This window comes from Micromonospora sp. NPDC049836 (genome assembly GCF_044465125.1).
Taxonomy (GTDB): domain Bacteria; phylum Actinomycetota; class Actinomycetes; order Mycobacteriales; family Micromonosporaceae; genus Micromonospora.
Window position 1 is genome coordinate 113805 of record NZ_JBITLH010000006.1, and the last position, 114436, is coordinate 228240.

The following is a 114436-nucleotide window of genomic DNA, read 5'->3' on the forward strand; positions in this document are numbered from 1 at the left end:
CGGGCTGATCGACGTGACCGACGACCCGGACACCATCGCCGACGGGTACCGGCGGCTGCGTGACCGGTTCCCCGCCCAGGTGGACCTGGCGCACGCCCGCTCGGTGTTGGTCGACCGGTACGGATACGACGCCGTCGGGCGGGCCCATGCGCGGGTGTGGTTCCCCGACGCCGACGACACCGCGCCCGCCGCCCCGACCTCGTTCGCCGCCGCCACCCCGACGGAGTGACCATGCAGGTGTTGTTCCTCGCCCTCGGGGCGAACCGGTCCCGGGCGGCCCAGGAGGAGTCGGCCCAGGTGGTCGCCGACGGCGGCCGGGCCGTGGTGGTGATCGACCAGCGCCAGCCGTGGCGGCGGGTCAAGTTCCACCGGTCCGTCAAGGTGGTCGAGCTGTCCCGCCTGGAGGCGGCCCGGCTGCCGGTGCGGATCGAGCAGCTGCTGCTGTTCAAGGGGCCCCGGAAGGTGTTCCGGGCGGTGGGCCGGGGGCCGCTGCGGGAGCGGGTCGGCCGGGTCTCCACCGGCTACGAGTCCCGCTTCGCCGACCGGGTGCACCGGCGGCTGGTGCAGCCGTTGTACCGCAAGGGCTGGGGCGAGGGGTCGTACCCGGTGATCCGGCGCGGCCTGCCGGCGGACGCCGCCTTCGATCTGATCGTGGTGACCGATCCGGCGTCGATGCCGTACGCGGCGGGCCTGATCGCCGACTACGAGGCGCGCGGCGTCCCGGTGCCCCGGCTCGCCTTCGGCCTGGACTACGCCGGTCCGCTGGACGGCGACGACGACCGGCGTGGAGTGCCGGCCGATGGGAGCTGAGCGAGGCGCCCGCCGGCCGCGCGTGCTCTACCTGGCCTTCTACTTCCCGCCGTCGCGGGCCAGCGGCGTCTACCGGGCCCGGGCCACGGCCAACCACCTGGTGAGCCGGGGCTGGGACGTCACGGTCTGCGCCGCCCCGGTGGACTTCCTGCGCGACGTGCTCGGCTCGGTCGACACCGACCTGGCGGCCACCGTGGCGCCGGAGATCCGGGTGGAGCGGCCGGCGCTGCAACGGTTCGCCTGGGAGAAGGACGTGCGCCGGTACGGCCGGTTCCGGCGGAACCTGCCCCGCACCGCGCAGAAGCTCTACCAGCTCGGCCAGCGGCTCGGCTTCCCCGAGCACTACGCCTCCTGGGGCCTGGCCTCGGTGGCCCGCGCGCTGCGGCTGCACCGCCGCCGGCGGTTCGACGTGGTGCTGGCCACCGGGAACCCGTTCGCCTCGTTCGCCGCGGCCTGGCTGTTCCACCGGCTCACCGGCGTCCCGTACGTGCTGGACTACCGGGACTCGTGGACGCTGGACCTGTTCACCAACGGCCCGGCGTTCCCGGCCGGCCACCCGGCGTGGGCGTGGGAGCGGCGGGTGCTGGGCCGGGCCGCGGGGGTGGCCTTCGTCAACGACGCGCTGCGGGACTGGCACGCCCGGCGCTACCCGGCGGTGGCGGACCGGATGATGGTGGTCCCGAACGGCTGGGACCCGGACGTGGCGACCGCGGCGGAGGCGGCGCCGCAGCGGACCGACGGGCCGCTGCGCTTCGCCTACCTGGGCACGGTCACCCGGGTGCAGCCGATCGAGGAGCTGGTCGGCGGCTTCGCGTTGGCCCGGGGGCACGCCGAGCTCGCCGACGCCCAGCTGCACATCCACGGGCACCTGGGGTTCAACCCCAACGGCGCGCGGGACCTGCTGGACCGGCTCGGCGCCGACCGCCCCGACACCGGGGTCCGGTACCGCGGCCCGGTCTCCAAGACCGAGGTGGCGTCGGTGTACGAGGACAGCGACGTGCTGGTGTTCCTGGCCGGCGGGTCGAAGTACGTCACCTCCGGCAAGATCTTCGAGTACATGACGACCGGCCGGCCGATCGTCTCGGTGCACGCCCCGGGTATCGCCGCCGAGGAGGTGCTCGCCGACTACCCGCTGTGGTTCCGGGCGCGCAGCCTGGAACCGGCCGACGTCGCGGACGCCATGCTGCGGGCCGGGCGGGCCGCCCGCGAGCTGGATCCGGCGCAGCGGGCGGCGGCCCGGCGGCACGCCGACCGGTACGCCCGGGACCTGACGCTGGCGCCGCTGGAGGCCCGGCTGCGGTCGCTGCTGCCGGCGAGCGCGGCGGGCGCCGGCGCCGGGGTCGACCGGGCCGGGGTGGAGGATCGTGACCATGCGCGGCGCTGAGCGGGACGCCCGGGTGCTGGTGCTGGCCCTCAACCGGGGGTTGTCGGACCGGATCCTCGGGTACGTGGGCCGGCTGGCCGAACGCGGGGCCGAGGTGGTGCTCGTGGTGGCCGGCCCGGCGCCCGGGCTCGACCCGGCCGGCGCCCGGCCGGTCCGGGTGGTCAGCCTGCTCGAGGGCGGGCCGTGGACGCCGCTGCGCGGCCTGGAGAACGCCCTGACCCGGCCTCGGCGTACCGGCCGGCTGGCGGTCCTGCTGCGCCGCCTGCCGGTGACCGGCTACGCCCAGGTGCGTGCCGCGCTGCTGGCCGGGCGGGGGGTGCGCGCGCTGCGCCGGGCCAAGATCGGTGACGTTGATGCCGTGGTGGCCGCCGACATAGACTCGGTCACTCTCGGCTACCGGCTGGCCCGGCGCCATCCGGACGCGGTCGTCACCACCGCGCTGAACCTGGAACTCGTGCCCGACCAGGTCTCCTGACCGGAGCCGGCCCCGGCATGTCCGATGATGATCCGGCCGCTCCGGCCGGCGGAAAGAGGTAGGAGCGTCATGCACTCTGCGAGCGGCGTCGCCCCAGGTGAGGCCCGGGGGCGCGTGGTCATGCTGGTCCACAACGCGGTCAAGGGCGACTCCCGGGTGCAGAAGACGGCCCGCTCGGCCGCGGCCGCCGGCTGGGACGTGATCCTGCTCGGCCGCTCGCCGGACCGGAAGCCGCACACCTGGGACGAGGGCGGGGCCGAGGTCCGGCTGATCCCGATGACCTCGCCGTTGACGAAGCGCCGGCACGAGTTCCGCCGCCGGTGGCTGCGCGGCCCGCTCGGCTACCCGCCCACCGGGGTGGCCGGGCACCGGCACCAGTGGATGAAGGCGTGGCAGGCGGACCTGCGGGTCCGGCACGGGCTGCTGCTGCTGGCCGAGCGGTCGGGCAAGCCGCCGGCGGCCCTCAAGCTGCGCAAGGCGGCGGTCCGCGGCCAGCAGGCCGCGGCGAAGGTGCTCAGCGGCTGGGTGTCGCTGCGCTACCGGCAGCTCAACCGGGCCCAGGAGGCCCGCCGTCGGCTGACCGGCCCGTGGGACCGGTTCCAGACGGCCCTCTGGCTGAAGCTGATGGGCGACCGGGCGTGGCGCCGGCTGGAGCCCCGCCTCTGGGACTACGAGCTGGCCTTCGGCCCGGTCATCGACCGGCTCAAGCCGGACCTGATCCACGCCCACGACTTCCGGATGATCGGGGTGGGTGCCCGGGCGGCGATCCGCGGCCGGGTCGCGAAGCGGGACGTGAAGCTGGTCTGGGACGTGCACGAGTTCCTGCCGGGCGTCAGCCCGGGCCAGAACACCCTGCGCTGGCTGCCCGCGCACGCTGCCTCCGAGCGGGAGTACGCGCCGTACGCGGACGCGGTGATCACCGTCTCGGAGAGCCTCGGCGACCTGCTGATCAAGGAGCACGGCCTGACCGAGCGGCCGTACGTGGTGCTCAACGCGCCCAACGTCGACGAGCTGCCGGAGGACGAGGAGGTCGACGAGACCAACCCGAGCATCCGCGCCGCCTGCGGCCTCGGCCCGGACGTGCCGCTGCTGGTCTACAGCGGGGGCGCGGTGGTGCACCGCGGGCTCGGCACCATGGTCGAGGCGCTGCCGCAGCTCGACGGCGTGCACGTGGCGTTCGTGGTGCCCAAGCCGGGCGACGCGTACGTCCAGGGGTTGCAGGCCCGCGCCGCCGAGCTGGGTGCGGCCGACCGGGTGCACGTGCTGCCGTACGTGAAGTACTGGCAGGTGGTCTCCTTCCTCTCCTCGGCCGACATCGGGGTCATCCCGATCCACCACTGGACGAACCACGAGATCGCGCTGATCACCAAGTTCTTCGAGTACTCGCACGCCCGGCTGCCGATCGTGGTCAGCGACGTGAAGACGATGGCGGAGACCGTGCGCCGCACCGGCCAGGGCGAGGTGTTCCGGGCCGAGGACGTGGCCGACTACGTGCGGGCCGTCCGCGCCGTGCTGGCCGACCCCAAGCGGTACCGGGCCGCCTACGACGAGCCCGGCCTGCTGGAGCGGTGGACCTGGGAGGCGCAGGCCGAGGTGCTGGACGAGGTCTACAGCCGGCTGCTGCCCGGCCGGCCGCGGCGCGGCGGCGACGCGCCGGTCCCGGCCGCCGACCCGGCGGCGCAGGGCCAGCCCGTCCACGGTTGATCATCGACGGTCCCCGCCCTGGTGGGCGGGGACCCGCCGGCGGGCGGGTGACGACCGCCACAAATGGGGGCGATCTGCCGCCCGGTGTGCGTCCTGAATGGCGGACCGGCTGGCGTAGACTCGCCGCTCGGCAGGGGTGCAGGCGCAACGGAGACGGGCGGTAATGGGATCTGACGGTACGGCTGCGGCAGCCGGACACCGCGGACGCGTCGTCATGCTGGTCGACAACGGCGTCAACGGTGACTCGCGGGTGCAGAAGGCCGCCCGCTCGGCCGCCGACGCGGGCTGGGAGGTCATCCTGCTCGGCCGCTCACCCGGCGGCCTACCGCAGACCTGGCAGCTCGGCCGGGCCGAGGTGCGGCTGCTGGCCATGCCCGACCCGCTCGCCCGCCGCCGGCACGAGTTCCGGCGGGCCTGGCTGCGCTGGCCGCTGGCGTACCCGCCGAGCGGCCTGGCCGCCCACCGCCAGCAGGCTGTCCGGGCCTGGCAGGCCGACCTGGCCGTGCGGGCCGCCCAGCTCGCGGTCGCCGACCCCGGCCAGCCCCGCCTCGCGCTGCGCCGCCGCGCGCTGCGCGCCGAGGAGGCCGCCGCGAAGGTCGCCGGCAAGTGGGTGTCGCTGCGGTACTGGATGCTCACCCAGGCCCGCCGCCGGCGCCGGTTCCGCAACCCGTGGGACCGGGCCTACACGCTGTTCTGGCAGGCCGTGCGCGGCGACCGCGCGTGGCGCCGGCTGGAGCCCGGCCTCTGGGACTACGAGCTGGCCTACGGGCCGGTGGTCGACGAGCTGCGACCGGACCTGATCCACGCCAACGACTTCCGGATGCTCGGGGTCGGCGCCCGCGCCAAGATCCGGGCCGCCGCCCGGGGCCGCGAGATCAAGCTGGTCTGGGACGCGCACGAGTTCCTGCCCGGCCTCAAGCCGTGGCAGGACAACGCCCGCTGGCTGCCCGCGCACGTCGCGCACGAGCGGGAGTACGCCCCGTACGCCGACGCGGTGATGACCGTCTCGGCCAGCCTGGCCGACCTGCTCCAGCGCCAGCACGGCCTGGCCACCCTGCCGGACGTGGTGCTGAACGCGCCCGCCGCCGAGCACGGCGAGCGGGTCACCGACGCTCCCGTGCCGGACCTGCGGGCGAGCTGCGGCGTGCGGCCCGACACGCCGCTGCTGGTCTACAGCGGCGCGGCCATGAAGCAGCGCGGGCTGGACATCATGGTCGAGGCGCTGCCGCAGCTGCCCGGGGTGCACGTGGCGCTGGTGGTCAACAAGCCCACCGGCCCGTACGTCGCCGGGGTGCTGGCCCGGGCGGCCCGGCTGGGCGTCGCCGACCGGGTGCACGCGCTGCCGTACGTGCCGCACTGGCAGGTGGTGCCGTTCCTGTCGGCGGCGGACGCCGGGGTCATCCCGATCCACCACTGGCCGAACCACGAGATCGCGCTGATCACCAAGTTCTTCGAGTACTCGCACGCCCGGCTGCCGCTGGTGGTCAGCGACGTGAAGACGATGGCCGGCACGGTGCGCGACACCGGCCAGGGCGAGGTGTTCCGGGCCGAGGACGTCGCGGACTACGTGCGGGCGGTCCGGGCGGTGCTCGCCGAACCGGACCGCTACCGGGCCGCGTACGACCGTCCGGGGCTGCTGGAGAGCTGGACCTGGGAGGCCCAGGCCGAGGTGATGGACGCGGTGTACCGCCGGCTGCTGCCGGAGCGGGCACCGGCCGGCCCGGCCCCCGGGGCGGCCGGCCGGGCGGACGAGGCGCAGCCGGCGGTCGGAGCCGGCACGTGACCCAGCCGGACGTCACCGTCATCACCGCCGTCTACAACACCATGCCGTACCTGACCCGCTGCCTGACCTCGCTGGTCGAGCAGAGCATCGGGCGGGACCGGCTGGAGGTCGTGGCGGTGGACGACGGCTCCACCGACGGCAGCGGCCGGGAACTGGACCGCTTCGCGCGCCTGCACCCCGGCACCGTCAAGGTCATCCACCAGGCCAACTCGGGCGGGCCGGCGCAGCCCAGCAACGTCGGGTTGGAGCACGCCACCGGCCGGTACGTCTTCTTCATCGGCTCCGACGACTACCTCGGGCCGGAGGCGCTGGAGCGGCTGGTCGACGCCGCCGACCGGTACGGCTCGGACGTCGTGCTCGGCCGTACCGTCGGGGTCAACAGCCGCTACATCCACCAGGCGATCTTCGCGGCCACCGAGCCGGACGTGGACCTCTTCGACTCCGCCCTGCCGTGGTCGCTGTCGAACACCAAGCTGTTCCGGCGCGAGCTGATCGAACGGCACGGGCTGCGCTACCCGGAGGACATGCCGGTCGGCAGCGACCAGCCGTTCACCATCGAGGCGTGCTTCCGGGCCCGGCGGATCTCGGTGCTCGCCGACTACGACTACTACTATGCGGTGCGCCGGCTGAACGCCCGCAACATCACCTACAAGAGCCGGCACCTGGAGCGGCTGCGCTGCGCCGAGGAACTCGTCCGGTTCGTGGCCGGACTGATCGAGCCCGGCAAGCGGCGCGACGCGGTGCTGCTGCGGCACTTCACCTGGGAGGTCGCCAAGCTCCTGGAGAACGACTTCCTGCTGCTGACGCGGGACGTCCAGGAGCAGGTGCGCGCCGGGGTCCGGGAGCTGGCCCGGCAGTACCTCACCGACGACATCCGGGACCGGCTCCCGGTCGAGGCCCGGGTCCGGCTCGGCGCGGCCCGCCACGGCGACCTCGACGACCTGCTGGCGGTGATCCGGCAGGACGCCGAGCTGGGCATCCCGCCGGCCGTGCTGGACGGCGACCGCTGGTACGCCGGCTATCCGGGGTTCCGGGATCCCCGGCTGGCCGTCCCGGACCCGTGGTTCGAGATCACCGACACGGTCGCCGACTGGCTGGCCCGGTTCGACACCGTCTCGGCCACCCTCGAGGGGGGCCGGGCCGGCGCCCGCGCGCTGCTGGTGACCGCCCGCAGCCCTCGCCCCGACCTCGCGGAACGCGCCTCCGACATCCGGCTCTGCGCCGGGGACGTCGCCGGTGTCACGCTCGCGGTCGACGCCGACGCCACCGGCACCACCGTCCGGGCCCGGATACCGTTGGGCCGGGTGCTGGCCACCGTCGCCCCCGGTGGCGAGCTGCGCATCGTCTCCGCCCAGGTGACCGCCCTCGGCGCCACCGGGTCGGCGGCGCTGCGCGGGCCACGCCGGCCGGTGCCGGTACGGTCCGTGGTGCGCCACGGCGCCCGGCTGCACGTCCTCACCACCACCACGAACCACAAGGGTCAGCTCGTGATCGCCGTAGCACCTGTGACGCCGCGCAGGCTGATGGCCCGCCTGCAGCGCAGGCTCCCACTAGGAGGAAAGTAGAAGTCATGAACATCTGCGTCGTCGCCCTCGGCAAGATCGGACTGCCGCTCGCCGTGCAGTTCGCGTCGAAGGGGCACCGGGTCATCGGAGCGGACGTCTCCGAGCGGGTCGTCACGCTGGTCAACGACGGCGCGGTGCCGTTCCCCGGCGAGACCGACCTGGACACCAAGCTCAAGGAGGCCGTCTCCGCCGGGCTGCTCTCCGCCACCACCGACACCGCCGCGGCGGTCGCCGAGGCCGAGGCGGTGGTCGTGGTCGTGCCGCTGTTCGTGGACGCCGACGGCGTGCCGGACTTCGGCTGGATGGACGACGCCACCCGGGCCATCGCCCGTGGGCTGCGGCCGGGCACCCTGGTCAGCTACGAGACCACCCTGCCGGTCGGCACCACCCGCAACCGCTGGGCGCCGATGCTGGAGGAGGGCTCCGGCCTGACCGCCGGCACCGACTTCCACCTGGTCTTCAGCCCGGAGCGGGTGCTCACCGGCCGGGTCTTCGCCGACCTGCGCCGCTACCCGAAGCTGGTCGGCGGCATCGACGAGGCGTCCGCCGAGCACGGTGTCCGCTTCTACGAGGCGGTGCTGGACTTCGACGAGCGGGCCGACCTCAACCGGGCCAACGGCGTCTGGGACCTCGGCTCGGCCGAGGCGTCCGAGCTGGCCAAGCTCGCCGAGACCACCTACCGGGACGTCAACATCGGCCTGGCGAACCAGTTCGCCCGGTTCGCCGACACCGTCGGCGTCGACGTCACCAAGGTGATCGAGGCCTGCAACACCCAGCCGTACAGCCACATCCACCAGCCGGGCATCGCGGTCGGCGGGCACTGCATCCCGATCTACCCGCGGATGTACCTCTGGAACGACCCGGCCGCCACCGTGGTGCGCTCGGCCCGCGAGGCCAACGCCGCCATGCCGGACTACGCCGTCGACCTGCTCGCCGCCGCGTACGGCGACCTGACCGGCGTGGGCGTGCTGGTGCTCGGGGCGGCCTACCGGGGCGGGGTGAAGGAGACCGCCTTCTCCGGGGTCTTCCCGACCGTCGAGGCGCTGCGCCAGCGGGGCGCCACCCCGTACGTCTCCGACCCGATGTACACCAACGACGAACTGGCCGCGCACGGCCTGCCCGGCTACGACGGCGAGCCGGTCGGCGCGGCGGTCATCCAGGCCGACCACGCCGAGTACCGCACCCTCGCCCCGGCCGACCTGCCGGGCGTGACGGTGCTGGTCGACGGCCGCCGGGTCACCGACCCGGCCCGCTGGACCGGCGTGCGCCGGGTGGTCATCGGCGGCTGATCCCGCCGCACGGACGCGGGCCCTGACCGGATCGGTCAGGGCCCGCGGTGTGTCGGCGGCCGGCCGGGGGAGCGAACTACCCGGCCGTGGCCGGGTACGGCAGCCCGGTCAGCCCTGGGTCAGCCCGGCCGGCGGGTTGTCGACGTCGCGGGAGACGACCTCGCCCTTCTCGTCGACCCAGCCCTTCGGCCGGGCCGGGTTGCCGGCCACCAGCTGGTACGGCTTGACGTCCTTGGTCACCACCGAGCCGGCGGCGATCATCGCGTACTCGCCGACCTCGATCCCGCAGACCAGGGTGGCGTTGGCGCCGATCGAGGCGCCCCGGCGGACCAGGGTCGGGGTGATCGTCCAGTCCGGGTTCTGGGCGCGCGGCCGGAAGTCGTTGGTGAACACCGCGCACGGGCCCACGAAGACCTCGTCCTCGATGGTCACCCCCTGGTAGACCGAGACGTTGTTCTGGATCTTCACCCGGTCGCCGACCGAGACGTTCGCGTCGACGTACACGTTGCGGCCGATGACACAGCCGGCGCCGATGTGCGCGCTCGACCGGATGTGGGCCAGGTGCCAGACCTTGGTGCCGTCGCCGACCTGGGCGCCGGCCTCCACGTCGGCCGTCGGGTGGACGAACACGGAGGCGGACCGGTCGTTGGTGTCAGTCATTGTCTACTCGCATCGTCGCGGGGCGCGCCGTCGCGCCGTCGGTTGCCGGGTGGACCGTGCCGGTCGTCCGGCGCGCCCCGCCCGGGCCAGGACCGCCCGGCCGCCCGGGAGGCGTCCCCCGTGCCGGCGCGGGCTGACGCAGCATAGCGAGCCGTCAGGGCAGCAGTTCGGCCACCGCGTCGGCGGCCGGCCGGTCCACCGGCAGCGGGTGCGCCGTCACCACCGCCTCGACCGGCAGCGGCGCGTACAGGTGCGGGAAGAGCGCCCCGCCGCGGGACGCCTCCCAGCGCAGCGCGTCGCCGAGCCGGTCCGGGTCCACCGCGAGCACGGTGAGGCCGGTGGCCCCGGCGAAGAACCGCCGGGCCGTCTCCACCACCTGGTCGGCCGCGGAGAGGTGGATGAAGCCGTCCTGCCGGTCCAGCTCCGTGCCGGTGAACCGGCCGGCCGCCCGGGCCTGCTCCCACTCGCCGGAGGAGAGGATCTTGTAGATCATCACCGCAGCCTAGCCCGGCGGTCCGGCGGAATCGCCCCGCTCACCGGGGTACGTCGAGGGCAGGCGACACCTCGGCGATGAACCGGTCCCAAGATCTTTTCGGGCCGATGTAGAAATCGGGTCCGCCCGTTCGATGACCTCCTGACGCGGCCGGTGCTTCGACCGGCCGGTGGTTCCGGGAGGTTGCCATGAAGACTGCGGTTCTCGACTCCCCGCGGCTGCGGGACGGCGCGGTACGCGGCGGGTGCACGCCGGCCGGGCGGGTCACCCGTTCGCTGCTCGGCTACGGCGTGCTGGCCGGTCCGCTCTATGTCGCGGTGTCGCTCGCGCAGGCCCTGACCCGTGACGGGTTCGACCTGACCAGGCACGACTGGAGCCTGCTGGCGAACGGGCCGGGCGGGTGGATCCAGTCGACGAACCTGATGCTGACGGGCGTGCTGGTGCTGGTCGCGGCCGCGGGACTGTGGCGGGCCGTCGGCCGTCCGGGGCGGGCAGCGGCGCTCCTGGTCGGGGCGTACGGGGTGGGCATGGTCGGGGCCGGCGTCTTCCGGGCCGACCCGATGTTCGGCTTCCCGCTGGGGACGCCGGACGGGGCACCGGCCCACCCGACGCCGCACGGCACGTTGCACCTGGTCTTCGGCGGGTTGGCGTTCGTCTGCCTGGCCGTGGCCTGTCTGCTGTCCGGCCGCCGGGCCGCCCGGGAGGATCGGCGCGGCCGCGCGCGGTGGTCCCGGATCTGCGGGGCCGGGGTGCTGGTCGGGTTCGCCGCCGCGGCGTCGGGCCAGCCGTGGGGCACCCTGGTGTTCACCGCCGGGGTGATCCTGGGCTGGGTGTGGTTGGCGGAATGGTCGGCGCGGGAGTTCGCCCGCGACGCTGCCGCGGACGCCGCCGCCGCCGCGCCGCGCTGACCCTGCCGCCGCCCCGCGCCGCCGCCGCGCCGCACCGCTGCGGATCGGGGGTCGGCCGGACCACCGGGGAACCGGCATCATCACCGACCAGGACTGAGATCTCACCAGGGAGCAGGTTGTGCGTTATCTCGTGTTGTTGAAGTCGAACGCGTCGACACCGCCACCGCCGGACCTGATGGAGGCGATCATGGCGCTCGGGGCGGAAGCCACCGCCGCCGGTGCGCTGCTGGACACCGCCGGATTGCAGCCCAGCGCGGCCGGTGCGCGGGTCGCGCTGGCCGGAGGCCAGCTCAGCGTCACCGACGGGCCGTTCGCCGAGTCGAAGGAGTTGATCAGCTACGCGCTGTACGACGTGCGGTCCCGCGCCGAGGCGACCGAGTGGACCAGCCGGTTCATGGCCCTGCACCGGGACCGGTGGCCGGGCTGGGAGGGCGAGGCCGACGTGCTGAAGGTCTTCGGCCCGGAGGACTTCGGCCCACCGGCGGCGGCTGACGGCGGCCGGCAGTCGGCGTGACGGACACCGGAGCGGCGATCGAGGCGGTCTGGCGGATCGAGTCCGGCCGCCTGATCGCCGCACTGGCCCGCCGGCTGGGCGACCTGGGCCTGGCCGAGGACCTGGCCCAGGACACCTTCGAGGTGGCGCTGCGGCGGTGGGCCGAGTCCGGGGTGCCGGAGAAGCCGGGCGCCTGGTTGATGGCGACGGCCAAGCACCTGGCCGTGGACCAGGTCCGGCGGAGCGTCACCTACGCCCGCAAACTCGCCGACGTCGGCCGGGAGATCGACCAGCGCCGGCTGGAGGACCCGATGAACCAGATGGACGAGGCCCTCGACGATCACATCCGGGACGACCTGCTGCGGCTGATCTTCACCGCGTGCCACCCGGTGAACTCCGCCGAATCGCAGATGGCGCTCACCCTGCGCGTGGTCGCCGGGCTGCGGACCGACGAGATCGCCCGCGCCTTCCTGGTGCCGGAGGCGACCATGGGTCAGCGGATCTCCCGGGCCAAGCGGGCGCTGACCGACAACCGGGTCGGCTTCGCACTGCCGAGCCGCGCGGAGCTTCCCGACCGGCTCCACGCGGTCCTCGGGATCATCTACCTGATCTTCAACGAGGGCTACACGGCCACCGCGGGCACCGACTGGACCCGCCCCGAACTGTGCGCCGACGCGATCCGGCTGGGCCGAATCCTGGCCGGCCTGCTGCCCGACGAACCCGAGGTCCACGGCCTGCTCGCCCTCATGCAGCTGCACGCCTCCCGGCTCCCGGCCCGTACGGACGCCGCCGGCGAGCCGGTGCTGCTCGGCGACCAGGACCGGCGCCGTTGGGACCGGCTGTCGATCCGGCAGGGCCTGGAATCGCTGGCCCGCGCCGAGCGGCTCGGTGGTGGCCCGTACACCGTGCAGGCCGCGATCGCCGCCTGCCACGCCCGGGCCCGATCCACCGCCGACACCGACTGGAAGCGGATCACCGCCTTCTACACGGTGCTCGCCCACGTGTCCCCGTCCCCGGTGGTGCTGCTCAACCGCGCGGTCGCCGTCGGCATGGCCGAAGGCCCCCAGCGCGGGCTGGACCTCGTCGCCGAACTCGCCGACGACAAGGCCCTGCGCGGCTACCCGCAACTGCCCGCCGTCCGCGCCGAACTGCTGGCCCGGCAGGGCCACCTGACCGCCGCCCGCCGGGAGTTCGAACAGGCCGCGCGGTTGAGCCGGAACGACAGCGAACGCCGCCTGTTCCTGCGCCGCGCCGCGGCGTGTGCCGACCAGACACCAACCCCCGAACCCGAAGAGGAGCACCCGCTCATGCGTTTCCGCGCCACCCTCCAGCTCGACGGCAGGACCGCCACCGGCATCGAGGTGCCCGCCCGGATCGTCGAGGCGCTGGGCGCCGGCAAACGGCCCCCGGTCGTCGTCCAGATCAACGGTCACACGTACCGGAGCACGCTCGGATCCATGGGCGGAGTGCACAAGCTGCCGGTCAGCGCCGAGCACCGCGCCGCCGCCGGAATCAGCGCCGGCGACGAGGTCGACGTCGAACTGCGGCTCGACGACCAGCCCCGCGAGGTCTCCGTACCCGACGACCTCGCCGCCGCACTGCGGGCCGACAGCGCGGCCGGTCGGGCGTTCGACGCCCTGTCGCCCAGCCGCCGCAGGGCGCTGATCCAGCAGCTCGAGGGCGCCAGGACCGCCGAGACCCGGCAGCGCCGGCTCGCCAAGGCGATCGAGGGACTCGGCCCGGCGTGAGGCGCCGACTCCGCGCCGCCGACGGGGCCGCCGCCCGCTGACCGGCAACCGCCCCCCTCCCGTCCCGCCGCCGCGTCTGCCACCATTCCAGGGCGACACGTCGAGCGGATGGGGGCACGGGTGCGGATCCTCCTGGTCGAGGACGATCGGCGGGTGGCGGCCGCCCTCTCGTCGGCGCTGACCCGGCGCGGCTACCAGGTCGAGCACGCGGCCACCGTCGAGGCGGCCCTCTCCGCCGCCCCCTGCGACCTGGTGCTGCTCGACCTGACCCTGCCCGACGGGGACGGCACCGACGTGTGCCGGGAGCTGCGCCGGCGCAGCAGCCAGCTCGGCATCATCGCGGTGACCGCCCGCGGCGAGGAACGCGACCGGGTGCTCGGCCTGCGGCTGGGCGCGGACGACTACGTGGTGAAGCCGTTCTCGATGGTGGAGTTGCAGGCCCGGATCGAGGCGGTGCTGCGCCGGGCCGCGCACACCGCGCCGGAGCGCAACCTGATCGAGGCCGGCCCGGTCCGCATCGACGTGGGCGGGCGGACGGTCACCGTCGCCGGCCGGGGCGTCACGCTGACCCGCAAGGAGTTCGACATCCTGCTCTCGCTGGCCCGGCAGCCCGGCGTCGCGGTGCCCCGGGAACGCATCCTGCTGGACGTCTGGGGCACCACCTGGGCCGACCGGCACACGGTGGAGGTGCACGTCGGCTCGCTGCGCGGCAAGCTCGGCGACCCGACGCTGGTGGAGACCGTACGCGGGGTCGGCTACCGGCTCCGCGGCGAGTGAGGAGCCCTCGGTGCGGCGCCGGCTGGTGATCAGCTACCTGCTGCTGATGGTGCTCGTGCTGCTCGCCCTGGAGACGCCGCTGGCCGCCACCCTCGCCACCCGGGAGACCGACCGGGTCCGCGCCGACCGGCTCGCCGACGCCACCCGGTTCGCCTCGCTGGCCGGCCCGGCGCTGCGCGGGGGCGGGCCCGGCCCGCTGGACGGGGAACTGGCCGCCTACGACGGGCTGTACGGCATCGGCGCGGCGGTGGTCGACCGGGACCGGCGTACCGTGGCCGCCTCGGCGAGCTGGGAGTTCGGCCCGCGCGCCGACGAGGCGCTGGACACCGCGCTGGCCGGGCAGCAGTCCAGCGGGCCGGAGTCGGTGTGGCCGTGGGGGGACGGGCCGCTGGTGGTGGCGGTGCCGATCAACGACGGCGGCGAGGTGCTGGGCGCCGTGGTCACCGCCACCCCGGCCGGCTCGGTACGCCGCACCATCGCCGCCTGGTGGCTGCTGCTCGCCGGCATCGGCCTGCTCGCCGTGCTGGCCTGCATCTCCACCGCGTTCGGGCTGGCCGGCTGGGTGCTGCGCCCGGTCACCGAGCTGGACGCGGTCACCCACGAGATCGCCGAGGGGCGCCGGACCGCGCGGGTGCGTCCCCGGCTCGGCCCGCCCGAGCTGCGCCGGCTCGCGACCAGCTTCAACCACATGGCCGACGCGGTCTCCGACGTGATGGACCGGCAGCGGGCCTTCGTCGCGCACGCCAGCCACCAGCTGCGCAATCCGCTGACCGCGCTGCGGCTGCGGGTCGAGGAGCTGGGGCCGAGCCTGACCGACGCCGACGGCCGTGCCGAGCACCGGCTGGCCCTGGAGGAGACCGACCGGCTGGCCACCGTGCTCGACGCGCTGCTCACCCTGGCCCGGGCGGAACGCGAGGAGAACCAGCGGGTCACCGTCGACGCCGCCGAGGTGGCCGCCTCCCGGGTGGCGGCCTGGCTGCCGCTGGCCCGGCACCGCGCGGTCGCGCTGCGGTTCGACACCGCCACCGCCCCGGCGTACGCCCGGACCGTGCCGACCGCGATCGACCAGGCCCTCGACGCGTTGATCGACAACGCGGTCAAGTTCAGCGGGGCCGGTGGCGAGGTGACGGTGACCGTGCGGGCGGCCGACGGTGGGGTCGCGCTGGCGGTGCGGGACACCGGCCCCGGCATGACGACCAGTCAGCTCGACCAGGCCACCGAGCGGTTCTGGCGGGCGCCCGACGCGCAGAACGTGGACGGGGTCGGGCTGGGCCTGACCATCGTGGCGGTGCTGGTCGACGCCTCCGACGGCCGGCTGGTGATGCGCCAGGCCGAGCCGCGAGGGCTGGTCGCCGAGCTGTGGTTCCCCGCCCCGGACGATCCGGCCCTAGACGATCCGGCCCTCGACGATCCGGCCCCGGACGAACCAGGCCCGGACGAACCGGCGCCGGACGAACCAGGCCCGGACGCACCGACCCTGGACGCACCGGCCCCGGACGGGCCCACCGCCGACGGGGAGCAGACCCCGCCGGGCGGCCCGGCGCGGGCACCGGTCGGCACCGGTTGAGGACGCCGGTCGGCACCGGTTGAGGGCGCCGGTCGGCACCGGCTGAGGGCGCCGGTGGGCACCGGCTGAAAGCGCCGGTGGGCACCGGCTGAGGGTGCCGGCCTCAGGGTTTGCTGGCGCGGTACCAGGCGGCCGCGCCGGGGTGCAGCGGCAGGGGAGCGGTGACGATCGCCGCGCGCGGACTCATCCGGCCGGCGGCCGGATGCGCGGCGGCCAGTTCCTCCCGGCGCTCCATCAGCAGCCGGGTCACGTCCCGCACCAGGGACTCCGGCAGGTTCGCCCGGACGATCAGGTAGTTCGGGTTCGCCACCGTGCTGACCGGATCGGTGCGGTACACCGAGGGCGGGATGTCCCGGGTCACGTAGACCTGCCCGTAGGCGCGGCGCAGCGGCTCGGTCCACTCGCCCAGGTCGACCATCCGCACGCTGGTCCGGCCGGCCAGCTCGGCGACGCCGCGCACCGGCAGGCCACCGGAGAAGAAGAACGCGTCGATCTGGCCGGCCCGCAGCGCGGCCACCGAGTCGTCCAGGCCGAGGTGCTGCTGGCGGACCCGGTCGCCGTCGAGCTCGGCCACCGCGAGCAGGCGCTGCACGGTGACCTCGGTGCCGGAACCGTCGGCGCCCACCGAGACCCGCCGGCCGCGCAGGTCGGCGAGGGTGCGTACCGGGCCGCCGGCTGTGGTGACCAGGTGCAGCAGGTCGTCGTAGACGCGGGCCACGGCGAGCACGGCGGGGTGCTCGGGGGCGCGCGGGGGCAGCACGTCGGCCTGGGTGAACCCCAGCTCCGCCGCGCCGGCGCCGACCAGCCGGACGTTCTGCGCGGACGCGGCGGTGACCTCCACGCTGGCGCGTACCCCGGGCAGCTCCCGGTTGAGGATGGCGGCCAGCGACTGGCCGAAGGCGTGGTAGACGGCGGTCGGGCTGCCCGTGGCGATCCGGATCGGGACCGGCTCGGTCGGCTCGTCCCGGCAGCTGGCCAGCGCGGCCAGGGCCGACCCGAGCAGGACGAGCAGCGCGAGCGGCGCGGCGACCCGGCGTCGTCCGGGCACGGACCAGTGTCGGCTCACGCGCTGCACTGTGCGCCGTGCACCGCCCGCCGCGCAAGCCCGGGCCGGGGTGGCGGGGCGGCACGGCCCCGCCGCAGCCACGCCACGGCCACCTCCTCCGGCACCGTGGCCTCGGCGTCGGCCCGGTGGCCGCCGCCGAGGTCCCCGGCGGGCGCCGGCGTACCGGCAGGTGGCCGGGGGAGCGGAGCCCCGGTCCCGGTGGGGGCCCCGCCCACCCGGAGCGGAGGGGTGCGCCCCGGCGGCGCGGTCGCGGGTGGCCGCCGGGCGCGGTTCAGCAGGCGGTCACGGGCGGGGCGAGCGTCGCGCTGTCCACGATCCGGGCCCGGTGCGGGCCGTTGGCGACGCTCACCACGAAACAACCGGCGCCCGGCCGCAGCATCGCCGGGACGTCCAGCAGGGCCGCGCCGCGCACCAGCACGGCGGCCAGGTCCCGGTCGGCCAGCCGGATGCCGAGACTGTGCCGGCGTACGTGCCGCCCGCCGGCCAGCAGCGCCGCCCGCCAGGCGGCGGCGGCCAGCCGGGGCCGCCACACCCGCCGGGCCGGTGAGGCTCCGGGCACCGGGCCGCCGAGCAGCTCCCGCCGGCCCTGCCGCCAGCCGGCCGCCAACAGCGTCGCGTACGCCGGCCGGTGCTCGCGCGGCACGGACAGCCGGTGCACCTCGTAGCGGCGGCGCAGCCCGCCGGTGGCCAGTTCGTGCTCGACCGGCACGGCGAGGCGGCCGAGCAGCTGCCGCAACCGGCGTGCCGCGTCCTCCCGGTTGAACTCGGCGACCCCGCCCCGGTACGTGTCGGCGCCCGGACGGCGCGGATCGGTGGCCGGCGGCGGGGTGCAGCGCAGCAGGCAGGCGACCTCGAACGCGTCGACCACGGTCGGCCAGTCCAGCGGCGGCGGGGTCGACGGCGGGCGGGGCCGGTCGAGCAGGGTCACGGGCTCGGGGGCCATCAGGTGCTCCTTGTCGACGTCGGGGTTCCCTTACGGTGGCCCCGCCGCCGCCGGGGCGGAACCGCTGCGCCCGAGCCTTGAGCAAAATTTGCGGCTACAGCTCCGTCACCACGACGTCGACCTGGCGCGGCCGGCCGGCCACCGGCGGCTGCTCCTCGACCTGGTACTTGAGCTCGCGCAGCGCCCCGACCAGGGCGGCGGCGGTGCGCGGCCGGGCCCCGGCGGTCAGCAGGTCCCGGACCAGCCGCCCCTTGGTGGCCTTGTTGAAGTGGCTGACCACCGAGCGGGCCGGCACCCCGTCGACCGCACGCTCGTGCAGCACCCGCACGGTGACGGTGCGCTCGGCCAGCGCGCCGCGCGGCGTCCAGGTGGCCGCGTACGCGCCGGAGCGCAGGTCCAGCACCGGCCCGGCGCCGGCGGCCGCCGCCATCGCCGGGGCGAGGGCCCGCCGCCAGTACGCCGACAGCGCCCCGACCCCCGGCAGCTTCGCCCCGATCGGGCAGCGGTACGGCGGGATCCGGTCGGTGAGCCGGACCGCGCCCCACAGGCCGGAGCTGATCAGCACGCTGCGGCGGGCCAGCCGGTCGGCCGTGGGCGGCAACGAGGCCAGGTCGAGCGCCTCGTACAGCACCCCGGTGTAGATCTTCGCGGCCGGCGCCGTGGCGGCCTGCCGCAGCCGGGCGTTGCGGCGCAGGTCGCCGCGCTGGCCCTCGCTGAGGCCCAGGGCGGCGCGGGCCGCCGCCTCGTCCGGCCCGGCGCAGAGCGCGACGAGGGCGGTCAGCACCTCGTCTCGGGCCGGGGTCAGCTCCGGCAGGGCCAGCCGGGACAGGTCCAGCCGCCGGCCGGCGCCGGCCTCGGCCTTCCCCTCGGACGGGGGCAGCAGGATGAGCACCGGCACAGATTACGGCCCCGGCTCAGCGCCACGGTCGCACGGCGCTCTCCGGGTGGTACACGCGATAGCCGCCGGCCTCGGCCACCACGGCGGCGTCGGCCCGGTCGCCGAGCAGCCGGCGCAGCCCTCGCTCCGCCGACGAGCCCACCGGCACCACGTACCCCGGCCGGGGTGCCCGCCCGACCCGCTTCCAGTACGCCGGGTAGCGGTTCTGCCCCGGGGTCAGGTTGCCGTCCAGCACCGCGCAGACCACCCGCTCGCCGGTGTTGAAGATCAACCGGTTGCAGGTCCAGTAGTCCGAGTAGACCTCGTGCAGGCCGGCTCGGCGGACCGCGCCGGCCAGCTCGCGGGCCTGCCGCTCCTCGGCGCGCAGCGACGGCGCGTCGGCGACGAACGCCACGGTGCCGGCGAGCGTGGCGGCGGCCAGCGCGACCAGCACCAGGGTGGCCAGGGCGCCGCCGAGCCGGGCCAGCATCCCGGCCGTGCCCCGCCAGGCGTACCGGGCGGCCAGCCAGAGCGGCCAGAGCACCACCGGCAGCGAGAGCTGCAGCACCGACAGGTAGCGGGCGTTGCCCAGCGGGTCGGTGGCCGACAGCGGGCTGCGGACGTACCCGAGCAGGGTGAGCACCGCCCCGACGACCAGCGCGAGGATCGCCACGGCCCGGACCCGCGCGGCCGGTTCCGCGGCCCGCCGGTAGGCGACCAGCCCGAGCCCGGCGGCGGCCAGCAGCAGCGGCGGATAGAGCAGCCCGAACCAGCCCGCCCAGCGGGCACAGCCGTCCATCGGGCAGAGGCCGGTCGCCAGCGGCACCCCCTCCAGCAGCCCGCCGTGCAGCCGCTCGGTGAGCGTCGGGGCCAGCCCGTCCTTGGTGCTGATCTCCCGGAACACCGACAGCGAGTCCTGCCCGTCCGGGGCGATCAGATTGTCCTTGATCATCGGGGCCAGGCCGATCAGGAACCCGCCCAGCAGCAGCACGCCCGGCCAGCCGACCAACTCCCGGGGCACCGCCCAGACCAGCACCAGCCCGGCCACCGCCAGGTAGGGCGCGATCAGCCAGTCGGACCAGAGCGCCACCCCGGCGAGCAGCCCGAACGCCCCGGTGGCCAGCCAGCGGTGCCGTAGCCGGTCGTCGGCCAGGGCCAGCGCGATCAGCAGCATGGCCAGGACCGCCGGCTTCACCTCCGGCCGGCCGCCCACCACGGTGAGCTGGTCCCGCACCACCCGCTCCGAGCCGAGCGCGAGCAGGCCCACCACGGCGGTGGCCAGCCAGGGGGAGAGAAGCCGGCGGGTCAGCCGGTACGCCAGCCAGAGGAACACCGCGTAGAGCAGCAGCAGCGGCAGCCGCAGCACCGGCCAGCTCGGCCCGGCGACCGCGAGCAGTGGCGCCGCCAGGTAGGACTCCAGCATGCCCATGTAACGCTGGCCGTACAGGAAGACGGGCCGCTCGTGGCCGGTGGCGATGTGCAGGGCGGCCAGGCCGAAGGTCGCCTCGTCGCTGTTCGAGGTGGGCAGGGTCAGCAGCGTCAGGACCAGCCGGTAGCCGACCCCGGCCACGCCGAGCAGCAGCGCCACCAGCGCCGGCCGGTCGAGCGTCGGACGCCGTCGCCTGGGGTCCCGCACTGGTGTCGACACGACCAACGCCCCCGTCGTCGCCTGCGACCGCAGTTTTTCACGGCGTCGGGCGGCGGCGGGGAGGATCCGCGCACTCCGCCCGGCCCCACTCGCGTGGCCGGGTCCCCCGGGTTGTGGCAGGGTGGCAGCGTGCCACCGACACCACCGGACCAACTGGCCGTGCCGCAGCTGCACCGGGCGGCGCGGATCGAGGACGCCGTGCACGGCCTGGTGGAGCGCCGGCTGCGCCGCACCGGATGGCAGGCCAACATCATCGCGTACGCCGGCTACGGCGCACCGGGCTGGGCGCGGGTGCTCTGCCGGGTGCTGCTCGGCCGCCCCGACACCCGCCAGCGGGGCCGGCTGGAGAAGGTCCGGGGCTGGCGCAGCTTCGCCACCCTGCCGGCCAAGTACGCCACCGTCACCATCGAGGCCGGCGGGGTACGCCGGGAGGTGACCGCCGACCGCAGCGGCTTCGTCGACACCGTCATCGAGGCCGACTTCACCCCCGGCTGGGGCTGTGTGCGGCTGAGCGTCCCCGACGCGGAGCCGGTGGACGCCCTGGTCCGGATCCTCGACCCGGATGTCCGGTTCGGCATCCTCTCCGACATCGACGACACGGTGATGGTGACCGCGCTGCCCCGGCCGCTGCTCGCCGCGTGGAACACCTTCGTCCTCGACGAGCACGCCCGGGCCGCCGTCCCCGGCATGGCCGTGCTGTACGAGCGGCTGGTCACCGCCCACCCCGGCGCGCCGGTCTTCTACCTCTCCACCGGCGCCTGGAACGTGGCGCCGACGCTGACCCGGTTCCTCTCCCGGCACCTCTACCCGGCCGGGCCGCTGCTGCTCACCGACTGGGGGCCGACCGCCGACCGGTGGTTCCGCAGCGGCCGGGAGCACAAGCGGGCCACCCTGGCCCGGCTGGCCCGGGAGTTCCCCGACGTGCGGTGGCTGCTGATCGGCGACGACGGGCAACACGACCAGGAGATCTACCGTGAGTTCGCGGCCGCCCACCCGGACAACGTGGCCGGGGTGGCGATCCGTCGGCTCTCGCCCACCCAGTCCGTGCTGGCCGGCAGCCTGCCCACGCCGCCGGACCGGCCCTCCGCCGGCCCGGTGGGGCAGAAGTGGCTCGCCGCGCCCGACGGCGCCGGCCTCTGGAAACTGCTCCGCGAGGCGGGTCTGGTCTGAGCCGGACGACGCCGGGCGGCCGGACGACGCCGGGCGGCCGGACGACGCCGGGCGGCCGGACGACGCCGGGCGGCCGGACGACGCCGGGCGGCCGGACGGCCGCAGGAAGTCGAGTGCGACCCGGCCCACCCCACGCGCCAGCCCCGGGCAGCGGCGCCGTCGTTCCCGCCACCCGGATGACCGGCGTCCGGCCCGCTGCGGCCCGTCGGGCTCGCCCGGCCGCTGCGGCCGGGGGTCCGTGACGGACGGTAGCGCCGTTCGCCGGGCAGAAAAGGTGAGAGCGATATGCCGCTGAGGCATAAATATGACTCAGCGGCATATCGGTGAGAAGTACTGCCTCCGCCTGGCCCGCGCCGCGCCGACGCGCGGTGCGCGGCGAGGTGCGGCGGGCGGCGAGGTGCGGCGGGCGGCGAGGTGCGGCGCGCGGCGAGGCAAGGGTGCCGGGTGCGCGGCGAGATGCGGTGCGGGGTCGGGGTCCGTCGGTGTGGCGTCAGTCGCGGCGCAGCCAGAGCACGCCCAGCGGCGGGACGCGCAGCGCCGCCGAGGCGGGCATGCCGTGCCAGGGGACGTCCTCGGCGTGCACCGCGCCGAGGTTGCCCACCCCGGACCCGCCGTAGTGGTGGGCGTCGGTGTTGAGCAGCTCGGTCCAGGCGCCGCCGGCCGGCAGGCCGACCCGGTAGCCCTCCAGCGGGAGGGCGGAGAAGTTCGCCACGCAGACCAGGGTCGCGCCGTCGGGGGCGATCCGGATGAACGAGACGGCGTTGTTGGCCACGTCGTCGCCGGCGATCCAGCGGAAACCGGCCGGTTCGGTGTCCTGCGCCCAGAGCGCCGGGGTGGCCCGGTAGATCCGGTTCAGGTCGCCGACCAGGCGTTGCACGCCGGCCCGGGCCGGGTCGTGGGTGAGGTACCAGTCGAGGCCGCGCTCCTCGCTCCACTCCCGGTCGTCGGCCAGCTCACAGCCCATGAAGAGCAACTGCTTGCCGGGATGCGCCCACATGTACGCGAGCAGCGCGCGCACGTTCGCCAGCCGCTGCCAGGTGTCGCCGGGCATCTTGCCGGCCAGCGAGCCCTTGCCGTGCACCACCTCGTCGTGGCTGATCGGCAGCACGTAGTTCTCGCTCCAGGCGTACGCCAGGGAGAAGGTGAGCTGATGGTGGTGGTGCTGCCGGTAGATCGGGTCCTTCGAGGTGTAGAGCAGGGTGTCGTGCATCCAGCCCATGTTCCACTTGAAGCCGAAGCCGAGCCCGCCGGAGCTGGTCGGCTTGGTCACCCCCGGCCAGGCGGTGGACTCCTCGGCGACCATGACCGCGCCGGGGTGGTGCCGGTAGACGGTGGCGTTGACCTCCTGGAGGAGCGCGATGGCCTCCAGGTTCTCCCGGCCGCCGTGCACGTTGGGCGCCCACTGCCCCTCCTGGCGGGAGTAGTCCAGGTAGAGCATCGAGGCGACCGCGTCGACGCGCAGTCCGTCGACGTGGAACTGGTCGAGCCAGTAGAGCGCGTTCGCGACCAGGAAGTTGCGCACCTCCCGGCGGCCGAAGTCGAAGACGTAGGTGCCCCAGTCGGGGTGCTCGCCGCGGCGCGGGTCGGGGTGCTCGTAGAGGGGGGTGCCGTCGAAGCGGGCGAGGGCCCACTCGTCCTTCGGGAAGTGCGCCGGCACCCAGTCGAGGATCACCCCGATGCCGGCCTGGTGCAGCCGGTCGACGAGGTGACGGAAGTCGTCGGGGTCGCCGAAGCGCGCGGTCGGGGCGTAGTAGCCGGTGACCTGGTAGCCCCAGGAGCCGCCGAACGGGTGCTCCATCACCGGCAGGAACTCCACGTGGGTGAAGCCCAGCTCGGTGACGTACGCGGTGAGCTGCTCGGCCAGCTCCCGGTAGCCGAGGCCGGGCCGCCAGGAGCCGAGGTGCACCTCGTACACGCTCATCGGCTCCTGGTGCGCCTGGCGCCGGGCCCGCCGCGCGAGCCAGTCGCCGTCGTGCCACTCGTACGCCGAATGGTGCACCACCGACGCGGTGGCCGGCGGCAGCTCGGTCCGGGCGGCGAGCGGGTCGGCCTTGTCCCGCCAGTGCCCGTCGGCGCCGAGCACCCGGTACTTGTACCGGCTGCCCACGGACGCGCCCGGCACGAAGATCTCCCACACCCCGCTGGAGCCGAGCGAGCGCATCGGCCAGCCGTCGTCGGGCCCCCAGCCGGTGAAGTCGCCGACCACGCGCACGCCGCGGGCGTTGGGCGCCCAGACGCTGAACGCCACCCCCTCGTCGAAGACCCGGGCGCCGAGCGCCTCCCAGAGCCGCTCGTGCCGGCCCTCGCCGATCAGGTGCAGGTCCAGCTCGCCCAGGGTGGGCGGGTAGCGGTAGGGGTCGTCGTGCGGGGCGCCGTCGACCTCGATCCGGTAGTCGAGCACCTCGCCGGGGAGCACGGCCTCGAAGACGCCGATGTCGTGCACCCGCTTCATCGGGTGCCGGTCGCCGTCGACCAGCACGGCCACGTCGGCCGCGCCCCGGCGCAGGGTCCGGATGGTGGTGTGCCCGTCGGCGGGGTGCGCGCCGAGCACCGCGTGCGGGTCGTGCGCCTCGCCGGCGATCAGCTGGTCCATCGTGCGTCGTCCTTCGCGGCCGGTGCGGTCGGTGCGGTGCCGCCGGAGAGGTCGGCGGGTACGTCCTCGACGGTCAGGTCGGGCGCTGCCGGGGGCGGCGCCTCGGCGGCGGCGGGCGGGGCCGGCCGCCGCACGGTGAGCACGTGCGCAGGTTGCAGGTAGGGGTCGAGCCGGACGGCGTTGCGCTGCCCCCAGTCGTAGCTGGTCCCGGTCAGCTCGTCGTGCACGGTGAACCGCTCGTGCCAGTCGAAGCCGAGGGCCGGCATGTCCAGCGTGGTGTTGCCCCACTGCACGGCGCGCGAGTCGAACGAGCAGACCACGATGACCGTGTTGCCGGTGTCCGGGTCGTGTTTGGACCAGCAGAGCAGCGCCGGGTTGTCGATCTCGTGGAAGTGCAGGTTGCGCAGCTGGTGCAGGGCGGGGTTGGCGCGGCGGACCCGGTTCAGGGTGGCGATGAACGGGGCCAGGGAGCGGCCCTGCTCCTGCGCCCCGGCCCAGTCGCGGGGGCGCAGCTCGTACTTCTCGTTGTCCAGGTACTCCTCGGCGCCCGGCCGGGCGACGTGCTCGAACAGCTCGTAGCCGGCGTACATGCCCCAGGAGGGGGAGAGCAGCGCGGCCAGCACCGCCCGGATCTTGAACATCGGCGGGCCGCCGTGCTGCAACGACTCGTGCAGGATGTCCGGGGTGTTGGGCCAGAAGTTGGGCCGCATGTGGTCGGCCGCCGCGACCAGCTCCGCGCAGTACGCCCGCATCTCCGCCGCCGTCGTGCGCCAGGTGAAATAGGTGTACGACTGGGTGAAGCCGATCTTGCCGAGCCCGTGCATGATCGCCGGGCGGGTGAACGCCTCGGCCAGGAAGAGCACGTCCGGGTCGACCTTCTTGACCTCCCCGATCAGCCAGTGCCAGAAGTCGAACGGCTTGGTGTGCGGGTTGTCGACCCGGAAGATCTTGATGCCCTCGCCGACCCAGTGCAGCACCACCCGCAGGATCTCCGCCCGGATGCCCTCGGGGTCGTTGTCGAAGTTCAGCGGGTAGATGTCCTGGTACTTCTTCGGCGGGTTCTCCGCGTACGCGATGCTGCCGTCGGCCCGGGTGGTGAACCACTCCGGGTGCGCGGTCACCCACGGGTGGTCGGGGGCGCACTGCAACGCCAGGTCCATCGCCACCTCCAGGCCGTGCTCGGCGGCGGCGGCGACGAAGTCGCGGAAGTCCTCCGGCGTACCCAGCTCGGGGTGGATGGCGTCGTGGCCGCCCTCGGCGGCGCCGATCGCCCACGGCGAGCCGACGTCGTCCGGGCCGGCGGTGAGCGCGTTGTTGCGGCCCTTGCGGTTGACCCGCCCGATCGGGTGGATCGGCGGCAGGTAGAGCACGTCGAAGCCCATCTCCGCGACGCCGGGGAGGCGCTCCATCGCGGTGGCGAAGGTGCCGGACCGGGCGGGCGCGTCCACGGTGGCCGGGATCGCGCCCTCGGAGCGGGGGAAGAACTCGTACCAGGCGGAGAAGAGCGCCCGGGGGCGGTCCACCCAGAGCTGGTGCTCCTCGCCGGTGGTGACCAGTTCGCGCACCGGGTGGTCCCAGAGCAGCGGGGCCAGGTCGAGCGCGGGGCCGACCCGGCGGGGCAGGTCGAGGTCGGTGTCGGCCAGCGCGTCCAGCGCCGCCCGGATCCGTTTCCGGTCGGCCGGCTCGACGAGTTCGAGGGCCGCGGTCAGCACCCGGGCCCCCTCGGCCAGGTCGTTGGCCAGCTCGGCCGGGCCCTGGCCGGCGGCGACCTTCTTGGTGACCGCGTTCTGCCAGGTCAGGTACGGGTCCTGGAACGCCTCCACGGCGAACCGCCAGGTCCCCACGGCGTCCGGGCGGATGGTGGCGTGCCAGCGGTCCTGGCCGGGCTCGCCGGGGCGCATCCGGGTGAACGGGCGGGCCGCGCCGTCCGGGCCGAGCCAGACCACGTTGCAGCCGAGCGCGTCGTGCCCCTCACGGTAGGCGCGGGCCGACACGGGCACCGGTTCGCCGACCACCGCCTTGGCCGGGTAGCGACCGCAGGCGACGACAGGAGAGACGTCTTCGATCGGGAACCGTCCAGTCACCGGTTCAACCTACTGCCCGAGATCCTCTCGCGCTCGGCTGCACCCAGATCCCCGGCACCGCCCTCGGCGCGCCCGAGCGCGCGTCCCGGCGGTCGCCGTCGCGCGCGAACGGCCGCGTCGGCGGGGAGCCATCAGTCCGCCCGGCGCGCCACGAACACGAACTCCCGCCCGGGGCGGTCGGGTGCCTCCCGCACGTCGACCGTCCGGTAGCCGCTGGCGGCCAGGCTCGCCTCGACCTCGTCCCGGTCGCGGAACCGCAGCGTCGAGTCCGACGTGACGACCGCGCCGTCGGCCAGGAACCGGTACGTGTACCGGAAGGACACCAGCGGCAGTGCGACAGCGGTCACCTCGAGCCGCCGTCGCACCGGCCCGACCCCCGGCACGTCTCGGGTGACCGGCGCGGTGTCCGCCGCCCACTCCTCCCACGCGCGCCGCTCGGGACGCCGGGTCTCGAACACGAGGTGGCCGCCCGGCCGCAGGGCGTCGTGCACGCCCCGCAGGGTGCGCGCCCAGTCGTCGTCGGTGCAGAAGACCTGGGCCACGTTCCCGGTCATCGTGGCCAGATCGGCGTGCAGCGGCGGCAGCGTCGTGGCGTCGCCGGGCAGCCAGCGGACCCGACCCGCCGGATCCTTCGCCCGCGCGACCGCCAGGGACGCCTCGGCCGGGTCGACGCCCACGACGGTGCGGCCGTGGCGGGCGAGCAGCAGAGCCAGGTTCCCGGTCCCACACCCGACGTCGAGCACCACCCGCGCGCCCACCTCGTCGGCGACCGCGAGGTACGCGGCCAGGTCGTCCCGGTCGCCGTCGAACGCGTCGTAGACCGGCGCGAGACGAGGGTGGGCGAAGATCGCATCCGGCACCCGGGGACTGTATCCGGCGGCCGGCGTGATCGGGTGTCGTGCCGTCGCCGAGGTCGTGTGTCGACCGGACCGGTGTTGAGCAGCCGGGCGAGCGGCGTCGAAGCGCGCCCACGGCCGGGGCGGACCCGCGTCGAACCGCGGTCAGCCGGCGGCGCCCACCGACCGGTACACGTCCAGCGTGCGCTGCGCGATGGCGTCCCAGGAGAAGTGCTCCACCGCCCGGCGGCGGCCGGCGAGACCGAACTCCTCGGCCCGCTTCGGCTCGGCCAGCAGGTCGTTGATCGTCGCCGCCAGGTCGGCCACGAACCGCGCCGGATCCAGCGGTCGGCCGCTGCCGTCGGCGGCCTGCTCGATCGGCACCAGCAGGCCGGTCTCGCCGTCGGCGACCACCTCGGGGATGCCGCCGGTGGCGGTGGCCACCACGGCCGTCTCGCAGGCCATCGCCTCCAGGTTGACGATGCCCATCGGCTCGTACACCGACGGGCAGACGAAGATCGTGGCGTGGGTGAGCACCTGGATCACCTCGGGCTTGGGCAGCATCTCGGCGATCCACACCACCCCGGAGCGGTTCGCCCGCAGCTCGGCGACCAGAGCTTCCACCTCGGTGGCGATCTCCGGGGTGTCGGGGGCGCCGGCCAGCAGCACGAGCTGGGTGTCGGCGGGCAGCTCGCGGGCCGCGCGCAGCAGGTACGGCAGGCCCTTCTGCCGGGTGATCCGGCCGACGTAGACCACGCTCGGACGGGCCGGGTCGATGCCGAGCCGGTCCAGCACGTCGGTGCCCGGGTCCGGGGCGTACTGGGCGGTGTCGATGCCGTTGTAGACCACCCGCACCCGGTCCGGGTCGATGCCCGGGTACGCGGACAGCACGTCGCGGGCCATCCCGGCGCTGACCGCGACGATCGCGTCGGCGGCCTCGAACGCGGTCCGCTCGCACCAGGAGGAGAGGGCGTAGCCGCCGCCGAGCTGCTCGGCCTTCCACGGGCGCAGCGGCTCCAGGCTGTGCGCGGTCACCACGTGCGGCACCCCGTGCAGCAGCTTCGCGGTGTGCCCGGCCAGGTTGGCGTACCAGGTGTGGCTGTGCACCACGTCGGTGCCGGCGGCCCCGGCGGCCATCTCCAGGTCCACGCCCATGGTGCGCAGCGCGGCGTTCGCGCCGGCCAGCGCGGCCGGCTCGGCGTACGCGGTGACGCCCGGCTCGGTGCGGGGCGCGCCGAAGCAGTGCACCCGCACGTCGGCGAGCCGGCGCAGCTCGCGGGCCAGGTACTCGACGTGCACCCCGGCGCCGCCGTAGACCTCCGGTGGATACTCCCGGGTGAGCAGGTCCACGCGCAGCCGTGCCGAAGACGTCATGACCGGCACCCTAGTGCAGTTCGCCACCCCGCACCGGCTGCGGAACTGTGCCCGTACGAGTGGTGAAGTCGGGGCGGGATGGATAGCGTCTGGGCATGGCTGCCAAGGTGCTCGCGATCGTCCTGGCCGGCGGGGAGGGCAAGCGCCTGATGCCCCTCACCACGGACCGGGCGAAGCCCGCCGTTCCCTTCGGCGGGATGTACCGCATGGTCGACTTCGTCCTCTCCAACCTGGCGAACGCCGGCTTCCTCAAGATCGTCGTGCTCACCCAGTACAAGTCCCACTCGCTGGACCGGCACATCACCAAGACCTGGCGGATGTCGACCCTGCTCGGCAACTACGTCACCCCGGTGCCGGCGCAGCAGCGCCGCGGCCCGTGGTGGTTCGCCGGCTCGGCCGACGCGATCTACCAGAGCTTCAACCTGATCAACGACGAGCAGCCCGACCACGTGATCGTCTTCGGCGCCGACCACATCTACCGGATGGACCCGCGCCAGATGGTCGAGGACCACATCGCCTCCGGCGCCGGGGTGACGGTGGCCGGCATCCGCCAGCCGCTGTCGACCGCCGACCAGTTCGGCGTGATCGAGGTGGGCGCGGACGGCCGCCGGATCAGCGCGTTCCGCGAGAAGCCCACCGACGCGGTCGGGCTGCCCGACGCGCCGGACCAGATCTACGCCTCGATGGGCAACTACGTGTTCAGCACGAAGGCCCTCTGCGAGGCGGTCGAGCGCGACGCCGCGGACAAGAGCAGCAAGCACGACATGGGCGGCAGCATCATCCCGATGCTGGTCGAGCGGGGCGAGGCCAACGTCTACGACTTCAAGGACAACGAGGTGCCCGGCAGCACCGACCGGGACCGCGGCTACTGGCGGGACGTGGGGACCCTCGACTCCTTCTACGACGCGCACATGGACCTGATCAACGTGCACCCGGTCTTCAACCTCTACAACTTCGACTGGCCGATCTACACGGAGCAGCCGCCCTTCCCACCCGCCAAGTTCGTCCACCAGTGGGGGGAGCGAGTCGGCCGGGCGGTCGCCTCGATGGTCTCGCCCGGCGCGGTGATCTCCGGCTCGCTGGTGGAGAACTCGATCGTCGCGCCGAAGGTGAAGGTGCACTCCTGGGCGCACGTGGACGGCGCGGTGCTCATGGAGGGTGTCGAGATCGGCCGGCACGCGGTGGTCCGCCGGGCCATCCTGGACAAGAACGTCTACGTCCCGGAGGGCGCCGAGATCGGCGTCGACCTGGAAAAGGACCGGCAGCGCTACACCGTCTCCGACAACGGCATCGTCGTCGTCGGCAAGGGCCAGCGCGTCGAGGCCTGATCCACCCGCACAACCCAGGAGGTTTCCACCGTGGCGCACCCCCGTGCCGGCCAGCCCGCCCAGCCCGCCGACCTGGTCGACGTGCCCCGGCTGCTCACCGCCTACTACGCCGAGCATCCGGACCCGGCCGACCCGGCCCAGCAGGTCTCCTTCGGCACGTCCGGGCACCGCGGGTCGAGCCTGCGCAACGCCTTCAACGAGGACCACATCCTCGCGGTCACCCAGGCGCTCTGCGACTACCGCCGGGAGCAGGGGCTGGACGGCCCGCTCTTCCTCGCCCGGGACACCCACGCGCTCTCCGCGCCCGCCGAGGCCAGCGCGCTGGAGGTGCTCGCCGCCAACGACGTCACCGTGTTGCGGGACAGCCGCGACGGCTACACCCCCACGCCCGCGCTGTCGCACGCCATCGGAACCCACAACCGCGGGCGGACCAGCGGCCTGGCCGACGGCATCGTGATCACCCCGTCGCACAACCCGCCGGACGACGGCGGCTTCAAGTACAACCCCACCCACGGCGGGCCCGCCGACACCGACGTGACCCGCTGGATCCAGGACCGCGCGAACGCCATCCTGGCCGCCGGGCTCAAGGAGGTGAAGCGCATCCCGTACGCCCGGGCCCGGGCCGCCGACACCACCGGCGGGTACGACTTCCTCGGCCGGTACGTCGACGACCTGCCCGCCGTGCTGGACATCGCCGCGATCCGCGACGCCGGGGTGCGGATCGGCGCCGACCCGATGGGCGGGGCGAGCGTGGCGTACTGGGGGGAGATCGCCGAGCGGCACCGGCTGGACCTCACCGTGATCAACCCGACCGTCGACCCGACCTGGCGGTTCATGACGCTGGACGGCGACGGCAAGATCCGGATGGACTGCTCGTCGCCGAACGCGATGGCGTCGCTGATCGCGGCCCGCTCCGACTACCAGGTCTCCACCGGCAACGACGCCGACGCCGACCGGCACGGCATCGTCACCCCGGACGGCGGCCTGATGAACCCGAACCACTACCTGGCGGTGGCGATCGGCCACCTGTTCCGCACCCGGCAGGAGTGGGGTCCGGCGGCCGCCGTCGGCAAGACGCTGGTCTCCTCCTCAATGATCGACCGGGTCGCCGCCGACCTGGGCCGCCCGCTGCTGGAGGTGCCGGTCGGCTTCAAGTGGTTCGTCCCCGGCCTGCTCGACGGGGCGGTCGGCTTCGGCGGCGAGGAGAGCGCGGGCGCGTCGTTCCTGCGCCGCGACGGCGGCACCTGGACCACCGACAAGGACGGCATCCTGCTCTGCCTGCTCGCCGCGGAGATCATCGGGGTGACCGGGCGGACCCCGAGCGAGCACTTCGCCGACCTGGCCGAGCGCTTCGGCGCGCCCGCGTACGCCCGGATCGACGCGCCGGCCACCCGGGAGGAGAAGGCCGTGCTCGCCAAGCTGTCACCCGATCAGGTGCCGGCCACCGAGCTCGCCGGCGAGCCGATCACCGCCACGCTCACCACCGCGCCCGGCAACGGCGCGGCGATCGGCGGGCTGAAGGTGACCACCGAGTCCGGCTGGTTCGCCGCCCGGCCGTCCGGCACCGAGGACGTCTACAAGATCTACGCCGAGTCGTTCCGCGGGCCGGAGCACCTCGCCCGGATCCAGGAGGAGGCGAAGGCGCTGGTCTCCGACGTGCTCTCCCACGCCTGACCGGCGCTGGTCTCCGGCCTGCTCCCGCGCCCGGCGCTGGTCTCCGGCGTGCTCCCGCGGGTGACCGGCGCTGGTCTCCGGAGTGCTCCCGCGTCTGACCGGCGTTGGTCTCCGGCGGCGCTCCCCGCGCTGACCCCGGGTGCCTCCGGGGTCAGCAGGGCGGCTCCAGCTCCCGCTGGTCGCGCTCCCGGCGCAGCTCCTCCGGCAGCAACTCGCGCAGCTGGTCGGGGAGGAACGGCAGGTCCAGCAGGCTCAACTTGAGCTGGTTGCGCTCCTGGTAGCGCTTCGGGTCGAAGCGGACCACCCGGCCGGCGTCGCGGCGGTAGCGGATCTGCACCGTCCCCTCGCGCGCCGCCTCCTTGATCACCAGCCCGTCCATCTCGACGGCGACCGCCGCCGAGTGGGGCTGAAGGTCCAGCCGGATGCTCTCCTCCGGAGCCAGCACCACCGACCGGGAGATGCCGGCCATCGGCGCCGACGGGGTCACCACCACCACGTCCGCCGCCGGCGAGATGAGCGGCCCGCCCGCCGCGTAGCTGTACGCCGTCGAGCCGGTCGGGGTGCTCACCACCAGCGCGTCGCAGCGGTAGTAGCCGTACCGCTGGCCGTCCACCGCGAGGGTGGCCGTGACGAACCCGGAGCCGGGCTGGCGGACCAGCGCGATGTCGTTGAAGGCGACCACGTCGTCGCCGCACACATCACAGGCCAGGCAGGCGTGCGACTCGACGGTGAAATCCTTCGCCGCCAGCCGGCTCAACGCGTTCGGCAGGTCCGGCGGCTCTACCTCCACCAGGAAACCGAGCCGGCCCAGGTGCACACCGAGCACCGGCTTCGGGTCGTGCACCGCCATCCGCAGCGCGCCCAGCATGGTGCCGTCCCCGCCGATACTGATCAACGCATCGCAGGCCGACGCCACCGCTTCGGCCGGGAGCGGTTCCACCGTCGGTGGCACCCGGTGCCGGTCCTCGATTCGTACCGCCAGGCTCATCCGGTGCCGGGCCACCCAGGCCACGATGATGTCGACCACCTCGGACACGTCCCGGGTGGGGTGCAGCACCAGCCCGAGGCGGATCCGATCCATGTTCCCAGCTCACCACATTCGCCGCCGCCCCGGCGGGCTTTGGGCCGGTGCCCCCGTCCGGATCGCGTCGTCAGCGGTTCCCCAGCGCACCGTCTGGTAGTGCGACAACGCGTCCTGGTGGTGCGGAGCCTGACGACCAGGGTACGGAGATCGGTCAGCTGGAGCTCGTGGTCGATGAGTCCGTCTTTTAAGAGTCAGCAACCGGAATGTCGTATATCAGACCATCGGAGAGCCGAGCGCGCTTTAGTGCCTATTTTTGGCTGGTGGGTAGTTATGTAGCTAATTGGCGGCCGAGGGTTGGTGCGCTACTGGCCGCGCTGCTGGTCGCGGTGGCCGCGCCGGCGGAACTGGCGTTCGCTGCCACCACGGCGGCCTCTGATAGCCAGGCCGCGAGCGTGACCGGCTACGCCCGCAGCGGCATTCGCCCACAGGCCATGCCTGACGCCGCGCTTCCGTACAACGACACTCCTCTGGCGCCCCGAGTGGATCCTGGGCTCCACGACGATCAGGGCGTGCGGATGTTCCGGTACAACGACGAGATCTATGACCATCCCGTTGCGCAGGCACAGTGGGGGCTCAGCAACGTGCGCACCTACCTGGTCAATCGAGATCGGTCCTACCTCGACAGAGCAGTCGCGCAGGCACAGCGGAACCTGGATCGAAGGGTCGAGTCGCGCGGTGCGTGGTGGTATCCCTACGAGTTCGACGTTCCCGCTTGCGGACAGCTGCCGGTGATCCAGGCCCCGTGGTACAGCGCGATGTCGCAGGGTCAACTGCTCAGCCTGTTCGTCCGGCTCTACCAGGTTACGGGGGATCAGAAGTGGCGTGAGGCCGCAGATCTGACCTTTGCCAGCCTGCTTCTTCCACCCGGACCGGGGCTTCCGTGGGCGAGTTGGGTTGACGACGCCGGGTACCTGTGGCTCGAGGAGTACCCGGTGACGCCTGGCGTGACCGGGGAACGGGTGCTGAACGGCCACATCTTCGCCCTCTACGGCGTGTACGACTACTGGCGGCTGACCGCCGACTCCCGTGCTGTCGCGATCTTTGACGGTGCCGCCACCACGCTGAGCCACTACGTGCCGACGGCACTGCGCATGCCGGAGTGGGTCAGTCGATACGCGGTCGGATGTCCCAACGCGTACATCGGCTACCACGCCTTGCACATCCAGCAACTGCTGAAGGTGTACGAGATGTCGCGGTCAGCGGTCTTCGCGAGTCTGGCCGACCTGCTTCGTGACGACTATCCGCCACCCACTGTCACCGGCACCGTCGTCTTCGCCGGTGGCACACACGTCGGGTACACCTTCAACTCAACGGGTGCGATTCTCGAGCAGAAGTCCCTGACCCTGTCCCGCCAATCGAATGCGAACGCCGACCAGCGGATCCGGGTGCGCGGCCGGGGCGTGTACTACCGGATCCAGAACGGTTCGTTGGCCGGGTACTTCGTAGCCGAGGAACCCGGAACACGAGTGCTGCTCGGTGCGGTCGCCATGCACACGTATGCCCCTCAACGGACGCTGCTGTTCAGCCCTGGCACCTACATGGGCCACCGGTACGGTCCCGCCTGGACGGTTGCCGAGAGCCGGACGTACACATTCGCCCGGGCGTCGGCAGCCCCGTTCGATGCGACGGCCTGGGTCAATGGGCGGCTCTGCTACCGGATCACCGCGGGCGCTTACGCCGGGCTCTGGCTACCCGCGGTGGAAGGCCTGGATCCGGCGTGAGCCGAGCACGGCCGGTATCGGTAGGCCGAAGCGGGTGACACCACGGGCCGATGTGTGCCGGACATAACCCGAGATCAGCTGATTCGTTAGCCGAATGGCGGCGGGCTGGGCGCTCACCCAGCCTCCGATGTGCCCGCTGGCCAACGCTGCGCTCGAGAGAAACGAGTCCGATGACATGCGACCGCGACTGCTGATCATTGCTTATGGCTTCCCGCCGTCGGAGTCGGTCGGCGCCCGCCGCCCTGCCGAACTGGCCGCGTTCGCGGCCCGACGGGACTGGGACGTCCGCGTGCTCACCTCGACCCCGGCGGATCTGCCGGCACCCGCTGACGGGTTCCCGGAGAGCCATATCTTTCGCGTCGCTCCGGTGCCCCGCTCAACTCCCCTCGTCGGTTCGATCCGCCGGGCAGAGGCAGCGGCCCGGACGGGCCGGCGACGACCGCTGACGGTACTCGGCACGCTCGGGCGCGAGGTCATGATCCCGGACGGGTGTGTTACCTGGGTGGCTCCGGCTGTCCGACAGTTCATGCGCAGGCGGCAGAACTGGCGTCCCGATGTGATCATGGTGACCGGTCCGCCAGCCTCGGCTTACCTGGTCGCCGCCCGGCTGGCGTCTCGCTTGAACGTGCCGTGGGTGGCGGACTACCGGGACCTCTGGACAGTCGGCAACGACTACTGGCCGTACGGCCAGTCTCGGATCCGCCGCGTCATCGACCATCGCATGGAGCGCTGGTTGCTGCGCTCCGCAGCGTGCTGCGTGACGATTTCCGAACCGCTGGCCGAGATCCTGCGTTCGACGTTCGACGTCGACGCGAAGGTCGTGATGAACGGCATCGACCGGCCTCGGAACGCACCGTCAGAGCGGCCCGCACCGCGGCCTGTTCCAGGACCCTCGACGTTGACGCTGGCGCACACGGGCCGGCTCGTTCCCGGCAAGCGCGATCCCTCACCGCTGTTGGACGCGGTGGCACTGCTCGGCTCGGATGCCCGGCGCGTCAACGTCGTCTTCGCTGGTGAGGACAACGGTGTGGCGCAGGCCGCCATGGATCGCGCTGGGGTTGCCGACTCGGTGACCAACCTCGGTGAGGTGTCGGCCGAGAAGTCGTGGCATGTTCAGACTGAGGCCGATGTGCTGGTGCTGGTGATGTGGAACGACCCCCGTGACGCCGGAACGGTGCCCGGGAAGTTCTTCGACTACCTGCGCGCACGTCGTCCGATCCTGATGATCGGGCACCCGGATGGGATCGTGGCGGACATCATCAGATCGCGCCACGCCGGTGTCGTCCTCAGCGACCCCCGGATGATCGCGGAGCAGCTGCGGGAGTGGCTCGTCGAGAAGGACCGCGCCGGTCGAATCCCGGAGCTGTCCCCCTCGGCTCTTGATGGTCTCTATCGGGAAGACCAGTTGGAGCGGTACCTCGACGTGCTGGCCGACGTGGCGGCCGCGCACGTGCCGGATTGCTGACCTACCGCTGTTCCGCCACCTCCGGCGCCACCGTTTCGGGTACCGACTCCGGTGGGAGCCGTGTCGCGCGCTTCAAGATGTGCAGCGAGAGCAACCAGGACGCGCCGTAGGCGGCAGCGGCGGAGATGCCGAACGCCCACACCGCGGTCAGGGCCGGCGCGCCGAGGAGGGAGGGGACGACCACCGCCGCCGTGGTCAGGAGCATCCGTCCCGCGTCCCAGCTCAGTTGGAGGCCGTGCCGGCCGAAAACCACCAAGGACTGGGAAAGTGGCGAGCCGACGAACTGAGCCGCCAAGAAGAGCGCGAGCGCTTGGGCGTACACACCGCTGGTTGCCCACTGCGGGCCGAACGCCAGAACGAAGGCGGCCGGAGCACTGAGCGCGACGACGAGTCCGCCTACGGCGGCAACCATGGCGAGTTGACGGCTCGCCCTCAGAAAGACCGCCACCGCTCGGGCGGCGTCCGCACGGGCGACCCGAGACAGCTCAGCCAGGTAAACCTGAGCGACGGCCAGGCCGAGTAACGCGGCGGGCGCGGCGAGCATCCGCTGGGTGAAGCCGAACCAGCCAGCCACGTCGGACCCGTAGTAGTACGCGAACAGCAGGACGGGAAGCTGGAGGCCCAGCACGTTCAGTAGCCCGGACGGGGCGAGCAGCAGCGGGAATCGGCGGTGGCGAACGGCTGTCCGCCAGAGTCGTCGGGGCGTTGCACGTTCCTCGCCGGCCACCCTTCGATGTAGGCCAGGCAGCAGGCTGAGCGCTGCCACGGCCTGGCCTGCGCCCAGCCCCAGCATCAGCCCTCCGGCCCGCAGGCCGGCGGCACCGGCACCGAACTGGGCGAGCAGGGTCGCGCAGGTCTGGAGCAGATTGCGCCGGCCGATCGCGGCGTACCGGCGAAACCGGATCGCCAGCTGGTTCAGGATCTGAAGGGTCGCCATCGCCGCGGCTGTCCAGGGCACCAACCACAACCACGACGCCAGCGCCGGCTGGTCGAATAGCGTTGCGATCCGGGCTCCAGCCAGCGCCACCAACACCGTGCCCGCGAGCGCAGTTCCCAGTGCCACCACGAGACCGAGGACAACCAGGTCGTGAGCCTCGCCGTCGCGCTCCGGTAGCGGTACCGCAAGTTCGAATCGGCCGGCGGCAACCGCACCGGCGGCTGCGGCGAGCGTGGCGAGCACCGCGAAGACCCCGAAGTCCGACGGGCTGTACAGCCGTGCGAGGACCGGTGCCGCGAGCAAGAGGAGCAGTTGGCCGCCGGCGCTTCCCGCCGCGATACTGAGCACGCCCCGCCGGCTGCCGGTCAGCCACTGCCGGTGCCGTCCCGGGTGGTCGCCGGCCGTGCGGGTGTCCAGCAGCCGCACCAAGGTCAGTGCCGCCCGACGAGATGTCGCGGCGATCCCGCCGGCTGACCGGGTGGGGCGCCAGCTGGCCGCATCCTGACCGCGGGGACCGAAGGCCGCAGGCTCGGTTCGGCTTGGTGGAGGGCCCGGCGACGCCCGGACTTGCCGATCCGACTGCCCCAGTACCACAGCAGGAGATAGCTGACGAGGCCGATGTTCAATGGCGTCTCGATGCCGCCGGCCACCCAGGTGCCAAGGACGACGGTGACGCCGGCGAAACCGATCAGCTGAAGCGAGTTGTAGTGACCACGGCGCAGGGCTCGCTGGGTGAGTGCCTGGAACAGCACGCCGAAGAGGGCAGCCATGAAGAGCAGACCCAGGGTGTCGAAGTTGTAGTGGATCGAGCCCCACAGCGACGGTGGCGAGGTGCCGCGGGTGGAGCCGTAGAGGGTGTAGAAGACGTCCGAACTCAGCGTGCTTCCCCGGTGGCTTGGCAGCACGCTGAGCAGGCCCTGAAGCCAGTCGCCACCGTTGCTGACCGGCAGTGAGGACGTGTAGTTGAACGCTGCGAGGCCGGAGGCCTGGTTGTCATGAAGGAATCGGTTGCTCAGGTCCTCCGCCGCCGCCCGCAAGGGGGAACTGGCGCTGTCTGGGCTACGCGCCAGCACGTACGTCGACAGCACGAGGAGCGGCAGTCCCAGCAGCAGCGGTAGGACAAAGCCCCAGGACAAGTGCCGCCGACGGTGCAGAAACGCGTAGACCAAGGCGGTGGTCAGAAACAGGACCATGGCGCCTCGCTGCGCGGTGGCCATGAGGGCAAGCGCGGACAGCGCCAGGAGGAGGACCGATCCCACTCGGGCGAAGAAGCCACCCTTCGCGAACGACCACACTGTAAGAATGACCGCCAGTGCGGGCAGTATCGCGTTCTTGAACTGGTTGACGAAGCCGGGGAAGAGGTACCGGTCGCCCGCGTACGACTCCAGACGGAGGGTGGCGATGTCGGCCGGTGACCCGCCAAGCTGACCCTGTAGGCCGACAAGAAAGGCGCTGTAGCCGACGGCGACGAAGTACCCGACCGTCACCACGATCGAGAGAGCGACGAGCGCGAGCATCGGACCACTGGGGGCCACGAGGGAGACCGAGTAATTGGAGAAGTTGGGCCTGCCCGCGCGGTCCGGTCGCCGGTGCTGCATCGCAATGCAGGTCGTCAGGCTGGCGAGGAGGTAGATGGCGGCAGCGGCAGCCACCAGCTGAGCGTAGAACGTCTCCACCGGCGAGTCGAAGTCGACCAGACGCACCGTGCCGTAGAGCATCAGCAGTTGACAGACCACGAACAAGCCGTCCGGGGTCAGTATCCCGTACTGCCGGATGGCGACCGCGTAGTGCACGACTGCCAAGGCCAGGACAGGCAGGAACAGCGTGGTCATCGAACGCTCAGCTCCGCTTGCGGTGAGGGTCGCGAATAGGGCTCATTGGGTTGACGGGCAGCCGGCTGCCCATCGGGAGCGTGCTGCGTGAAGTTGAGAAATCATTTCCGACCAGGCCGGTGGACGGTATCCGGTGGCGCGGGCCAGTGCCTCTGCGGACAGTGACCGGTCGCAGACGAAGCCGTCGAAAGGCGTGATGTCACCGGTCCAGCCGTACGTGGTGGCGACCAGCCGCAGCAGGTCGTACTTCGCGATGGGCGTGGCGGCGACGTGCAGCAAGCCGGTCAGGGTCTCGTTGGGCAGGATGACCGTGCGGAGGAGCCGGGCGAACTCCACGGTCGTCACACCGCTGTAGATCGCCTTGGTGTACCCCTTGACGGACGTCTGGCCAAGGAACCAGTCGACCAGTGACCGTGCGGTGCCGAGTTCGTGCCCGACTATCGACGTACGTAGCGTCAGGGCTCCCTGACCCGTGGTCTCGCCCAACAGCTTCGACCGGCCGTAAAGATCGGTCGGGTCCGGCAGGTCCGTCTCGGCGTAGCCACCCCGGTCCCCCGAGAAGACGCAGTCCGTGCTGACCTGGATCAGACGGGCGCCGACCTCCGCGCACGCCTCGGCGAGTTGATGCGGCAAGAGAGCGTTGATGGCGATCGTCCGCACCGGGTCCTCGACGCCGGGCCGCTGCTTGATGACCCCGATGCAGTTGACCACCGCGTCTGGCCGCTGCTCGCGAAGTAGACGGCGGATCCGTGGCACGTCCAGTGCCTCGACCCCGGTGGTGATCCGGGCGGCCAACTCATCGGGGAACCAGCCAGCACGGCCCGTGAGTGATCGGGCGGTACCGCGCACGTCCAGGTCCGGCGAGCAGTGAAGCTCGCGCAGGAGAGTGTGTCCGAGCATGCCGGTGGCACCGAGAACAAGGACACGTCGACTCATGGCCGCGCCTCGGCACGGCTCGCGCTACCGATCCACACCCTCACGCGGGCACCACCGAGGGGACCTGGGCGGCTTCGAGTTCGGCACGGATCTCGGGCAACGTCAGGAGCACGGACATGATCTCCGGTACGTCGAGCCGCCGTGCGTTGTGTGAGTGGTAGTCGACGATGTGGTCGCGGCCGGTATCCCCCTCGTCGAAGTAGAGGGCGTAGTTCAGGTCGCGGCTGTCGATCGGAACCCGCAGGAAGTCGCCGAAGTCCTCGGCGCGCGCGAGATCCTCCCGACTGGCCAGTGTCTCGTACAACTTCTCGCCGTGCCGGACGCCGAGGATGTCGAACTTGGGGGGGACGCCGAACAGGTTGCACAGGGCGGTGGCCAGGTCGCCGATCGTGCAGGCGTCGGCCTTGCGGATGAAGATGTCGCCCGGCCGGCCATGCTGGAAGGCATGCTCGACGAGCTCGACCGACTGGCCGAGCGACATGAGGAACCGGGTCATCGTCGGATCCGTCACGGTCGGCGCGACACCATTTCGGATCTGGTCGATGAAGAGGGGGATTACCGAGCCTCGGGAGTACATGACGTTGCCATAGCGGACGCAGCAGACCCGGGTGCGGGCGGAGGGATTGTTGCGGGCGTGGGCCTGGCCGACCTTCTCCATGAGGGCCTTCGTCATCCCCATCGCGTTGACCGGATATACCGCCTTGTCCGTACTGAGCAGCACCAGCGTCTCTACACCGTTGCGTTCGCAGGCGTCCACCACGTTGGCGCTTCCCAGTACGTTGGTCCGTACCGCTTCGAGCGGGAAGAACTCGCAGGATGGCACCTGCTTGAGTGCGGCCGCGTGGAATACGTACCCTACTCCGCGGCTCGCTTTGACGAGGCTGTCAAGATCCCGGACGTCGCCCACGTAATAGCGCACCCGGTCATCGCGGATCCGGTGCCGCATGACGTCCTGCTTGGACTCGTCGCGGCTGAGAACACGCACCTCACGAGCGCCGGCCTCGAGCAACCGGCAAACCATCGTCTGACCAAAGGATCCAGTTCCACCGGTGATCAGGAAACGTTGGTCCAATAGTGAGGATTTCACATTTTCCCCTGTTCTCCCCGGGATCGTCTTGCGGGGGAGTTGTCGATTCTCGTGCCCACCGGACAGTACAGCCACGTGGGCGTTGGTGGGACGCAATTGGGGATTCTGGAAGATGTTGGGTGGATGCTCACGGTGGCGTGACCGGTAACCGGTTCGGATCGTTGAGGCACAGGTCTTACGCCGACCGCTGCGGAGACCTGACGTTCGGAGGGTGGAGCGATGACACGGGTTATGACCGTGGTGGGGACGAGGCCGGAGATCATTAGACTTTCCCGGGTGATGGATAGGCTCGACCGAACGGTCGAACACGTCCTCGTGCACACCGGCCAGAACTGGGACCGATCTCTTTCCGATGTCTTCTTCGCCGAAATGCGAATGCGCGAACCCGACCGCTTCCTGAAGGTCGACACGTCCTCGCTGGGGCGGGTGCTCGGTGGGGTGCTGGTCGGTGTCGAGGAAACCATTCGCGACGTACGACCGGACGCGCTGCTGGTGCTCGGCGACACCAACAGCGCCATTGCGGCGGTGATCGCCCGGCGGATGCGGGTACCCGTCTACCACATGGAAGCCGGCAACCGTTGCTTCGATCTGAACGTACCGGAGGAGACCAACCGCCGGCTGGTGGATCATGTCGCCGATTTCAACCTGGTCTACACCGAGCATGCCCGGCGCAACCTGCTGGCCGAGGGTTTGCACCCGCGCCGGATCCTGCACACCGGTTCACCGATGCGGGAGGTGCTGGAGCACTACCGACCGCAGATCGATGCTTCGCCGGTCCTCGACCACCTCCACCTCGACCCGGGTGAGTACTTCCTGGTGAGCGCCCACCGTGAGGAAAACGTGGACGAGCCGACCCGGCTGCGCCGACTTCTCGACTGTCTGCGCGTCGTCCGGCGGGAATGGTCGCTGCCCGTGCTGGTCTCCACGCATCCACGTACCCGCAAACGCCTGGAGTCGCTCGCCGACGAGGCAATCGATCTTGATGGCATCACCTTTCACGAGCCGTTCGGTCTGTTCGACTACGTCAGGCTGCAGACCCAGGCGCGATGCGTGCTGTCCGACAGCGGCACCATCAGCGAGGAGGCGGCCATCCTGGGCTTCCCCGCGGTGACCCTGCGGGATTCCATGGAGCGACCGGAGGCGCTGGATACCGGCAGCATCATCATGACCGGTCTGGAGCCCTCCGGAGTGGTCGAGGCGATCCGGGTGGTGGTCGGCCAAGCCGCCGCGAACGGCGTCCCGTGTCCCACGGATTACCAGGTCCGGGATACCTCACGCCTGGTGGTCAACTTCATCCTGTCGACCGTACGCCGACACCACGACTGGGCGGGGATTCGTCGCTGAGTGGCCGCCGCGGGGGCCGGCTACCGGCCCCCGCGGCGCCGGTCAGGCCGCGTCGGCGACTCGACCGCCGGAGTTGCGCGAGCTCACCGGACGCGATGCTGGCGGCGCCGCACCGCCGTGGTCAGGACGTCCGTCAGCACCTGAGCGTTGACCTCCTCGCTCATGTGAGTGTGGTAGTGCTCGCGGCCGCACCGTCCCATCGCTCGCAGCTCGTCGCGAGGTGTGGCCCGGGCCCGCCGGATCGCCTCCGACAGCCGCGCCGGGTCCTCCGGCGGTGCGGCGAACCCGGCGCCGGCGTCGGTCACGATCCGCGCGGCATCACCCGGCGCGCACACCAGCAGCGGCAGACCACAGGCGAGAAGCGCCTGGACCTTGCTCGGCAGGGTGATGTGGAACAGCGGCTCATCCGCGAGTGACACGAGGTGCAGGTCCGCCGCGGCCATGATGCTGGGGAGGGACTCGGGTTCAACCGCATCTAGGAAGTGCACGCTCCGGAGTCCCAGCTGTTCCGCCTGAGCGCGCAGGTCGCGCTTCTCCAGGCCGTCACCGATAAGCACCAGGTGTACGTCCGGCAGGTCAACCAGGCGCGCCATGGCATCGATGACGGCGTCGAGGCGCTGAGCCGGCCCCTGGTTGCCGGCGTACATCAGGACAAAGTCCTCCGGCGCCAACCCGAGTCGCGCCCGGAGGCGAAGGTCCGGGTCGGTGGGCTGCATCACCTTCTCGTCGGTCCAGTTGTAGACGACGGAGACCTTGTCGGGCTGTATCCCGCGGCGGATGATCGTTTCCCGGAGACCGGGTGACGGGACCGTGATGTGGTCGGCCCAGCGGTAGGCCCTTTCCGTGAACGACGTCAGGGCCGCCTCAGCGACCCGCCGGGTGGCGCCCTTCGTCAGGAAGCCGGTCGCGAAGACGGAGTCCGGCCACAGATCCATCACCATCAGCACATACGGCGTGCGTCGGCGTAGCCGGGCAGTGATCGCGGGGACTGCCGCCGTGATCGGCGATGCGTAGACGAGGGACACGTCCGCGGCGCTAAGCACGGACGTTCCCAGGACTGTCGAACTGCCGGCCCAGCTGAGGTAGTTGGCCGCACGGCCCAGCGCACGGCGATCGTGGCTGGGATAGAGCGGAGTGCGGACTACCCGCAGCCCGTCGCTCACCTCCACGGTTCGCCGGACCGCCGAGTACTGGTCATAGACGCGGCCGGCCGGATAGTTGGGAATCCCGGTCAGGACCTCGACATCTAGGCCGCGGGCCCGCAGGGACCGCGTGATCCCGAGAGCGATGGGCGCCGGCTCCGGTGGGAACCACTGGCTGATGAACGCGACACGAGGCGTCGCTGCATCCGCTGACCGGCGTGCTTCGGCTGTGTCACCCATGAACGTTCTCCCATTGACGAATCGGTGTCATGACCGAGAACCCACAAGCGGGCTCCCTGCCCGATCGGATTCCAGCCCTTGGCAAGGGCCTCAAACCATGACGAGGCGTGGCCCATCAACCGGTGGTTCCCGCCGTCAGCGCTCGGTTCATCCGGGTGAAGTGGACGAACGCTTCGGACGAAGGGCTACTAGCGCTCGTCGACCGGACGGCGAAGGCCTGATCGGCGCCGACGCTGACCGACAGGACGGCGGCGAGCACCGGACCGTCCTCGTCGGCCGGCACCCGTAAGGCTCTGCCGATCACGCGTACGACATGGTCCCGGTTCCGACGGACGGCTCGGACGTCACCGAACCCGTACGCCGAGCGGTGGGCCGCGAACGACGGCCAGTCCAGCAGGCGTACCTCGGCCTTGCCGGCTGCTTTCGGGCATACGCGGAGCCACTCCGCGTATGTGCGTTCGACGAACCCGTGTCGCTCATACAGCCGGCGGGCAGCCGGGTTGGTGGTGGAGACGTCCAGTGCGAGCGTGTCGCATCCGAGCAGGCGACCCAGTCGCTCGCCGTCCCCGAGCAGCCGGCTACCGTGCCGTTGGCCCCTCTGCTGGGTCGCTACGGCGATCCCGTTGAGGAACAGACACGTCCCGAGTAACCGCCAGTCCGCGACCGCGCAGATATCGCCGCCGGCCCGCACATATCGGATGAACACCGTTCGACACGGAGTCGGCGGCGTCAGGGCTGCCGCCAGGTAGGGACCGAATCCCGCGGCGTAGTAGGGCACGAGACCGGCGCAGGTGGTGGGAACGGCCTCGCGGAGCAGTGTGACGACTGCCTCGGTGTCGGAATCAGTCGGATTCTGGAGGGACCGCACCGGAGCGGCGGCCACCGCCCAACGCGGGTCGGCGATCGTCACACCCGCACCCACGTTGACATCCGCTCCTCGTCGAGATCGAGCATGACGGCTGAGGGATCCGCTGCCACGTCACTGCCACCGAACACCTTGCGCACGGTGCGGAGGAGGATCCACAGGTCGAGGCGGAACGACCAACGCTCCACGTATCGCACGTCGAGGGCGAGGCGTTCGTCCCAGGCCAGGCCGTTGCGTCCGTTGATCTGGGCCAGTCCTGTTATGCCGGGCGGCACCGCGAACCGAAGGCGTTCCCGGTCGGTGTACCAGGGGTCGTACCGCGGGAGCAGCGGACGGGGGCCGACCAGACTCAGGTCACCCCGCAGGACGTTGATCAGTTGCGGTAGCTCGTCGATGCTCGCCCGGCGCACCAGGAGGCCGAGCCCCGAACAGCGTTGACCGTCGGGAAGGAGGTTGCCACGGGCATCCCGGCTGTCCGTCATCGTGCGGAGCTTGACGATGGTGAACTGTCGGCCCCCCTGGCCGGTGCGGTGCTGTCGAAACAGTGTCGGCCCGCCGATCTGAAGGCGGAGCAGCGCCGCCACGATCATCAGCAGGGGAGCAGCGAGGACGAGCAGCACGATGCTGACGACGATGTCCAGCATCCGCTTGGCGAGTCGGCCCTTGGTGTTTCTTGCGATCTCCATGCGGTTGCACTCCACGGGTCAGTGGACCTCAGCGGGTCGTAGCTCTGTAGGCGGGGAAGAAGCCGGTCGACAACAGGTCGTTGGTGGATATGCCGAGTTGGCGTGCTCGCACGTCCACCAGTGCTGCGTATCGCTCCGGATCGACCACGACGGACCCCGTCCAGAACTGGGTCCGGAATCCTCCAAAGGAGCGTTTGAACCGGAACAGTCCGTCGTCGGGCCGCAGGCCGCCGCCGAGATGAACGAGGTGGCACCCGTGCTCCGCGGCCCAGGCGAGGATCGTCGAGACGAGTAGGTTGTTGGCGCCGATCCGGCCAGCCGACAGGTCCGATCCGGCGAGGTGGTAGTGGGCGCGGTCCCGATGACGAAGGACGAGCGCGCATGCCACGACGGCGCCGCCGGTATCGCGAACCTCTGCCAGGTGCAGCGCCTTGCCCAGCCCGTCGGCCAGTGCCTGGTAGTAGACGTCGGGAAACAGATACCAGGGCTGGCTCTCCAGCCGGATCATTGTCGACTCGTACAGCCGGCGGAAGGGAGCACCCGCGGCGAGGTCAGCAGGAGCAGCCGGTCGGACGGTGGCGCTCAGTCCCGCATTGCGGGCTTTCCGGATCGCCGTGCGGGAGCGCCCTTCCATGCCGCCCCACACGGGGTCTGGACCGTCGGACACCCGGACGGTGATCGTGTCCTGCCGCCGGGTCAGCTGCACCTGTCCAAGTGCCCGAACCGCGTCCATCGACGCGGGATCGAGTGGGGAGAAGCGCAGGAAAACGGCGACGGTGCGGGTCTGCCGCCAGTGGTCGACCGTGCGGCTCCAGAACCGGGCCACGTCGGTGGCCGAGCAGCTGGCATCGACGTGGACACCGGCATATCCGTAGGGGGTGGCGGCGTCCACGTCGATCTCGCTCGCCGGGCGCGACACGTAAGGCAGGATCAACCGGTCCTGTTCATGAACGACCTGCCAGGTGCCGGAATCCACCAACGCTGTCGCCGCGCCGTATGCCGCGGTGAAGTACACATCCGGGCAGTCGGCGTCGAGCAGGCCGGAGTCACCGCTGGCGCCACCCGTCGCGAACACCCTCATCGGCTGGCCAGAAAGCTGTCGATCGCGTGCTCCACGCGTGCACGCTGGGCCTCGTTCGCCGCCGAACCGCTGGGCAGGGCCAAGCCGGTGGCGAAGAGCCGCTCGGCGGCTCCGGTTACCGCGGCCTCGACACCGGCGTGAACCGGCTGCAGGTGCATCGGCATCCAGACCGGTCGGGTCTCGATGTGCCGGTCGCGGAGATAGGAGGCCAGGTCATTGACTGACCATCCCGCCTCGTGGGGGTTGACCACGATGACGGTCAACCAGAAGTTGTCACCTGGATCGCCCTCGCCGAGAAGGTGGACTCCAGGTACGGACGCGAAGCTCTTGGCGTACAGCTCCCGCATGTCCCGCCGGCGACCGATCATCGCATCGAGACGCTGTAGCTGCGCCCTGCCGATCGCCGCCAGGATGTTGCTCAGCCGATAGTTGTAGCCGATATCGGTGTGCTCGTAGTGCGCCACCGGCAGCCGGGCCTGTGTCGCCAGGTAGCGGACCCGGGTTGCGAGAGCGGCGTCGTCGGTGAGGAGCATTCCGCCGCCCGACGTGGTGATGATCTTGTTGCCGTTGAAGGACAGCACGCTGGCCTGCCCGAAGGACCCTGCCGCCTGTCCCGCCCGGGATGCACCGAGCGCCTCCGCCGCGTCCTCCAAGACGGGCACACCGGCCGCGGCACAGACGGGAAGTAGCCGCTCGTAGTCCGCGCACCGACCGAACATGTCCACCGGGATCACCGCGGCCACCCGCCGACCCTCATGTCGCAGTCGGGCGAGCACCTCGTGGAGCAGGCCGACGTCGATGTTCCCCGTCAACGGGTCGCAGTCAACGAAGAAGGGACGGGCGCCGGTGTAGACGACCGCGTTGGCGGTCGCCGCGAAGGTGAGCGTTGGCACGATCACCACCTGGTTCGGTCCGGCGCCGAGTGCCAGAAGTCCCAGGTGCAGAGCGGCCGTCCCGGAGTTGGTCGCCACGGCGTACGCCCTGCCCAGCCGGCGAGCCACGTCCGACTCGAAGGCGTCGACCTCCGGCCCGAGCGGCGCCACCCAACCCGACCTGATCGCCGACAGCACGTACTGCTCCTCAAGGGAGCCAACGTCAGGCGGGGAGAGGTGGATGGTCTCGCTCGTCATGGGTGCCACCAACTTAGTCGGTCAACTCTGGATAAAACGCTTGTATGAGCTGTCAATGCAAGGAAACTCATCAAACCGCACAGCACTGATCCTGTTGAACAACCTCCGCAGCCGGCCAGGGGACACGGCTCGGCGGCCAACCGGTGAGGGGGACCGGTGCGGCCGGCGAATCATCGCGCCGCCAAGCCAGCCCAACGCAGTGGCTGATCTGTTGGCCGGCCACTCGGCAAATGCTCGGTGCGAAGGCGTCGAGCGGCCTCAACTGAGCGGGACGACACCAAACTGCGGGCCCGGGCGAACGTCCCAGGCCGCACGCTGGCTGGCCGTCAGCGTCGCGGCACCGGAAGGGCCGGCCGCGTCGCAGAGGAGGGCGAGTCGCGCGACGATCTTCTCCGGTTCCTCGTACGGGTCGAGGCCGTCGACCTCCATCGGGTGCAGCGGCGGCACCGACACATGGGAGATCAGCGGGTGCAGCGGCCGAAGGTCGGTCTCCCCGTTGCCGAGCAGGTCCTCGTGGAGCTTCTCACCGGGGCGCAGCCCGGTGTAGACGATCGGTACCGAGCTGGAGGCCTGCTCGGCCATCCGCCGGGCGAGGTCGGCGATCCGGACCGGCTCACCCATGTCCAGCACCAGGGCCTCCCCGTCCCGGCCGATCTCCGCGGCCTGCAACACAAGCTGGACGGCCTCCTGGATCGTCATCAGGTAGCGGGTCACATCCGGGTGGGTCACGGTCAGCGGCTTCCCGGCCTCGATCTGCCGCTGGAACGCCGTCACGACCGATCCGCGACTGCTGAGCACATTGCCGAACCGGACGCTGAGAAAGGTCCCTGGCATAGCGGACGCGGCGTGCGCGGTCAGCCGCTCGGTGATCCGCTTCGTGTAGCCGAGCACACTGATCGGATTGGCGGCCTTGTCGGTGGAGATGTTGACGAACTTGGCCACGTCCTGGCAGGCCTCCAACACCGACAGCGTGCCGAGGACGTTGGTCATGACGGCCTCGCCCGGGTGGCGCTGAAGCAGCGTCAGGTGCTTGAGCGCCGCGGCGTGGAAGATGATGTCCGGGCGGCGCTCCCGGATGACCCGTCGGATGCCTTCTTCGTCCCGCAGGTCGGCGAGGATCAGCTCCGGGCCGTCCAGCATGGCCCGTCCGGAGAGCGACATCTGGAGGCCGTGCAGGGCGGACTCGTCCCGGTCCAGCATCATCAGCTCGCCGGGGTCGGCCTGCATCAACTGGCGGCACAGCTCCGAGCCGATCGATCCGCCGGCGCCGGTGACCAGGATGCGCCGTCCGGTCAGGCTGTTGGTGCTCAGCGGCAGATCGCCGACGACCTGGCGGCGCCCGAGGAGGTCGCTGATCCGCACGTCGCGGACGTCGGTGACGGTGATCCGGTGATCGACCAGGTCCCGCACCGGGGGCAGCACCTTGAACGCCGCGCCGGTCTGCAGGGTGGCCTCCCGGATCTGGCGGATCAGGGCCGCGTGCGCGTTGGCGACCGAGAAGATCACGGTGGCGGCGCCCGTGCGTCGTACCGCGGACGCGATGTCGGCCTGCCCGCCGAGCACACGGACGCCAGCGACTCGCAGATTGCGCTTGTCGGGGTCGTCGTCGAGGGCACCCACCGGTAGGTACCGGCCGCGCGGGTCGCTCAGCATCGCTCGCACCAGCCCTTGGCCGGCGTCTCCCATCCCGAACAGCAACACCGGGGTAGACGACCGGACGTCCGGTCGCATGGCGAGGTCGCGTCGATGCCGGTACGCGATCCGCGCACCGAGCATGAACAGCAGAGCCAGCGCGCCGCCCACCAGGGGGGTGCTCGCCGGTATCGGCCGGTCCACGATGGGTAGCAGGCCGAGGAGCATGATCGCCGCCGTCGTGACAGTGGTGCCGGCGATGCCCCGGACCTCCTGAAGGCTGCCGAGCGGATGCCGTCCGGAGTGGAGGCGACGTACCGCGGTCACCGACACGTACAACACCGCGGCCAGTACGCCGGCGCTGGCCGCTCTGCTGAGCTGGCCCGCCGGCAGCTGGAACTCGAACCGCGTCCACGCCGCGGCGACGAATCCCCCGATCCAGGCCGTCGCGTCGGTGGCGAGGAACGCAGCCGCACGTCGCCGGGCCCTGGCCCGGCGGGCGCGCTGGTCGGTAGGTCCGTTGCTCGCTGTTTCCGGCGGCATGTGTGCTCCCTGTTCCGTGTTCATCCCGGTATCTGTGGCGCCGGAGACGAACCGCTTCCATATGCATGACGAGCTGTGCGGTGCGTGGCGTTAGCTGACGTCGAGGACCGAGGGGGTGAGCTGCCTGACCGACGGCTGCCAGGGCTGCGGCGATCGCACCGCGGGGGGCACTGCCGCCAGCCGGATGGGAACGGCCAGGTCGAGCGATCAATGCTGTGTGGTCCCGCACTGATCGCTGCTGCCGGAACGACCGTCAATCCCGGCGGTCGCGCGACGGATCAGGCCGCGGTACGTTCCACCCCTTCACCGGAAGAAGCCCCAAAACCTCCTAAAAGGTTTTTATCAGACATTGAGCTCAGCGGAGTTGATTCGACGTAGTAAGCACCAGACCAGTCGGAACAACCCCCGATGCCGGGCCCAGGACACGGCCGTGGCGCATCCGCCACCCGGCGGGGCAGCGGCGGAACGGGAAGTAGTGATCTCGACGACCGTTCGGGCGATGGAAAAGCCGCCCGGTAGCGGCTACAAGCAGCTCAAGCTGGCCGAGCAGGATCTGAGCGGGCCTCGTCCGGTCGCCGGCAGAGGCAATCCCCCGAAGCGACTGGGACTCGCGGTCCCGGTTTCGACGACCAGCGGCACCGGGCTGGGCTGGGGGACCGCGCCGAACAACCGGGGTCGCAGCCAGCCCGGCACGGTCAGCGGGTGGAGTCGACCGTCAACGTCGACCGCTCGGGTACGGGCTCGGTCGACATGCCAGCCTCGCGGGCGCGTGCGATTCGTCCCGTGCCCGACGGGCGGGGGACGGCCCCCATGATCGGGATCAGCGCCAGTCGTCGCCCACATCGAGACGCAGGTTGAGCAGCGTCGCCAGCGGCACCGACTCGCCGTCCCGGCCGCCCCGCCCGACCACCAGCGGCGGCGGGGCGGGCGCGACATCCGTCCCGAACAGCCGCGACCGCAGGCTGGGCGGCACGGTGAGCAGGTAGAAGCGGCCTTCGGTGTCCACCGCCCGGCTGCGCGCCCGGTCCACGTACCAACCGGTGATCCGGGTCCGGTAGCGGCCCCGCCCGTCGTAGCCGGCCGCCGTCAGGCGCTCGGTGCGCAGCCCGCGCCGCAGCGCCTCGGCCGCGAATCGGGCCACCAGCGCCGCGGCCTGCCCCTGCTCGGTGGCGCGCTGCCGGGCGTCGGCCGCCGCGTGCGCCCGCACCGCGCGGCGCTGCCGCTCCCGCCACTCCAGGCCGTCGTCCCCACCCACGCCCGCGAGGGTACGCGCCGGCCTCGCCCGTCGTGTCGACGATTCCCGGGCGTCCGGCCTCCGCCGCCCGCCGAGGCCGGCGGCGGAGGCCGGACGCCCGGGCTCAGGCCAGGCCGGCGCGGCGCAGCGCGTCCGCCATGGCGCTGTTCTCCGGCGCCGGAGCCCCGCCCCCGCGCCCCTGCCGCTGCTGCGGCCCGCCCCGCGAGCCGCCCCGGTCACCGCGCGGACCGCCGCCGCCCTGACCGCCGGCGCCCTGGCCGCCGCGCGGACCGCCGCCGCCCTGGCCGCCGCCACTCTGACCAGCGGTACCCTGGCCGCCGCGCGGGCCGCCGGCGCCCTGGCCACGGCCGCCCTGACCGGCGCCGCGCTGACCACCCCGATCGTCCCGGCCGCCGCGTGATCCGCCGCCCTGGCCGCCGCGGTCGCGGCGTCCGTCACCGCCCGGGGCCTCGTCCTCCAGCCGCAGGCTCAGCGAGATGCGCTTACGGGGCACGTCGACGTCGAGCACCCGGACCCGCACCACGTCGCCGGACTTCACCACGTCGCGCGGGTCCTTGACGAAGGTGTGCGACATGGCGGAGACGTGCACCAGGCCGTCCTGGTGCACGCCCACGTCGACGAACGCGCCGAAGGCAGCCACGTTGGTGACCACGCCCTCCAGTACCATCCCCGGGGTCAGGTCGCTGATCTTCTCGACGCCCTCGACGAAGGTGGCCGTCCGGAACTCCGGGCGCGGGTCGCGGCCCGGCTTCTCCAGCTCAGCGAGGATGTCGGTGACGGTGGGCAGGCCGAACGTGTCGTCGACGAACTCGGTGGCGCGCAGCCCGCGCAGGATGGCGCTCTGCCCGATCAGCCCGCGTACGTCGGTGCCGGTGCGGGCGAGGATCCGCCGGACCACCGGGTACGCCTCGGGGTGCACGCTGGAGGAGTCCAGCGGGTCGGCGCCGCCCGGGATGCGCAGGAAGCCGGCGCACTGCTCGAACGCCTTCGGCCCGAGCCGGGGCACCTTCTTCAGCTCGGCGCGGGTGTGGAACGGCCCGTTGGCGTCCCGGTGCAGCACGATGTTCTCGGCCAGCCCGGCGCCGATGCCGGAGACCCGGGTGAGCAACGGCGCCGAGGCGGTGTTGACGTCGACCCCGACCGCGTTCACGCAGTCCTCGACCACCGCGTCGAGCGAGCGGGACAGCTTCACCTCGGACAGATCGTGCTGGTACTGCCCGACGCCGATCGAGCGCGGGTCGATCTTCACCAGCTCGGCCAGGGGGTCCTGGAGGCGGCGCGCGATGGAGACCGCGCCGCGCAGCGACACGTCGAGCCCGGGCAGCTCCTGCGAGGCGTACGCGGAGGCGGAGTAGACCGACGCGCCGGCCTCGGAGACCACCACCTTGGTCAGGTTCAGCTCCGGGTGCTGCTTGATCAGGTCACCGGCGAGCTTGTCGGTCTCCCGGCTCGCGGTGCCGTTGCCGATGGCGACCAGTTCGACGCCGTGCGCGGCGGCCAGGCGGGCCAGGGTGGCCAGGGAGGCGTCCCACTGCCGCCGCGGCTCGTGCGGATAGATGGTGTCGGTGGCCACCACCTTGCCGGTGGCGTCGACCACGGCCACCTTCACGCCGGTGCGCAGGCCCGGATCCAGGCCCATGGTCGGGCGGGTGCCGGCGGGCGCGGCGAGCAGCAGGTCACGCAGGTTGGTGGCGAAGACCCGGACGGCCTCCTCCTCGGCCGCCTGCCAGAGCCGCATCCGCAGGTCGGCGCCGAGGTGGATGAGGATCCGGGTACGCCAGGCCCAGCGCACCGTGTCGGTCAGCCACCGGTCGGCGGGCCGCCCCTGGTCGCTGACCCCGAACCGGCCGGCGATGGCCGCCTCGTAGCGGGTGGGGCCGGTGACCACGGCGTCGGAGTCGCCGTCGGCCTCCGGGTCCATGGTCAGGTCGAGCACGCCTTCCTTCTCGCCCCGGAACATGGCGAGGATCCGGTGCGAGGGGAGCTTCGTGAACGGCTCGGCGAAGTCGAAGTAGTCGGCGAACTTGGCGCCGGCCGTCTCCTGGCCCTCGCGTACCCGGGAGACCAGTCGGCCCCGCGACCACATCTGCTCGCGCAGCGTGCCGATCAGATCGGCGTCCTCGGCGAACCGCTCGACGAGGATGGCCCGGGCCCCGTCGAGCGCGGCGGCGACGTCGGCGACCCCCCGGTCGACGTCGACGAAGCCGGCGGCCGTGGCCCGTGGGTCCTGCGCCGGGTCGGCCAGCAGCGTGTCGGCCAAGGGCTCCAGCCCGGCCTCGCGGGCGATCTGCGCCCGGGTCCGCCGCTTCGGCTTGTACGGCAGGTAGATGTCCTCCAGGCGCGACTTCGAGTCGGCCGCCATGATCTGCGCTTCCAGGGCCTCGTCGAGCTTGCCCTGGCCGCGGATGGACTCCAGCACCGCGGCGCGCCGCTCGTCCAGCTCGCGCAGGTAGCGCAGCCGCTCCTCCAAGGTGCGCAGTTGCGCGTCGTCGAGCAGGCCGGTGGCCTCCTTGCGGTAGCGGGCGATGAACGGCACGGTGGCGCCGCCGTCGAGCAGCTCCACGGCCGCCCGCACCTGCCGTTCGGCGACGCCGAGCTCCTCGGCGATCCGCTGGTGCACAGACTGGGTCACGATCTGATCCGCCTTCTCGGGTGGGTTCGGCAGTCATTGTGCCGGTCGGGTCATCGCCGGCCGCGCCGCACCCGCCATGCCCCATCCGGCACACCGGTCCCGCCGGCGGGCAGGCGCATCACGACCCGGGGCACGCTGCGCTAGCGTGGCGATCATGGAACAAGCTGCGGATCCGCGGGCCCGGCGGCTCTTCGGGGGCAGCGCCCGCGCGCTCGGCGACCTGGCCGCCAGCCCGTTCCGGGCCGACCGGGACCGGATCGTCGGCTCGCCGTTCTTCGCCCGGCTCAACGGCGTCACCCAGGTCATCAGCCCGGGTGGCTCCGGGCTGCTGGTGCACAACCGGCTCACCCACAGCCTCAAGGTGGCGCAGGTGGCCCGGGCGATCGCCGAGCGGCTGACCGCCGACCCGGTCCACCGGGACCTGCTGGAGAAGCTGGGCGGATGCGACCCGGACGTGGTGGAGGCCGCCGCGCTCGCCCACGACCTCGGTCACCCGCCGTTCGGGCACCTGGGTGAGCGGGTGCTGGACCGGCTGGCCCGGCAGCGACTCGGCCTGTCGGACGGCTTCGAGGGCAACGCCCAGTCGTACCGGATCGTCACCAGCACCGAGATCCGCGGCGCGGCGACCACCGGGCTCGACCTGACCGCCGCCGTCCGCGCGGCGATGCTGAAGTACCCGTGGACCCGGCTGGACCACCCCGACCCGCACCCGCGGCACCTCGACCCGGCGCCCCGGGGCGCGGCACCGCCGCCCGACGACCCGGAGAGCGGGTCGGTCAAGTTCGGCGCCTACCGGACCGAGCTGGACGACCTGCGGCAGGCCCGCGAGCCGTTCGCCGGCCGGATGCCGGACTGGCAGCAGACCCCGGAGGCGTCGGTGATGGACACCGCCGACGACATCGCGTACGCCATCCACGACGTGGAGGACTTCTACCGGGTGGGGGTGCTCCAGCAGGGAGCGGTGGCCGCCGAGCTGATGGCCTGGCAGCGCGAGTACGGGCACCTGCGGTCGATCACCGCCTCGGCGTTGGAGGCCGCCGGCCGGCGGCCCGGGGCGGCGATCGAGCGGCTGCGCCGCCAACTGCACCGCAAGGACGCCTGGATCGCCGACGACGACGCGTTCGCCGCCGCCGTCGAGCACGTCCGGGAGGAACTGGTGGAGGGGCTGCTGGCGCTGCCCTTCGACGGCTCGATCGAGGCGGAGCAGTACGTCGCCCGGTTCTCCGCCCGTTGGTCCACCCGCTTCGTGGCGGCCATCACGGTCACGCCGGAGCCGGACGTCCGCTCCGGCCACGTGCGGCTCGACCAGGCGCAGTGGCACGAGGTGCAGGTGCTCAAGTTCGTTCATCACCGGTTCGTGCTGGCCCGCCCGGACCTGGCCCTGCACCAGCGCGGCCAGGCGCGGCTGCTGGGCACGCTGGTCGAGGCGCTGTGGGAGTGGCTGCTGGACCCGGACGAGGAGTCCCGGTTGCCCCGCCGCCTGCACGACCTGGTCGAGCTGGCGGAGGCGGAGTTGCACCCGCGCACCCCGGACCGGATCGGCCGGGCCCGAGGGCGGGCGATCGTCGACTTCGTCGCGCAGCTCACCGACGGCCAGGCGGTGGCGATGCTGGACGCGCTCTCCGGCCGCTCCGGCGCCCTCTGGACCGACGCCTTCGTGCTCTGACCGCCCGTCGGGCCGCGCCGGCTGGCGGTCTGGCTGGTCGGGGCGGCCAGCGCGCTGGGCTGGGCGGCGCTCAGGCGACCGCTTGCCACCAGCCGTCGACCGCCGGCGGGTCGTCCACCACCACCCGCTCACCCGGGCGCGGCACCGCCAGCCGGATGTCCCGCGCCTTCGCCTCGGCCCAGAGCCGGTCCACCGGCTCGGACCAGTCGTGCAGGGCCAGGTTGAAGGTGGCCCAGTGCACCGGGATGCACAGCCCGCCGCGCAGGTCCAGGTGGGCGGCGACCGCCTCCTCGGGGAACATGTGGATGCTCGGCCAGGCCCGGTCGTACGCGCCGATCTGCATCAGGGTGACGTCGAACGGGCCGTGCTCGGCGCCGATCTGGGCGTACCCGTCGAAGTAGCCGGAGTCGCCGGTGTAGAAGACCCGGCGGTGCGCGCCGGCGATCACCCAGGAACTCCAGAGCGTGCCGTCCCGGCGCAGGCCGCGGCCGGAGAAGTGCTGCGCCGGGGTGGCGGTGAGCGTCAGCCCGGCCACCTGGTGGCGCTCCGCCCAGTCCAGCTCGATGATCCGTTCCTCGGGTACGCCCCAGCGGTCCAGGTGCGCGCCGACGCCGAGCGGCACCACGAACGGCGCGGACTGGTGGGCGAGCAGCGCGCGCACGGTGGTCATGTCGAGGTGGTCGTAGTGGTCGTGCGAGATGAGGATGGCGTCGAGGCGGGGCAGCTCGTCGAGGCGGACCGGCGGCTGGTGGATGCGGCGCGGGCCGACCAGCGCCGACGGGGAGCAGCGGTCGCTCCACACCGGGTCCAGCAGCACCCGGCGCCCCTCGATCTCCACCAGGGTGGTGGCGTGGCCGTACCAGACGACGCCGAGCTCGCGGGCGGCGTCGGCGGGCGCCGGGTCGGCCGGGCGCAGCAGCGGGACCGCCGCGGTGGGCCGGCGCTTCTGCTTGCCGAAGAGCAGTTCCTTGAGCAGGTTGCGGCCGGGATCGGCGATCGTCGTCCGGGTGCCCGCCGGATTGTGGAAGGTGCCGTCGCGGAAGCGCGGCGAGCGGGCCGCCCGCTCGGCGCGGGCGCCGCGCAGCCGGCCGCCGAGCTGGGCGGGCACGTCCCGGGCCGCCCAGGCCAGGCCGCTCACCGCGGCCAGGCCGGCCATCCGCCACAGCCGCCCACCGAGGGCCCGCTCGATCTCCCGGTCCGCTGGTTCCCGCATGTTCCGTCCCTCCGCCGTCTCCCGCAGTACACCGTAGCCACCCGGGACCCGCTCCGCTTCCGCGCTCAGCGCAGCCGGCGCAGCACCGCGCCGCCGACCGCCGCCGTCGCGCCGCCGACCGAGCGGACCACCTGGGGCAGGTCGGGCAGCCAGCCGCCGCGTACCGCCGCGCTGCCCGGGTCCGGGGCGAACAGGACGCCGTCGTGCGGCGCGACCGGCTGCCGGGACAGCCCGGCGAGCCGCATCAGCGGCCCGACCAGCACGTCGTAGACGCCGGGCAGCAGGGTGAAGCCGAACCGCATGACCACGTTGAGCCGGCCCACGGAGACCTCCCGGCGGGGCCGGTCGACGCAGTGCGCGATGGCCCGGGCCACCCGCTCCGGGCTGCTGACCGGCGGCGGGGGCCGGCCGGGCCGGCCCAGGTAGTTGCCCGCCCGCCGGTAGATCGGCGTGTCGACGCTGCCCGGGTTGACCAGGCAGATCCGTACGCCGGGGGTCTCCCGGGCCTCCTGCTGCAACGCCCGGGCCAGCCCCTGCAGACCCCACTTGGCCGCCACGTAGCCGCTCATGTAGGGCGCGGTGATGTGCCCCAGCACCGAGCCGGTGAGCACGAGCGTGCCGCCACCGGCGGCCCGGAAGCGGCGCAGCGCGACCCGGGCCACCTCGGCGGCGGCCAGCAGGTCGGTGCGGACCACCTGGTCGAAGACCTCGGCGGGGGTCTCGTCGAAGCGGCCGTAGGCCATCACGGCGGCGCTGTGCACCCAGGCGTCGATCCGGCCGAACTCCGTCTCGGCCGCGCCGGCCAGCGCGGCCACCGCGCCGGGCGAGGTGATGTCCAGGGGTACGACCAGCACGTCGGCGCCGGCGGCCCGGCACTCGTCGCGTACCTCGGCCAGGCTGGCGGGGGAGCGGGCCGCGAGGACCAGACGGTCCCCGCGGCCGGCGAACTCCCGGGCCGCCGCCCGGCCGATCCCGCTGGTCGCGCCCGTGAGCACCACCGTCCGGCTCACGGTTCGAGCACGACCTTGACGCAGCCGTCCTGCTTCTTCTGGAACATTTCGTACGCCTGCGGCGCCTGGGCCAGCGGCAGCCGGTGGGTCCGCAGGTCCTCGACGCCCAGCGGGTCGTCGCCGCCGGCGAGCAGCGGCACGATGTCGTCGACCCAGCGCTTCACGTGGCACTGGCCCATGCGCAGTTGGATGCCCCGGTCGAACATCTCCATCAGCGGCATCGGGTCCTGCTCGCCGCCGTACACCCCGGAGACGGAGACGGTGCCGCCGCGCCGGACCGCCTTGACCGCGGCGTGCAGCACGACCAGCCGGTCCACGCCGACCTTGTCGGTCATGGTCTGGGCCAGCTTGTCCGGCAGCAGCCCGGCGGCGGTCTGGGCCACCTTGCCCAGCGGCGCGCCGTGCGCCTCCATGCCGACCGCGTCGATCACGGCGTCCGGCCCGCGCCCGTCGACCAGGTCGATCAGCGCGCCGGGCACGTCGTCCAGTTCGCTGACGTCGAGCACCTCGATGCCGTGCCGGCGGGCCATCTCGAGCCGCTCCGGGACCAGGTCGAGCCCGATCACCCGGCCGGCGCCGAGGTGCCGGCCGATGCGGGCGCAGAACTGGCCGACCGGGCCGAGACCGAACACGGCGAGGGTGCCGCCGGGCGGGGTGTCCGCGTACCTCACCGCCTGCCAGGCGGTGGGCAGAATGTCGGAGAGGTAGAGCCAGCGCTCGTCCGGGCCGGTCTCCGGGATCTTGATCGGGCCGAACTGCGCCTGCGGGACGCGCAGGTACTCGGCCTGCCCGCCGGGGACCGAGCCGTAGAGCGAGGTGTAGCCGAACAGGGACGCGCCCTTGCCCTCGCTCTTCACCTGGGTCGTCTCGCACTGGGCGTAGAGCTGGCGCGCACACATCCAGCAGTGCCCGCAGGAGATGTTGAACGGGATGACCACCCGGTCGCCGGGCTTGAGCCGGGTCACCCCGGGACCGACCTCCTCGACGATGCCCATCGGCTCGTGCCCGAGCACGTCGCCGGGCTTCAGGTAGGGGCCGAGCACCTCGTACAGGTGCAGGTCGGAGCCGCAGATGGCGGTCGAGGTGATCCGGACGACCGCGTCGGTGGGCTCCTCGATCCGGGGGTCCGGGACGTCCTCGACGCGGACGTCCCGCTTGCCGTGCCAGGTCAGTGCCTTCATGCCGGTATGTCCCCTCTCCGGTGCCGTCCATCGGACTGCTACCCGCAGGGGACGGCTTGAACCGGGCGGCGGCCGGCCCCGCGGTGGGCGATCGGGGCAGAGGTTTCCGGACGCTACGGACGCGATGACCCAGCTGACTCAACGCGCGGAGGGGCTTTGCGTCGATTCGGTTGCGTCATCAAGTCGGTAGCGAGGCCGAAGGCACCTGCCGAGTGGCGCTGCCGGCGTACCGCGGGAAAGGCGACCGCCGCGCCCCCAGAGCGGGACGCGGCGGTCGGGTGGGTCGGGCGGCGGGCGGCCCGCCGCGGGGCTCAGGAGCCGGGGGTGCCGGCGCGCTTGGTGGTCGCCTTGAGGTAGTCCCGGTTGAGCCGGCCGATGGTGTTCAGCGGGATGCCCTTCGGGCAGGCCGCCGCGCACTCGCCGATGTTGGTGCAGCCGCCGAAGCCGGCCTCGTCGTGCGCGTCGACCATGCCGATCACCCGGGTGTACCGCTCGGGCTGGCCCTGCGGCAGCAGCGAGAGCTGGGTGATCTTGGCGGCGGTGAACAGCATGCCGGAGCCGTTCGGGCAGGCGGCCACGCAGGCGCCGCAGCCGATGCAGGCGGCCGACTCGAACGCGGCGTCGGCGTTGTTCTTGGCCACCGGCACCGAGTGCGCCTCGGGGGCGCTGCCGGTCGGCGCGGTGATGTACCCGCCGGCGGCGATGATCTTGTCGAAGGCGTTCCGGTTGACCACCAGGTCCTTGACGACCGGGAAAGCCCGGGCCCGCCACGGCTCGATGTCGATGGTGTCGCCGTCGGAGAACTGCCGCATGTGCAGCTGGCAGGCGGTGGTGCCGCGCTGCGGGCCGTGCGCCTCACCGTTGATCATGAGGCTGCACATGCCGCAGATGCCCTCGCGGCAGTCGTGGTCGAACGCGACCGGCTCCTCGCCTTCGAGGATCAGCCGTTCGTTGAGCACGTCGAGCATCTCCAGGAAGGACATGTCCGGGGAGACGTCCTGGACCTGGTAGGTCACCATCCGACCCTTGTCCTGAGGGCCCTGCTGGCGCCAGATGCGCAGGGTCAGATTCACTTGTAGCTCCGCTGCGTGGGGTGGACGTATTCGAAGGTCAGGTCTTCCTTGTGCAGCACGGGCTGGTCGCCGGTGTACTCCCAGGCCGCCACGTAGGCGAACCGGTCGTCGTCGCGCTGCGCCTCGCCGTCGGGGGTCTGGTGCTCGGCCCGGAAGTGGCCGCCGCAGGACTCCTCGCGGTGCAGGGCGTCGATGCACATGAGCTCGGCCAGCTCGAAGAAGTCGGCCACCCGGCCGGCCTTCTCCAGGGACTGGTTGAGCCCTTCGCCCTCGCCGGGGACCCGGACCCGCTGCCAGAACTCGTCGCGCAGCGTCCGGATCTCGTCGATCGCCTTGCGCAGCCCGGCCTCGGAGCGCTCCATGCCGCAGTGCTCCCACATGATCTGGCCCAGCTCGCGGTGGAACGAGTCCACCGTCCGGTCGCCGTTGATCGCGAGCAGCTTCTGGATCCGCTGCTCGACGGCCGTCCGCGCCGCCACCGCCTCCGGGTGGCTGGCGTCGATCTTCTCGAACGCGCCGGCGCCGGCCAGGTAGTTGGCGATGGTGTTGGGCAGCACGAAGTAGCCGTCCGCGAGGCCCTGCATCAGCGCCGAGGCGCCGAGGCGGTTCGCGCCGTGGTCGGAGAAGTTCGCCTCGCCGATCACGAACAGGCCGGGGATGGTCGACTGGAGGTCGTAGTCGACCCAGAGGCCGCCCATCGTGTAGTGCACCGCGGGGTAGATCCGCATCGGGACCTCGTACGGGTCCTCGCCGGTGATCCGCTCGTACATCTCGAAGAGGTTGCCGTACTTGGCCTCGATGGCCTTGCGGCCGAGCCGGTTGATCGCGTCGGCGAAGTCCAGGTAGACGCCGAGGCCGGTCGGGCCGACGCCGCGCCCCTCGTCGCAGACGTTCTTCGCGGCGCGGGAGGCGATGTCGCGGGGGACCAGGTTGCCGAAGGACGGGTAGATCCGCTCCAGGTAGTAGTCCCGCTCGTCCTCCGGGATGTCCCGAGGGCTGCGCTGGTCGCCCTTGGCCCTGGGCACCCACACCCGGCCGTCGTTGCGCAGCGACTCGCTCATCAGGGTCAGCTTCGACTGGTGGTCACCGGAGACCGGGATGCAGGTCGGGTGGATCTGGGTGTAGCAGGGGTTGGCGAAGTGCGCGCCCTTGCGGTGCGCCCGCCAGGAGGCGGTGACGTTGCAGCCCTTGGCGTTGGTGGAGAGGTAGAAGACGTTGCCGTAGCCGCCGGAGGCGAGCACGACCGCGTCGGCCATCTCGGTGCTGATCTCACCGGTGACCAGGTCGCGGACCACGATGCCGCGGGCCCGGCCGTCGACGACGACCAGTTCCAGCATCTCGTGGCGGGCGTTCATCTCCACGTTGCCCAGGCCGATCTGCCGCTCCAGCGCCTGGTACGCGCCGAGCAGCAGCTGCTGGCCCGTCTGGCCTCGGGCGTAGAAGGTGCGCTGCACCTGCGCGCCGCCGAAGGAGCGGGTGTCGAGCAGGCCGCCGTACTCGCGGGCGAACGGGACGCCCTGGGCGACGCACTGGTCGATGATGTTGACCGAGACCTCGGCCAGCCGGTGCACGTTCGACTCGCGGGAGCGGAAGTCGCCGCCCTTGACGGTGTCGTAGAAGAGCCGGTGCACCGAGTCGCCGTCGTTGCGGTAGTTCTTGGCGGCGTTGATGCCGCCCTGCGCCGCGATCGAGTGGGCCCGGCGCGGGCTGTCCTGGTAGCAGTAGGACCTGACCTGGTAGCCCTGCTCGGCGAGGGTCGCGGCGGCCGACCCGCCGGCCAGGCCGGTGCCCACCACGATGACCGTCAGCTTCCGGCGGTTGGCCGGGTTGACCAGCTTCATCTCGAACCGGTGGCGCTCCCACCGGGTCTCGATGGGGCCGTCCGGGGCCCGGGTGTCGGCGATCGGGTCGCCTTCGGTGTAGAGATCCATGTCAGGCCACCAATCCGGTGAGTACGGCGAACGGGACCACCAGGTAGCCGGCGCAGAGCACGACGGCGAAGACCAGGGCGCCGGCGCGGGCCCGGCGCTCGCCCGCCGGGGTCTGCTGGCCGAGGCTGCGGAACGCGCTGAAGGCACCGTGCCGCAGGTGGAAGCCGAGCGTGACGACGGCCAGGGCGTAGAAGAGGGTGACGTACCAGCGCTCCGGCGCGAAGTCGGCGACCACGTTGCCGTACGGGTTGGCCGGGTCGCCCTGCGGGTTCAGGTGGCCGGTGGTCAGGTCCAGGAGGTGGTAGATCACGAAGAGCAGGATGATCACGCCACCCCAGCGCATGGTGCGCGCCGCGTAGTTCACGTGGATCTTCTTGCGGTGCGCGTACGGCACCGGGCGGGCGGCCCGGGACCGCATGGCGAGCACGGTGGCGGAGGCGATGTGCGCCAGCACGGCCACGGTGAGGACCGCGCGCTGGATCCACAGGTACCAGGTCGACGGCAGCAGCGGCGTGCCGATCTCGCGCAGCCAGTGCGCGTAGTGGTCGAACGAGGTCTCGCCCGTGAAGATCTTGAGGTTGCCGAGCATGTGCGCGACCAGGAACAGCACCAGGATGATGCCCGTCACCGCCATGACGACCTTGAGGCCGACGTTGGAGCGGATGGGCGACCGAGTTTTCGTGATTACCACCCGACCGACGCTAGGAGCAGTTCGATCAGGCGTCCAATGCATCGACTTCGCAGTCTTGATAGCCGTAGGCTATAGAGATGCAGCTCCATCAGCTCCGGTACTTCGTCGCGGTCGCAGAAGTACGACATTTCACCCAAGCTGCTGATCTGGTGGGCATCACCCAGCCTTCCTTGAGTAAGCAAATTCACGCCCTGGAGACCGACCTCGGGGCCCCGCTCTTCGAGCGGGTAAGAGGCAACATCACCCTCACCGCGGCGGGGGAGGTGCTGCTGCCGCTGGCCAAGCGGATCCTCGCCGACGTGGAGACCGCCACCCGCGAGGTGCAGGAGCTGGTCGGCCTGCGCCGGGGCCGGGTCCGGCTCGGCGCCACGCCCAGCCTGGCCACCTCGCTGGCGCCCCCGGTGCTGCGCCGGTTCCGCGACGCCCACCCCACCGTCGACCTGCGGGTGGAGGAGGGCGGCTCCCAGGACCTGGTCCGCGACCTGCTCCGCGGCGACCTCGACCTGGCCCTGATCATCGAGCCGTCCGCGGGCACCGATCCGGGGCTGCGCGCCGACCCGATCCTGCGGGAGAGCCTGGTGGTCGCCTCGGTCGACCCGCTGCCCGGGGCCCGCGACGGCGAGCTGCGCATCACCGACCTGCGCGAGCAGCCCCTGGTCATGTTCCGGGAGGGCTACGACCTGCGCGACGCCACCCTCCAGGCCTGCCGGGAGGCCGGCTTCGAGCCGACCCTGTCGGTGGACGGCGGCGAGATGGACGCCGTGCTCAGCTTCGTCGAGGCGGGACTGGGCGTGGCGCTGGTCCCCGGCATCGTGGTGGCCCGCCGGGCCGGCATCCGGGTCACCCGGCTCGCCCCGCCCGGCGTGCGCCGGACCATCGCGGTGGCCCGCCGCCGCGACGTGGTGCCCACCCACGCCGGCCGCGAGCTGCGCCGCATCCTGCTGGAGTACGTGCACGACGCCACCGCCACCGACCAGCTCCCCGCCGGCGTCGAACCGCTCTGACCCTCAGCGCCCCTCGGCGTCGTCCATGGCGCGGTAGATGCGCTGCTCGGAAACCGGGTACGGGGTGCCGAGGGCCTGGGCGAACACGTTCACCCGCAGCTCCTCGATCATCCAGCGGATCTGCCGGGCCGCCGTGGACTGCCGCCTCGCCGGTGGCAGCGCGGCGAGCATGTCCTGGTACTCCCGCTGCACCACGGCGATCCGGTCCTGCTGCTGCTTGTCCCGCTGCGGGTTGCCGGGCAGCCGGTCCAGCCGGCGCTCGATCGCGGTCAGGTAGCGCAGCAGGTCGGGCAGGCGGGCGTAGCCGGCCTCGGTGACGAAGCCGGCGTGCACCAGGCCGCCGAGCTGGTTGCGGATGTCGGCCAGCGCGGCCACCACGGCCAGGTTCCGCGTCGCGCCGAGCCGCTGCTCCACCGCGTACGCAGCGGCGAGCACCTGCCGGACCCGGTTCATCACCTCGACCACGGTGTCGACCAGGTCGGCGCGGACCCGGTCGCGCAGCGCGGCGAAGCCCTCGGCGTCCCAGGCCGGGCCGCCCGCGTCGGCCATCAGCTTGTCGATGGCCGCGCCGGTGGCGTCCTCGATCAACGCCGGCACCCCGCCGTGCGGGTTGCGGCTCAGCGCCAGCTTCGCCTCGTTGCTCAGCCGCCCCTGCAGGAACCGCGCCGGGGAGGCCAGGGTGAGCCGGAGCAGCCGGCGGCTGCCCGCCCAGTGCGCGGCCTCCTGCTCGGCCGGGGAGTCGAAGACCTTCACCCCGACGGTGGCGCCCTCGTCGACCAGGGCCGGGTACGCGGTCACCGCGTACCCGGCGCGGACCTGCTCGATGGTGCGCGGCAGCGTGCCGATGCTCCAGTCCGTCAGGCCGGTGCGGGCCACGTCCGGCGCGGCGGCGGCGACGACCTGGCGTACCTCCTGGCGCAGCTCGCGTTGCAGCGCGGGCAGGTCCTTGCCCTCGGCGACCGGCTTGTCGTCCTCGCCGAGCACCCGGAAGGTGACCCGCAGGTGCGGCGGCAGCTTGGCCAGGTCCCAGGCGTCCGGCGGGACGGTGACCCCGGTCATCCGGCGCAGCTGCCGGGTGAGCGCGTCGAGCAGCGGCTCCGCGCCGGGGGTGATCGCGGCCAGGGCCGCCCGGGCGTAGTCGGGCACCGGCACGAAGTTGCGCCGGGTCGCCTTGGGCAGCGACCGGATCAGCGCGATCACCAGTTCCTCGCGCAGGCCCGGCACCTGCCAGTCGAAGCTCTCCGCCGGCACCTGGTTGAGCAGCGGCAGCGGGATGTCCACGGTGACGCCGTCGGTCGGGGTGCCCGGGTCGAAGGTGTACGTCAGCGGCAGGGTCACCCCGTCGGCGCGCCACTCGTCCGGGTAGTCGGTCTCGTCCACCCCGCCCCGGCCGGCGTTGACCAGCAGCTCGCGGGTGAAGGTGAGCAGCTCCGGCCGCTCCCGCCGGGTCTGCTTCCACCACGAGTCGAAGTGCCGGCCGGAGACCACGTCGGCGGGGATCCGCTCGTCGTAGAACTGGAAGATCGTCTCGTCGTCGACCAGGATGTCCCGGCGCCGGGCCCGGTTCTCCAGCTCCTCCACCTCGGTCAGCAGCCGCTGGTTGTCCCGCCAGAACTGGTGGTGGGTCTGCCAGTCGCCCTCCACCAGGGCGTGCCGGATGAACAGCTCCCGGCTCAGCGCCGGGTCGATCCGGCCGAAGTTGACCTTGCGGGAGGTGACGATCGGGATGCCGTACAGGGTGACCTTCTCGTAGGCCATCACGGCGGCCTGCTTCTTCTCCCAGTGCGGCTCGCTGTAGCTGCGCTTGACCAGGTGCTGCGCCAGCGGCTCGACCCACTCCGGCTCGACCCGGCCGGCCACCCGGCCCCAGAGCCGGGAGGTCTCCACCAGCTCGGCAGCCATCACCCAGCGGGGCGGCTTCCGGAACAGCGCCGAGCCGGGGAAGATGGCGAACTTCGCGCCGCGCGCGCCCAGGTACTCGTGCTTCTGGGCGTCCTTGAGCCCGAGATGGGAGAGCAGCCCGGGCAGCAGGGACTGGTGCACCTTCGGGGTGTCGATCTCCTCCGGCAGGTCCGCGCCGGCGCCGCGCCGGCCGCCGTCGTCGCCGGCCCGCTCGGGGCCGCGCCGGCCCCGCCGCCCGTCACCCTGTTCGGGGGTACGCAGCACCTGGCGCAGCTGGCTGACGATGTCCTGCCACTCGCGCACCCGCAGGTAGTTCAGGTATTCCGCCTTGCACATCCGGCGGAAGGCGCTGGAGGAGAGCGCCCGCTGCTGCTCGCGCAGGTACCGCCACAGGTTCAGGTACGCGACGAAGTCCGACTCCTGGTCGGCGAAGCGGGCGTGCGCCTGGTCGGCCTGGGCCTGCTTGTCGGCCGGGCGCTCGCGCGGGTCCTGAATGGAGAGCGCGGCGGCGATCACCACCACCTCGGTGGCGCAGCCGTTGCGCTCGCCCTCGATCACCATCCGGGCCAGCCGCGGGTCGACCGGGAGCTGGGCCAGCCGCCGGCCCAGCGGGGTGAGCCGTTTGGCCGGGTCGGGCTCGGCCGGGTCGAGCGCGCCCAGCTCGTGCAGCAGGTTGACGCCGTCGGTGACGTTGCGCCGGTCCGGCGGGTCGATGAACGGGAACGCGGCGATGTCGCCGAGCCCGATCGAGGTCATCTGGAGGATGACCGAGGCCAGGTTGGTGCGCAGGATCTCCGGGTCGGTGAACTCGGGCCGGTTGTCGAAGTCCGACTCGTCGTAGAGGCGGATGCAGATGCCGTCCGAGGTGCGCCCGCAGCGGCCCTTGCGCTGGTTGGCCGACGCCTGGGAGACCGGCTCGATCGGCAGCCGCTGCACCTTGAGCCGGCTGGAGTAGCGGGAGATCCGGGCGGTGCCCGGGTCCACCACGTACTTGATCCCGGGCACGGTCAGCGAGGTCTCCGCCACGTTGGTGGCGAGCACCACCCGGCGTCCGGCGTGCGGGGCGAAGACCCGGTGCTGCTCGGCGGTGGAGAGCCGGGCGTAGAGCGGGAGGATCTCGGTGCCGAGCAGCGACCGTTTCTTCTGCACCAGCTTGCCGAGCGCGTCGGCGGTGTCCCGGATCTCCCGCTCGCCGCTGAGGAAGACCAGGATGTCGCCCGGCCCCTCGGCGGCCAGCTCCTCGACCGCGTCGCCGATGGCCTGGATCTGGTCCCGGACGTTCTCCTCGTCGGCCTCGTCCTCCTCGTCGGCCCCGGTGACCTCGACCAGCGGCCGGTAGCGCACCTCCACCGGGTAGGTCCGGCCGGACACCTCGACGACCGGGGCCGGGTTGCCCTCGGCGTCGGCGAAGTGCCGGGCGAACCGGTCGGTCTCGATGGTCGCCGAGGTGATGATCACCTTGAGGTCGGGGCGGCGGGGCAGGAGCTGCCGGAGATAGCCGAGGATGAAGTCGATGTTGAGGCTGCGCTCGTGCGCCTCGTCGATGATCAGCGTGTCGTACTGCCGCAGCATCCGGTCGGTCTGCAACTCGGCCAGCAGGATGCCGTCGGTCATCAACTTGACCAGGCTGTTCTCGCCGACCTGGTCGGTGAAGCGCACCTTGTAGCCGACCACGTCGCCCAGCTCGGTGCCGAGCTCCTCGGCGATCCGGTCCGCCACCGTACGGGCGGCCAGCCGGCGGGGCTGGGTGTGCCCGATCAGCCCGGTGACGCCACGCCCCAGCTCCAGGCAGATCTTGGGCAGCTGGGTGGTCTTGCCGGAGCCGGTCTCGCCGGCGACGATCACCACCTGGTGGTCGCGGATTGCGTCGGCGATGTCGTCCTTGCGCTCGCTGACCGGCAGCTGCGCCGGGTAGGTGATCACCGGGACGGCGGCCCGCCGGGTCGCCAGCCGCGCCTCGGCCCGGGCCACCTCGGTCGCGATCTCGGCCAGCGCCGCGTCCCGGCGCTGCGGGTCGCGCAGCTTGCGCACCCCGTCCAGCCGCCGCTGGAGCCGCCGCTGGTCGCGGAACATCACGGCGGAGAGGCGGCGGTGCAGGTCGCGGGCGGTCTCGGGTACGGCGGGTGCGGCTGGATTCTGCATGTCGTCGCCAAGGATAGGCAGCCCGCCGCCCCGCCGCTTCCGGGTTACCGCCCGGCCCGGTTGAGCGGCGTCGCGGGCCGGACGGGCTAAAGTTCGGCCGACCGGGGTCGACGAGGGGACGGATGAGCATGCGGGACATCGACCGGGCGCTCGTGCAGGCCGCCACCGCGGTCGCGAAGCTGCGCTGCCGCAGCGACAACCACACCGTCGCGGCCGCCGCGCGCACCACCGACGGGCGGGTCTTCAGCGGGGTGAACGTCTACCACTTCACCGGCGGCCCGTGCGCCGAGGTGGTCGCCATCGGCGCCGCGGCGACGGCGGGCGCCGGCGACCTGGAGGCGATCGTCGCGGTGGGCGACCGGGGCCGGGGCGTCATCCCGCCGTGCGGCCGGTGCCGCCAGGTGCTCCTCGACTACTTCCCGGCGATCAAGGTGATCGTCGGCCCGCCGGACGCGCTGCGCGCCGTCCCGGTGGCCGACCTGCTGCCCGAGACGTACGTCTGGTCCGACCACCAGGTCGAGGTGCCCGCGGCGCCGCGTACCGGGGTGTGGCCGATGCCGGTGGTGCCGGGCAGCCGGCAGGCCGCCGAGGACTGAGCCCGCTCGGGGCCGTTCGGTCAGTCGCCGGAGGCGGTCTCCAGCATGGCGGTCGGCACCGGCACCGCCGCGAACCGGAGCACCCCCTCGGGTACCTGCCAGCTCAGCACGCGCGCGACCAGTTGGCCGGCGCTCACCGCGGGGTCGTTGGCGTAGAGCTCGCGGGCCATCTGCGGGTCCACCGAGAGCACGGCGAAGCCGGTGAACCGCGGGTCGTCGCCGTCGAGGAAGGGGCCGGCGGCCAGCACGGCGCCCTGCTCCACGAGCCCGGCCTGGTGGGCCAGGTGCGCCTGTTGGATCCGGTCGGCGGCGTCCAGCGGCAGCTCGGGCGGATCGTCCGGCCGGCCCAGGAGCACCACGGTGTGCTGGTCGAATCGCATGCTGCCAGGGTAGGGCCGCGAACCGGTCAAAAAGGGCTAACCGGCGGCGCGGGCCCGCAGGGCGCGGATCGACCAGTCCAGCACCGGGGCCAGGCTCTCGCCCACCGACCAGCCGTTGACCACGGAGAGCAGGTGCAGGTACCGCTCGCGGCGCGGGTCGTTCGCGGCGGTCAGCCGGGTCAGCAGCCGCCGCCGCAGGTCGGCGTCGTCGGGCCGCCCGCAGAGCCGCGCGTACCGGGCGGTGGCCGCGGCGACGACCGGCTCGGCCGCGGGCGAGGCCGGGTCGACGCCGGCGGCCAGGGCCGGTGTGACCTCGTCGCGGACCAGCGCCACGGCATCCCGGTGGACGCCCACGCGCCCGGCGCGGTCAGCCGCGTGCTGCTCCACCAGCCGCCGCAGGCCGGCGCGGAAGCCCGGGTCGCGGGTCAGCTCGGCCAGCTCCAGCCACGCCTCGACCTGCTCGGGCTCGGGGTCGTCGGGCAGCTCGGGGTCAGTGAGCGCCGGACCCCGGCGAACGCCGGGTCGGCCGCCGGGTCGCCGAGGGCGGCGTCCAGGAACTCCTCGACCAGCCGCCGCCGCTCCTCGGCGGAGAGCCGGGCGAGCCGGTGCAGCAGGTCCGCCTGCTCGGGAGTCGCCGCCCGCCGCGCCAGCACGGCGAGCACCGCGCGCCGCAGCCGCAGCACCCGGATCTGCGCCGCCAGCGCCTCGGCGTGCGCCGCGGCGACCTCGGGCAGGCCGGCCTCCCGGTCCACCACCGCGCGGATCGTGGCCAGGTCGAGTCCCAGGTCGCGCAGCGTACGCACCAGGTCGAGCCGGGCCGCGGCGGCCGCGTCGTAGCGCCGGTGGCCGGTCGGGCCGCGGTCGGTCGGCGGCACGATCCCGCGGTCGGCGTAGAACCGGATGGTCTTGACCGTCAGCCCGGTCCGCCGGGCCAGGTCACCGATCGAGTAGCTGGTCTCACCGTTCATGCCGCCCAGCTTTCCGCCTCCCCTCGGTGGAGGCGCAACCCGGGGATCGACGGTGACCGGTTAGGTGTGCCTGACCAGCTCGGATAAGGTAAGGCGAACCTAATTCGAGAGGGACGCCCGACCCGTGACCACCGTCGCCGTCCGGCCCGAACGGGCCGGCACGCCGAGCCGCCGAGGCATCGGCCGCCGCCTCGCCGTCGCCCTGGCGGCCGGGCTGGTGCTCCTCCTCGTGCTGCTCGCCAGCCTGGCGCTGGGCAGCCGCCCGCTCGCCGTCGATCAGGTCTGGGGCGCCCTGGTCACGCCGGACGGCGGCGACGCCACCACCATCGTCCGCGAACTGCGGCTGCCGCGTACCGTGCTCGGCCTGGTGGTGGGGCTGGCCCTCGCCCTGGCCGGGGTGCTGTTCCAGGCGGTCACCCGCAATCCGCTCGCCGAGCCGCGCATCCTCGGGGTGAGCGCCGGGGCGTCGGTCGGCGTGGTGCTGGCCATCGCCGTGTTCGGCGTCACCACCCTCACCGGGTACGTCTGGTTCGGCGTGGCCGGGGCGCTGCTGGCCGGCCTGCTGGTCTTCGCCGTCGCCAACCGCACCCGGGACGGGGCCAGCCCGGTCACCCTGGCGCTGATCGGCGCGGCCCTCGACGCCAGCCTCGGCGCCGTCGTGTACGCGCTGCTCAGCATGGACGCCCGCACCTTCGAGGAGTACCGGTTCTGGGTGGTCGGCGGGCTGACCGGCCGGGACACCGGGGTCGCCGCCCAGGTGCTCCCGTTCGTGCTCGCCGGGGTCCTGCTGGCCGCCCTGGTGGCCCGGGGGCTCGACGCGCTCGCCCTCGGCGACGACGTGGCCACCGGGCTGGGCCACCGGACCGCCCTGGTCCGCCTCGGCGCCGGCCTCGGCGGCGTGCTGCTCACCGGCGCGGCCGTCGCCGCCGCCGGGCCGATCGCCTTCGTCGGGCTGGCCGTGCCGCACCTGGCCCGCGCCCTGGTCGGCGCCGACCACCGGTGGACGCTGCTGGTCGCCGCGCTGCTCGGGCCGGCCCTGCTGCTCGCGGCGGACATCGCCGGCCGGCTGGTCGCCCCGCCCGGGGAGGTCCCGGCCGGGATCATCACCGCGCTGATCGGCGCGCCGCTGCTCGCCTTCCTGGTCCGCCGCGCCAAGGTGGTGACCGCATGACCGGCGCTGGCCTCCGCGAGCGGGCGCCTGCCGCCCGACCGAACCGGGCGACGGCGCCCCCGGGCGGGCCGCGGGTGCTCCGTCGCCGGGTCGGGGAGGGATCGTGAGCGCGCCCACCGCCGTGCTGCCCGGGCGGTCGCTGCTGCGGCTCGGCCCGGTGACCGTGCGGGTCCGCCGCCGGCCGGTGCTGGTCGCCGCCGCCCTGCTGGTGCTGCTCGCCGCCGCCATGGTGGTCAGCCTCTCCCTGGGCACCCCGTACGTCGCCCCGGCCGACGTGCTGCGCTCGCTGTCCGGCGCGGGCACCCCGTACGACCTGGTGGTGCTGAACCTGCGACTGCCCCGCGCGGTGCTCGCGGCCCTGGCCGGCGCGGCGTTCGGGGTGGCCGGCACGCTGATCCAGAGCGTGGCGCGCAACCCCCTGGCCAGCCCCGACGTCATCGGCGTCACCCAGGGCGCCGGGCTGGCCGCCACGGTGGCGCTGACCAGCGGCGCGGCGGCGGTCCTGGTGGCGCCGGCCGCGCTGCTCGGCGGCCTGCTCGCCGCGCTGCTGGTGTTCGCCCTCGGGGCCCGGCACGGGCTGGCGGCGCAGCGCTTCGTCCTGGCCGGCGTGGCGGTGGCGTTCGCGTTCCGCGCGCTGACCGAGGTGGTGATGCTGGCCGCCGACCCGATCGACGGGCTGCGCGCCCAGGTCTGGCTGATCGGCACGCTGGCCGGCAAGGGCTGGACCGAGGCCGCCTGGATCGCCGGCACCCTGGCCGTCCTGCTGCCCGTGCTGCTCTGGGCCGGCTGGGCGCTGCACAGCGCCGCCCTCGACGACGACACGGTCCGGGGCATCGGGCTTCGACCGGTCGCCCGCCGGATCGGGCTGGCCGGCACCGGGGTGATCGTCGCCGCCACCGTCACCGCCCAGGTCGGCGCGGTCGACTTCGTGGCGCTGGTCGCCCCGCAACTGGCCCGGCGGCTGGTCCGCGCCGAGCGGCCGCCGCTGCTCTGCGCCGCGCTGCTCGGCGCGCTGCTGCTGGTCCTCGCCGACCTGGCCGGCCGCCGCCTGCTCGCCCCGACCCAGCTTCCGGCCGGCGTGCTGACCGCGGCCATCGGCGGCCCGTACCTGATGTTCCTGCTGCTGCGCACCCGAGGGAGGCGCTCGTGACGCCGATGCTGTCCACCCGCGACCTGGCCGTCGGCTACGAGAGCCGTACCGTCCTGGACGGGCTCGACCTCGACCTGCCGGCCGACGCGTTCACCGTGATCGTCGGCCCGAACGCCTGCGGCAAGTCGACCCTGCTGCGCACCATGGCCCGGCTGCTCAGCCCGCGCCGGGGCGCGGTGCTGCTGGACGGCACGGCGATCCGCGACCTGCCCACCCGGGAGGTGGCCCGCCGGCTCGGCGTGCTGCCGCAGAGCCCGCTGGTGCCCGAGGGCATCACCGTGGCCGACCTGGTCGGCCGGGGCCGGCAGCCCTACCAGCGCTGGTGGCGGCAGTGGTCGACGGAGGACGGCCGGGCCGTCGAGGCGGCCATGGCCATGGCCGACGTGGCCGGGCTCGCCGAACGGCCGGTGGACACCCTCTCCGGCGGGCAGCGGCAGCGGGTCTGGATCGCGATGACCCTCGCCCAGGACACCGAGGCGCTGCTGCTCGACGAGCCGACCACCTTCCTCGACCTGGCCCACCAGGTGGAGGTGCTGGACCTGCTGCACCGGCTGCGCGCCGAGCGCGGCCGGACCGTGGTGGCCGTGCTGCACGACCTCAACCAGGCCGCGCGCTACGCCGACCACGTGGTCGCCATGCGCGCCGGCACGGTGGTCGCCGCCGGTCCGCCGCGCGAGATCATCACCGCCGACCTGGTCCGCGACGTCTTCGGGCTCGACTGCGTGGTCGTGCCCTGCCCGGTCACCGGCGCCCCGCTGGTGGTGCCCGCGCTCACCCACTCCTCGGCCACACCGGCCGGCGTGCCGGCCCAGGCCGGCTCCTCCGCCGTCGACGACGCCTGAACCGTCGCGTCGACCCGTACCGCTCGAAAGGACCATGATGCGTCGTCTCGCCGTCGCTCTCACCGCGGCCCTCGCCCTCGGCGTCGGCCTCACCGCCTGTGGGGAGAGCGACCCCGTCGCCGACACCGGCGCGGGCCAGACCCGGGAGATCACCCACGCGATGGGCACCACCAAGGTGCCCGCCGAGCCCAAGCGCGTGGTGGTGCTCGACACCGACAAGATCGACACCGCCCTCTCGCTGGGCGTCACCCCGGTCGGCGCGGCCACCGCCGGCGAGGCGAAGAGCTGGCCCACCTACTTCGGCGCGGAGAAGCTCGCCGGCATCAAGGAGGTCGGGGTGCTCACCGAGCCCGACCTGGAGGCGATCACCGCGCTCAAGCCGGACCTGATCCTGGGCAGCAAGTTCCGCCAGGAGAAGTTCTACGACGAGCTGTCCGCCATCGCCCCGACCGTGTTCACCGAGAAGGTGGGCATCACCTGGAAGGAGAACTTCCTCCTCGACGGTCAGGCGCTGGGCAGGGAGCAGCAGGCCAAGGAGCTGCTGGCCGGTTACGAGAAGCGGGCGAAGGACGTCGGCGCGCAGCTCGGCGACGCGGCGTCGCGCAAGGTCTCCATCGTGCGCTTCATCCCGGGCAACATCCGGGTCTACGGGCCGGAGTCGTTCTCCGGCATCGTGATCGGCGACACCGGCCTGGGCCGCCCGGAGCGGCAGCTGCTGTCCGGCAAGGAGGACAAGCGCTTCGACCTGGTCAGCCCGGAGCGGATCAACGAGGTCGACGGTGACGTCATCTTCGTGACGGCGTACGGCGAGAAGGCCGCCGCCGAGCAGACCAAGGTCACCGGTGGCACCCTGTGGCAGGGCCTGTCGGCGGTCAAGGCGGGCAAGGCCCACGTGGTCTCCGACGAGACCTGGATGACCGGCATCGGCGTCGGCGCCGCCAACAAGATCCTGGACGACGTGGTGAAGTACCTGGGCGCCTGAGCCGCCTGACCGACCGCGCCCGCCCGGCACCGTGCCGGGCGGGCGCGCCCGTGCCTGCGGGCCGGTGGTCAGGCCGCGACCGGGTGGTCGGCCGCGAAGCGGTCCCGGGTGAGGAAGGCGAGCCGCGCCCGCTTGTCCGGCATGTCGATCTCGGCGTCGAGGGTGAAGCCCTCACGCTCCAGCCGGCGCAGCGCGCGGTCGTTGCGCACGTCCGGCTCGACCACGATGCGCCGCCGGGTCGGGTCGGTGAACAGGAACCGGAACAGCGCCGGGCAGACCGCCGAGGTGAGGCCGGGCGTGCGCCGGTCCGGTGCGAGCAGCAGGTGCATTCCCACGTCACCCGGGCGCACCGGGTAGCGCTCGCCGACCGGGTCCGCCTCCGGCTGGTAGGTCTGGAACAGGCCGGCCGGGACGCCGGCCAGGGCGATCAGGTACGCGTGGTGCGTGGCCAGCCCGTCGAGGAACGCGTACACCTCGCGTACCTCGTCGACGCTGTAGCCGCCCATGCCCCAGAACCGGGCCCACGGCTGGGTCACCCAGCCGTGCAGCAGCGCCGCGTCCGCCGCCGGATCGACCGGGACGAGCCGCAGCTCGCCGAGGCCGGGCAGGGTCTCCTGGTAGGTCATGACGGGTCTCCTTCTCGGGTGAGGTCCGCGTCGGGCACCGGGATCAGCTCGCCGGCCGCCCAGCGCGGCAGTTGGTCGTCGAAGTGCGGGTCGCCCGGGCGGCCGGACGCGCCGAAGGGCACCACCCAGCGGCTGCGGGCCCGGTCGGTGAGGTCCCAGACGTAGCGGGCGGCCGGGCCGCGCCAGCACTCGTCGGAGACCCCGGGGACGCTGGCGGTGGCCAGCACGCAGTCGGTGTCGCCGGCCAGCGCGACCCGCTCCCGCATGGCGGCCACCGCCGCGCCGACCTCCGGCGCGACGCCCAGGTGCACGGGGCGCAGCCGGTGCCGCTCGCCCCAGGCCGGGGCGGGCCCGGCCGCCGCCACCTCGGCCAGCGCCGCCGTCGCGACGGCGTCGACGTCCACGCCGAGCCGGGACGCCCCGGTCACCAGGCCGTCGAGGGCGTGCCCGATCCGCGCGAGCGGATCGGTCCACGGGGCGAAGAGCGCGTCGTATCGGTCCGGGCCGCGCAGCGGGCGCAGCCGCGGGTGGTCGTGCAGCCGCCGGACCAGCGCCGCCCGCCACGCCGCCCAGGCGCCGGCGTCGGTGCTGCCGGCGGCCATCCGGCCGTCCCAGGCGGTGAGCCGCCGGCGCAGGTCCCGGGCGGCGGAGTCGAGCGCGGCCGGATCGAGCCGGTCGAGCAGGGCGCGCAGCGCGCCGGCGGACAGCCGGGTGTCGGTGTGGACGGTCTCCGGTGCGGTGCCGGCGGCCAGCAGCTCGCCGATCCGCGCCGCCCGGTGCGGCGGGGCGAAGTCGATGCCCAGCTCGGCGACGTCGGGACGGCGGTCGTTGGCGCGGACCGCGATCCCGGTCACCTCGACCGGCTTGTTCTCGGCGTACCGGCCGGACCAGCGGTGGCGCGGCAGCCAGCCGGGCACCGGCGTCCACCGGCAGGCGTCGTCGCGCAACGGCACCAGCCCGGCCACGAGGTGCCGGACGGCGCCGTGCCGGTCGGCCACCAGCACGCTGTTGACCGGCTCGACCCAGCCGCGCAGCGCCTCGGTGACGTCGTCCGCGCGGCGGGCGCGCAGCAGCGGCAGCAGCGCCTCGAAGCCGAGGTCCGCCTCGACCCGGGCGGGGGTCCGCAGGCTGAGCGCCTCGCCGGTGTGCCGGTCGTGGTCGATCACCGGGCCGCGCGGGGTCTCGATCACCTCGACCGGCTCCGGCGCGGCGCCGCGTACCCGGATCCGTTCGACGTGCCGGCGGGCCGGCAGCCAACCGTCGGCGTCACGGACCAGCAGCCGGCCGCCGTCGCGGCGCAGGTGCTCGCGGTAGACGTCCTGGTAGTCGGCCATCGCGTTGGTGACCGCCCAGGCGACGTGGCCGGTGTGGCCGAAGTGCGGCAGCCCGGGTACGCCGGGGAAGGCGAGCCCGACCACGTCGAACTCCGGACAGGCGAGCCGGACCTGCTGGTAGACGCCGGGCAGCTCGAGCAGCCGGTGCGGGTCGCCGGCCAGCACCGGGCCGCGGCCCCGGGCCGGATCGCCGGGCACCACCCAGGCGTTGCTGCCGGAGCCGTCCGGACCCTCGACGGCGAAGAGCCCGACCGCCGCCGCGCCGAGGGCGGCCTCGACCTGCGCCCGCCAGAGCTTGTTCGGGAAGGTGCCGAAGAGGATGTGCTGCACGAGGAAGACGCCCAGCGGGGTCCAGGGCCGCCAGCGGCCGGGGGCGCTGCCGGTGGCGGCGAACTCGGGTGCGCCGGCGGCGCCCTCGGCGAGCCCGGCGTTCACCCCGTCGACGTAGGCGGTGATCCAGCGGCGGGTGGCGGGGGAGAGCCGCCGGAAGCAGCGGGCCGCGGTGTCGGCGAGGCGGGCGCGCCGGGCGAACCGGTCCCAGCCCAGCCCGTCGGGGCCGAGACGCTCGGCCAGCCGGCCCTCGACGCGCCACCGTTCCACCTCGATCTGCCAGGCCCGGTCGAGCGCGGTGGCCCGGCCCTGACGGTGGGCGAGCTGGTCGACGTCGTCCGCCCAGAGCTGCGGCACGCCCCACGGGTCCCGCCGGAGGCCGGTCACCGGCGGGCCTTTCCGGACCTGCCGGCGTCCGGCCACATCTCCATCACTGAGGTTCCTCCCTGACTGTCGGCTGCTGGAGCGCGCTGGCTGGCCGGCTCGGCCCGCCGGGGGCGCCGGACGAGGTGACACGCCAAACCCCGCTCGCACTCCCAGCAGTGAGGTTAGGCTAACCTAACCCAGCGATCATCACCGGACCGCCGGAGCGCGCCGCGCCGCCGCGCGCCGCTCCCGTCCGGTCCGCTTCCGACCATCGAGGACCGCCCATGAGTTTGCCCGCAGCGCTCGTCTCCGCCGCCCGCACCGACCCGACCACCGCCCGCACCGACCCGACCACCGCCCGGGAGCACCTGTTCACCGCCGGCACGCTGGACCACTACCGGACGGCGCTGACCGCGGGGATCGAGCGGGTGGCCCACCGGATCGCCGCCGCCGACCGCCCGTTCACCGGGGCCGCCCCGGCCGACCTCGCCCCGCGGATCGAGGCGGTCGACCTCGACCGGCCGCTCGCGGACACCGGCGCGGCGCTCGACGAACTGCACGACGTCTACCTGCGCGACGCCGTCTACTTCCACCACCCCCGCTACCTGGCCCACCTGAACTGCCCGGTGGTGATCCCGGCGCTGCTCGGCGAGGCCGTGCTCAGCGCGGTCAACTCCTCGCTGGACACCTGGGACCAGAGCGCCGGCGGCACGCTGATCGAGCGCCGGCTGATCGACTGGACGGCCCAGCGGATCGGCCTCGGCCCCGCCGCCGACGGGGTGTTCACCAGCGGCGGGACCCAGTCCAACCTGCAGGCGCTGCTGCTGGCCCGGGAGGAGGCGCGGGCGCGCGCCGGCCTGCGACCGGGGCCGGCGGCGCTGGCCCGGCTGCGGGTGCTCACCTCCGCGGCCGGCCACTTCAGCGTCCAGAAGGCGGCCCGGCTGCTCGGCCTCGGCCCGGACGCGGTCCGCGTGGTGGACACCGACGGGCAGCGGCGGATGCGCCCCGACGCGCTGGCCCGGGAGATCGCCCGCTGCCGGGAGGACGGGCTGCTGGTGATGGCCGTGGTGGCCACCGCGGGCACCACCGACTTCGGCAGCATCGACCCGCTGCCGCGGATCGCCGACAGCTGCGCGGCGGCGGGCGTCTGGCTGCACGTCGACGCCGCGTACGGCTGCGGCCTGCTGGTCTCGCCCACCCGCCGGCACCTGCTCGACGGCATCGAGTGGGCCGATTCGGTCACCGTCGACTACCACAAGTCCTTCTTCCAGCCGGTCAGTTCCAGCGCGCTGCTGGTCCGGGACCGCCGGACGCTGCGGCACGCCACCTGGCACGCCGACTACCTCAACCCGGCCCGCGCGGTCGAACAGCGCATCCCCAACCAGGTCGACAAGAGCCTGCAGACCACCCGCCGCTTCGACGCCCTCAAGCTCTGGCTCACCCTGCGCGTCATGGGCCCGGACGCCGTCGGCACCCTCTTCGACGAGGTGCTGGACCGGGCCGAGCAGGCCTGGCAACTGCTCGCCGCCGACCCGCGCTTCGAGGTGGTGACCCGCCCGGCCCTGAGCACCCTGGTGTTCCGCTGGCGCCCCGCCGGGCTGGCCGCCGACCTGGTGGACGACGCCAACCTCTACGCCCGGGAGGCGCTCGCCGCCTCCGGCGCCGCGCTCGTCGCCGGCACCCGGGTCGACGGTGCCCACCACCTCAAGTTCACCCTGCTCAACCCGGAGACCACCGAGGACGACGTCGCCGCGGTCCTCGACCTGATCGCCCAACACGCCGGCTGGTACGCCCGCACCCGCACCGCCGACGAGCTGTCCTGCCCGGTCGGCTGACCGGCCCCGCCCTGGAGAACCCCATGTCGACCCACGACTTCATCGCCGTCGGGCTGGGCCCGTACAACCTCGGCCTGGCCTGCCTCACCGCCCCGATCGCCGACCTCGACGGCCTCTTCCTGGAGGCCCGCGACGACGTCGACTGGCATCCCGGCATGCTGCTGGAAAGCGCGCACCTGCAGACCCCGTTCCTCGCCGACCTGGTCACCCTCGCCGACCCCACCTCGCCGTACTCCTTCCTCAACTACCTCAAGGAGATCGGCCGGCTCTACCCCTTCTACATCCGGGAGAGCTTCTTCCCGCTGCGCAGCGAGTTCGACGCGTACTGCCGGTGGGCCGCCGCGAGGCTGCCCGGCGTCCGGTTCGGCCACCAGGTCACCGCCATCGAGTACGACCCGACGGGCGACCGGTACGTCGTGCGCGCCCGGGTGGACGGCCGCGAGGTCACCCACCGGGCCCGGCGGCTGGTGCTCGGCACCGGCACCCCGCCGCACGTGCCGCCCGCCTGCGCGGGGCTGGGCGGCGACGTGATCCACAACTCGCGGTACCGGGAGCACCGGGCGGCGCTGCGCGGCAAGCGGAGCATCACCGTGGTCGGCAGCGGGCAGAGCGCCGCCGAGATCTACCACGACCTGCTCGCCGACATCGACACCCACGGGTACCAGCTGACCTGGGTCACCCGCTCGCCGCGCTTCTTCCCGCTCGAATACACCAAGCTCACCCTGGAGCTGACCTCCCCGGACTACGTGGACTACTTCCACGCTCTGCCCGAGCCGACCCGCTACCGGCTGGAGGCCGAGCAGAAGGGCCTGTTCAAGGGCATCGACGCCGAGCTGATCAACGCGATCTTCGACCTGCTCTACGTGAAGAGCGTCGGCGGCCCGGTGCCCACCCGGCTGCTCACCAACACCGAGCTGGTCCGGGCGACCCACGACCCGCAGCGCGGGACCTACACGCTGGGGCTGCACCACGTCGAGCAGGGGCGCGACGTCACCCTGGAGACCGAGGGGCTGGTGCTCGCCACCGGCTACCGCTACCGGGTGCCCGCCTTCCTCGAACCGATCCGGGACCGGATCCGCTGGGACGGCCAGGGCCGCTTCGACGTGGCCCGCAACTACAGCATCGACCACACCGGACGCGGCATCTTCCTGCAGAACGCCGGCACCCACACGCACAGCGTCACCTCGCCCGACCTGGGCATGGGCCCGTACCGCAACTCGTGGATCATCCGCGAGCTGACCGGCCGCGAGCACTACCCGATCGAGAAGAGCATCGCCTTCCAGGAGTTCGGCGCGCCCGCCGGGATGACGTCATGAGCGTGCACCGGCGGCATGATCCGCGGCTCGGCGAGTTCAGCCTCCGCCCGCTCGACCCGGACGCCGACGCCGCGCTGCTGCACGGCTGGGTCACCCACCCCAAGGCGGCGTTCTGGATGATGGCGGACGCCGGGATCGACGACGTGGCCCGGACGTACCGGGAGATCGCCGCGCACCCGCACCACGACGCGTACCTGGGCTGCTGGCGGGGCCGGCCGGCGTTCCTCGCCGAGCGCTACGACCCCGCCGAGGTCGAACTGGTCGGACTCCACGACGCGGTCCCGGGCGACGTGGGGATGCACTTCCTCTGCGCGCCCACCGGGACGCCGGTGCACGGCTTCAGTCTCGCCGTGCTCACCACGGTGCTGGACTGGCTCTTCGCCGACCCGGCCACCCGGCGGGTGGTGGTCGAGCCCGACGTGCGCAACACCGCGGTGCACGCGTTGAACGCGGCCGTCGGGTTCACCGTCGTCGGGCCGATCAGCAAGCCCGAGAAGACCGCCCTGCTGAGCGTCTGCACCCGCGCGCGGTTCCTGACCGCCACCCGCCGAGAGGTGACCCCGTGACCACCCCCTCCGCCGCCGTCGCCCATCTCACCCCCGAGCTGTGGGCCGCCGCCAACCGCCACCTGGTCCGCAAGGCGCTGGCCGAGTTCGCCCACGAGCGGCTGATCACCCCCGAGCCGCACGGCCCCGGCCACTACCGGGTACGCGGCGACGACGGCACCGTCGAGTACCGCTTCGCGGCCCGGCGGCTCGCCCTGAACCACTGGTGGATCGACGCCGCCGGGCTGACCCGGCTCGTCGCCGGGCGGCCGGCCCCGCTGGACGCCGTCGACCTCTGCCTGGAGCTGCGCGGCTCGCTCGGCCTCAGCGACGCCGTGCTGCCGGTCTACCTGGAGGAGATCACCTCCACCCTGGCCGGGCTGGCGTACAAGCTGGCCCGGCCGGACGTCGACGCGGCGGAGCTGGCCCGGTCGGACTTCCAGCGGATCGAGACGGCGATGACCGAGGGCCACCCGTGCTTTGTGGCCAACAGCGGCCGGATCGGCTGGGGCGTGCCCGACCACCACCGGTACGCCCCGGAGGCCGGCCGTCCGGTCCGCCTGCTCTGGCTCGCCGCCCACCGCGAGCACACCACCTTCAGCTGCGCCGCCGACCTGGACTACGACACCCACGTCCGGGCCGAACTCGGCGCGGAGACCCTGGCCGCGTTCGCCGGCACCCTCACCGGGCTCGGCCTCGACCCGGACGACTACCTGCTGCTGCCGGTGCACCCCTGGCAGTGGTGGAACAGGTTGGCCGTCACCTTCGCCGGCGAGGTGGCCCGGCGGCACCTGGTGCCGCTGGGCGAGGGACCGGACGAGTACCGGGCGCAGCAGTCGGTGCGTACCTTCTTCAACCTCACCGACCCGGGCCGGCACTACGTGAAGACCGCGCTCTCGGTGCTCAACATGGGCTTCCTGCGCGGGCTGTCCGCCGCGTACATGGCGCACACCCCGGCCATCAACGACTGGCTGGCCGGCGTGCTCGCCGCCGACCCGGTGTTCGCTCGGACCGGGCTGTCGATCATCCGGGAGCGGGCCGCGATCGGCTACCGGCACCGGCAGTTCGAGGCGGCCACCGACCGGTACTCGCCGTACCGGAAGATGCTCGCCGCGCTCTGGCGGGAGAGCCCGGTGCCAGGGCTGGCCCCGGGCCGCCGGTTGGCCAGCATGGCCGCGCTGCTGCACGTGGACCGGGCCGGCCGGTCGGTGGTGGCGGCGCTGATCGCCGAGTCCGGCCTCGCGCCGGCGGTCTGGCTGCGCCGCTACCTGGACGCCTACCTGGTTCCGCTGCTGCACGCCCTGCACGCCTACGACCTCGCGTTCATGCCGCACGGCGAGAACGTCATCCTGGTGCTGCGCGACGGCGCCGTGGAACGGGTGATCTTCAAGGACATCGCCGAGGAGATCGTGGTGATGGACCCGGACGCGGACCTGCCCGAGGCGGTCCACCGGATCCGGGCGTCGGTACCGGCCGAGGAGAAGGACCTCGCCATCTTCACCGACGTCTTCGACTCCTTCCTGCGTCACCTCAACGCCATCCTGGTCACCGAGGGCGTGCTGGACGAGGAGTCGTTCTGGGGCACGGTGGCCGGGTGCGTGGCGGCCTACACCGCCTCGGTGCCGGAGCTGGCGGGCCGGCACGACCTGTTCGTCCCCGAGTTCGCGCTCTCCTGCCTGAACCGGCTGCAACTGCGCGACAACCAGCAGATGGTCGACCTGGCGGATCCCTCGGCGGCGCTCCAGTTCGTCGGCACGCTGGCCAACCCCATCGCCCCGTACGCCCCGCGGTCGTGAGCGGCCTCGCCGCGCCGGCGGCCCCGGCCGGTCCGCCGGTGCTCCGGCACCGCTGGTGGGTGCTGGCCGTGCTCTGCCTGGCCCAGGTGACGGTGGTGCTGGACAACACGGTGCTCACCGTCGCGGTGCCGGTGCTCACCACCGAGCTGGACGCCAGCACCAGCGACATCCAGTGGATCATCAACGCGTACGCCCTGGTGCTGTCCGGCCTGCTGATCACCGCGGGCAGCGCGGCCGACCGGTATGGCCGGCGCCGGATGCTGCTGGCCGGGCTGGTGCTGTTCGGGGCCGGCTCGCTGGCCGCCGGGCTGGCCACCACCACCGGCCAGCTCATCGCGGCCCGCGCCGGCATGGGCGTGGGCGGGGCGCTGCTGGTCACCGCCACTCTCGCGGTGGCCGTGCAGGTCTTCGAGGGGCCGGCGCGGCAGCGGGCCATCGGGGTGTGGGCGGCGACCAGCGCGCTGGGTTTCGCCGTCGGACCGCCGGTCGGCGGGACCATCCTCGCCCACCTGCCCTGGCCGGCCATCTTCCTGGTGAACGTGCCGGTGGTGCTGGTCTGCCTGGTGGCCGTCCGGCTGCTCGTGCCGGAGTCCCGCAAGCCGGCCACCGGCCGCCTCGACGTGCCCGGGGTGCTGCTCTCCACGGCCGGGCTCACCGGCGTGGTCTGGGCCATCACCGCCGGGCCGGAGCAGGGCTGGGCCGCACCGGCGGTGCTCGCCGCGGCCGGCGCCGGCCTGCTGCTGCTCGGTCTCTTCGTCGCCTGGGAGCGCCGGGTCGCCGACCCGGTGCTGGACCTGGGACTGTTCCGCAACCCCCGCTTCACCGGCGCGGTCTGCGGGGTCGTGCTGATCACCTTCGGCGCGACCGGCGCGCTGTTCCTGCTCACCCTGCACCTGCAGTTCGTGCGCGGCTATCCGGCCTGGGAGGCCGGGCTGCGGATGGCGCCGTTCGCCCTCGCCATCGTGGTGCTCAACCTCACCGGGGTGGCCACCGCGCTGATCCGCCGGACGGGGCGGCCGGCCGCGGTCGCGGTCGGCATGGCGTTGCTCGCCGTCGGCCTGCTGGCCGTCACGTTCACCGCGGGCGACGGCTATCCGGTGCTGCTCGGCGGCCTGCTGTTGATGGGCGCGGGCTGCGCGCTGGCCAATCCGGCGATCGTCGAGGCGGTGCTGAGCGCGCTGCCGCCGGAGCGGGCCGGCGCCGGCGCGGGTGTCGACGGCACCATGACCGAGGTGGGCGGCAGCCTGGGCGTGGCGGTGCTGGGCGCGGTGCTCAACGCGCGGTTCGCCGCCCTGCTGCCGGCCGCGCTGGCCGGGGCCGGCTCGTTCCCGGCCGCGCTGCAGGCGGCGGCCACCGACGGCGAACGCGTGCTGGTCCGGAACGCGTTCCGGACGGCGCTGGAGACCGGGCAGGCGGCCGGGGCGGCGGCCGTGCTGGCCGGCGGCCTGGTCACCGCGTACCTGCTGCACCGGGCCCGGCACCGGTGACGGCGCCGGGGTCGCGGCGGCCGGATCAGCCGGCGACCTGCCAGAGCAGGAATCCGTTGAGCGCCACCACCAGGGCGGTGATCACCACCGCGATGGCCGTGGTGAGCCGGCGGTTCACCAGGTCGCCCATCAGGTCACGGCGCCGGGTGAAGGCGACCACCGGGATCAGCGCGAACGGGATGCCGAAGCTCAGCACCACCTGGGAGAGCACCAGCGCCCGGGTCGGGTCGACGCCCGCGGCCAGCACCACGAGGGCGGGCAGCAGGGTGACCAGGCGGCGGACCGGCAGCGGCACCCGGCGGCGCAGGAAGCCCTGCATGATGATCTCACCGGCGTAGGTGCCCACGCTGGTCGAGGCCAGGCCGGACAGGAGCAGGGCGACGGCGAAGCCGAGCGCCGACGCGGCGCCCAGCGTCCCGGCCAGGCCGGCGTGCACGCCCTCCAGGGTGTCCGTGCCCGGGATCGCGGTGCCGTGGAAGGCGGCCGCCGCGACCAGCAGCATGGCGAGGTTGACCGCGCCGGCCGCGCCGAGCGCGAGCAGCACGTCGGTACGCAGACCCCGGGCCACGATCCGCCGTTCGGCCCGGTCGGCGACCGGGATGCGGTTCGGGGTCAGCGCCGAGTGCACGTAGATGACGTGCGGCATCACTGTCGCGCCGAGGATGCCGGCGGCGAGCAGCAGGCCGTCGGTGTCGTGCACCCGGGGCACCAGGCCACCGGCCGCGGCGGTGACGTCCGGCCCCGCCGCCACCAGGTTGGCCGCGAACGCCAGGACGATGACGCCGAGCAGCACCGTGATGGCGATCTCGAACGGCCGGAAGCCGCGCGAGCGCAGCGCCAGCACCGCGAACGCGGTGCCGCCGACGATGACGCCGCCGCCGAGCAGGGGGATGCCGAAGAGCAGGTACAGGGCGACCGCGCCGCCGATGACCTCGGCCAGGTCGGTGGCCATGGCCACCAGCTCGGCCTGGACCCACATGACCCGGTTGACCGGGCGGGGCAGCTGCTCGCGGCACAGTTCGGGCAGGCTGCGCCCGGTCGCCAGGCCGAGCTTGGCGGTGAGCGTCTGCACCAGCATGGCGGCCAGGTTGGCCGCCACGACCACCCAGACCAGCAGGTAGCCGTAGCGCGCGCCGGCGGTGGAGTTGGTGGCGAAGTTGCCCGGGTCGACGTAGGCGACCGCGGCCACGAAGGCCGGCCCCAGCAGGATGAGCCGGCCGCGTATCGGGCCGCGGGCGCGGGCCGTCCCCAGCGGTGAGGTGACGGTGACGTCGTTGGTGACCACGGTGTGCTCCTCGGCGACGGTGCGCGGGGCGAAGGCGGCAGGGAATGCCCTGGCCCCAGCTTTCCGACCCGGGCTCGTGTTTGTCGGCGGGTTGGCGAAATCGAGGGCCGGCGTCACGCGCGAGCGGCCGCCCCGACCGGGGCGGCCGCTCGCCGAGGATCACCGGCCGACCGGAGAGCCCGTACTCCTACCACCTGAAGTTCTACCAGGACGACAAGGTGTCGGCCGATCAGCACTACACCGCGACGGACCGGCAGCTCCAGCGGATCGACCGGGACTTCCACGCCGAGGAGAACGTCACCGTCGGGGACAGCTGGAACCAGCTGCTACCCGGAGAGGTGTCGCCCGCCCAGACGACGTTCTTCGACCGAGGGCCGCGGGAACGCGCGCGGTACGTCGGGCCGGTCAGCAACCCGGGCCAGTACGCCGAGAACATCGTGTTCCGGCTGCACGACATCGCGAAGAACCCGACGGGGGTGGAACCCGATGTGCCGCCCGCCGGTTCGTACTACACCCTGAAGCCCGGTTCGGCCGGCCACGAGGACTGGTACGGCGGACCGTCGGTCCCCGGCGCCGCGGAGACGACGCCGGCGCGGTCCAACATGCTGGCGTGCGGGGCGTGCCGGCAGGGCGACCTCTTCAGCCCATTCCTGCCGGCCACCTTCGCCGAGCCGCAGGTCGAGTCGTTCTACCTCGAACTCGCGCCGTCGGACCGGCTGCACCTCTACCGGGGCGACGAGGAGATCGAACCCACCCGGGACCTCGGCTACACCGCGTACACCCTCCCGGCCGAGCGGGCCCGCTACCGGCTCACCCACGAGCTGAACCCGATCGCGGAGAGCCTCCGGGACCGGTTCTACGACCGGCGGGTCAGCACCGAGTGGGGGTTCACCTCGGCGCGGGTCACCGAGCAGAACAAGAGCCCACTGGACTGTGCCGGCACGTTGCTGGCGACCTCCACCGCGCCGTGCGCCGTGCAGCCGCTGGTCTACCTGCGGTACCAGCTCAACGTGGACCTCGACAACACCGTCCGCCGCGGCACGCACCGGATCCAGCTGCACGCGTACCACGAGGTGGCGGGGAGCCCGGCGGCGCGGATCGTCTCGATCAAGGCGTGGGTGAGCTTCGACGGAGAGAAGACCTGGCAGACGGCGTCGACCGGCGCCGTCGACGGGGGCACGGTCACCGCGACCCTGCCGGCGCCGCCCACGGGTGCCACGACGGCCAGCCTGCGGGTGCAGGCGACCGACGCGGCCGGCAACAGCGTCGACCAGACCGTGCACGAGGCGTACGGCGTGCGCTGACGCTGAACCAGCAGACGCTCGCCGATCCCATCGACGCGCGGTGACACATCGGGAAAGGAGCCAGCAGCCGGCCGGTGCCCACCGGCCGGCTGCCGCGCGTTCGGCACCGCACCGGATGTCCGGGCCGCCGGAGTGGGCGCGGTGCGGGTCGTCCGGGTTGACCGTGCTGGTCGGCCGCCCGCGGACACGGCCGAGCGGCCGCCCGGGGAGGGGCGGCCGCTCGTGGTGGTGGGCCGGGTCAGGCGGCGGTGGACCAGATGGCGCGGAAGGCGGCGGCCTCGCCGGCCAGCCACTGCTCGATCTGGGCGGGCTTGACGTCGGTGGGCATCCGGTGGGCCTGGCCGCGCCGGACGTCGACCAGCACCGGCTCGGCGTGTGGCAGGACCGCGTCGATGTGCCGGGCCATCAGGTGCAGGGTGGCCAGGGTGGCCTCCTCGCTGGGCGGGGTGTCGTCGAAGTGCAGCCGGACCGCCTCGGCGCGGCCGTCGGCGTAGCGCACCCCGAAGTGCGGGTTGATCTTGACGGGCAGGTCGCCCAGCATGGCCAGGGCGTCGCGGGTCTGGGCCAGGTCGACGCCGGCCGGCTCGCCGAGCGAGTGCAGCCAGGTGGTCGCCCCGGGCACCAGCGCCTCGTAGAGCGGGCGCCAGCGTGGCTTGACCACGTCGGCCACCTGGGCCAGGTGGGTGCCGCCGGTGTGGAAGGCGATGTCGGCCTTGAGCGCCTTGACGAACTGACCGTGCGGGTTGAACCCGTGCCGGCTCGCCCGCTGCTTGCGCAGGCCGCCGACGAAGGTGGCCTTGGTGGGCCCGGTGCGGTCCACGTACCGGGTGAACCCGAGGAGGGTGGCGTAGGGGGTGACGGGGGTGGCGGAGGTGGGCGCGGTCACGAGCATCCTCCCAGGTCAAAAGCTCGATTAGTACATACATTCTAATCGACGGGTCTGACATCGCCCAGCGATTCTGGGGGTCGAGATGCTGCCGCGTCCGCGGGCACTCCGCGGGCGCCCGGGTTCCCAACCTGGAACCGGATGCGACAGATGCCCCTCAACCGGCTCGGGTCGGTCGGAGGGTCGCCAGGGCCGCGGTCAGCCGGTCGATGCCGAACTCGAAGGCCTCGTCGAGGTCGCCGCCGAGGTTGAAGGCTCCGGCGAGTTCCATGCTGATGAAGCCGTTCGCCCACGCCGTGAACATGCGGGCGGCCGGCAGGGCGTGCTGTGGTCCGGCGAGATCGGTGGCGACGCGCAGGGCGGGGGCGCTGGCCCGGGTGAGGCTTTCGAGGCTGGGTCGGGTCGCGGCGGGGCCGTTGGCGAAGATCAGGTGATATTCGGCGGGCTGGGCGTGCGCGAACGCCCGGAACGCGTGGGCGAGTTCGCGGAGGTCCCGGCCCGGGTCCCCGCTGCCGGCGACGGCACTGAGCCGATCGCCCAGGTCGAGGACGGTGGCCTCGGTGACGAGGCGGATCAGGTCGTCGCGGTTGCGGACCCGTTTGTACAGCGAGGGGGGTCGTACCCCGACCCGCTCGGCGACCGCCTGCATGGTCAGCCGCGGCAGCCCGTCGGCCCTCAGGATCTGGCGGGCGGCCGCGACGATGTCGGCCAGGGACGTCCGGTCGGGCGTCGGCATGGGTCTTTCCTTCCGGCTGGGCGATGATCGTCACCATGATAGCTATGGACCTTAGCCATGATGGCTATGTATCGTAGCTATCAGAGCACGACAAACTCCGGAGGACGTCATGCAACTCGGCCCGCACCTGCACCGCATCGGCAACGACATCGTGGCCGCGTACCTCGTCGAGACCGAGGAGGGCGTGACGGTCGTGGACGCCGGCCTCGCCGGTCACTGGTCCGACCTGGTCACGGAGTTGGCCGCCATGGGCCGGTCGCTCGCCGACATCCGCGGGTTGATCCTCACCCACGGCGACACCGACCACATCGGGTTCGCCGAGCGGCTGCGGCGCGATCACGGCGTGCCGGTCTACGTGCACCCCGCCGACGCGGCCCGCGCCCGTGGCGAGGTCAAGTACAAGGCGCCGTTCGGCGCGTTCAAGGTGGGCGCCCTGGCCAGCTTCTTCTGGTACGCGGGCCGCAAGGGCGGGCTGCGCACGACGTACCTCAGCGAGGTGGTCACCGTGGACGACGGTGACGTGCTCGACCTGCCCGGCGCTCCCCGCACCATCGGCATGCCCGGTCACTCGCCGGGCAGCATCGCCGTGCACGTGCCGATCGCCGACGCGGTGTTCGTGGGCGACGCCCTCACCACCCGGCACGTGCTGACCGGCCAGCACGGGCCGCAGCCGGCGCCGTTCACCGACGACCCGGACCTGGCGCTCGCCTCGCTCGCCCGCATCGAGGAGCTGCCGGCCACGTGGATCCTCCCCGGCCACGGCACCCCGTGGAACGAGGGCGCCAGCGAGGCGGTACGCCGGATCAAGGCGGTCGCGCGGGCCCGGTGAGCGACGAGCACCCCGGCCTGGCCTTCTCCACCGGCGCCACGGCGGCGCACCTCGCCGGGGGAGGCGCGGCACCGGCAGCCCGGCCTGGGTGCGGAGGTCAGAGCTGCCCGACGTCGGTGATCCGGACGACCGCCGCGCCCGCCTCGTCGGAGGCGGCGAGGTCGATCTCGGCGCTGATCCCCCAGTCGTGGTCGCCGTCCGGGTCGTCCAGGATCTGGCGCACGGTCCACCTCTCCCGGCCCTGCTCGATCATCAGCAGCGCCGGCCCGCGCGCGTCCGGCCCCACCCCGATCGAGTCGTACGCCTCAAAGTACGGCTCCAGCGCGTCCGCCCACGCGTCGGCGTGCCAGCCGTCCCCGGCGTCCAGCTCGCCGAGCAGGTCCCAGCGGCGCAGCGCGGCCAGCTCGACCCGGCGGAACAGCGCGTTGCGCACCAGCACCCGGAACGCCCGGGCGTTGCGGGTGACCGCGGGCGGCCGGTCGGCCAGCGAGGCGGCCACCTCCTCGACGTCGGACGGGTTGCGCAGCCGCTCCCACTCGTCGATGAGGCTGGAGTCGACCTGCCGGACCAGCTCGCCCAGCCACTCGATGAGGTCGACCAGCTCCTCGGTCTTGGCGTCCTCGGGGACGGTCTGCCGCAGCGTCTTGTACGCGTCGGCGAGGTAGCGCAGCACCAGGCCCTCGGAGCGGGACAGGCCGTAGAACTGCACGTACTCGGGGAAGGTCATGGCCCGCTCGTACATGTCGCGGACCACCGACTTGGGGGAGAGCTGGTGGTCGGCGACCCAGGGGTGGCCCTGCCGGTACATCTCGTACGCCGACTCCAGCAGCTCGGCCAGGGGCTTCGGCCAGGTCACCTCGTCGAGGAGTTCCAGCCGGGCCTCGTACTCGATGCCCTCGGCCTTCATCGCGGCGACCGCCTCGCCGCGGGCCTTGAACTGCTGCGCCGAGAGCACCTGGCGCGGGTCGTCCAGGATCGACTCGATCACGCTGAGCACGTCGAGGGCGTACGACGGGGACTCCCGGTCGAGCAGCTCGACGGTGGCCAGGGCGAGCGGGGAGAGCGGCTGGTTGAGCGCGAAGTCGAGCTGGAGGTCGACGGTGAGGCGTACCCGCCGGCCGGTCTCGTCCGGCTCGGGCAGCTCCTCGACCACGCCGCCGGCGCGCAGCGCCCGGTAGATGGCGATGGCCCGGCGGATGTGCCGGCGCTGGGCGGCCGGGTCCTCGTGGTTGTCGGTGAGCAGGTGCCGCATCGAGGCGAACGCGTCGCCCGGCCGGCCGATGACGTTGAGCAGCATCGAGTGGCTGACCTGGAAGCTGGAGGTCAGCGGCTCCGGCTCGGCCTCGACCAGCCGCTGGAAGGTCGGCTCGCCCCAGCCGATGGAGCCCTCCGGCGGCTTCTTCTTCACCACCTTGCGGCGCTTCTTCGGGTCGTCGCCCGCCTTCGCGAGGGCCTTCTCGTTCTCGATCACGTGCTCGGGGGCCTGCACCACGACCCGGCCGAGGGTGTCGAACCCGGCCCGCCCGGCCCGGCCGGCGATCTGGTGGAACTCGCGGGCCTTGAGCAGCCGGGTGCGGGTGCCGTCGTACTTGCTCAGGCCGGTGAAGAGCACGGTGCGGATCGGCACGTTGATGCCGACGCCGAGGGTGTCGGTGCCGCAGATGACCTTGAGCAGCCCGGCCTGGGCCAGGGTCTCCACCAGGCGGCGGTACTTGGGCAGCATGCCGGCGTGGTGCACGCCGATGCCGTGCCGGACCAGCCGGGACAGCGTCTTGCCGAAGCCGGAGGTGAACCGGAAGTTCCCGATCGCCTGCGCGATCATGTCCTTCTCCGCCCGGGTGCAGACGTTGACGCTCATCAGCGCCTGGGCCCGTTCCAGCGCGGCGGCCTGGGTGAAGTGCACGACGTAGACCGGGGCCTGCTTGGTCTCCAGCAGTTCCTCCAGGGTCTCGTGCAGCGGCGTCAGCGCGTACGAGAAGAGCAGCGGGACCGGCCGCTCGGCCGAGCGGACGACGGCGGTCGGCCGCCCGGTGCGCCGGCTCAGGTCGTCGACGAAGCGGGTGGTGTCGCCGAGCGTGGCCGACATCAGCACGAACTGGGCCTGCGGCAGCTCGATGATCGGCACCTGCCAGGCCCAGCCCCGGTCGGGCTCGGCGTAGAAGTGGAACTCGTCCATGATCACCTGGCCGACGTCGGCCCGGGCGCCCTCGCGCAGCGCCAGGTTCGCCAGGATCTCGGCGGTGCAGCAGATGATCGGGGCGTCGGCGTTGACGCTGGCGTCGCCGGTGAGCATGCCGACGTTCTCCGCGCCGAAGACCTCGCAGAGGGCGAAGAACTTCTCCGAGACCAGCGCCTTGATCGGCGCGGTGTAGAAGCTCGTCCGGTCGTCGGCCAGCGCGGCGAAGTGCGCCGCGATCGCCACCAGGCTCTTGCCCGAGCCGGTCGGGGTATTCATGATCACGTTCGCGCCGGAGACGATCTCGATGACCGCCTCCTCCTGGTGGGGGTAGAGGGCGAAGCCGCGCTCGGACGCCCAGGAGGCGAACGCGTCGTAGAGGGTGTCGGGATCGGCGGTCTTCGGCAGCGCGGCGGTGAGAGTCATGGCGACTCCCATCGTGCCTGGATCATGGGTCGCCGCGCCAACCGGGTTCAGCGCCGCCGGTGGATCAGGTCGAAGATCTCCCGCCCAGCGGTGAGCGCGCGCCGCTCGAACTTGGTCACCGGCCGGTGCGCCGGGCGCGGCGGGTAGCCCCCGTGTACGTCCACCAGGTCCGGGTCGGCGGTCAACGTCTGGCGCATCGACTCGGCGTACTCGGCCCAGTCGGTGGCGCAGTGCAGCGTCCCGCCGGGGGCCAGCCGGGAGCGCAGCAGCGCCACGTGCGCCGGCTGGATGAGCCGCCGCTTGTGGTGCCGGGCCTTGGGCCACGGGTCGGGGAAGAAGACGTGCACCGCGTCCAGGCAGCCCGCCGGCAGGGCCCGGACCAGGTCGAGCGCGTCGCCGCGGGCCACCCGCACGTTCGCCAGCCGGTGCCGTTCGACCAGGTCGAGCAGGTTGCCGATTCCGGGCGTGTGCACCTCGACCGCCAGATAGTGTCGGTCCGGGTCGGCCGCCGCCATCGCGGCGGTGGCGTCGCCCATGCCGGAGCCGATCTCCAGCACCAGCGGCGCCCGCCGGTCGAACAGCGTCGCCGGATCGCACGGCCCGTCCAGGTCGGCGATCTCCAGCCCGTACGTGGGCCAGAGCCGGGCCAGCGCGTCGCGCTGCCGGTCGCCCATCCGCCCGCGACGCGGGTGGAAGGTCCGGATGCGGCCGGGGTGGGCCGGCGGGGCGGCCGGCGAGTCGGTGGAGGTCACAGCGACCCGAGCGTACGCGACCGTGGCGCCGGATCGGATGTGCGGTACGGCCGGGGGTGAGAGGATTCATCCCGTACGGCAGGACGGGTGGCGCGCCGCCCGACACCGCCAACGCGACGGCGCCGGGAGGGGCCATGGTGTCAGTCACGGGACGGGCGGCGCTGCTGGTCGCGGCCGCCGCGTGCAGCGCCCCGCTGGTCGGCGTCGGGCCCGCCCAGGCCGGCGCCGCACGGGTGGCGACCGCTCCGGCGCCAGCCGCCGTCGTGCCCGTCGCCGCGCCCGGACCCGGGCAGCCGGGGACGCCGCCCGCCGACGTGATCTTCGTGGAGGTCACCCCGAGCACCGTCGAGCCCGGCTTCCTGGTCGGCGTCCGGGCCAGCTGCCGGGACAACTCCGTGCCGGCGATCGTGGTCTCGGACGCGTTCGGCCGGATCCAGGTGCACCCGCAGCACGGGCTGCTCACCGCCTCGCCGATGGTCAAGGAGCGCACCCGGCCCGGCAACTACCGGGTCAAGCTGGAGTGCCCCGGCGGGGAGACCGCCTCGACGATGCTCCAGGTGGTCAAGCGGGTGCAGCCGAGCCGCGGCCCGGCCACCGGGTTCGGCGGCACCGCCGGGATCGGCGCCGGTGGCCTGCTGGTGCCGATCGGTCTGGCGCTCACCGTGGCCGGGGGCGTGGTCGGCGTGGCCGCGTCGCGCCGGCCCCGGACGGTCCGTGGCGCCGCCCGCCGCTGAGTGCCGCCATGCCCCCGCAGCCCGCCTCCTCGCCCGCCACCCCGCCGGCCCCGGTCCGGGGACGTAGTCCCTGGGCGGCGCCGCTGGCGGTGATCCTGGTGCTGATCGGCGTCTTCGCCACCGGCGCCGGGCTGGGACGCACCGCGGGGCCGTTCGACTGGGTGCCGGCGGCCACCGGACCGACCCCGGGCACCACCGCGCCGGCGCCGGCGCGGACGCCCGCCGCCCGCCCGGTCCGGCTCGCCGTGCCGGCGATCAAGGTGACCGCCCCGGTCACCCCGGTCGGCCAGGCCCGGGACGGCTCGATCGACGTTCCGCCGCTGACCCAGCACAACCAGACCGGCTGGTACGACCGGGGGGCGGTGCCCGGCGAGGCGGGCCGGGCGATCATCGTCGGGCACGTCGACACCAAGAGCGGTCCGGCGGTCTTCTATCGGCTGCACGACCTCAAGCCGGGCGACCGGATCGAGGTGACCCGGTCGGACCGGCGGGTGGTGACCTTCGCGGTCCAGACGGTGGAGTACTTCGACAAGGCCAACCTCCCCGCGGACCGGGTGTACGGCGACGCCGGCCCGGCGGAACTGCGGCTGATCACCTGCGGCGGGGAGTGGGTCGGTGGCCGGACCGGCTACCAGGACAACGTGATCGTCTTCGCCGCCCTGCTCGACACCCGCGCCCCCTGACCGCGGTCCGGCGCGGGCGGTGCCCGCCGGGGCCCGGCCGCCCGGACCGGTAGTCAGGGTCGTCGATGTTGCCGGAGCGGCTCGGGGCGTGCTGGAATGGCTCCCATCGCCGCAGCGCCGGGGGCAACCGCGCTGGGCACGGCGAGCACGGGAGCAGCGCAGTGCCGGCAACGGGCCGCTTCGGCAGCGGCCCGGGCGCCGCGTCGCCGGGTCATCTCCATTGCCAGCGCACCAGAACCGGCGACGAGGTGAAAAGCGATCATGATCTCCCGGGAAAGTTTCGCGGGTTGGTACCGGAACCGCTACGTGTGGGCGGCGGTGATCCTGCTGACGGTGTCGGCGGCCGCGGTCGTCCTGCACCGCTCGGCCGGCGTCGGGGTGCAGCCGGCCGACCTGGAGGGGCAGTTGATGGCCCGGATGCGTACCACCCTGGAACGGGTGGACCCGGGGCAGCACAACCACGCCGGCTCCGACGTCCAGCAGGCGGGCACCGCGGGGGCGGAGAAGCCGCCGGTCATCTGCGGGGTCCGCGTCTACGGCTACGAGCCGGCCGCCGCCGGCACCCTGGCCGACGTGCGGACGGTCTACGGCTTCCACCTGTGCGGGGTGGCCGAGCGGAAGTGCCCCTGGGACCTGGCGGTCAAGCTCGCCGGCCCGCTGATCATGGACATGTCCAGCGACCCGCCGGGCATCCAGGTGGTCGAGGCGACCGCCGAGGTGAGGTTCGTCGACCGGCTGCGGCAGATGTTCCCGCCCAGGTACGCGGAGCCGGCGCTCAAGGAGGCGCTGGCCGCGCAGGAGATGGCCGACCTGCGCCGCCGCTACGCCGCCGCGGCCGGAATCTGACCCCGCCGGACGGCCGCTCCGCGCCCGGCGACCGGCCGTGCCCGGCGACCGGCCGTGCCCGGCGACCGGCCGTGCCCGGCGACCGGCCGTCTCCGGTGGGCCTTCGGGTCCGGTAGGCCTTCGGGTCCGGCGGGGCGGGCGGCTCAGGCCTTGCCGGCCACCTGCTGGACCACCTCGAACTCCAGCAGCGTGGCGCCGGTCGACACCGGCTGGCGCGGCGCGGCGTCCGCGCCGCCCGCGTGCGCGGCCCGGGACGGCCCCTGGGCCCACGCCTGGTAGGCCTCCTCGGACTCCCAGCGGGTGTAGACGAAGTAGCGGCTCTCCCCGGCGACCGGGCGGAGCAGCTCGAAGCCGAGGAAGCCGGGGGAGTTCTCCACCGCGCCGGCCCGGGCCGCGAAGCGCTTCTCCAGCTCCTCGCCGGCACCGGGTGGGACGTCGATCGCGTTGATCTTCACGACTGCCATGCGTCCCACCCTACGGCGTTCAGAACGACTCGACGGCCGGCACCAGGTCGGCGTCGACCACGATCGGGGCGTGGTCGGAGGGGCCCTTGCCCTTGCGCGCCTCCCGGTCCACGTACGCCGAGGTGACCGCGCGGGCGAACGGCGCGGAGGCGTACACCAGGTCGATCCGCATGCCCTTGTTCTGGTGGAACATCCCGGCCCGGTAGTCCCAGTAGGTGAAGGGGTGCGGGCCCTTCATCGGCGTGGGCACCACGTCGCTGAGACCGAGGTCGCGCAGCGCGGCCAGGGCGGCCCGCTCGGCCGGGGTGACGTGGGTGGAGGTGACGAAGAGCGCCGGATCCCACACGTCGGCGTCGGTGGGGGCCACGTTGAAGTCGCCGCAGACGGCCAGCGGCCGGCCGGTGGCGAGTTCCGGCTCCAGGGCGTCGCGCAGCGCGGCGAACCAGGCCAGCTTGTAGGCGTAGTGCGGATCGTCCGGGGCGCGCCCGTTGGGCACGTACACCGACCAGACCCGCAGCCCCGCGCAGGTGGCGGAGATGGCCCGCGCCTCCGGCTCGGGAAAGCCGGGTTCGCCGGGGAAGCCGACGGCGACGTCGGCCAGCCCGACCCGGGACAGGACGGCCACCCCGTTCCACCGCCCGTCGCTGTGGCTGGCCACCTCGTAGCCCAGCGCGCCGACCTCGGCGACCGGGAACGCCCCGTCGGGGCACTTCGTCTCCTGCAGGCACACGACGTCGGGCTTCGTGCTGGCCAGCCAGTCGAGCAGCCGGGGCAGGCGGGCCTTCACCGAGTTGACGTTCCAGGTCGCCAGGCGCATGTCTCCAGCCTGCCGCATCCCGGCCCGCCGCGCCGGGTCAGCCCGGCCGGGGTGTCGCGCCGGCCGGGCCGGGACGGCTCAGCGTTCCGGGGTGTCGCCCGGTCGGGTCTGCTCGGCGAGGAAGCGTTCCAGCTCGGCGCCGAGTTCGTCGGCGGTGGGCAGCGGGCCGGTCTCGCCGGCCAGCAGGTTCTTCGCGCTGCGCCCGCGGGCGAACGCGTCGTACTGCTCTTCCAGGGCCTGCACCAGGGTGGCCGCCTCCTCGGTCTGGGCGACCTGGCGGTCGATCTCCACCCGGACCACCTCGGCGGCCGAGCGCAGGCCGTCGTGGGGCAGCAGCAGGCCGGTGCTGCGGGACACCGCGGTGAGCAGCGCCTCGGCGGCCGCCGGGTATTCGGTCTGCGCGACGTAGTGCGGCACGTGGGCGGCGAAGCCGAGCGCGTCGCGGCCCTGCTGGCCGAGGCGGTACTCGAGCAGGTGCCCGACGCTGCCGGGGACCTGGACCCGCTGGAGCCACGGCTCGTAGCCGGAGATCAGCTCCGGGCGGGTGGCGTGCGCGGTGACCCCGCTGGGCCGGGTGTGCGGCACCGCCATCGGGATCGAGTTGAGGCCCACGGTGAGCCGGACGTCGAGCCGGGCGGCGACCGCGGCCACGGCGGCCACGAACCGCTCCCACTGCAGGTCCGGCTCGGGGCCGGTGAGCAGCAGGAACGGCGTCTCGTCGTCGTCGTGCAGCAGGTGCAGCTCCAGCGCCGGGCCGTCGTACTCGGCCCAGTGGTCCTCGACGAAGGTCATCACCGGCCGGCGGGAGCGGTAGTCGAAGAGCTGGTCGATGTCGAACCGGGCGATGGTGCGGGCCTGGAGGGAGGTGAGCAGCTGCTCCCGGGCCAGCCGGGTGGCGCTGCCGGCGTCGACGAAGCCGGTGAGTGCCTGGATCAGGACCGGCTGCCCGAGCTCGGGCAGATCGTCGGTCAGTTCGTAGAGCTCGTGTGGGTCGAGCACCGGTGGGGACCTCCCTGGATACGCGGGTGCGGCGGGCCGTGCGCGCACGGCACCCCGTCCGCCCAACGTACCGACCATCCTGGTCCATTCCGTTACCGCCCGGTCGCGGCGGGGGGATGATCACGATCGGCCGGAAGTCGTAGGTCCGGACCGGCCGAAAGGACGAGTTAGTCGATCAAGGGCCGGGGTGGGGCCGGCTGCGAGGTTCCTGCCCGGCGCGGCGCGGACCGGGTCGCCCCGGAGGTTCGACCGGTTTGCCGGGTCTGCTCCGGCCCGGGGCGGGCCGGGACCGGCCGTCCGGATCGAATCGGGCATATTGTGACGAGAGCCACCCGATCGCCGTGGGTGATCATGGGATTACCCGCCTAGCCTCGTCGGATGCGTGACGACGGCACCCTCGACGACCAGTACGGCCTCGGCGGTTCGGCTGACCGTTCGGACGATACCCCATCCACCGTCCGGTCAACCGGCTCCGAGGGTCCCACCCCTCGACGTTCCCTCGGTACCCGCCTCGGCGGCCTCGCTAACCCCCTCGCCGCCCGCCCCGGCCGGACCCGGCTGGCGGTCGCCACCGGCGCGGTCTGCTGCCTCGGCGTGCTCGGCTTCAGCCAGGTCGGCGTCGGCGTCCCCGGCGGCTCGCCGCGCCCGGCCCCCTCGGTCGAGGCCGACGCCGCCGACCGGGCCACCGTCGACGCCGCCTCCCGGAGCATGCGGCGCGCGGCGCCGACCCCGGAGGCCACCACCGCCACCCCCAGCGCCACCCCGAGCGCGAAGCCGAAGCCGAAGCCGAAGGCCAAGCCCAAGCCGCGCCGGATCGTCCCGGTCGCCGGCCTGGACCAGGCCCAGATGGACAACGCCAAGAAGATCGTGCAGGCCGGCCGCGAGATGGGCGTGCCGCGCCGCGGCCTGGTCATCGCGGTGGCCACCGCCATGCAGGAGAGCACCCTGCTCAACTACGCCAGCGGCGTGCTGCCCGAATCGCAGAGCTACCCGCACCAGGCCATCGGCTGGGACCACGACTCGGTCGGGCTGTTCCAGCAGCGCCCGAGCAGCGGCTGGGGCACCGTCCGCGAGCTGATGGACCCCGAGTACGCCACCAAGGCGTTCCTCGCCGCCCTGGAGGAGATCCCCGGCTGGCAGGACCTGCCGCTCACCGTGGCCGCCCAGGCCGTGCAGGTCTCCGCCTTCCCCGACGCGTACGCCCAGCACGAGTGGCGGGCCGCGCAGGTCGTCGGGGCCATCCTCGCCTGAGTTGCGCCCCGGCCGGCCGCCGGTTGCCCGGCGGCCGGTCCGGGTACCGGGGGTTTGCCGGTCCCGGGTACACATGACGGGGACCGCTGACCGCGCCGCCCCCGCAGTACGAGCCCCGGGAGCCCCTCGTGACCGACCCCGCCCCCGTCGACGGCGAGCACACCGACCCCCCGCAGCCGGCCGAGCCGGTCGACGCCCCCGAGGCGCCGCCGGCCACCCTCTGGGACCGGATGCGGGACGACCCCCAGTACGCCCCGGAGCACCTGGCCCTCGAGGCGGTGCGCCGGCTCGGGCCGGAGGCCGCGCAGTGGGCCGCCGTCCAGCGGGCGCAGCGGCCCGACGTACCGGCCGAGGACCTGGCCGACCTGGCGGTCCGCCGGTTCGTCACGCACGCCCGGCTCTCCGGCGCGGTCTCCGGCGCGGCCGGCCTGCCCGGCGCGGTGATCGACGTCGGCGTGCTGGCCTGGACCCAGGCCCGGCTGGTGCTGCACGTGGCCGCCGCGTACGGCGTCGACCCGCGGCACCCCGACCGGGCCACCGACCTGCTGGTGTTGCAGAAGGTGCACAAGGTCGCCGAGAGCGCCCGGCTGGCCCTCGGGGTGGCCGCCGGGCGGGAACGCGCGGGCGCGCTCTTCGGCCGCGCCGGCGCGCGTCCGCTGGGCCGGGTGATGCTCCAACTCGGGGTACGGCTCGCCCAGATGGCCGGGGTGCGCGCCGCCAAGCGGATCTTCGCGAAGGTGGTGCCCGGCGCGGCGATCATTCTCGGCACCTGGGCCAACTCCTCGGCGACCAAGGATCTCGCCGACCGGGCCCGCGCCCTCTACCGGGCCGGACCGGCCAACCTGCCCACCCAGCGCCGCCCCTGACCGCCTCAGTCGTCGACCCAGCGCGCGGCGCGCCAGGTGACGTCGGCGAGCCGGTCCTGCCCGGAGGCGTTCGGGTGGAACCAGTCCAGGCTGTTCACCTGGTCCAGGCCGAACCGGGCCCGGTGCGCCGCGCCGCCGTCCCACCGGCAGCGCGACCCGTACGCCCGGCAGGCCGCCCGGAGTTGGCCGTTGTAGGCGTCGATCCGCTCCCGGAACCGGGCCCGCCGGGCCGCCGCGGCGGGCGCGGTGGAGGTGGCGTCGGCGAGCAGGGCCGGGCAGACGCCCCGGGACCAGGCGCGGACCGCCCGGCGGTCGGTGTGGCCCACCTGCCAGAGCCGGTACAGGTCGGGCACGCTGACCACGAGCACCCGGGCCCGGGGACGGCCGGTGCGCAGGACCCGCAGGCCGGCGTCGACCTGGTCGCGGAAGGCGCCCACCGGGGTCATCGCGTCGATGCCGCCCCGGCAGGCGTCGTTGGCGCCGATCAGCACCGTGACGTAGTCGGCCCGGTCGCGTACCGCCGTCCGGGCCTGCCCGGCCAGCGCGGCGGCGCGGGCCCCGGGCGCCGCGCGGTTGTAGCCCCGCAGCGCCGGGTTGCGCTCGCGCAACCGCCGGTAGTGGCTCTCCACCCGCAGGCCCGTCCCGGTGGACCAGGAGTTGCGCTCGCAGCTCATCAGCACCAGGCAGGAGCCGAAGCCGGTGGTGATCGAGTCGCCGAGCGCGGTCAGCACCGCCGCGGTGCCGGGCGGGGGCGAGCCGGACGGCCGGGGCGAGCCGGAACCGGCGCCGTCACAGGCGAGCGCGACCAGCGCCGCCAGGCAGGCCAGCGCGGTGACCCCACGTCGAGACATCGCGAACCCCGTCCGACGGTGTGCAGCAGCGCGTCGACCCTATGCACACCGAGCGTGACGGCGGTGCTTCTGTCGGTCTTCCGGCATCGACGACCATCGTTAACAATGCCCTGATAGCCTCCCGCCGCACGCCCCGGTGGCACGTGGGGGCGGTTGTGCGGTTAACCCGGCCCGAGCCCGGGTAGCCCGAAGGGATGACGCGATCACAGCCCCGGCGTGCCCGCGGCACGGTCGGCCACGCGTACAGCGCGCTCAACCTGCGGCTCGCGCTGGCCCTCTTCGGCCTGGTCGTGATGACCGTCTTCGCGGTGCTCGCCTTCCGGGCCGACGTGGTCTTCCTCGGCGTCGCCTGCGCGATCCTCGCCGTGGTGGCCGTGGTCGACCTGATCATCATCCAGCGCCGCCGCGCCGCGCGCCGCCGCGAGGAGCCGGGCGTGCGGCACTCGCTGTTCGAGTGACAGGAGTACGAGATGCCCATCGCCACCACCAATCCCGCCACCGGACAGGTGCTCAAGACGTACGACCCGATGTCGGACGAGCAGGTCGACGCCGCCATCGAACGCGCCGACCTCGCGTTCCGGCAGCTGCGGGAGACCACCATCGCCCAGCGCGGCCGCTGGCTCACCGCCGCCGCCGAACTGCTGGAGGCCGAGCGCGACGAGACCGCTCGGCTGATGACCACCGAGATGGGCAAGACGTACGCCGCGGCGAAGGCCGAGGTGACCAAGTGCGCCACCGCCTGCCGGTTCTACGCCGCCAAGGCCCCCGAGATGCTGGCCGACGAGCCGGCCGACGCCGCCGCCGTCAAGGCGAAACGCGCCTACGTCCGCTACCAGCCGCTCGGCCCGGTGCTCGCGGTGATGCCGTGGAACTTCCCGCTCTGGCAGGTCATGCGCTTCGCCGCGCCGGCCCTGATGGCCGGCAACACCGGGCTGCTCAAGCACGCCTCCAACGTGCCGCAGACCGCCCTGTACCTGGAGGACGTGTTCCGCCGGGCCGGCTTCCCGGAGGGCGCGTTCAGCACCCTGCTGGTCGGCTCCGAGGCGGTGGACCGCATCCTCAGCGACCCCCGGGTCCGGGCCGCCACCCTCACCGGCAGCGAGGGCGCCGGCCGGTCGATCGCCGCCAGCGCCGGCCGGGAACTGAAGAAGACCGTGCTGGAGCTGGGCGGCAGCGACCCGTTCGTGGTGATGCCCTCGGCCGACCTGGACAAGGCCGCCGAGGTGGCCACCACGGCCCGCTGCCAGAACAACGGCCAGTCGTGCATCGCCGCCAAGCGGTTCATCGTGCACACCGACGTCTTCGACGCCTTCGCCGAGAAGTTCGCCGCCCGGATGTCCGCGCTGCGGGTCGGTGACCCGATGGACGAGAACACCGACGTCGGCCCGCTGGCCAGCGAGCGCGGCCGCGACGAGATCCACGCCCAGGTGCAGGACGCCGTCGACAACGGCGCCACCATCCTCTGCGGCGGCGAGAAGCCGGCCGGCGACGGCTGGTACTACCCGCCGACCGTGGTCACCGACCTGCGGCCCGGGATGCGGATGTGGGCCGAGGAGGTCTTCGGCCCGGTCGCCGGCCTCTACCGGGTCGCCTCCTACGAGGAGGCCATCGAGGTCGCCAACGGCACCAGCTACGGCCTCGGCTCCAACGCCTGGACCAACGACCCGGCCGAGCAGGAACGCTTCGCCACCGACCTGGACGCCGGCAACGTGTTCATCAACGGCATGACCACCTCCTACCCGGAGCTGCCCTTCGGCGGGGTGCGCAACTCCGGTTACGGCCGCGAGCTCTCCGGGGTGGGCATGCGGGAGTTCTGCAACACCAAGACCGTCTGGGTCGGCGAGGGAGAGGTCGGCGCCGGCGCCGGGGCACACGCCGAGTGAGCGGGGCCGTGGCCCCGCCGGCCGCGTCGCGCGGGGCCCCGGCTTACACCCCCGCCCGGGTGGGTAGGAGTGCCGGACATGACGGAGTTCGGCTTCCACGCGTCCCACGAGCAGATCCACCCGTCCGAGCTGCTGGCGGCGGTCGTCCACGCCGAGCGCGCCGGCTTCGACGCCGCCATGTGCTCGGACCACTTCTCGCCGTGGAGCGCCCGGCAGGGCCACTCCGGCTTCGCCTGGTCCTGGCTGGGCGCCGCCCTCCAGGCCACCAGCCTGCCGTTCGGCGTGGTCAACGCCCCCGGGCAGCGCTACCACCCGGCGATCATCGCGCAGGCCATCGGCACCCTCGCCGCGATGTACCCGGGCCGGTTCTGGGCCGCGCTGGGCACCGGCGAGGCGAGCAACGAGCACATCACCGGCGCGGGCTGGCCGCGCAAGGACCTGCGCGCCGCCCGGCTGCGCGAGTGCGTCGACGTGATCCGGGCGCTGCTGGCCGGCGAGGAGGTCAGCCACGACGGCCTGGTCACCGTCGACCGGGCGAAGCTGTGGACCCGGCCCGAACAGCCACCCGCCCTGATCGGGGCGGCGGTGAGCGTGGAGACCGCCCGCTGGTGCGCCGAGTGGGCCGACGGGCTGATCACCGTCAACGCGCCGGTGCCGCACCTGCGCCGGATGGTCGACGCCTACCGGGACGCGGGCGGGCGCGGGCCGCTGCACCTGCAGGTGCACGTCAGCTGGGCGCCCGCGCAGGCCGACGCCGAGGCGATCGCGTACGACCAGTGGCGCAGCAACGTCTTCGCCCCGCCGGTCTGCTGGGATCTGGAGCTGACCGAGCACTTCGACGTGGTCAGCGCGGACGTGCCGCCGGCGAAGGTCGCCGATGTGGTGAACATCTCCGCCGACCCCGGCCGGCACGTCGGCTGGCTGGAGGAGTACATCGGCCTGGGCTTCGACCAGATCGCCCTGCACCACGTCGGGCAGGAGCAGCGCGCCTTCATCGACACGTTCGCCGCCGAGGTGCTGCCGAAGCTGCGGACCACCGGGTGATCACGCCGGGGCTGCCGGCCGCCTAGGCTCGTACCCCATGGAAGCTCTGTTCGAGGTGGTGGTCGTCCTGGCCATCGCGACCTTCGGTGCGGCGCTGGCCCGGCGGCTGGGCCTGCTGGCGCCGATCCTGCTGGTGGTGCTCGGCCTCGGCCTGTCCTTCCTGCCGTTCGTGCCGCACGTGCGGCTCGACCCCGAGCTGGTGCTGGTCGGCATCCTGCCGCCGCTGCTCTACGTGGCCGCCCTGAAGACCTCGGTGCCGGCGTTCCGGGTCAACCTGCGGCCGATCCTGCTGCTCGCCGTCGGGCTGGTGATCTTCACGGCGTTCGTCGTCGGCACCGTCCTCTACCTGCTACTGCCCGGCCTGCCGTACGCCATCTGCCTGGCGCTCGGCGCGGTGGTGGCGCCGCCCGACGCGGTCGCCGCCACCGCGGTGGCCCGGCGGGTCGGGCTGCCCCGGCGGATCGTGACGATCCTGGAGGGGGAGAGCCTGGTCAACGACGCCACCGCGCTGGTGCTGCTGCGGGTGGCGATCGGCGCGGCCACCGTGGCCGGTGGCCACGTCGGGTTCGGCACGGTGGCGCGCGAGGTGGTGGTGTCGGCCGGCGGCGGCATCCTGGTCGGCCTGCTCGGCGTGGTCGTCTTCGGCTACCTGCACAAGCGGATCAGCGACCCGGTGCTGGACAACGCGCTGTCGCTGATCGTGCCGTTCGCGGTGGTCTTCGCCGCCGAGGAGATCCACGCCTCCGGAGTGGTCGCCGTGGTGGTGACCGGCCTGGGCATCGGGCACAAGCAGCCGCTGCTGATGTCGGCCGCCTCCCGGCTCCAGGTGGGCGCGTTCTGGCGGCTGATCCAGTTCCTGCTGGAGGGCCTGGTCTTCCTGCTGGTCGGCCTGCAACTGCCCGAGGTGCTGCGGGACCTCGACGAGCCGGTCGGCCGGCTGGTCGGGATCACCGCCGCCGTGCTGGCCGCCGTCGTGCTGACCCGGTTCGTCTGGCTGCTGCCGGCCACCTACCTGGGCCGACTGGTGCCCCGCGCCCGCCGCCGGGAGGCCCCCGTCCCGGTGCAGGTCCCGCTGGTCATCGGCTGGGCCGGGATGCGCGGCGTGGTCACCCTCGCCGCCGCGCTCGCCCTGCCGCTCACCCTGGCCGACGGGCGGGAGTACCCGCGGCAGCTGTTCATCTGGCTGGCCTTCGCGGTGATCGTGGTGACCCTGGTCGCGCAGGGCGCCACCCTGCCGGCCGTGGCCCGGGTCGCGAAACTGCCCGCCGACGACCCGGTGCAGGACGCGCTCTCCGCCGCCGCCGTGCAGCAGCAGGCCGGCCGGGCCGCCCGGGAACGCCTCGAGGAACTCGCCGACGGGGCGCCGGAGGCCGTCGTCGAGCGGCTGCGCGGCCTGGTGCAGAGCCGCACCAACCTGGCCTGGGAGCGGCTCGGCGGCGACGCGCGGGAGACCCCCTCCCGGGCGTACGGCCGGCTGCGGCAGGAGATGATTGACGCCGAGCGGGAGGTGTTCCGGGCGGCCCGCGACTCCGGGAGGATTCCGGAGGAGGTGCTCGTCCGCGCCTACCGCGACCTGGACCTGGAGGAGTCGTTGCTGCGAGTGGAGGCCGACGAGTGAGCTGCCAGCACCTGACCGAGGCCGGCGACGCCGACCCGAAGACCACGACCGAGTGCCCGGACTGCGTGGCCATCGGCAACCCCGACTGGGTGCACCTGCGCGCCTGCCTGAGCTGCGGGCACGTGGGCTGCTGCGATTCCTCGCCGTACCAGCACGCCACGAAGCACTTCGAGTCGACCGGGCACCCGGTGATGCGGTCGGTCCAGCCGGGGGAGACCTGGCGCTGGTGCTTCGTGGACGAGGAGATCGGCTGAGCCGTCAGCCGAGCCGGCGCTCCAGCACCTGGCCGGGCCACGGCTCCCGGCCCGGCCGGTCGACCGTGAACGGCTCGGTGGCGGTGAACCCGCAGCCCTCGTAGAAGCGGACCAGCGCCCGGTCGTCGCCGCGGTAGCAGTCCACCCGCAGCAGGCCCACGCCCCGCTCCCGGGCCAGCTCCGCCGCGTACCCGAGCAGCCGCGCGCCGATCCCGTGACCGGCGTACGCCCGGTCGGTCACCAGCAGGTTGACGTACAGCTCCGGCTCGGTGGCCGGCGGCACGTAGGCGGTGGCCTCGCCGACCACCAGCGCGCCCACCACGGCGTCGTCGAGCGTCGCCAGGTGCAGCCCGCCCTGGCCGGCCCACGCGTCGGCCTGCGCGATCCGCCGCGGATCGGTCGACGCCGGCTCGGTGCCCCACTGGCCGGTCCGGCCGCGCGCCACCAGCCAGGCGGTGGCGCTGTCGAGCAGCCGCAGCACGGTGGCCGCGTCCGGCCGGCCGCCGGGGCGGATGGCGATGGTCTGCTGGTCGGTCATGCCGCCATGCTGCTACACCGGCGCGGCCGGACGGTCGGCGGCCACCCGTCGACGGTCCGGCCGGTTCGCCAGCGCCCACCTGGTCAGCGCCGGGGCGGCCAGGCCGACGCCGGCGAAGAACGCGCCGAGCACCAGCCAGCCCGGCACTCCGCCGTCGAGCACCAGCAGGGTGAGCAGCGCCGGGCCGGCCGCGCGGGCCAGGCCGGCGAGCAGCCCGTCGGCCCCCTGGTAGGCGCCGACCGCGTCCGGCGGGGCCAGGTCGTAGGCGAGGCCCGCGCCGCCGGCGGCGTGCCAGAGGTCGCCGAACGTCCAGACCGCCGTGGCGACCAGCAGCAGCGCGACTGCCGCCACGGTGGGCAGGACGGCGGTCACCGCGTAGAGCGGGGTCGCCGCGGCCAGCACGAGGCCGGCCCGGCGCAGCTTCCGGGCCGCGGGACCGGCGGTGTCCGCGCCCCGGCTCAGTCGTACCGCGAGCAGCACGGTGAGCACCGTGTTGGTCAGCAGCACCGCCGAGACCACCGGCGGCGGCGCGCCGGCCCGGGTCACCGTCCACAGCGGCACCACCAGACTGATGACCGTGACGTGCAGGGTGAGCAGCGCCGACGCCCCGCTCACCGCGAGGAACCGGCCGTCGCGCAGCGCCCGGCCCGCTCGCGGTCGGCCGACGGCCGGGTCGCGCGGGCGCGGCGGGTAGGCCGGCAGTCGCAGCAGCAGCGCCGCCGACAGCAGATAGGTGGCCACGTTCCCGACGACCAGCACCTGGTATGCGCGGTGGTTGTCGGCGGCCAGCGCGATCGCGGCCAGCCCCGAGCCGACCGCGATGCCCAGGTTGGCCACCGCGCGCAGGGTGGCGAAGGCGTGCACCCGGCCGTGCGGACCGGCGACCGCGGCGACCAGCGCGGCCCGGACCGCCAGGTTGCCGGAGGCCAGCAGCGTCTCGAGGATCGCCACCGCGAGGAACACCGGCATCGAGTCCACCAGCAGGTACCCCGCCGCGGCGACCGCCTGAACGAGCTGGACGGCGGCGCGGAGCGTACGCGGGTCGCGGCGGTCGGCCAGGGCGCCCAGGGGCACGCTGGCGGTCAGCCCGACCAGCCAGGCGACGGTGAGCCCGGCGCCGACCGAGGCGGGGGAGAGGCCCACGTCGCGGGTCAGGTAGAGCGGTCCGCCGGCCAGCCAGAGCCCCGACCCCACCGTGTTGGCGAGGGTCGCCAGGGAGAGCATGCGCAGCGGGCCGGGCGCCGGGATCGGCGACGCGCCGAGCCGCCCGCGCCACCCACGCCGGGTGACGGCGTCCCCGTCGGCGGCCATGCCACCGACCCTAGGCAGCGCCGGGTGCGGCCGGTGTCCCGCCGGACGCGACCCGGGTCACACGTGGGCGCGCTGCTCGGGTCGGGGCACCAGCACCGCCGCCATGCCCGCCGCCGTCGCCGCCTGCACACCGAGGTCGGTGTCCTCGAAGACGAGACAGTCGGTCGGGGCGACGCCGAGGCGCCGGGCGGCGATCAGGTAGCCCTCCGGGTCGGGTTTGGGGTGGGTGTAGTCCCCGGCGCAGACCAGCGTCTCGAACCGGTCGAGCAGGCCGAGCGCGAGCAGCGAGGTGGTGACGGAAGCGCGGGTGCTGCCGGAGACCACGGCGAACGGGACCCGCCCGTGGGCGTCCTCGATGTGCGCCAGCACCTCCGGCACCGCGGCGATCCCGGGCAGCCCGCGCCGGTAGTGCTCCTCCTGGCGGCGCAGCACCAGTTCGACGGGCATGGCCAGCCCGTGCCGTTCGTTGAGGTCGGCGACGATGTCGGCGACCGGGCGGCCACCCCAGGCGTAGAACAGCTCCTCGGGGAACTCGCAGCCCCACTCGCCCAGCACGGCGCACCAGGCCCGGTGGTGCAGGGGCATCGAGTCGACGATGGTGCCGTCGCAGTCGAACAGGTACGCGCGGAAGTCGCCGGGCGGCAGGGTCAGGACCACCGCTGCAGGGTACGCGGAAATCCGTTCGCCCGGCCGGGGCCCGCTCTGCCAGGGTCGGCAGCTGTGGAGCACAGCAGAATCGCCCGGGCCGACGAGTTGACCGAGGTGCAGCGGATCGAGGTGGCCTCCGGGGCGCCGTTCCGGGAGATCGGCATGACCGAGGTCGCCGACATGCCGCCGATGCCGCTGGACGCGCTCGCCGAGCGTCAACGGGCCGGCCGGGTGTGGGTCACGGTGGACGCGCGGGACCGGCCGGTCGCCTTCGCGGTGCTCGACGTGGTGGACGGGTCCGCCCACGTCCAGCAGCTCAGCGTCGACCCGGCCCACGCGCGGCGGGGGATCGGCGGGCGGCTGCTCGACCAGGTCGCCGGCTGGGCGGCCGGGCGAGGGTTGCCGGCGCTGACCCTCACCACGTTTCGCAGCGTGCCGTTCAACGGTCCGTACTATGCCCGGCTCGGCTTCCGTGAGCTGACCGGGGACGAGGTCACCCCGGGGCTGGCGCGGCTGTTGGCGGCCGAGGCGGCCCTCGGGCTGGACCCGGCGGACCGGATCGCCATGCGCCGGCCGGTCGGGTGACTGCCTGCCGCCGCCGGGTGAGCGCCGGCCGAGGCAGCTGAGGAGCGACCCGGGGCGGACCGACGTGCGGACCCGGACAGTGCTGATCATCCTCATCGTGGCGGCGGCCGGTCTCGGGGTGCGCAACTCGCGACGGAGGTAACGGTCGACCGCGGCTCTCGGTGATCGAACGCGATCCGCCGCCGCTGTGGTCAGTGCGCCCCGCCGAGGTTGAGCACGACCACACCAGCGATCACCAGGCCGGCGCCGACCACCTTGGTGACGCTCAGCGGTTCGCCGAGGAAGGCCGCGCCGATCGCCATGATCGCGGCGGTGCCGAGCCCGGACCAGATCGCGTACGCCACCCCGACCGGGATGTCCTTGACCGTCAGGGAGAGCAGCCCGAACGACAACAGGTAGGCGACCGTCACGCCGAGCGTGGGCCAGAGCCGGGTGAAGCCGTCGGTCGCCTTGAGCAGGCTGGTGCCGATCACCTCGGCGGTGATCGCGCCCAGCAGGAAGAGGTACGCCACCCGGGGACCGTACCGGGGGGCAGGTCAGGCGTGCCGGAAGTCGGCAGGCCGGCGGGTCTGGGCCCTGCGGGCCGGCGGGTCTGGGTGCTGCGGGCTGGCGGGGCTGGTTGACCGGGCGCCGGCGTGGTGGCGCCGACTCTGCGGCCGCTCGGAGCCGCTGTTCGAGGGGGAAGCTGTTCGACGCTGAAGCCGGGCGGGCGGCGGCGTCGGCCGGCTGCTCGGGCCGGCGGGCAGACGGTAGGGAAGGGCGGTGGGGATGGGCGGTAGGGAAAGGCTGTGGGGATGGGGGGCCGCCCGGTGCGGGCGGCCCCCCATCCCCGGGGCTCGGCTCAGGACAGGGTGCAGGCGGATCCGTTGAGGGTGATCAGGTTGGGGTTGGGGTTGGGGCCGCCGGCCGTCAACCCGTTCAGGCCGAAGGTGATCGACGCGCCCGGCATGATCTTCGCGTTGTACGACTCGTTCTTCGCGGTGACCGTGGCACCGGACTGGCTGACCTTCGCCAGCCAGGAGGTGTCCACCTTCTGGTCGCCGGCGAACGCCCAGCGCACGCTCCAGCCGTCGATCGCCGTCGGGCCGGTGTTGCGCACCGTGACCTGGGTGGTGAAGCCGCCCGACCAGCTGCCGTGGGTGGTGTAGCTGACGGCGCAGCGCGACGCCGGCACCGCCCCGGCGTCACCCTGGTCGGCCAGGAAGGACGCCAGCCAGGCCAGCGCCGAGTTCCAGTTGATCGCCACCTCGTTGGTCGAGTACGAGTTGATGTCGTCGACGTAGCAGAACATCGGCTTGCAGCCGGCCAGCAGGTTGGCCGCGAACGGGTCCTGGAGGGCGGCGTTCGCGCCGCCGGCGAGGGAGCCGGCGGGCGGGTTCGGCAGGTTCGGGTCCAGCTGGTGGGCGAAGATCCGGCTGTGCTGGTTGCGGGCGTGCTGCTCGCCCCAGCCGGTCACGTACGACATGTTCAGCGCGTTGCGGCCGAGCAGGTAGTCGGCGCTCTGCACCGCCCCGTCCCGGTAGCTGGCGTCGCGGGTCAGGTCGAAGGCGGTGGCCAGCACGATCGCGTTGTTCACGACGTTGCTGTTGCCGCCCCAGACGTACGAGCCGGCGTCGCCGGGCAGCGGCAGCCCGTACGCCTGCTCCCGCAGGGTGGCCAGGTAGCGGTCGGCGGCGGCGGTCACCGACGCGCGGACCCGGGTCCTGTCGGCGGCGGGCAGCGCGCTGGGCACGGTGGCCAGGTCGAGCCGGCCGAGCGCGGCGACGCTCTGCCAGCCGAACGCGCCACCGGCGGCGAAGACGTCGGCGGTGTGCAGCGGCGAGGCGGTGACGTCGGTCAGGTACGCCTGGTCCCCGGTGGTCAGCCAGAGTTCGGCCGCCGCCCAGTAGAACTCGTCGGTCACGTTCGAGTCGTCGTACGAACCGCCGCCGTTGCCGTCGGCCGCCGAGGCGTAGACCGCCGGGTGGGCCTTGGCCGCCGCGTACGCGGTCTTCGCGGCGGTGCCGCAACGGGCCGCGAAGGCGGCGTCGTAGGGGGCGTACAGCCGGGCGCACTGGGCGGCGACGGCGGCCAGGTTGAGGGTGGCCGCGGTGGACGGCGGGTGCAGCTCGCGCGGCTGCGGGTCGTCCTGCGGGGCGAGCGGCAGCCCGGTCCAGTTCCGGTCGTGGATCTTGTGGTGCACCATCCCGGCGAGCGGCTGGCCCGCCGGCACCTGCATGCGCAGCAGGAACTCCAGCTCCCACCGCGCCTCGTCGAGGACGTCGGGGACCTGGTTGCCCCGCTCGGGCACCCGCAGGGTGGCGTCGCCCAGCCCCGCGCCGCCGGCCGCGGTCTCCGCGGTCTTCGTCCGCTCGAAGGTGTTGAGCAGCTGGTAGGTGGCGATGCCGCCGTTGACCACGTACTTGCCGTGGTCGCCGGCGTCGTACCAGCCGCCGCGCACGTCCAGCCGGTAGTCGCAGACCCCGGCCTGGCAGGGCACGTCGGTGTCGCCCTGGTTGGGGGCCACCCCGAGGTGGCCGGCCGGGCGGGCGTACGCCGCGCCGATCAGGTCACCGTCGATCGGGGTGCCGCTGCGCTGGGCGTAGAAGAACTGGAGCGAGTCGGCGCGCAGCCGGTCGTAGAGGGCGCCGGAGATGTCGAACGGGTGGCTGGTCTCGCCGTCGACGGTGAGCGTGTAGCCGGTGCCCGGGGTGCGGAAGGTGGAGAAGTCGACGGTCTGCACGGGCTGCCCGGAGGCGGCGTCGACGCCGCGCGGGGTGCTCTGGCCGTCGGCCACCACCGCGCCCGCGGCCGAGCGCAGCTGCCAGGGCAGCGGGTCGGTGGCGTCGGTGACCACGGTGGCGTGCTTCGGCCCGCCGGGCAGGTAGCCGACCTGGTTGACCCGCACCCGCGGCCCGGTGTTCGGCTCGTACGGCGGGGCGGCCTCGCCGCCGCGCAGCGAGACGTTGTCCAGGCAGATGGTCTGCGCGTCGGCGCTGCCGCCGACCTGGAAGATCAGCTGGGCGGACGGGTTGTCGGCCGGCGCGGTGAAGGTCTTGTCCACGTGCACCGAACTGGGGGTGGCGGTGGCGCCGGCTTCGGCGTACGTGGTGTAGGGGGCGCTGCCGAGTTGCAGGACCGCCTTGACGGCCGAGCCGGGGCTGGCGGAGACGTCGAAGGAGAGTTCGTACTCGGCGCCGGCGATCAGCGGCACCGCGTCCTGGCCGATGCCGGCGTCCCACAGGTTGGCCAGGCCGCCGGGGACCGTGGTGCAGAGCCGGCCGTCGGTGACCGCGAGCGCGTCGGTGCCGTAGGAGAACCAGGGGGACGTGCCGTCGCTGAAGTCGCCGTTGCGGATCTGCTCGGGCGCGTCCGGTGGCACTTCGGCGTGGGCCACGCCGGCGGTCGCGGTGAGCACCAGGGTGGTGGCCGCGGCCAGCGCGGTGAAGCGGCGTCGGGATGGGGTCACGGAGGTTCCTTCCGTGCGGGGGTGGTGGGGGAACGCAAGGTACGAGCGCTGGGAGCGCTCCCACCTATCGGGCAGATGTTTCCAGCGCGTTCCTCCGCTGTCAATTGACGCCGCCCGATGAGCCGGCGACCGGTCCCGCGAGTGAGATTCGCCGCGCCACGCAGCCTCGTCCTGATCTCCTAGAGACAACTGCGCCCTTCGCCTGGCAGGCTGCCACCCATGACCCTGAAGCTTCGTTCCGTCGGGGCGAGCGACCGAGGGCTGATCCGCAGCGGGAACCAGGACGCGCTCCACGCCGGCAGCTGGCTCGTCGCCGTCGCCGACGGCATGGGCGGGATGGCGGCCGGTGATCTGGCCAGCCGGATCGCCATCGACGCGATGGCCCCGCTCGACCTGGAGACACCCGAGGACGCGCTGGTCGCCGCCCTGCAGGGCGGCATCGAGGTGGCCACCACGCGGATCCGGCGGGCCGTCGAGGAGGACCCGGAACGCCAGGGCATGGGCACCACCCTGACCGCGCTGCTCTTCGCCCGCACCGGCAGCTGCCTGGCCCTGGCCCACGTCGGCGACTCCCGGGCCTACCTCTACCGGGAGGGCGTGCTCAAGCAGGTGACCCGGGACGACACCTTCGTGCAGATGCTCGTCGACCAGGGCGTGATCACCGCCGAGCAGGCCAGCAGCCACCCCCGCCGGGCCGTGGTGACCCAGGCGTTGCAGGGCGACGAGGTCTCCCCGGCGTACGCGACGATGGTGCCCTGGGCCGGCGACCGCTGGCTGCTGTGCAGCGACGGCCTGTCGAACGTGGTGCGCGCGGACACCCTCGCCGAGGTGCTCGGCGGCCACCCGGACCGCGAGGCCTGCGCGGCGAAACTGATCGACCTGGCGCTGCGCGCCGGCGGCCCGGACAACGTCACCGTGCTCATCGCCGACGTGGTGGACGACGAGTCGGCCTGATCAGCGCCGCCGGGGTGTGGCGTGCCGGGTCGGCTCGGCGCTGGTCGGGTCCTCCGGCCACGGGTGCCGGGGATAGCGGCCGCGCAGCTCGGCGCGGACCTGCGGGTAGCCGGTCCGCCAGAAGGAGGCCAGGTCGGCGGTGACCGCCACCGGCCGGCCGGCGGGGGAGAGCAGGTGCAGCAGCACCGGCACCCGCCCGTCGGCCAGCCGCGGGGCGTCCCGCCAGCCGAAGGTCTCCTGCAGCTTCACCGGCAGCACCGGGGCGGCCGGGTCGGTGTAGTCCACCCGGATCCGCGAGCCGCTGGGCACCGGGAGTCGTTCCGGCGCCAGCTCGTCCAGCCGGGCCGCCTGCCGCCAGTCGAGCAGCCGGCGCAGCGCCACCCCCACGTCGATCCGGGCCAGGTCGGCCCGGCGCCGGGCGCGGGCCAGCTCGGGCCCCAGCCAGCTGGGCGCGGCGGCGAGCAGGGCCGGGTCCGCCACGTCCGGCCAGCCGTCGCCGAGCGCCTGCCGGCAGAAGGCGAGCCGGCGGCGCAGCGCGGTCGCCTCCGGCGTCCAGGTGAGCAGGCCGAGCCCGGCCTCGCGCAGGCCGGTGAGCACGGCGGCGGCGACCAGCTCCGGGTCGGGCGCGGACAGCGGCCGGTCCACCAGCTCGATCGCGCCGAGCCGGAGCACCTCCCGGGCCACCACGTCCCCGCCCGACCAGGCGACCTCGCGCCCGTCGCGCAGCAGCGGCCCGCCGGCCTCCCGGGCGGTCGCCTCGTCCACCGGCGTGGCCAGCCGCACCCGGGCGGTGGGCGCGCCGGGGGAGCGGTCCGCCACGGCGACCGCCAGCCACGCCGAACCGGCCAGCCCCGAACCGGCCGCCAGCTCCGCCGCGGTCCCGCCGGCCATCAGGTACGCGGTTCCACCGGCCCGCCGGGCCCGGGCCAGCCGTTCCGGGTACGCCAGGCCCACCAGCAGCCCGGCGGCCAGGTCATCCCCGAGGACCTCGGCCGCTGCCCGGCGCCCGGGCTGGTCGGGCCGGCGTGCCGCGGGATCGGCGCCACCCGTCCGGGCACCGCCCGCACGGTCGCGAGGGCCGGTCGCGGCCCGTAGCCGGCGGACCTCGGCACGCCAGCGGCTGGTGGCGGCGGGGTCGGCGCCGCCGCGCAGGCGGCGCCAGAGGGCGGTGAGGTCGTCCGTGCCGCCGGGCAGCGTGTCGTCGGCGAGCAGGGCGACGATCTCGGCGGCCCGGTCCGCGCCGACCCGCTCCGCCCCGTCCAGCAGCGCGCGGGCCAGCCGGGGATGTGCCCCGACCGCGGCGACCGCCCGGCCGCGCGCGGTGATCCGGCCGTCGGCGTCCACCGCGCCCAGCGTGGTGAGCGTCTCCCGGGCCACCGTGAGGGCGGCCGGCGGTGGCGGATCGGGCAGCGCCAGGCCCGCCCCGTCGGGGTCGCCCCAGGCGGCCAGCTCCAGCGCGAACCCGGTCAGGTCGGCGGTGGCGATCTCCGGCTCCGGCTGCGGGGCCAGCCGGGCATGCGTCGCCTCCGACCAGCACCGGTAGACCGCCCCGGGCGCCTCCCGGCCGGCCCGGCCGGCCCGCTGGGTGGCCGCGGCCCGGGACACCGGCACGGTGACCAGCGCGCCCAGCCCGCGGGCCAGGTCGGTGCGGGCGACCCGGCTGAGCCCGGCGTCGACCACCACGCGTACCCCGGGCACGGTGAGGCTGCTCTCCGCCACGGCGGTGGCCAGCACCACCCGGCGCCGCGGCGACTCCCCGGGCGCGGCCGGGCGCAGCGCCGCGTCCTGGGCGGCCGCGGGCAGCCGGCCGTGCAGCGGCAGCACCGCCACGCCGTCCCCCAGGCCGGCCAGGCGGGCCGACACCGCGGCGATCTCGCCCGCCCCGGGCAGGAAGACCAGCACGTCCCCGTCCCGCTCGCGCAGCGCCCGGCGCACGGTGCCGGCCACGTGGTCGAGCAGGGCCGGGTCGACCCGGCCGGCGCCGGGAGCGGCGACCGGTCGGGGCGGCGGCGCCCAGACCCGGGTGACCGGGTGCAGGGCCGCCTCCGCCCGGACCACCGGCGCCGGCCGGTCGGCCCCGCCCAGCAGCGCGGCGAACCGGTCCGCCTGCGGCGTGGCCGACATGGCCAGCAGCCACAGGTCGGGCCGGAGCGCGGCGCGGGACTCCACGGCGAAGGCCAGCGCCAGGTCGGCGTCGAGGTGCCGCTCGTGGCACTCGTCGAGCAGTACCGCGCCCACGCCGGGCAGCTCCGGATCCCGGTGCAGCCGGCGGACCAGCAGCCCGGTGGTGACCACCTCGACCCGGGTCCGCGGGCCGGTGCGGCGCTCGCCGCGCACCGCGTACCCGATCCGGCCGCCGACCGGCTCGCCGAGCAGGGCGGCCATCCGGCGCGCGGCGGCGCGGGCGGCGACCCGGCGGGGCTGGGCGATCACCACCGTGCCGGGCACCTCGTCGGCGACCGCGAGCGGCGCCAGGGTGGTCTTGCCGGTGCCGGGCGGGGCCACCAGGACCGCCGTGCCCGCCCCGCGCAGGGCCCGGACCAGCGCCGGCAGCACCGGCCGGACCGGCAGGTCGATGGGGACGTCGGCAAGCACGCCCCCACTGTCGCACCCGGGCCGGCGGGCGGCCACGCGCCTACCGCCCTGGGCGGGCGGGCACGCGCCTACCGCCCCGGGCGGGCGGGCGGCCACGCGCCTACCGCCGCGGCGGGCAGCCGGAACGGCCCGGCCGGCGAACCGCCGACCGGGCCAGCGTGGACACGACGGTGGCCGGGCCCGCCGACCCGGCCACCGTCCCCACCCCCTAGTACGTTCCGGCCAGCTGCCCCCGCAGCTTGTTGAGCGCCCGGGCCAGCAGCCGGGACACGTGCATCTGGGAGACGCCGATCTGCTCGGCGATCTGCGACTGGGTCAGGTTGCCGTAGAAGCGCAGCGTGAGGATCTTCTGCTCGCGCTCGTCCAGCGTGGCCAGCGCCGGGCCGAGGGCGACCCGCAGCTCGGCCAGCTCGAACTCGCCGTCCTCGCCGCCGAGCATGTCGCCCAGCTCGGTCGCCCGGTCACCGTCTCCGGTGGGCGTGGACAGCGACACCGCGTTGTACGCGCGGGCGCCCTCCAGCCCTTCCAGCACCTCTTCCTCGGTGAGATTGAGGTGGGTGGCGATGTCGGCGACCGTCGGCGAGCGGCCGAGGGTCTGCAGCAGCGTGCTGTTCGCGTCGGAGATGGCCAGCCGCAGCTCCTGCAGGCGGCGGGGCACCCGGATGTCCCAGGTGCGGTCCCGGAAGTGCCGCTTCAGCTCGCCGATGATGGTCGGGATGGCGTAGCCGGCGAAGTCGACGCCGCGGGACGGGTCGAACTTGTCGATCGCCTTGATCAGGCCGACCGCGGCGGTCTGGGCCAGGTCGTCGGTGGGCTCGCCGCGACCGCTGTAGCGGTGGGCGAGGTGGTTGGCCAGCGGCAGCCACGCCTCGATCGCCCGGTCCCGCAGCGCGGGGCGGGACGGGTGGTGGGCCGGCAGCGCGGCCATCGCGTTCAACAGGTCGGTGGCGCTGTCGGTCAGGCTGCGCGGGTCAAGCCTGGTGGTGGCCGGCGCGGTGGCCGGCCCGTTCACAGTCCTCGCGGTCATGGGTGGTCCTCCCTGCACCTCGTCCGCGGAAAATGACGTGACGCTCAGGTTTAGTGGCTTGTCGTACGTTCGGAAGTCACCTTAGCCTGATCGGCTCGCGGAAATCTAGCCGAAAGTACGATGTACTTAACGGACATCGGGGCCTCCGATCGGGCAAAGCAGGCCGAAGGGAGTCCGGAATTGCCGGCCCGACCGGGTCGGAGCGCCGGTCCACTCGGCGCACGGGGG

The 114436-nt window shown here is 73.5% G+C and carries 95 protein-coding genes and 1 pseudogene (1 of these 96 running past the window's edge); 45 read left to right on the top strand and 51 right to left on the bottom strand.

Going from position 1 to position 114436, the window contains the following annotated elements:
- The 8 genes from ACIBPB_RS17935 to ACIBPB_RS17970 form a co-directional block, all read left to right on the top strand.
- On the top strand, positions 1 to 229 hold the final stretch of the coding sequence (locus ACIBPB_RS17935) for a glycosyltransferase family 4 protein (RefSeq protein ID WP_396840695.1). It extends 1025 nt beyond the left edge of the window; only the last 229 of its 1254 coding nucleotides appear in the window; its start codon lies off the left edge, out of view; the stop codon is at positions 227 to 229.
- A 2-nt stretch (positions 230 to 231) separates the two neighbouring features.
- Positions 232 to 810 (top strand): hypothetical protein, encoded by a 579-nt coding sequence (locus tag ACIBPB_RS17940; RefSeq protein WP_396840696.1) that lies wholly within the window; start codon positions 232 to 234, stop codon positions 808 to 810.
- A complete protein-coding gene (locus ACIBPB_RS17945) occupies positions 800 to 2194 on the top strand; it encodes a glycosyltransferase (protein ID WP_396840697.1) in 1395 nt (464 codons plus the stop codon). Before ACIBPB_RS17940 ends, ACIBPB_RS17945 begins: the two co-directional genes overlap by 11 nt.
- Positions 2181 to 2669 carry a hypothetical protein gene (locus tag ACIBPB_RS17950; protein WP_396840698.1) on the top strand — a complete coding sequence of 163 codons (489 nt, stop codon included), beginning with the start codon at positions 2181 to 2183 and terminating at the stop codon, positions 2667 to 2669. The genes ACIBPB_RS17945 and ACIBPB_RS17950 overlap by 14 nt, the downstream gene beginning before the upstream one ends.
- 120 nt (positions 2670 to 2789) lie before the next feature.
- On the top strand, positions 2790 to 4373 hold the full coding sequence (locus ACIBPB_RS17955; RefSeq protein ID WP_396840965.1) for a glycosyltransferase: 1584 nt from the start codon (positions 2790 to 2792) through the stop codon (positions 4371 to 4373).
- Between the two features lie 214 nt (positions 4374 to 4587).
- Complete coding sequence (locus tag ACIBPB_RS17960) at positions 4588 to 6156, top strand: glycosyltransferase family 4 protein (protein WP_396840699.1); 1569 nt, start codon at positions 4588 to 4590, stop codon at positions 6154 to 6156.
- Positions 6153 to 7721, top strand: a complete 1569-nt coding sequence (locus ACIBPB_RS17965; protein ID WP_396840700.1) for a glycosyltransferase family 2 protein — start codon at positions 6153 to 6155, stop codon at positions 7719 to 7721. The genes ACIBPB_RS17960 and ACIBPB_RS17965 overlap by 4 nt, the downstream gene beginning before the upstream one ends.
- A gap of 5 nt (positions 7722 to 7726) precedes the next feature.
- The gene (locus ACIBPB_RS17970; protein WP_396840701.1) at positions 7727 to 9010 is read left to right on the top strand and encodes a nucleotide sugar dehydrogenase; all 1284 of its coding nucleotides are present in this window, start codon (positions 7727 to 7729) and stop codon (positions 9008 to 9010) included.
- Positions 9011 to 9118: 108 nt separating this feature from the next.
- On the opposite strand, the gene ACIBPB_RS17975 is transcribed toward ACIBPB_RS17970, so the two are convergent.
- Together ACIBPB_RS17975 and ACIBPB_RS17980 are read right to left on the bottom strand one after the other, a co-directional pair.
- Positions 9119 to 9670 (bottom strand): acyltransferase, encoded by a 552-nt coding sequence (locus ACIBPB_RS17975; protein WP_357318091.1) that lies wholly within the window; start codon positions 9668 to 9670, stop codon positions 9119 to 9121.
- Between the two features lie 154 nt (positions 9671 to 9824).
- Positions 9825 to 10163, bottom strand: a complete 339-nt coding sequence (locus tag ACIBPB_RS17980) for a DUF952 domain-containing protein (RefSeq protein WP_396840702.1) — start codon at positions 10161 to 10163, stop codon at positions 9825 to 9827.
- Between the two features lie 188 nt (positions 10164 to 10351).
- Here ACIBPB_RS17980 and ACIBPB_RS17985 point away from each other — a divergent pair, with 188 nt between their 5' ends.
- From ACIBPB_RS17985 to ACIBPB_RS18005, 5 genes and pseudogenes are all read left to right on the top strand, one after another.
- Positions 10352 to 11071, top strand: coding sequence for a DUF998 domain-containing protein (locus tag ACIBPB_RS17985; RefSeq protein WP_396840703.1), 720 nt, complete (start codon positions 10352 to 10354; stop codon positions 11069 to 11071).
- A 118-nt stretch (positions 11072 to 11189) separates the two neighbouring features.
- Positions 11190 to 11585, top strand: a complete 396-nt coding sequence (locus ACIBPB_RS17990; protein ID WP_396840704.1) for a YciI family protein — start codon at positions 11190 to 11192, stop codon at positions 11583 to 11585.
- Complete coding sequence (locus ACIBPB_RS17995) at positions 11582 to 13312, top strand: DUF6596 domain-containing protein (protein WP_396840705.1); 1731 nt, start codon at positions 11582 to 11584, stop codon at positions 13310 to 13312. Before ACIBPB_RS17990 ends, ACIBPB_RS17995 begins: the two co-directional genes overlap by 4 nt.
- 108 nt (positions 13313 to 13420) lie before the next feature.
- The gene (locus ACIBPB_RS18000) at positions 13421 to 14089 is read left to right on the top strand and encodes a response regulator transcription factor (protein WP_396840706.1); all 669 of its coding nucleotides are present in this window, start codon (positions 13421 to 13423) and stop codon (positions 14087 to 14089) included.
- A 10-nt stretch (positions 14090 to 14099) separates the two neighbouring features.
- Positions 14100 to 15509: pseudogene (locus tag ACIBPB_RS18005) on the top strand (sensor histidine kinase); the annotation flags it as partial.
- Between the two features lie 250 nt (positions 15510 to 15759).
- On the opposite strand, the gene ACIBPB_RS18010 reads toward ACIBPB_RS18005, so the two are convergent.
- From ACIBPB_RS18010 to ACIBPB_RS18025, 4 genes are all read right to left on the bottom strand, one after another.
- On the bottom strand, positions 15760 to 16731 hold the full coding sequence (locus ACIBPB_RS18010; protein WP_396840707.1) for a TAXI family TRAP transporter solute-binding subunit: 972 nt from the start codon (positions 16729 to 16731) through the stop codon (positions 15760 to 15762).
- Positions 16732 to 16993: 262 nt separating this feature from the next.
- Positions 16994 to 17665 carry a hypothetical protein gene (locus ACIBPB_RS18015; protein WP_396840708.1) on the bottom strand — a complete coding sequence of 224 codons (672 nt, stop codon included), beginning with the start codon at positions 17663 to 17665 and terminating at the stop codon, positions 16994 to 16996.
- A gap of 94 nt (positions 17666 to 17759) precedes the next feature.
- Positions 17760 to 18563, bottom strand: a complete 804-nt coding sequence (yaaA, locus tag ACIBPB_RS18020) for a peroxide stress protein YaaA (protein WP_396840709.1) — start codon at positions 18561 to 18563, stop codon at positions 17760 to 17762.
- 16 nt (positions 18564 to 18579) lie between these two features.
- Positions 18580 to 20190: a hypothetical protein gene (locus tag ACIBPB_RS18025; protein ID WP_396840710.1), complete on the bottom strand. Its 1611-nt coding sequence runs from the start codon at positions 20188 to 20190 to the stop codon at positions 18580 to 18582.
- A 129-nt stretch (positions 20191 to 20319) separates the two neighbouring features.
- Between ACIBPB_RS18025 and ACIBPB_RS18030 the strand changes: the two genes are divergently transcribed.
- Complete coding sequence (locus ACIBPB_RS18030) at positions 20320 to 21360, top strand: phosphatase domain-containing protein (protein ID WP_357318114.1); 1041 nt, start codon at positions 20320 to 20322, stop codon at positions 21358 to 21360.
- A 490-nt stretch (positions 21361 to 21850) separates the two neighbouring features.
- On the opposite strand, the gene glgB is transcribed toward ACIBPB_RS18030, so the two are convergent.
- The 4 genes from glgB to glgA form a co-directional block, all read right to left on the bottom strand.
- A complete protein-coding gene (glgB, locus tag ACIBPB_RS18035) occupies positions 21851 to 23953 on the bottom strand; it encodes a 1,4-alpha-glucan branching protein GlgB (protein WP_396840711.1) in 2103 nt (700 codons plus the stop codon).
- Entirely contained in the window at positions 23941 to 26037 is a 2097-nt protein-coding gene (locus ACIBPB_RS18040) for a maltotransferase domain-containing protein (protein WP_396840712.1), read from the bottom strand. Before ACIBPB_RS18040 ends, glgB begins: the two co-directional genes overlap by 13 nt.
- Positions 26038 to 26168: 131 nt before the next feature.
- A complete protein-coding gene (locus ACIBPB_RS18045) occupies positions 26169 to 26897 on the bottom strand; it encodes a class I SAM-dependent methyltransferase (protein ID WP_396840713.1) in 729 nt (242 codons plus the stop codon).
- 141 nt (positions 26898 to 27038) lie between these two features.
- A complete protein-coding gene (gene glgA / locus ACIBPB_RS18050) occupies positions 27039 to 28247 on the bottom strand; it encodes a glycogen synthase (protein WP_396840714.1) in 1209 nt (402 codons plus the stop codon).
- A gap of 95 nt (positions 28248 to 28342) precedes the next feature.
- Between glgA and glgC the strand changes: the two genes are divergently transcribed.
- Both glgC and pgm read left to right on the top strand, forming a co-directional pair.
- Positions 28343 to 29575, top strand: coding sequence for a glucose-1-phosphate adenylyltransferase (gene glgC / locus ACIBPB_RS18055; RefSeq protein ID WP_396840715.1), 1233 nt, complete (start codon positions 28343 to 28345; stop codon positions 29573 to 29575).
- Positions 29576 to 29605: 30 nt separating this feature from the next.
- Complete coding sequence (gene pgm / locus ACIBPB_RS18060; protein ID WP_396840716.1) at positions 29606 to 31249, top strand: phosphoglucomutase (alpha-D-glucose-1,6-bisphosphate-dependent); 1644 nt, start codon at positions 29606 to 29608, stop codon at positions 31247 to 31249.
- A gap of 151 nt (positions 31250 to 31400) precedes the next feature.
- Here the strand turns inward: pgm and ACIBPB_RS18065 are convergent, their stop codons facing one another.
- A complete protein-coding gene (locus ACIBPB_RS18065) occupies positions 31401 to 32330 on the bottom strand; it encodes an NAD(+)/NADH kinase (protein WP_396840717.1) in 930 nt (309 codons plus the stop codon).
- Between the two features lie 263 nt (positions 32331 to 32593).
- Here ACIBPB_RS18065 and ACIBPB_RS18070 point away from each other — a divergent pair, with 263 nt between their 5' ends.
- Entirely contained in the window at positions 32594 to 34054 is a 1461-nt protein-coding gene (locus tag ACIBPB_RS18070; RefSeq protein WP_396840718.1) for a D-glucuronyl C5-epimerase family protein, read from the top strand.
- 94 nt (positions 34055 to 34148) lie between these two features.
- The gene (locus ACIBPB_RS18075; RefSeq protein ID WP_396840719.1) at positions 34149 to 35519 is read left to right on the top strand and encodes a glycosyltransferase; all 1371 of its coding nucleotides are present in this window, start codon (positions 34149 to 34151) and stop codon (positions 35517 to 35519) included.
- Between the two features lies 1 nt (position 35520).
- On the opposite strand, the gene ACIBPB_RS18080 is transcribed toward ACIBPB_RS18075, so the two are convergent.
- Genes ACIBPB_RS18080 through ACIBPB_RS18095 form a run of 4 tightly spaced genes read right to left on the bottom strand, consistent with a single transcriptional unit; the run spans position 35521 to position 40311 of the window.
- Positions 35521 to 36882 (bottom strand): lipopolysaccharide biosynthesis protein, encoded by a 1362-nt coding sequence (locus tag ACIBPB_RS18080; RefSeq protein ID WP_396840720.1) that lies wholly within the window; start codon positions 36880 to 36882, stop codon positions 35521 to 35523.
- Between the two features lie 5 nt (positions 36883 to 36887).
- Positions 36888 to 38288, bottom strand: coding sequence for a hypothetical protein (locus ACIBPB_RS18085; RefSeq protein ID WP_396840721.1), 1401 nt, complete (start codon positions 38286 to 38288; stop codon positions 36888 to 36890).
- 42 nt (positions 38289 to 38330) lie between these two features.
- A complete protein-coding gene (locus ACIBPB_RS18090; protein WP_396840722.1) occupies positions 38331 to 39224 on the bottom strand; it encodes a dTDP-4-dehydrorhamnose reductase family protein in 894 nt (297 codons plus the stop codon).
- A gap of 40 nt (positions 39225 to 39264) precedes the next feature.
- Positions 39265 to 40311 (bottom strand): polysaccharide biosynthesis protein, encoded by a 1047-nt coding sequence (locus tag ACIBPB_RS18095; protein WP_396840966.1) that lies wholly within the window; start codon positions 40309 to 40311, stop codon positions 39265 to 39267.
- 231 nt (positions 40312 to 40542) lie between these two features.
- Between ACIBPB_RS18095 and wecB the strand changes: the two genes are divergently transcribed.
- Entirely contained in the window at positions 40543 to 41655 is a 1113-nt protein-coding gene (gene wecB, locus ACIBPB_RS18100; protein ID WP_396840723.1) for a non-hydrolyzing UDP-N-acetylglucosamine 2-epimerase, read from the top strand.
- Positions 41656 to 41738: 83 nt separating this feature from the next.
- Here the strand turns inward: wecB and ACIBPB_RS18105 are convergent, their stop codons facing one another.
- The 8 genes from ACIBPB_RS18105 to ACIBPB_RS18140 all read right to left on the bottom strand — a co-directional run bounded on the left by ACIBPB_RS18105 (position 41739) and on the right by ACIBPB_RS18140 (position 52861).
- Complete coding sequence (locus ACIBPB_RS18105; protein WP_396840724.1) at positions 41739 to 43037, bottom strand: glycosyltransferase family 4 protein; 1299 nt, start codon at positions 43035 to 43037, stop codon at positions 41739 to 41741.
- Positions 43038 to 43152: 115 nt separating this feature from the next.
- Positions 43153 to 43947, bottom strand: a complete 795-nt coding sequence (locus tag ACIBPB_RS18110; RefSeq protein WP_396840725.1) for a GNAT family N-acetyltransferase — start codon at positions 43945 to 43947, stop codon at positions 43153 to 43155.
- On the bottom strand, positions 43944 to 44603 hold the full coding sequence (locus tag ACIBPB_RS18115) for a sugar transferase (protein WP_396840726.1): 660 nt from the start codon (positions 44601 to 44603) through the stop codon (positions 43944 to 43946). Before ACIBPB_RS18115 ends, ACIBPB_RS18110 begins: the two co-directional genes overlap by 4 nt.
- A gap of 13 nt (positions 44604 to 44616) precedes the next feature.
- Positions 44617 to 45669 carry a GNAT family N-acetyltransferase gene (locus tag ACIBPB_RS18120; protein ID WP_396840727.1) on the bottom strand — a complete coding sequence of 351 codons (1053 nt, stop codon included), beginning with the start codon at positions 45667 to 45669 and terminating at the stop codon, positions 44617 to 44619.
- The gene (locus ACIBPB_RS18125; protein ID WP_396840728.1) at positions 45666 to 46799 is read right to left on the bottom strand and encodes an aminotransferase class I/II-fold pyridoxal phosphate-dependent enzyme; all 1134 of its coding nucleotides are present in this window, start codon (positions 46797 to 46799) and stop codon (positions 45666 to 45668) included. The genes ACIBPB_RS18120 and ACIBPB_RS18125 overlap by 4 nt, the downstream gene beginning before the upstream one ends.
- 258 nt (positions 46800 to 47057) lie before the next feature.
- Entirely contained in the window at positions 47058 to 48974 is a 1917-nt protein-coding gene (locus ACIBPB_RS18130; RefSeq protein ID WP_396840729.1) for a polysaccharide biosynthesis protein, read from the bottom strand.
- An 820-nt stretch (positions 48975 to 49794) separates the two neighbouring features.
- Positions 49795 to 50229, bottom strand: coding sequence for a hypothetical protein (locus tag ACIBPB_RS18135; RefSeq protein WP_396840730.1), 435 nt, complete (start codon positions 50227 to 50229; stop codon positions 49795 to 49797).
- Positions 50230 to 50332: 103 nt separating this feature from the next.
- On the bottom strand, positions 50333 to 52861 hold the full coding sequence (locus ACIBPB_RS18140) for a Tex family protein (RefSeq protein WP_396840731.1): 2529 nt from the start codon (positions 52859 to 52861) through the stop codon (positions 50333 to 50335).
- A 154-nt stretch (positions 52862 to 53015) separates the two neighbouring features.
- On the opposite strand from ACIBPB_RS18140, the gene ACIBPB_RS18145 reads away from it, so the two are divergent.
- On the top strand, positions 53016 to 54527 hold the full coding sequence (locus ACIBPB_RS18145) for a deoxyguanosinetriphosphate triphosphohydrolase family protein (protein WP_396840732.1): 1512 nt from the start codon (positions 53016 to 53018) through the stop codon (positions 54525 to 54527).
- Positions 54528 to 54597: 70 nt separating this feature from the next.
- Here ACIBPB_RS18145 and ACIBPB_RS18150 read toward each other — a convergent pair whose 3' ends face one another.
- From ACIBPB_RS18150 to ACIBPB_RS18175, 6 genes are all read right to left on the bottom strand, one after another.
- Positions 54598 to 55740, bottom strand: coding sequence for an MBL fold metallo-hydrolase (locus tag ACIBPB_RS18150; protein ID WP_396840733.1), 1143 nt, complete (start codon positions 55738 to 55740; stop codon positions 54598 to 54600).
- A gap of 65 nt (positions 55741 to 55805) precedes the next feature.
- On the bottom strand, positions 55806 to 56750 hold the full coding sequence (locus tag ACIBPB_RS18155) for an SDR family NAD(P)-dependent oxidoreductase (RefSeq protein WP_396840734.1): 945 nt from the start codon (positions 56748 to 56750) through the stop codon (positions 55806 to 55808).
- Positions 56747 to 57931 carry a zinc-dependent alcohol dehydrogenase gene (locus ACIBPB_RS18160; protein ID WP_396840735.1) on the bottom strand — a complete coding sequence of 395 codons (1185 nt, stop codon included), beginning with the start codon at positions 57929 to 57931 and terminating at the stop codon, positions 56747 to 56749. Before ACIBPB_RS18160 ends, ACIBPB_RS18155 begins: the two co-directional genes overlap by 4 nt.
- Before the next feature lie 311 nt (positions 57932 to 58242).
- Entirely contained in the window at positions 58243 to 59004 is a 762-nt protein-coding gene (locus ACIBPB_RS18165; RefSeq protein WP_357318193.1) for a succinate dehydrogenase/fumarate reductase iron-sulfur subunit, read from the bottom strand.
- On the bottom strand, positions 59001 to 60935 hold the full coding sequence (locus ACIBPB_RS18170; protein ID WP_396840736.1) for a fumarate reductase/succinate dehydrogenase flavoprotein subunit: 1935 nt from the start codon (positions 60933 to 60935) through the stop codon (positions 59001 to 59003). The genes ACIBPB_RS18165 and ACIBPB_RS18170 overlap by 4 nt, the downstream gene beginning before the upstream one ends.
- Before the next feature lies 1 nt (position 60936).
- Entirely contained in the window at positions 60937 to 61620 is a 684-nt protein-coding gene (locus tag ACIBPB_RS18175; RefSeq protein ID WP_396840967.1) for a succinate dehydrogenase cytochrome b subunit, read from the bottom strand.
- 77 nt (positions 61621 to 61697) lie between these two features.
- On the opposite strand from ACIBPB_RS18175, the gene ACIBPB_RS18180 reads away from it, so the two are divergent.
- Complete coding sequence (locus tag ACIBPB_RS18180; protein ID WP_396840968.1) at positions 61698 to 62630, top strand: LysR family transcriptional regulator; 933 nt, start codon at positions 61698 to 61700, stop codon at positions 62628 to 62630.
- A 3-nt stretch (positions 62631 to 62633) separates the two neighbouring features.
- Here ACIBPB_RS18180 and hrpA read toward each other — a convergent pair whose 3' ends face one another.
- Positions 62634 to 66674 carry an ATP-dependent RNA helicase HrpA gene (gene hrpA / locus ACIBPB_RS18185; RefSeq protein WP_396840737.1) on the bottom strand — a complete coding sequence of 1347 codons (4041 nt, stop codon included), beginning with the start codon at positions 66672 to 66674 and terminating at the stop codon, positions 62634 to 62636.
- A gap of 122 nt (positions 66675 to 66796) precedes the next feature.
- Between hrpA and ACIBPB_RS18190 the strand changes: the two genes are divergently transcribed.
- Positions 66797 to 67270, top strand: coding sequence for a cytidine deaminase family protein (locus ACIBPB_RS18190; protein ID WP_396840738.1), 474 nt, complete (start codon positions 66797 to 66799; stop codon positions 67268 to 67270).
- A 20-nt stretch (positions 67271 to 67290) separates the two neighbouring features.
- Here the strand turns inward: ACIBPB_RS18190 and ACIBPB_RS18195 are convergent, their stop codons facing one another.
- The 3 genes from ACIBPB_RS18195 to ACIBPB_RS18205 all read right to left on the bottom strand — a co-directional run bounded on the left by ACIBPB_RS18195 (position 67291) and on the right by ACIBPB_RS18205 (position 68618).
- A complete protein-coding gene (locus tag ACIBPB_RS18195; RefSeq protein ID WP_396840739.1) occupies positions 67291 to 67650 on the bottom strand; it encodes a YciI family protein in 360 nt (119 codons plus the stop codon).
- Positions 67651 to 67686: 36 nt separating this feature from the next.
- A complete protein-coding gene (locus tag ACIBPB_RS18200) occupies positions 67687 to 67983 on the bottom strand; it encodes a hypothetical protein (RefSeq protein WP_396840740.1) in 297 nt (98 codons plus the stop codon).
- 92 nt (positions 67984 to 68075) lie between these two features.
- The gene (locus ACIBPB_RS18205; RefSeq protein WP_396840741.1) at positions 68076 to 68618 is read right to left on the bottom strand and encodes a MerR family transcriptional regulator; all 543 of its coding nucleotides are present in this window, start codon (positions 68616 to 68618) and stop codon (positions 68076 to 68078) included.
- A gap of 124 nt (positions 68619 to 68742) precedes the next feature.
- Between ACIBPB_RS18205 and ACIBPB_RS18210 the strand changes: the two genes are divergently transcribed.
- The 4 genes from ACIBPB_RS18210 to ACIBPB_RS18225 all read left to right on the top strand — a co-directional run bounded on the left by ACIBPB_RS18210 (position 68743) and on the right by ACIBPB_RS18225 (position 72763).
- Positions 68743 to 69789, top strand: a complete 1047-nt coding sequence (locus ACIBPB_RS18210; RefSeq protein ID WP_396840742.1) for a FecCD family ABC transporter permease — start codon at positions 68743 to 68745, stop codon at positions 69787 to 69789.
- Between the two features lie 103 nt (positions 69790 to 69892).
- On the top strand, positions 69893 to 70939 hold the full coding sequence (locus tag ACIBPB_RS18215) for a FecCD family ABC transporter permease (protein ID WP_396840743.1): 1047 nt from the start codon (positions 69893 to 69895) through the stop codon (positions 70937 to 70939).
- Positions 70936 to 71781 (top strand): ABC transporter ATP-binding protein, encoded by an 846-nt coding sequence (locus ACIBPB_RS18220; RefSeq protein ID WP_396840744.1) that lies wholly within the window; start codon positions 70936 to 70938, stop codon positions 71779 to 71781. The genes ACIBPB_RS18215 and ACIBPB_RS18220 overlap by 4 nt, the downstream gene beginning before the upstream one ends.
- 37 nt (positions 71782 to 71818) lie before the next feature.
- Positions 71819 to 72763 (top strand): ABC transporter substrate-binding protein, encoded by a 945-nt coding sequence (locus ACIBPB_RS18225; protein WP_396840745.1) that lies wholly within the window; start codon positions 71819 to 71821, stop codon positions 72761 to 72763.
- A 68-nt stretch (positions 72764 to 72831) separates the two neighbouring features.
- Here ACIBPB_RS18225 and ACIBPB_RS18230 read toward each other — a convergent pair whose 3' ends face one another.
- On the bottom strand, positions 72832 to 73389 hold the full coding sequence (locus ACIBPB_RS18230; RefSeq protein WP_396840746.1) for a GNAT family N-acetyltransferase: 558 nt from the start codon (positions 73387 to 73389) through the stop codon (positions 72832 to 72834).
- Complete coding sequence (locus ACIBPB_RS18235; RefSeq protein ID WP_396840747.1) at positions 73386 to 75440, bottom strand: penicillin acylase family protein; 2055 nt, start codon at positions 75438 to 75440, stop codon at positions 73386 to 73388. The genes ACIBPB_RS18230 and ACIBPB_RS18235 overlap by 4 nt, the downstream gene beginning before the upstream one ends.
- 263 nt (positions 75441 to 75703) lie before the next feature.
- Between ACIBPB_RS18235 and ACIBPB_RS18240 the strand changes: the two genes are divergently transcribed.
- The 5 genes from ACIBPB_RS18240 to ACIBPB_RS18260 are packed head-to-tail and all read left to right on the top strand — an operon-like array spanning position 75704 to position 82398.
- Entirely contained in the window at positions 75704 to 77254 is a 1551-nt protein-coding gene (locus tag ACIBPB_RS18240; protein WP_396840748.1) for a pyridoxal phosphate-dependent decarboxylase family protein, read from the top strand.
- A 23-nt stretch (positions 77255 to 77277) separates the two neighbouring features.
- The gene (locus ACIBPB_RS18245) at positions 77278 to 78570 is read left to right on the top strand and encodes a lysine N(6)-hydroxylase/L-ornithine N(5)-oxygenase family protein (protein ID WP_396840749.1); all 1293 of its coding nucleotides are present in this window, start codon (positions 77278 to 77280) and stop codon (positions 78568 to 78570) included.
- Positions 78567 to 79136 carry a GNAT family N-acetyltransferase gene (locus ACIBPB_RS18250; RefSeq protein WP_396840750.1) on the top strand — a complete coding sequence of 190 codons (570 nt, stop codon included), beginning with the start codon at positions 78567 to 78569 and terminating at the stop codon, positions 79134 to 79136. The genes ACIBPB_RS18245 and ACIBPB_RS18250 overlap by 4 nt, the downstream gene beginning before the upstream one ends.
- Positions 79133 to 80911: an IucA/IucC family protein gene (locus ACIBPB_RS18255; protein ID WP_396840751.1), complete on the top strand. Its 1779-nt coding sequence runs from the start codon at positions 79133 to 79135 to the stop codon at positions 80909 to 80911. Before ACIBPB_RS18250 ends, ACIBPB_RS18255 begins: the two co-directional genes overlap by 4 nt.
- Complete coding sequence (locus ACIBPB_RS18260) at positions 80908 to 82398, top strand: MFS transporter (RefSeq protein ID WP_396840752.1); 1491 nt, start codon at positions 80908 to 80910, stop codon at positions 82396 to 82398. Before ACIBPB_RS18255 ends, ACIBPB_RS18260 begins: the two co-directional genes overlap by 4 nt.
- Before the next feature lie 25 nt (positions 82399 to 82423).
- Here ACIBPB_RS18260 and ACIBPB_RS18265 read toward each other — a convergent pair whose 3' ends face one another.
- Positions 82424 to 83683 carry an Nramp family divalent metal transporter gene (locus tag ACIBPB_RS18265; RefSeq protein WP_396840753.1) on the bottom strand — a complete coding sequence of 420 codons (1260 nt, stop codon included), beginning with the start codon at positions 83681 to 83683 and terminating at the stop codon, positions 82424 to 82426.
- A gap of 218 nt (positions 83684 to 83901) precedes the next feature.
- Between ACIBPB_RS18265 and ACIBPB_RS18270 the strand changes: the two genes are divergently transcribed.
- Positions 83902 to 84987, top strand: coding sequence for a hypothetical protein (locus ACIBPB_RS18270; RefSeq protein WP_396840754.1), 1086 nt, complete (start codon positions 83902 to 83904; stop codon positions 84985 to 84987).
- A gap of 238 nt (positions 84988 to 85225) precedes the next feature.
- On the opposite strand, the gene ACIBPB_RS18275 is transcribed toward ACIBPB_RS18270, so the two are convergent.
- Entirely contained in the window at positions 85226 to 85873 is a 648-nt protein-coding gene (locus ACIBPB_RS18275; RefSeq protein WP_396840969.1) for a hypothetical protein, read from the bottom strand.
- Between the two features lie 157 nt (positions 85874 to 86030).
- Entirely contained in the window at positions 86031 to 86609 is a 579-nt protein-coding gene (locus ACIBPB_RS18280) for a TetR/AcrR family transcriptional regulator (RefSeq protein WP_396840755.1), read from the bottom strand.
- Between the two features lie 109 nt (positions 86610 to 86718).
- Between ACIBPB_RS18280 and ACIBPB_RS18285 the strand changes: the two genes are divergently transcribed.
- Positions 86719 to 87438, top strand: a complete 720-nt coding sequence (locus tag ACIBPB_RS18285; protein ID WP_396840756.1) for an MBL fold metallo-hydrolase — start codon at positions 86719 to 86721, stop codon at positions 87436 to 87438.
- A 97-nt stretch (positions 87439 to 87535) separates the two neighbouring features.
- Here ACIBPB_RS18285 and ACIBPB_RS18290 read toward each other — a convergent pair whose 3' ends face one another.
- The gene (locus tag ACIBPB_RS18290; RefSeq protein ID WP_396840757.1) at positions 87536 to 90040 is read right to left on the bottom strand and encodes a DEAD/DEAH box helicase; all 2505 of its coding nucleotides are present in this window, start codon (positions 90038 to 90040) and stop codon (positions 87536 to 87538) included.
- 47 nt (positions 90041 to 90087) lie between these two features.
- Complete coding sequence (trmB, locus tag ACIBPB_RS18295; RefSeq protein WP_396840758.1) at positions 90088 to 90792, bottom strand: tRNA (guanosine(46)-N7)-methyltransferase TrmB; 705 nt, start codon at positions 90790 to 90792, stop codon at positions 90088 to 90090.
- Positions 90793 to 90926: 134 nt separating this feature from the next.
- Between trmB and ACIBPB_RS18300 the strand changes: the two genes are divergently transcribed.
- The 3 genes from ACIBPB_RS18300 to ACIBPB_RS18310 all read left to right on the top strand — a co-directional run bounded on the left by ACIBPB_RS18300 (position 90927) and on the right by ACIBPB_RS18310 (position 93055).
- Positions 90927 to 91526, top strand: coding sequence for a hypothetical protein (locus ACIBPB_RS18300; RefSeq protein WP_396840759.1), 600 nt, complete (start codon positions 90927 to 90929; stop codon positions 91524 to 91526).
- 8 nt (positions 91527 to 91534) lie between these two features.
- Positions 91535 to 92209, top strand: coding sequence for a class F sortase (locus tag ACIBPB_RS18305; RefSeq protein ID WP_396840760.1), 675 nt, complete (start codon positions 91535 to 91537; stop codon positions 92207 to 92209).
- Positions 92210 to 92470: 261 nt separating this feature from the next.
- The gene (locus ACIBPB_RS18310; protein ID WP_396840761.1) at positions 92471 to 93055 is read left to right on the top strand and encodes a hypothetical protein; all 585 of its coding nucleotides are present in this window, start codon (positions 92471 to 92473) and stop codon (positions 93053 to 93055) included.
- 143 nt (positions 93056 to 93198) lie between these two features.
- On the opposite strand, the gene ACIBPB_RS18315 is transcribed toward ACIBPB_RS18310, so the two are convergent.
- The 3 genes from ACIBPB_RS18315 to ACIBPB_RS18325 all read right to left on the bottom strand — a co-directional run bounded on the left by ACIBPB_RS18315 (position 93199) and on the right by ACIBPB_RS18325 (position 95335).
- A complete protein-coding gene (locus tag ACIBPB_RS18315) occupies positions 93199 to 93519 on the bottom strand; it encodes an antibiotic biosynthesis monooxygenase family protein (protein ID WP_396840762.1) in 321 nt (106 codons plus the stop codon).
- Between the two features lie 19 nt (positions 93520 to 93538).
- Positions 93539 to 94336 (bottom strand): exodeoxyribonuclease III, encoded by a 798-nt coding sequence (locus ACIBPB_RS18320; protein WP_396840763.1) that lies wholly within the window; start codon positions 94334 to 94336, stop codon positions 93539 to 93541.
- Between the two features lie 78 nt (positions 94337 to 94414).
- On the bottom strand, positions 94415 to 95335 hold the full coding sequence (locus ACIBPB_RS18325) for a proteasome assembly chaperone family protein (RefSeq protein WP_396840764.1): 921 nt from the start codon (positions 95333 to 95335) through the stop codon (positions 94415 to 94417).
- Between the two features lie 378 nt (positions 95336 to 95713).
- Between ACIBPB_RS18325 and ACIBPB_RS18330 the strand changes: the two genes are divergently transcribed.
- Complete coding sequence (locus ACIBPB_RS18330; RefSeq protein WP_396840765.1) at positions 95714 to 96586, top strand: peptidase M23; 873 nt, start codon at positions 95714 to 95716, stop codon at positions 96584 to 96586.
- A 128-nt stretch (positions 96587 to 96714) separates the two neighbouring features.
- Positions 96715 to 97452: an EcsC family protein gene (locus ACIBPB_RS18335; protein WP_396840766.1), complete on the top strand. Its 738-nt coding sequence runs from the start codon at positions 96715 to 96717 to the stop codon at positions 97450 to 97452.
- Between the two features lie 5 nt (positions 97453 to 97457).
- On the opposite strand, the gene ACIBPB_RS18340 is transcribed toward ACIBPB_RS18335, so the two are convergent.
- Positions 97458 to 98303, bottom strand: a complete 846-nt coding sequence (locus ACIBPB_RS18340) for a GDSL-type esterase/lipase family protein (RefSeq protein WP_396840767.1) — start codon at positions 98301 to 98303, stop codon at positions 97458 to 97460.
- A gap of 194 nt (positions 98304 to 98497) precedes the next feature.
- Here ACIBPB_RS18340 and ACIBPB_RS18345 point away from each other — a divergent pair, with 194 nt between their 5' ends.
- From ACIBPB_RS18345 to ACIBPB_RS18365, 5 genes are all read left to right on the top strand, one after another.
- Positions 98498 to 98761 (top strand): DUF6343 family protein, encoded by a 264-nt coding sequence (locus ACIBPB_RS18345; RefSeq protein WP_396840768.1) that lies wholly within the window; start codon positions 98498 to 98500, stop codon positions 98759 to 98761.
- Between the two features lie 12 nt (positions 98762 to 98773).
- Positions 98774 to 100186 carry an NADP-dependent succinic semialdehyde dehydrogenase gene (locus tag ACIBPB_RS18350; protein ID WP_396840769.1) on the top strand — a complete coding sequence of 471 codons (1413 nt, stop codon included), beginning with the start codon at positions 98774 to 98776 and terminating at the stop codon, positions 100184 to 100186.
- Between the two features lie 78 nt (positions 100187 to 100264).
- Positions 100265 to 101230, top strand: a complete 966-nt coding sequence (locus tag ACIBPB_RS18355) for a TIGR03885 family FMN-dependent LLM class oxidoreductase (protein WP_396840770.1) — start codon at positions 100265 to 100267, stop codon at positions 101228 to 101230.
- 37 nt (positions 101231 to 101267) lie between these two features.
- The gene (locus tag ACIBPB_RS18360; RefSeq protein WP_396840771.1) at positions 101268 to 102848 is read left to right on the top strand and encodes a Na+/H+ antiporter; all 1581 of its coding nucleotides are present in this window, start codon (positions 101268 to 101270) and stop codon (positions 102846 to 102848) included.
- Positions 102845 to 103102 carry a UBP-type zinc finger domain-containing protein gene (locus tag ACIBPB_RS18365; protein ID WP_396840772.1) on the top strand — a complete coding sequence of 86 codons (258 nt, stop codon included), beginning with the start codon at positions 102845 to 102847 and terminating at the stop codon, positions 103100 to 103102. The genes ACIBPB_RS18360 and ACIBPB_RS18365 overlap by 4 nt, the downstream gene beginning before the upstream one ends.
- Positions 103103 to 103106: 4 nt before the next feature.
- Here ACIBPB_RS18365 and ACIBPB_RS18370 read toward each other — a convergent pair whose 3' ends face one another.
- From ACIBPB_RS18370 to ACIBPB_RS18380, 3 genes are read right to left on the bottom strand one after another with little or no spacing between them, the layout of a single operon-like run.
- Entirely contained in the window at positions 103107 to 103640 is a 534-nt protein-coding gene (locus ACIBPB_RS18370) for a GNAT family N-acetyltransferase (RefSeq protein WP_396840773.1), read from the bottom strand.
- Positions 103641 to 103652: 12 nt separating this feature from the next.
- On the bottom strand, positions 103653 to 104951 hold the full coding sequence (locus ACIBPB_RS18375) for an MFS transporter (protein WP_396840774.1): 1299 nt from the start codon (positions 104949 to 104951) through the stop codon (positions 103653 to 103655).
- Between the two features lie 57 nt (positions 104952 to 105008).
- Positions 105009 to 105608, bottom strand: a complete 600-nt coding sequence (locus ACIBPB_RS18380; RefSeq protein ID WP_396840775.1) for an HAD family hydrolase — start codon at positions 105606 to 105608, stop codon at positions 105009 to 105011.
- Positions 105609 to 105671: 63 nt separating this feature from the next.
- On the opposite strand from ACIBPB_RS18380, the gene ACIBPB_RS18385 reads away from it, so the two are divergent.
- The gene (locus tag ACIBPB_RS18385; protein ID WP_396840776.1) at positions 105672 to 106184 is read left to right on the top strand and encodes a GNAT family N-acetyltransferase; all 513 of its coding nucleotides are present in this window, start codon (positions 105672 to 105674) and stop codon (positions 106182 to 106184) included.
- Positions 106185 to 106375: 191 nt separating this feature from the next.
- On the opposite strand, the gene ACIBPB_RS18390 is transcribed toward ACIBPB_RS18385, so the two are convergent.
- On the bottom strand, positions 106376 to 106696 hold the full coding sequence (locus ACIBPB_RS18390; RefSeq protein WP_357329821.1) for a multidrug efflux SMR transporter: 321 nt from the start codon (positions 106694 to 106696) through the stop codon (positions 106376 to 106378).
- Positions 106697 to 107025: 329 nt separating this feature from the next.
- Positions 107026 to 109632 carry a glycoside hydrolase family 9 protein gene (locus tag ACIBPB_RS18395; RefSeq protein ID WP_396840777.1) on the bottom strand — a complete coding sequence of 869 codons (2607 nt, stop codon included), beginning with the start codon at positions 109630 to 109632 and terminating at the stop codon, positions 107026 to 107028.
- 219 nt (positions 109633 to 109851) lie between these two features.
- Between ACIBPB_RS18395 and ACIBPB_RS18400 the strand changes: the two genes are divergently transcribed.
- Complete coding sequence (locus ACIBPB_RS18400; protein WP_396840778.1) at positions 109852 to 110586, top strand: PP2C family protein-serine/threonine phosphatase; 735 nt, start codon at positions 109852 to 109854, stop codon at positions 110584 to 110586.
- On the opposite strand, the gene hrpB is transcribed toward ACIBPB_RS18400, so the two are convergent.
- Positions 110587 to 113181, bottom strand: a complete 2595-nt coding sequence (gene hrpB, locus ACIBPB_RS18405) for an ATP-dependent helicase HrpB (RefSeq protein ID WP_396840779.1) — start codon at positions 113179 to 113181, stop codon at positions 110587 to 110589.
- A gap of 208 nt (positions 113182 to 113389) precedes the next feature.
- Positions 113390 to 114208, bottom strand: coding sequence for a SigB/SigF/SigG family RNA polymerase sigma factor (locus tag ACIBPB_RS18410; RefSeq protein WP_396840780.1), 819 nt, complete (start codon positions 114206 to 114208; stop codon positions 113390 to 113392).
- Positions 114209 to 114436 lie beyond the last annotated feature (228 nt).

What these genes read in the sequence shown, in the direction of transcription:
- ACIBPB_RS17945 (WP_396840697.1), top strand. Translation starts at nt 800, where the DNA reads ATGGGAGCTGAGCGAGGCGCCCGCCGGCCGCGCGTGCTCTACCTGGCC.
- ACIBPB_RS18085 (WP_396840721.1), bottom strand. Translation starts at nt 38,288, where the DNA reads ATGACCACGCTGTTCCTGCCTGTCCTGGCCTTGGCAGTCGTGCACTAC.
- ACIBPB_RS18245 (WP_396840749.1), top strand. Translation starts at nt 77,278, where the DNA reads ATGTCGACCCACGACTTCATCGCCGTCGGGCTGGGCCCGTACAACCTC.
- ACIBPB_RS18305 (WP_396840760.1), top strand. Translation starts at nt 91,535, where the DNA reads ATGCCCCCGCAGCCCGCCTCCTCGCCCGCCACCCCGCCGGCCCCGGTC.
- ACIBPB_RS18370 (WP_396840773.1), bottom strand. Translation starts at nt 103,640, where the DNA reads ATGACCGACCAGCAGACCATCGCCATCCGCCCCGGCGGCCGGCCGGAC.
- ACIBPB_RS18000 (WP_396840706.1), top strand. Translation starts at nt 13,421, where the DNA reads ATGGGGGCACGGGTGCGGATCCTCCTGGTCGAGGACGATCGGCGGGTG.
- ACIBPB_RS18315 (WP_396840762.1), bottom strand. Translation starts at nt 93,519, where the DNA reads ATGGCAGTCGTGAAGATCAACGCGATCGACGTCCCACCCGGTGCCGGC.
- glgB (WP_396840711.1), bottom strand. Translation starts at nt 23,953, where the DNA reads ATGGACCAGCTGATCGCCGGCGAGGCGCACGACCCGCACGCGGTGCTC.
- ACIBPB_RS18230 (WP_396840746.1), bottom strand. Translation starts at nt 73,389, where the DNA reads ATGACCTACCAGGAGACCCTGCCCGGCCTCGGCGAGCTGCGGCTCGTC.
- ACIBPB_RS17985 (WP_396840703.1), top strand. Translation starts at nt 10,352, where the DNA reads ATGAAGACTGCGGTTCTCGACTCCCCGCGGCTGCGGGACGGCGCGGTA.
- ACIBPB_RS18410 (WP_396840780.1), bottom strand. Translation starts at nt 114,208, where the DNA reads ATGACCGCGAGGACTGTGAACGGGCCGGCCACCGCGCCGGCCACCACC.
- ACIBPB_RS17970 (WP_396840701.1), top strand. Translation starts at nt 7,727, where the DNA reads ATGAACATCTGCGTCGTCGCCCTCGGCAAGATCGGACTGCCGCTCGCC.
- ACIBPB_RS18105 (WP_396840724.1), bottom strand. Translation starts at nt 43,037, where the DNA reads ATGGGTGACACAGCCGAAGCACGCCGGTCAGCGGATGCAGCGACGCCT.
- ACIBPB_RS18015 (WP_396840708.1), bottom strand. Translation starts at nt 17,665, where the DNA reads ATGGCCCCCGAGCCCGTGACCCTGCTCGACCGGCCCCGCCCGCCGTCG.
- ACIBPB_RS18320 (WP_396840763.1), bottom strand. Translation starts at nt 94,336, where the DNA reads ATGCGCCTGGCGACCTGGAACGTCAACTCGGTGAAGGCCCGCCTGCCC.
- ACIBPB_RS17950 (WP_396840698.1), top strand. Translation starts at nt 2,181, where the DNA reads ATGCGCGGCGCTGAGCGGGACGCCCGGGTGCTGGTGCTGGCCCTCAAC.
- ACIBPB_RS18310 (WP_396840761.1), top strand. Translation starts at nt 92,471, where the DNA reads ATGATCTCCCGGGAAAGTTTCGCGGGTTGGTACCGGAACCGCTACGTG.
- glgA (WP_396840714.1), bottom strand. Translation starts at nt 28,247, where the DNA reads ATGACGTCTTCGGCACGGCTGCGCGTGGACCTGCTCACCCGGGAGTAT.
- ACIBPB_RS18225 (WP_396840745.1), top strand. Translation starts at nt 71,819, where the DNA reads ATGCGTCGTCTCGCCGTCGCTCTCACCGCGGCCCTCGCCCTCGGCGTC.
- ACIBPB_RS17980 (WP_396840702.1), bottom strand. Translation starts at nt 10,163, where the DNA reads ATGATCTACAAGATCCTCTCCTCCGGCGAGTGGGAGCAGGCCCGGGCG.
- wecB (WP_396840723.1), top strand. Translation starts at nt 40,543, where the DNA reads ATGACCGTGGTGGGGACGAGGCCGGAGATCATTAGACTTTCCCGGGTG.
- glgC (WP_396840715.1), top strand. Translation starts at nt 28,343, where the DNA reads ATGGCTGCCAAGGTGCTCGCGATCGTCCTGGCCGGCGGGGAGGGCAAG.
- ACIBPB_RS18285 (WP_396840756.1), top strand. Translation starts at nt 86,719, where the DNA reads ATGCAACTCGGCCCGCACCTGCACCGCATCGGCAACGACATCGTGGCC.
- ACIBPB_RS18240 (WP_396840748.1), top strand. Translation starts at nt 75,704, where the DNA reads ATGAGTTTGCCCGCAGCGCTCGTCTCCGCCGCCCGCACCGACCCGACC.
- hrpA (WP_396840737.1), bottom strand. Translation starts at nt 66,674, where the DNA reads ATGCAGAATCCAGCCGCACCCGCCGTACCCGAGACCGCCCGCGACCTG.
- ACIBPB_RS18160 (WP_396840735.1), bottom strand. Translation starts at nt 57,931, where the DNA reads ATGAAGGCACTGACCTGGCACGGCAAGCGGGACGTCCGCGTCGAGGAC.
- ACIBPB_RS18355 (WP_396840770.1), top strand. Translation starts at nt 100,265, where the DNA reads ATGACGGAGTTCGGCTTCCACGCGTCCCACGAGCAGATCCACCCGTCC.
- ACIBPB_RS18250 (WP_396840750.1), top strand. Translation starts at nt 78,567, where the DNA reads ATGAGCGTGCACCGGCGGCATGATCCGCGGCTCGGCGAGTTCAGCCTC.
- ACIBPB_RS18075 (WP_396840719.1), top strand. Translation starts at nt 34,149, where the DNA reads ATGGCGGCGGGCTGGGCGCTCACCCAGCCTCCGATGTGCCCGCTGGCC.
- ACIBPB_RS18120 (WP_396840727.1), bottom strand. Translation starts at nt 45,669, where the DNA reads ATGAGGGTGTTCGCGACGGGTGGCGCCAGCGGTGACTCCGGCCTGCTC.
- ACIBPB_RS18190 (WP_396840738.1), top strand. Translation starts at nt 66,797, where the DNA reads ATGAGCATGCGGGACATCGACCGGGCGCTCGTGCAGGCCGCCACCGCG.
- ACIBPB_RS18375 (WP_396840774.1), bottom strand. Translation starts at nt 104,951, where the DNA reads ATGGCCGCCGACGGGGACGCCGTCACCCGGCGTGGGTGGCGCGGGCGG.
- ACIBPB_RS18345 (WP_396840768.1), top strand. Translation starts at nt 98,498, where the DNA reads ATGACGCGATCACAGCCCCGGCGTGCCCGCGGCACGGTCGGCCACGCG.
- ACIBPB_RS18090 (WP_396840722.1), bottom strand. Translation starts at nt 39,224, where the DNA reads ATGAGTCGACGTGTCCTTGTTCTCGGTGCCACCGGCATGCTCGGACAC.
- ACIBPB_RS18340 (WP_396840767.1), bottom strand. Translation starts at nt 98,303, where the DNA reads ATGTCTCGACGTGGGGTCACCGCGCTGGCCTGCCTGGCGGCGCTGGTC.
- ACIBPB_RS18150 (WP_396840733.1), bottom strand. Translation starts at nt 55,740, where the DNA reads ATGCGGGAACCAGCGGACCGGGAGATCGAGCGGGCCCTCGGTGGGCGG.
- ACIBPB_RS18065 (WP_396840717.1), bottom strand. Translation starts at nt 32,330, where the DNA reads ATGGATCGGATCCGCCTCGGGCTGGTGCTGCACCCCACCCGGGACGTG.
- ACIBPB_RS18360 (WP_396840771.1), top strand. Translation starts at nt 101,268, where the DNA reads ATGGAAGCTCTGTTCGAGGTGGTGGTCGTCCTGGCCATCGCGACCTTC.
- ACIBPB_RS18130 (WP_396840729.1), bottom strand. Translation starts at nt 48,974, where the DNA reads ATGCCGCCGGAAACAGCGAGCAACGGACCTACCGACCAGCGCGCCCGC.
- ACIBPB_RS17975 (WP_357318091.1), bottom strand. Translation starts at nt 9,670, where the DNA reads ATGACTGACACCAACGACCGGTCCGCCTCCGTGTTCGTCCACCCGACG.
- ACIBPB_RS18195 (WP_396840739.1), bottom strand. Translation starts at nt 67,650, where the DNA reads ATGCGATTCGACCAGCACACCGTGGTGCTCCTGGGCCGGCCGGACGAT.
- ACIBPB_RS18330 (WP_396840765.1), top strand. Translation starts at nt 95,714, where the DNA reads ATGCGTGACGACGGCACCCTCGACGACCAGTACGGCCTCGGCGGTTCG.
- ACIBPB_RS18300 (WP_396840759.1), top strand. Translation starts at nt 90,927, where the DNA reads ATGGTGTCAGTCACGGGACGGGCGGCGCTGCTGGTCGCGGCCGCCGCG.
- ACIBPB_RS18125 (WP_396840728.1), bottom strand. Translation starts at nt 46,799, where the DNA reads ATGACGAGCGAGACCATCCACCTCTCCCCGCCTGACGTTGGCTCCCTT.
- ACIBPB_RS18170 (WP_396840736.1), bottom strand. Translation starts at nt 60,935, where the DNA reads ATGGATCTCTACACCGAAGGCGACCCGATCGCCGACACCCGGGCCCCG.
- ACIBPB_RS18280 (WP_396840755.1), bottom strand. Translation starts at nt 86,609, where the DNA reads ATGCCGACGCCCGACCGGACGTCCCTGGCCGACATCGTCGCGGCCGCC.
- ACIBPB_RS17955 (WP_396840965.1), top strand. Translation starts at nt 2,790, where the DNA reads ATGCTGGTCCACAACGCGGTCAAGGGCGACTCCCGGGTGCAGAAGACG.
- ACIBPB_RS17940 (WP_396840696.1), top strand. Translation starts at nt 232, where the DNA reads ATGCAGGTGTTGTTCCTCGCCCTCGGGGCGAACCGGTCCCGGGCGGCC.
- ACIBPB_RS18400 (WP_396840778.1), top strand. Translation starts at nt 109,852, where the DNA reads ATGACCCTGAAGCTTCGTTCCGTCGGGGCGAGCGACCGAGGGCTGATC.
- ACIBPB_RS17960 (WP_396840699.1), top strand. Translation starts at nt 4,588, where the DNA reads ATGCTGGTCGACAACGGCGTCAACGGTGACTCGCGGGTGCAGAAGGCC.
- ACIBPB_RS18145 (WP_396840732.1), top strand. Translation starts at nt 53,016, where the DNA reads ATGGAACAAGCTGCGGATCCGCGGGCCCGGCGGCTCTTCGGGGGCAGC.
- ACIBPB_RS18350 (WP_396840769.1), top strand. Translation starts at nt 98,774, where the DNA reads ATGCCCATCGCCACCACCAATCCCGCCACCGGACAGGTGCTCAAGACG.
- ACIBPB_RS18290 (WP_396840757.1), bottom strand. Translation starts at nt 90,040, where the DNA reads ATGACTCTCACCGCCGCGCTGCCGAAGACCGCCGATCCCGACACCCTC.
- ACIBPB_RS18205 (WP_396840741.1), bottom strand. Translation starts at nt 68,618, where the DNA reads ATGAACGGTGAGACCAGCTACTCGATCGGTGACCTGGCCCGGCGGACC.